Here is a 115,343-nt window from a genome sequence, read left to right on the forward strand (position 1 = left end):
AACTTGCGCGCCAAAACGAGGAAACACGATGGCTCACGAAACCGCAACGCTCGCCGCCTATGTCGCCAACCTGAAATTCCAGGATATTCCGGCGAAAGTGCTGGATCGCGCGAAAGTGCTGACGCTGGACTTCCTCGGCAGCGCGATCCGGGCCCGCAGCGAAGCGGAATCGACCCCCTCGATCCTGAAGATGCTGGAGGCGCTCGCGCTCGACACCAGGGGCGAATCCACCGTTTTCGGCGACAGCAAGACCTGGACGCCGGCGGTCGCGGCGCTGCTCAACGGCGCGCTCGGCCATTCGCTCGACTTCGACGACACCCATGCAGACTCTTCGCTGCATCCGAGCGCGCCGGTGGTTCCGGCGGCCTTCGCCATCGGCGAGATGGTCGGCGCGTCGGGCCGCGACGTGCTGACCGCGATCGTTGCGGGCTACGAGGTCTGCTGCCGGCTCGGCAACGCGCTCGACCCGACCTCGCATTATGCCCGCGGCTTCCATCCGACCGCCACCGCCGGCACCTATGGCGCAGCCGCGGCCGCCGGCAAGCTGTTCGGCCTGTCCGAGCAACAGCTCATCGCCGCCTTCGGCGTCGCCGGCAGCCAGGCCGCGGGCTCGCTGCAATTCCTGGTCAACGGCGCCTGGAACAAGCGCTACCAGGTCGGCGCCGCCGCGATGAACGGCGTGATCGCCGCGACGCTCGCGCGCAACGATTTCGTCGGCGCGACGGAATCGGTCGAGGGCAAGCACGGCCTGCTCGCCGGCTACACCGACGATGCGCATCCCGACAAGGCGGTCGCCGAGCTCGGCAAAACCTACGAGACCATGAAGATCGGCGTTAAACCGTATCCGAGCTGCCGCTATACCCACGCCGCGATCGACGCGCTGATCGCGATGCGGCGCGAGCACAATCTGACGCCCGATCAGATCAAGCGCGTCGAAATCGGCCTGCATCGCAACGGCATCACGCTCACCGGCGACGCCGCGACCAAGCGGCACCCGACCTCGATCGTCGGCGGCCAGTTCTCGATGTTCTTCACCGGCGCGCTCGCGCTTGACCAGGGCTCATTTGGCTGGGACGACTACGCCCGCCTCGGGGACGCAGCCATCGACGCGCTCGCCGACAAGTTCGACGTGGTGCAGGACGACCGTCTCGAGATCGGCCGCACCCACCCCTTTGGCGCACGCGTGAGCATCACGACGGACGACGGCGTGCACGAGCGGCTCTTTGCCGACCCTTCCGGCGAGCCGACCTCGTTCCCGGATGCACAAGCGATGCAGCAGAAATTCTTGACGCTGGCCCGCCCGGTGCTGAACGCGCGTGCGGAGAAATTCGCGGACGCGATCATGACACTGGAGCGGTTCGACCGCGTGGCGAAGGCGACGGAACTGGGGAGGTGAAGCTCCTAATCCTCCCCCGCCAGCTTTCCCTTCTCGCGCGTTGCCGCGACCACGTCGCGCACCAGATCGAACACGCCATCCGCTTCCGGCGGTGCGTTCGGCGAACGGCCTAACCGCACGATCACCAGACGCTCCGACGGAACCACGATCGTGTACTGCCCGATCGTGCCCTTGGCGAAGAAGGCATCGCGTGGCCAGCCGTGATCGATGCGGAAGGTCGCGCCAAAGCTGTTACCCTGGTTGGTCCAGAAGCCGGCACCGATGCCGACCCATGCATTGGGCGTCGCGGACGCCGAGTAATTCACCCAACCCTGGGGCAGGATGCGCCGGCCGCCGGCGATGCCGTCGTTGAGATAGAGTTGGCCGAAGCGCGCCCAGTCGCGCGCGGATGCGAGCATTTCGCTCGACCCCTTGATCGTGCCGGCGCCGTCGAGCTGGAGCGTGACATGGCGCATGCCGAGCGGCGCGAACAATTCGCGGCGCGCGAAGGCAAGCGCTCCTTCGGGATTGCCGCCGGCGGCGTTGCGGATCAGATGCGCGAGCATGATGGTGTTGCCATCGTGATAATTCCACACGGTGCCCGGCGCGGTCGCAAGCGGCATGCTCGCGGCATAGGCGGCCATGTCGGCCTCCACGAATTTCATACGATTGACCGGCTCGAACACAGAGCCGAGCGAGGCCTGAAGCGAGCTGCCGAGCGCCAGGCCCGCGGTGTGGCGCAGCAATTGATCGACGGTGATGGCGTGGCGCGGATCGTCCGGATTGGTCCAGGCGGCGACCGGTGCGGGCCCGTCGAGCTTCAGTCGGCCCTGGCGCACGAGAATCCCGGTGAGAGCCGAGATCACGGACTTCGTCATGGAGAAACCGAGCAGCGGCGTCTCCGGCCCGATGCCGTCGGCATAGCGCTCCGCGATGACGCGGCCCGACTTCATGACGACGATCGCGCGGGTGCGGCGATATGGCGGCGATGTCGGCTCGGCGAAGGCGCGATCGAGCGCGGCTGACAGCTCCGGGCTTTGCGGCGGCACGATTGCGGGGCCGGCAATCTCGGGCAGCAACACCGGCGGCCTATCATCAGGCGGCAAGGCGACGTCGGTGATCCCTCGACCGTGCTCGAGCGTGCAGCCGAGGCCGTCGCGATAGACGGCGTGGCTGCGGCCAATGCCGAACAGCGTCACCGTAACGTCCTTGCGCGCGCGATCGACCTGATAGTCCATCGCCCAGGTGAGCAAACCGGCGCCCGGCATCGCATCAATGGTCTCGGTCAAATTACGCCCGACATCGAGGCCCGAGACAAACGTCTCCGCGCAGAGCACGTCGGCGATGAAGCCGGTGGCGACCTTGGGCACGTCATGGGCGCGAACCGCGCCGAGCGCGAGGCCGGCAAAGGCGGTAGCGGTGGCGAGAAGGACGATCTGGCGGCGGCGGGTCACAGGCTTGCTCCGGCTTGAGGCGCGTGCCGGAGACGAAGCGGCATTCACGCGATGCCCGCTCGCCGAATTTGAAAAACGGCGTAGCTGAAACCGCAAATCGCTCGCCGATTCCAAAATAGCCTAGATGTTTCAGTGCACTAAAGATCAGACAGCATTCACCTTGAGCCGCCGGTATTCCGTCGGCGTCACGCCGGTCACGGCCTTGAAGGCGCGGTTGAAAGGGCCGAGCGACTGGAAGCCGGAATCCATCGCGATGGTGATGACGGGGACCTCGGCCTGGGCGGGATCGGCCAGCGCGGCCTTGGCCTCCTCGATCCGGTGATTGTTCAGGAACACATTGAAATTGCGGTAGCCGAGCCCCTGGTTGATCAGCCGGCGCAGCCGGTATTCGGGAATTTGCAGCCGGCCCGCCAGCACGCCGATGCTGATGTTCTCCTGGCGATAGATCCGTTCGTCCGCCATCAGCCGCATCAGGGCGTCGATGAGCTTTTGGTCGGCGGCGCCCTCGCCCACAGGCGGGCTCGCCGCGATCGCCGGCGCAACCTCCGTGGCGGCCGGAAACAGATCGGCGCCATCGACGCGCATCATCGCATAAGCGATGACCGCGACAATACTGGCGAGCACGCCGGTATTGATGGTGTTGGCGACGTCGCCGATGTCACTGCCGACGACGAGGATCTGGAGCAGCGCGTTCAATCCGCCATAGAGCGCGGCAGCACAGACGATGAAGACGCGAACACGGCGGCGGCGCTCGACCAGATCGGCCGACCATGAGCCGATCGTCTGCATGATCGCGAGCGCAATGAAGCCGAGCACGATCAGGTTCACCGAGGTGACGACGAGCCGGACATGTCCGCCGGGTGCGATCCAGAGACAGCTGACGAAGCTGAACGCTGTCACCAACCCCCAGGTCAATCCGTGCCACCGGCGCAGGCGGAACTCATCGTCGAACAGCGCGCGCGTGAACAGCCAGAACACAACGATATTGCCGGTCGAGAGTGCAATCAGCGGCGCATGCCATGCCGGGACCAGCGACGATATTCCGACGGAATAGCTCGCGGCATGCGCGGCCGAGCCGAGCGCAAAGGCCGCGCCGAGCCGGGCTGCCAGCACATTGCGGAAATCGCTGACAAGCGATGCCGCCAGCACTAATAGCAACGCCACAGAAGCGGCGCGGAATGCGAGTTCAAGGGCGGCTGACGTCATCAGATGCTGTGGCCATTGGTATGGGCGAGCCGAACATCGTCCGTCGGATTGATTTTTTCAAGCACCATCCGCACCACGGCTGTCATCGTCCGGCTTGACCGGACGATCCAGTACGCCGAGACGGCCATGATTGAACCGAGTGGCCGCGGCGTACTAGATCGTCCGCTTTCGCGGGCGATGACGGCGGAGTATGTGGCCCGGGCTTAGCCGCGACGGCCGCACGAAATCCTGCTACGATTTAGCTCGAAAAAGCCAAAAGGAGTCCACCATGAGCTGGCAACCCTCGAACGATCCCGTGCTCGGCGATCCCATGTCCTGCGATGCGCTCGATCTTGTCATCGTGCCGCGCACGCGCGATCTCGGCGACGGCTTCGCGGTGCGGCGCGCATTGCCGCATGGCAAGCGGCAGATGGTCGGACCCTTCATCTTCTTCGACCATTTCGGGCCGGTGCAATTCGTCTCCGGCAAGGGCATGGACGTGCGGCCGCACCCGCATATCGGGCTTGCCACCGTCACCTATCTGTTTGACGGCGCGATCATGCATCGCGACAGCGAGGGCAACATCCAGGAGATCCAGCCCGGCGCGATGAATTTGATGACAGCCGGCCGCGGCATCGCGCATTCCGAGCGCACGCCGGATGTGCAGCGCGCCTCGGGGCAGAAGATGCTGGGCTTGCAAAGCTGGATCGCGCTGCCGGCAGGGTCGGAAGAGATCGCGCCGTCGTTCCAGCACTACGGCGCGGGTGACTTGCCGATGGTCACCGAGCGCGACTTCACGGCGAAGGTAATCGCGGGCTCGTCCTTCGGCGTCACCTCGCCTGTTTCGATGGTCTCGCCCTGGTTCTACACCGAGGTCACGGCGGTCGCGGGCGCCACCGTGCCGCTCGATCCCGATCACGAGGAGCGCGCGATCTACGTCGTCGACGGCGAGGTAGAGATCGCGAACGAGCGCTACGAGGGGCCACGGCTGCTGATCTTCCGCCCGGGCGACCGCATCACGGTGAAGGCGCTCAAGGCCACGCGGATGATGTTTCTGGGCGGCGACGCCCTGGAAGGCCCGCGCCACATCTGGTGGAATTTCGTCTCCTCCAGCAAGGAGCGGATCGAGCAGGCCAAGCAGGACTGGAAAACCGGCCGCTTCGCCGCAGTTCCGCAGGAACATGAGTTCATTCCGCTGCCGGAATAGGCTATCCCGGTTTCCGGTCGCGCGATCAGGCGCGGCCGGATGTCCTGTCGCAAGGCCTTGCTCCGAAAGTTCTGCCGATGACCGCCATGCTCTCCAGCGACCTGCCGCTGCCCAAGATCGGGCGCGGCAAGGTGCGCGATATCTACGCCATCGACGACGACCGCCTGCTGCTCGTCACCACCGACCGCATCAGCGCCTTCGACGTCGTGATGGGCGAGACCATTCCGATGAAGGGCGCGGTGCTGACGCAAATCAGCGCGTTCTGGTTCAACGAACTCGAAGGCGTGGTGCCGCATCACATGATCAGCGCCGACACCGACGAGATCATCGCTGCCGTGCCGGCCTTGAAGCCGCATCGCGCCGAAATTCTCGGCCGCGCCATGCTCTGCCGCCGCACCACGGTGTTTCCGATCGAATGCGTGATCCGCGGTTACCTCTCGGGCTCGGCCTGGAAGGAATATGCAGCCAGCGGCACGCTGGCCGGCGAGAAGCTGAAGGCGGGCCTCGTCGAGAGCGAGAAGCTGGAGCCTTCGATCTTCAGCCCGGCGACCAAGGCCGAGACCGGCCATGACGAGAACATCACCATCGCGAAGATGCGCGAGGTCGTCGGCGACGAGACGGCCTACACGCTCGAGAGCATGACGCGCGCGATCTACACGCTCGGCGAGGAGCTCGCCCGCGAGCAGGGCATCATCATCGCCGACACCAAGTTCGAATTCGGCCGCGACAAGGACGGCCGCATCATCCTGATCGACGAAGTCATGACGCCGGATAGTTCGCGCTTCTGGGCCGTCGACGCCTACAAGCCGGGCCAGCCGCAAGCGAGCTTCGACAAGCAGCCCTTGCGCGACTATCTCGACGTCGAACGCCGCGCCGGTCGCTGGAACGGCGACGCCCCGCCGCCGCCGTTGCCGGCAAGCGTGGTGGACGCGACCAGCAAGCGGTATTTTGAAGCGTATCGACGCGTGACGGGGCAGGATTTGAAGATCTAGCCCCAGTCGGCGCCTCTCGCTCCGTCATTGCCAACCGGCTCGATGCCTCCGCGGTGTCGTCCTGGCGAAAGCCAGGACCCATAGCGCGAGGTCTATCGATCGGTGCAAGTCCCGAATGCACAGCCTTCGCCAAACTGCCCCCTCGGGAAATGGGTCCTGGCTTTCGCCAGGACGACACCGAATGGCAGGCGCTTCGGTTTTCCTCCCTCCCCGGGCATGATTGGCCATTCACACGCCGTGGATGGAACTGTCGGATACCTCATAATCGCAAGAATCCTGTTGCGCTAGGCTCGCAGTCGTCTACGTCTCGAACAGGAATTTTCATGAGCGAGTGTCACGGCGTGACCGATCCCGCAATTGGCTTCACTCCGTCGACCGGGCTCAATCCGGCCCTGAAGCGCGCGCTGAATGATATATTGGGCGGGAGCGCCGCCAGCGTCCTGACCGTCACGTTCGGACTGTCCTACTCGCTGCTGATCTTCGCGGGGCCGTTGTCGCCCTATCTGTCCTACGGCATCACGGCCACTTTCGTCAGCTCCGCCGTGCTTGCGGCCGTCGTCGGCCTCGGCAGCTCCCTGCCCTTCGCGATTGCAGCCCCCGACAGCTCGACCGCCGCGGTGACGGGTATCCTGGCGGCCTCGGTGGTCGAACGCATCGAGACGGCGCACCTGTCAGCGCCGTTGCTGTCACCGATCCTGATCACGCTCGGCCTGTCGACGATGCTGACAGGCTTGGTGCTGTGTGGGCTGGGCCTGACGCGGCTTGGCCGCGCCATCCGCTACGTGCCTTATCCGGTGGTCGGCGGCTTCCTCGGTGCAACCGGACTTCTCATCGTCATGGGTTCGGTCCGGGTGATCACCGATCACCCGCTGCAATTCGCGACGCTGCCGCACTTCGCCGACCGCACCATCCTGCTGGAGCTGGGTGCCGCCTGCGCGATGGCGCTGGTGCTGTATCTCACCTGGCACCGCTCGCGCAGCCCGTTCGGACTGCCGATCATCCTGGTCGGCGGCGTGCTCACCGCGCATCTGGCGTTCTGGATCACCGGCGTTTCCTTCGATGAGGCGCACACATTGGGCTGGACCTTTCAGTCCCCACCACAGGCGGTCTTCGTGCTGCCCTGGCATACCGACGATCTCGCCCGCTATCCCTGGTTTGCCATCCCGGACCTGCTCGGCAACGTCGTCGCGGTCATCTTCGTCACGGCCTCCAGTACGCTGTTCAACACCACCGGCATCGAAGTGGCCACGCATCGCGAAGCCAATCTGGAGTGTGAGCTGAACGTCACCGGCGCCGCCAATATCCTGACCGGCCTGCTGGGCGGCTACGCCGGCTGCAGCTCGACCAGCCGCTCGATGCTCAATTTCTCCAGCGGCGGGCGCGGGCGCCTGTCAGGCCTCACGGCCTCGGCGCTGTCGCTGCTGGTGCTCGCCGTCGCACCCGAGCTGCTCGGCTTCATCCCCAAATTCGTGCTCGGCGGCCTGTTGCTCTATCTCGGCGCCGACCAGCTGCACAAATGGATCATCGAGTCGCGCAAGCGGCTGTCGAAGCTGGAATATCTGTCGCTGATCGCCATCATCGCGATCATCGTGGCCTGGGGTTTCGTGCCGGGCATCCTGATCGGCGTCATCATCGGCTGCGCGACGTTTGCGTTCAGCGCCGCGCGGGTGGAGTCGATCAAGTACAGTTTCGATGGCTCGGAGTACCGCTCCTCGCTCGATCGCTCGCGCGACGACCAGGAGGTGCTGCTGGCCCATGGCGGCAAGATCCGCGGCCTCAATCTCCAGAGCTATCTGTTCTTCGGCTCCGCCAACCGGCTCTATCAGCACGTCAAGCAGCTGCTGCAGGAACGCCCCGAATGCCGCTATCTGCTGTTTGACTTCAAGCTCGTCACGGGCGTCGATTCATCGGCTGCCTATAGCTTTGCCCAGATCAAGCGCAGCGCTGGCGAACTCGGCGTCGAGCTGATCCTGGTTCATCTGTCGGTCGCTGCCGAGAAGGTGCTGCGCTCCAGCGACTTCGTCGGCGACGGCGTCACCATCATCCCCGAGCTGGATCACGCGCTGGAATGGTGCGAGAACGAGCTCATCTCGCAGCATCAGGAGCTGGCGCAGGAAGAAGCTAGCCTGCGCGACTGGTTCACGCGAATGCTCGGCAGCGAGGATGGCGCCGACGAGCTGATCCGCCGCTGCCAGCGCATCGAGGTCGAAGCCGGCGAGGTCATCGTGCAGGCCGGCGATGCCGCCGATTCCATGCATTTCATCCTCGACGGGCGCGTCGGCATCATGATTCCGGCCGACGACGACCGCACCACGCGCGTGCGCAGCCTCGGCCGTTACACCACGATCGGCGAGATGGGGCTGGTGTCACAGACACCGCGCAGCGCCACCATCCAGGCCGAAGTCGACAGCGTGCTCTATGTGCTGAACACACACCAGTTCGACGCGATCAAGTCCGAGGATCCGGAGCTCAGCCACAAGCTGCTGACCTATTTCGTGTCGGTCATGGCGGAGCGGCTGACCTTTGCGAACCGCACGATCGCGGTGTTGAGGCGGTGATTGGCGCGTAGCCCGGATGGAGCGAAGCGCAATCCGGGATCGTGCGACAAACGACAGAGGCCCCGGATTACGCTTCGCTCCATCCGGCTAAGCCGCTAGCCTGCCACATACTCCGATGTCGTCCTGGCGAAAGCCAGGACCCATAGCCACCGGCCATAGTTCTCGCGAAGACTCGTGGTTACCAGCTTCGCGCCGCAACCCCGCCCTGGGGTAATGGGTCCTGGCTTTCGCCAGGACGACCAAGAAATAGCGCGGCTTAAACCCCCGCCATCATCACGTATTTGATCTCGACATATTCTTCCATGCCGTGATGCGAGCCTTCGCGGCCGAGGCCGCTTTCCTTGACGCCGCCGAAGGGTGCGACTTCGGTGGTGATCAGGCCGGTGTTGACGCCGACCATGCCCGACTCCAGCGCTTCGGCGACGCGCCAGACGCGGCCGAGATCGCGGGAGTAGAAGTAGGAGGCGAGCCCGAACGGCGAGGCGTTGCACATCGCGATCACGTCGGCCTCGTCCTTGAATCGGATCACCGGTGCGAGCGGGCCGAAGGTTTCCTCCTGCGCCACCAGCGAGTCCGGCTTGACGTCGGAGAGCACGGTCGGCTCGAAGAACGAGCGCCCGAGCTCGCTGCGCTTGCCGCCGGTGACGACCTTGGCGCCGCGCTTGACGGCGTCCGCAATGTGGCGTTCGACCTTGTCGACCGCTTTCAAATTGATCAGCGGGCCCTGCGTGACGCCGCTCTCGGTGCCGTCGCCGATCTTCATCGCCGCGACCTTCTTCGACAGCTTCTGCACGAACTCGTCGTAGATCTTGTCCTGGGCGTAGAGGCGGTTGGCGCAGACGCAGGTCTGGCCCATGTTGCGGTATTTCGAGACGATCGCGCCCTCGACCGCCGCATCGATATCGGCGTCGTCGAACACCACGAACGGCGCGTTTCCGCCGAGCTCGAGGCCGAGCCGCTTCACGCCGACGGAGGCCTGCTGGTAGAGGATCTTGCCGACGGCAGTGGAGCCGGTGAAGCCGACGAAACGCACGGCCGGATGCTCGCACAGCACCTTGCCGATCGGCGCGGCATCGCCGGTGATGATGTTGAACACACCCTTGGGCACGCCGGCTTTCTCCGCGAGCGCGGCAAGCGCCAGCGCCGACAGCGGCGTTTCGTTGGCGGGCTTCAGCACCACGGTGCACCCGGCCGCAAGCGCCGGCGAAACCTTTCGTGTGATCATCGAGTTCGGGAAATTCCACGGCGTAATCGCGCCGCAGACGCCGATCGGCTGCTTGATCGCGAGCAAGCGCGCGTCGGGCCGCTGGGTCGGGATGGTCTCGCCATAGACGCGGCGGGCTTCCTCGGCGAAGAACTCGACATAGGCGCCGCCGATGTCGACCTCGCCGAGCGCTTCGGCGAGCGGCTTGCCCTGCTCGGAGGTGAGGATCAGCGCGAGGTCCTCGCGATTGGCAATGATCAGATCGAACCATTTGCGCAAGATATTGGAGCGCTGCTTGGCGGTGTGCTTGGCCCAGGCAGGGAACGCGCGCTCGGCGGCCTCGACCGCCCTGGTGGCGTCATCGGCCGAAAGCTGCGGAACCTTTGCCAGCTCGACGCCGGTCGCGGGATTGTTGACGGCGAAGACCGGCGAGCCGACCCAGGCGCCGTCGATGTAGCAGGCCTCCTTCAGAAGCGACGGGTCCTTCAGCCGGTCGCGCAGATTGGAGGTGGCGTGCTGAGCACGTGCGGCGGCGGTCGGGGTCATGGGGTCACTCCTGCGGGGTCTTGCGGGCTGTTCCGGTTCGGCCGGAATATAGGGAGAGGCGGCGCGCAATGCACCGTCCCGCAACGCACATCTGCTGGGAGCCAGGCTCGGAGCGGCGGACTTACGCCGCGCCGCTCAGATAGGTCTCGCGCCGCCCGATCATGCGCTCGGCGGCGGCCTTGGCGTCGGCCTTCGAGGAGGTCGCGCAGGTCCGATATTCGAGATCGGGGACGTCCGACGCGTTGCGGCGGCCGAACCAGGACTTTGAACCGACCGGCAATAGCGCCAGCGCCTGCGCCAGATTGTCGACCGCGCCAAACGAATAGAGCGCGCCGGTGCCGGCGATGCGAACCTCATAGATGCCGGGCGAGATCGGCGCCTCGAGATTCTCGCCCCGTCCGGGACGGGGATAGCGCTTCCATTCGCTCCAGGTCGAAATCATTTGAGGTCCCCCTCGCGGCCGGTGGGCGGCCACGAAATTTGCATCAAGTCTTAACGTTGGCCGTGGATCGGCCGAGAGCTGAACGCCGCAGCTCACAAAATGTTTCAAGTGCTTCAAACAGTCGAAACATATCGCCAGGAGCCATCCACGGTCACCGCTGGCTGCGGCCATCCACCGCAGATTGTGACGGAGTGTTGTAGTTCAGCGCATTGTCGTCGTGCGCGGGGAGCCGACCGTCAAGTCACGACATCGCGACCGCGGCAGGTATGCGGATGTGCTTGCCGCGCGGCGCACGCGGGAGGACAATCGATCGCTTCCAACAATAATCAAACCGGAGGAAACGCGTATGCAAGGCAAAGCTGAGATCGACCAGATTCTGCGCCAGAAGAGCGAGGCCAAGGAGATTCCCGGTGTCGTCGCCATCGCCTCCAACGGTACCGACGTGCTGTATCAGGGCGCGTTCGGCAAACGCGACCTGTTCAAGCCGGATGCTATGACTGCCGATAGCGTGTTCTGGATCGCATCGATGACGAAAGCGGTGACATCAGCCGGCGCGATGCAGCTCGTCGAGCAAGGCAAGCTGTCGCTGGATGCGCCGATCGGCGAGGTGTTGCCCGATCTCGCCAAGCCGCAGGTGCTCGAAGGTTTCGATGCCAAGGGCGAGGCCAAGCTGCGGCCGGCCAAGGGGCCGATCACGCTGCGTCAGCTCATGACCCACACCGCAGGCTTCTGCTACAACATGTGGAATGGCGATCTCGCGGTCTATCTGGACAAGAACGGCATCCCCGCCATCACCACATGTCAGAACGCGGCGTTGAAGACGCCCATTATGACCGACCCCGGCACGCGCTGGGAATACGGCACCAATATCGATTTCGTCGGCAAGGCCGTGGAAGCCGTCAGCGGCAAGCGTCTCGATGCCTATCTGCGCGACAATCTGTTCGCACCGCTCGGCATGAGCGATACCGCTTTCAAGATCACTGCCGACATGCGCAAGCGCCTGGTCGGCATGCATGCGCGCGGCGAGGATGGCCAGCTCGCTGCGATCCCGTTCGAGCTCGAGCAGGAGCCCGAATTCCACATGGGTGGGGGAGGCCTTTATTCGACCGCGGCCGACTACATCAAGTTTACCCAGATGATCCTGAACAAGGGCCGCGGCAACGGCAATCAGGTTCTGAAGGCCGAGACCATCGCGACGATGGGGCAGAACCACATCGGCGATCTCGCCATGGGCAAGATGACCACGGCGGCGCCGATGTACACCAATGACGTCGATCTCTATCCGGAGCAGGTGAAGAAGTGGGGCCTCAGCTTCATGATCAACACCGCCAAGACCGCCGAGGGCCGCAGCGCGGGCAGCCTCGCCTGGGCGGGCCTCGCCAACACCTACTACTGGATCGACCCGGCGCGCGACGTCACCGGCGTGATCCTGATGCAGCTGCTGCCGTTCGCCGACGCAAAATGTCTCGAGGCTTTTGCCGGCTTCGAGCGCGGCGTCTATGCCGGGCTCGATGCCGGCAGCGGGCAGAAAGCGGCCTGAGGCGCGCCTAGCTCTCACGACGCGTGACGGCCGGGCTTGTTGTCCCGGCCGTCCACGCACCTGACTGGAGGACACGATCTTGGCAGACAAAGCCGACAGTTACGTTTGCGGCATCTCCGACACGCCGCTGCTCGGCGACACCATCGGGCGCAGCCTCGATCAGGCCGCGCGCCGCTGGGGCGATCGCGAGGCGCTGGTCTCGCCCAGCCACGGCGTGAGATGGACATGGACGGAGTTTGCCGCGCGGGTCGACGCGCTCGCCGCCGGCTTTGTTGCGCTCGGTCTCGAACGCGGCGCACGGATCGGCATCTGGTCGCTGAACCGGCCGGAATGGACTCTGACCCAGTTCGCTGCCGCCAAGGCCGGTCTCATCCTGGTGACGATCAATCCGGCCTACCGGCTGAGCGAGTTGGAATTCGCGCTGCACAAGGTCGGATGCAGCGCCATCGTCACCGCGACGGCGTTCAAGACCAGCAACTACATGGACATGCTCAACACGCTGTTGCCGGAGCTTGCGAGCGCCAGGCCCGGGCAATTGCGGGCCGCGCGGCTGCCGGCCTTGCGCATCGTGATTCAGATCGGCGGCCCCGCCTGCCCGGGCACGATCCCGTTCGAGGAGGTCGCCGGCATGGGTGGAACCCCGCATCGCGAACAGCTCGCCGCGCTCGGTGCCTCCCTGCAATTCGACGATGCCGTCAACATCCAGTTCACCAGCGGAACGACGGGATCGCCCAAGGGCGTGACGCTGACCCATCACAACATTCTCAACAATGGCTATTTCGTCGGCCGCGCCATGCGCCTGACCGAAGCGGACCGCATCTGCATTCCGGTGCCGCTCTATCATTGCTTCGGCATGGTCATGGGCAACCTCGCCTCCGTCACGCTCGGCGCGACGATGGTCTATCCCGGCGAGGGGTTCGATCCGCTCGCGACGCTGCGGACGATCGAGCAGGAAAAATGCACCGCGCTGTACGGTGTGCCGACGATGTTCATCGCCGAACTCGACCACGGCGAATTCTCAAACTTCGATCTGACATCGCTGCGCACCGGCATCATGGCCGGCGCACCCTGCCCGATCGAGGTGATGAAGCGCGTCAATAGCGAGATGAACATGGGCGAGGTCACGATCGCCTATGGCATGACCGAGACGAGCCCGGTCAGCTTTCAGAGCGCCGTCGACGATCCGCTCGACCGCCGCGTCTCGACGGTCGGACGAATCCATCCGCATGTCGAGGTCAAGGTCGTCGATCTCGACGGCAAGATCGTCAAGCGCGGCGAACGGGGCGAGCTCTGCACTCGCGGCTACAGCGTGATGCTGGGCTATTGGGAGGAGCCGGAGAAGACCGCGGATGTGCTCGACGCCAACGGCTGGATGCATACCGGCGACATCGCCATCATCGACGACCAGGGCTATTGCAACATCGTCGGCCGCATCAAGGACATGGTGATCCGCGGTGGCGAGAACCTCTATCCCCGCGAGATCGAGGAATTTCTCTATCGGCACCCCAAGATTCAGGACGTGCAGATCTTTGGCGTTGCGGATACCCGCTACGGCGAGGAACTCTGCGCCTGGATCCGCGTCAGGTCCGGCGAGACGCTGACGCCGGAGGAGGTGCGCGCCTTCTGCGACGGCCAGATCGCCCACAACAAGATTCCGCGTTACGTGGAATTCGTCGACGAGTTTCCGATGACCGTGACCGGAAAGATCCAGAAATTCCTGATGCGCGACGAGGTGGAGCAACGGCTTGGGTTGAAAGCCGCGAAGACTGCGTGAGCCGCATCTGTCATTCCCCGCGAAGGCGGGGAATCCAGTACGCCGGAGCCTCTCGATTGAACCACACCCGTCTCGGAGTACTGGATCGCCCGGCCAAGCCGGGCGATGACAGCGAGGATGAGGCTATTCCACCTTAAACCGTCAGGCCGCGCTGCCCGGCGAGCTCCTTCAGCGACACCTGGGGACGCGCGCCGATGTGCTGGATTACTTCGGCGGCTGCGAGCGCGCCGAGTTCGCCGCACTGCTTGAACGGCAGGTTGCGCGCCAGGCCGAACAGGAAGCCGGCGGCGAAGAGGTCGCCGGCGCCGGTAGTGTCCACGAGTTTCGCGATCGGAGACGCCGGCGCTGCGACTGCGTCAGTTGGCGTCACCACCACGCAGCCTTTCTCGCTGCGGGTGACCACGCCGAGATTGACGTCGTTGCGCAGCTGCTTGAGTGCGGTGTCGAAATCCGAGGTTTGGTAGAGCGAATGCAGCTCGGACTCGTTGGCGAACACGATATCGACGGTGCCGTTGCGCATCAGCCCCAGGAATTCGTCGCGATAACGATCGACGCAGAAGGAATCCGACAATGTCAGCGCCACCTTGCGCTTGGCATCATGGGCGATCTTGGCCGCCTTGACGAAGGCGTCCTTGGCGTTCTTGGGATCCCAGAGATAGCCCTCGAGGTAGACGATGCCGGCCGCGGTGATCTCGGCCGGGTCGATGTCGGCGGGCGACAAATCCTGCGCGGCGCCGAGATAGGTGTTCATGGTGCGCTCGCCGTCGTCGGTCACCAGGATGTAGGAGCAGCCGGTCGCAGGGCCGTCCTTCGCCGCGGGCGTATTGAAGGCGACGCCGGCCGCGCGGATGTCGTGGACGTAGAGCTTCCCAATCTGGTCGTCCTTGACCTTGCCGACGTAGGCGGCGCGCGCCCCGAGGCTGCCGATGCCGACGATGGTATTGGCGGCCGAACCGCCGGAAACTTCCGTCGCCGGGCCCATGTCCTTGTAGATGGCGGCGGCCCGCGCCTCGTCGATCAGGGACATGCTGCCCTTGGTCATGCCGTGCTTGCCCAGAAAGGCTTCATCGGTCTTGACCAGCACGTCGAACAGCGCGTTGCCGATGCCGAGAACGTCATATTTCACGTCAGCCATTCACCTTGATCCTGTTTGGCGGATTGCGATACCCGCGGAAATCCGCTTCCTGTCGGTCTGAAATCTGGCTCGCGGCCTATCACGGCCGGCCCTTCGCGGGCAAGCAACGGTATTATGCAGTTCCGATGATCCGCTCCTTCCTGACCGTCTCGACGGGGACACTGGCTTCACGGCTGCTGGGCTTTGCACGCGATTCCCTGATCGCGGCGCTGCTCGGCACCGGTGCCGTGGCGGACGCGTTTCTGGCGGCATTTCAGCTCGTCAACGTGGTGCGGCGCCTGCTCAGCGAGGGGGCCCTGAATGCGGCGCTGATCCCGGCCTGGCTGCGCGTTCGAGACCGCGATGGCGAGGCGGCTGCGGCGGCGTTCGCGGGACGCGTGCTGGGTACGGTCAGCGCGGGCCTAATCGCGATCTCGATCGTGATTGCACTGCTGATGCCGCTGATCATCATGATCATCGCGCCGGGCTTCGTCGGCAGCGCATCGCTCGATCTCGCCATCCAGAATGCGCGCCTGATGCTGCCTTATCTGGCCTTCGCGGGACCCGTCACGGTATTGATGGGCCTGCTCAACGCGCAGGGACGCTTTGCACTCACCGCGTTCTCGCCGCTGCTGTTCAACATCGCCCTGATCGCCGCGATAGCGGCACTCCTGCTGGGGCACGCCGATGCAACCTTCGCCGCGTGGATGCTGGCGGCCACCGTCGGCATCGCCGGCCTGTTGCAGCTCCTGATGCTGCTGTCGCAGCGAAGTGCGCGTCTGGCGACACCGCTGCGCGTGAGCTTCGACAAGGATATGCGCGGCTTCTTCGCCAAGGCGATCCCGGGCATGATCGCGAGCTCCGGCCCGCAATGGCTGATGGTGGCCGGCGCGATCATCGCCTCGGCCACGCCGGCCGCGGTCTCCTGGCTCTATTTCGCCAACCGCCTGATCGAGCTGCCGCTCGGCATTGTCGGCGTCGCCATGGGTACGGTGCTGGTGCCGGAGCTGACGCGCGCGGTGAGGAGCGGCGACCGTGATGCGGTTGCGCATGCGGAATCGCGCGCGCTGGAACTCGCGACCGGGTTGGCGTTGCCGGCGACGCTCGGCTTGATCGTGCTGGCGGAGCCGATCGTGCGGCTGCTGTTCGAACACGGCGCCTTTGGCGCGGAGGACAGCGCGGCCACGGCGCATGCACTGATGTGGCTGGCGCTGGGCCTGCCGGCGCATGTGCTGATCAAGGCGCTGTCCCCGGCCTATTTTGCCCGCGGCGACACGATGACGCCGCTGCTTGCGACCGCGAAAGGGTTCGTGGTCGCGGTCGCGCTCGCGGTCCTGCTCGGTCATTTCTTCGGCGCGAGCGGGATCGCCGCCAGCATTGCCGCCGGCGCCTGGAGCAGTGCGATCTCGCTCCTCAGGAAAGGCACGCGTGAATTCGGCTTCTCGGTCGATGCCGGCGCCCGCAACCGGCTGCCGCGAATCGTGCTCGCCGCGCTGTTCATGGGTGGCCTGCTGTGGCTGACCGCAGCCCTCTTGCCTTCACAGGCCCACGGGCTGATCCGCTTCATTGCGCTGGGCTCACAGATCGCCGCCGGAATCGTCGTCTATGGCTTGCTCCTGCAAATCCTCCGCGTCGCGTCCTGGCGCGAGGCGGCCGGTGCCTTGAAGCGCCCCGCCCAGCCCGATCCCGGCGCCTGAGGTTAGCGAAATACCCTTGACGGGGCAGCGCCGCTGTTGGAAACGACGCCCCGTATCTTGCAGGAAAGCTGCCATGGCATTCGTTGAACGGGTTTTTTCGGGCGTCCAGCCGACGGGCAATCTGCACCTCGGCAATTACCTCGGCGCGATCGTCAACTTCGTGAAGATGCAGGAAACCCACAACTGCATCTATTGCGTCGTCGACATGCACGCGATCACGCAGGGCGTGGACGTCTGGGGTGGGCCGGTCGAGCTCGCGCGCAACACCCGCGAGGTGACCGCGGCGTTCATCGCCAGCGGCATCGATCCGAAGAAGCACATCGTGTTCAACCAGAGCCAGGTCTCGGGCCACGCCGAGCTCGCCTGGATCTTCAACTGTGTCGCGCGCATGGGCTGGCTGGGCCGCATGACCCAGTTCAAGGAGAAGGCCGGCAAGGACCGCGAGAACGCGTCCGTCGGGCTGTTCGACTATCCCGTGCTGATGGCGGCCGACATTCTACTCTACCGCGCCACCCACGTGCCGGTCGGCGAGGACCAGAAGCAGCATCTCGAGCTCTCGCGCGACATTGCGCAAAAGTTCAACAATGACTTCGCTGACTCGATCCGCAGCCAGGGCGCCAATGACGGCCTGTTCTTCCCGCTGCCGGAACCGTTGATCACGGGCCCGGCCACGCGCGTGATGAGCTTGCGCGACGGCACCAAGAAGATGTCGAAGTCGGACGCGTCCGACAATTCGCGCATCAATCTGACCGACGACGCCGATACCATCGCGCAGAAGGTGCGCAAGGCCAAGACCGATCCCGAGCCGCTACCGACCGAGGAGAAGGGTCTGGAAGCGCGCCCCGAGGCCGCCAATCTCGTCGGTATCTTCGCCGCGCTCTCCGGCCGCTCCAAGGCCGACGTGCTCAGGGATTTCGGCGGCGGCCAGTTCTCCAGCTTCAAGAACGCGCTGGTGGATTTGTGCGTCACCAAACTCGCGCCGATCGCCGGCGAGATGAAGCGCCTCGTCGCCGACCCCGGCCATATCGACGCGATCCTGAACGACGGCGCCGACCGGGCGCGTGCGATCGCCGACGAGACCATGAAGCTCTCGAAGGACATCGTGGGCTTCATCCGCCGGCGCTGAGGCGCGTTCGCGAAAACGCGGCCGACGCCACCGCGCCGGCCGCTTCTGCTCTCCCCAAGCACGATGGAGTGTGGCAGCATGTCAGCCGCGCACATTCCGGGACATGCATGACCAGCAAGCGACTTTGCTTCGAGCCGGGTCACAAGCCCAAATGCCTCGTCATCGTCGACGACACCGCCGAATGGGATCGCGCGGTCTATTACGCCAGCCGCTGGGCGATCCGCGCCGGCGGCGGCGTGGTGATGCTCCGCATCATCGAGCCCGAGCAGCAGAGCCAGGAATGGCTTGGAGTTGCCGACATCATGCGCGCCGAAGCGCAGGAGGCGGCAGAAGCCGCGCTCGACCGTGCCGCCGGCCGCGCCAACGGCATCGCCGCGATCACGCCGGAACGGGTGATCCGCGAAGGTGCTGCGATGGAACAGCTGCTGGCGGTGATCGACGAGGACCCCGATATCGCCATGCTGGTGCTCGCCGCGAACCCGGGCGCGGAAGGCCCGGGCCCATTGGTCTCGCTGCTCGCGCACGCGCTGGGCACGTTCCCGGTGCCGGTGACGGTCATTTCCGGCGCGCTGAGCGATCAGAGCGTGGATTCGCTGTCGTAACTCAGGCGCTCGTCATGCCCGGGCTTGTCCCGGGCATCCACGTTCTTGGGACCGCGAAGCAAGGCGTGGATGGCCGGGACAAGCCCGGCCATGACGCCGCGGGAGTCGCTGGTCTAAGTCGCTGATATCACAGCAAAACGCGCTCCCCACCCCTTGACCGTGCGTTCGCCGTCGCCATCTGCTAATGGATAGAGCACGCGCCGGCCTTGAACCGGCGACGTCTGGAGAAAACCATGTTCATTCAAACCGAAGCCACTCCCAATCCCGCCACGCTGAAATTCATTCCCGGCCGCGTCGTGGTCGACGGCGGACCGATGGAATTTGCCAACCGCGAATCGGCCGCACGCTCGCCGCTCGCCGAAAAGCTGTTCGAGGTCCCCGGTGTCACCGGCGTGTTCTACGGATCGGACTTCATCACCGTGACCAAGGCGAGCGGTGAATGGCAACAGCTCAAGCCCGCGATCCTCGGCGCCATCATGGAGCACTATATGTCCGGCGCGCCGCTGCTCGCCGACGGTGCCGCCGCGAGCGATGTCGATCTCGACGACGAGGACGAATTCTTCGACGAGACCGATGCCGAGACGGTCGACATGATCAAGGATCTGATCGAGACCCGCGTGCGCCCGGCGGTCGCCAATGACGGCGGCGACATCACCTTCCGCGGCTTCAAGGACGGTATCGTCTATCTCAACATGAAGGGCTCGTGCGCCGGCTGCCCGTCGTCGACCGCGACGCTCCAGCACGGCATCCAGAACCTGCTCAAGCACTTCGTCCCCGACGTGGTCGAAGTCCGGCCGATGTAAATTGCACGCGCGACCCATCAATTGGACTCCGTCATGCCCGGGCTTGTCCCGCCTGCGCGGCCGAAGCCGCTTCGGCGAGGCGAAGGCCCGGGCATCCACGTTCTTGGGCGCAAAGTCGTGGATGGCCGGGTCAGGCCCGGCCATGACGACCGGGATGATGCTATGATCGCTCCATGCTGATCCTTGCCATCGATACCGCGCTGGAAGCGTGCGCGGTTGCTGTTCTCGACACCGATTCCGGCCAGCTCCTCGCACAGGAGCAGCTTCTGATGAAGCGCGGCCACGCCGAAGCGCTGATGCCGATGATCGCGCGCGTGATGCAGTCGGCCGATCTCGCCTTCACCGTGCTCGACCGCATCGCGGTCACCATGGGCCCCGGAAGTTTCACCGGCCTGCGTGTCGGCATTTCGGCGGCTCGCGGCCTTGCACTTGCTGCGAAGCGGCCCGCCGTCGGCCTGACAACCTTGTCGGCCTATGCCGCCGCCGTCGTCGGCCTGAGCGGAACGGCACCGGTGATCTCGGCGATCGACGCGCGGCACGACCACATTTATTTCCAGATCGTGGCCGGTGACGGCAGCCAGCTGGTGCCGCCGGGCGTCGTTCTCGTCGACGAGGCGATCGCGGCTTCGCAATTCGGCGCACCGCATCTGGTCGGCAATGCCGCGAAGATCCTCGCCGAGCGCTGGCCGAAAGACATGCCGCAGCCGGTCGCGGTGGACGCGCAGCCCGCGCCCGACATCGGCTGGGTCGCATGGCTTGGCGCGGCCGCCGATCCCGCGACAAATCCGGCGCGGCCGTTCTATCTGCGGGCGCCCGACGCAAAGCCGTCCGCACAACTGCCGCTTGCAGCACAAGCCGCAAGCTCATGATGAAATGGTTCTCGGAATGGTGGCGCGGCGGCACGGCCGTCGTCGAGCCGGCTGTCGCGCGCGACGTCGCACGGCTCGCGCTACTCCACGGCGCCTCCTTCGCGCGCGGTTGGGGCGAAGGCGAGTTCGAAAGCATGCTCAGCGAGCGCAACACGCTGGTGCACCGGTTGCGCCTCGGCCGCAAGATCGTCGGCTTCGCGGTGTCGCGGATCGGTGCGGACGAAGCGGAGATCCTCTCGATCGCGGTCGACCAGGCCCATCGCGGCCGCGGCCTCTCTCGCACGCTGCTGATGACCCATCTCGGCCACCTGGCAGGCCGCGGCGTGCGCACAATATTTCTCGAAGTCGAGGAAAATAACCAGCCGGCGCGACGGCTCTACGATCGAACCGGATTCATGGTGGTCGGACGCCGCGAACGCTACTATAAGCAGCCGAACGGGGAACAATTGAACGCACTTCTGATGCGACGTGACTTGTCGTAACATCGATGGCAGAAAGCGCCCCGTCAGGCGGACATCACATGACTGGTCTTAAACCTTCCCCCGCTTCCAAGGCGTCCGGCATCGAGGCGCGCTGTGCCGCCACAGGCATGCGCATGACCGAGCAGCGCCGTGTCATCGCCCGCGTGCTCGCGGAGGCGGTCGATCATCCCGATGTCGAGGAACTGTACCGCCGCTGTGTCGCCGTCGACGACAAGATATCGATCTCGACGGTGTATCGTACCGTCAAACTGTTCGAGGATGCAGGCATCATCGAGCGCCACGATTTCCGCGAAGGCCGCGCGCGCTACGAGCAGATGCGCGACAGCCATCACGACCACCTCATCAACCTGCGCGACGGCAAGGTGATCGAGTTCACCTCCGAGGAGATCGAGAAGCTCCAGGCGGAGATCGCGCGCAAGCTAGGTTACAAGCTGGTCGATCATCGGCTCGAACTCTATTGCGTCCCGCTCGACGACGACAAACCCACAAGTTAAGTGGCGATCGATCTCGTCATCTTCGATTGCGACGGCGTGCTCGTGGACAGCGAGGTGATCTCCTGTCGCGCGCATGCTGATGTGCTGTCCAGACACGGCTATCCGATCACGTCGGAGCAGGTGCTGGTCCGCTTTCTCGGCGTATCCGAGAAAGACGCACGGCGAATGGTCGAACAGGAGATCGGCCGCAATCTTCCCGACGATCTCGAGAGCCAAGTGAATGCGGCGACGCTGCAATTCTATGCCAGCGATTTGCAGCCGATCACCCATGTGGCCGCAGCGATTGGCGCAATCGATTTGCCCAAATGCGTTGCGTCGAGCGGCACGCCGGAGAAGATCCACCACGGCCTGACCTGCGCCGGTCTCTACGAGCTGCTCGCTCCGAACATCTTTTCCGCGAGCCAGGTCGCACGCGGCAAGCCCGCGCCCGATCTTTTTCTGTTCGCCGCCGTGCAGATGAAAGTCGCGCCGGAGCGGTGCCTCGTGATCGAGGACAGCGTCCCCGGGGTGACCGGCGCGCAGGCCGCCGGGATGACCGTGCTGGGGTTTCACGGTGGCAGCCATTGCCCGCCGGGCCACGCTGAAAGACTACGGGCCGCCGGGGCCGGATTGACGTTCGACGATATGCGGCAATTACCGGAGCTGGTCCGGCGGGTCGCGGCGGAGACCCTGACGGGCTGAATCCCTCCTCCCGGCGTCATTCCGGGGCGATGCGCCGGCAGCGAACCCGGAATCTCGTGCCAAAACCTCTGGATTCCGGATTCGCGACTGCGTCGCGTCCCGGAATGACGACCGAAAAGACCCCAATCGCTGGATTTCCGCAGCCCCAGCCTATATCTGAGGGCAGTCTTCCCACCTCAATTCCGGGTTCCATGACGCCGCCGCGCAAGCTGCACATCAAATCATATGGCTGCCAGATGAACGTCTACGATGCCCAGCGCATGGTGGACACGCTGGCCCCGGAAGGATTCGTGGAGACGGCCAGCGCTGATGACGCCGATCTCGTCATCCTCAATACCTGCCATATCCGCGAGAAGGCCTCGGAAAAGGTCTATTCGGAGCTCGGCCGCCTGCGCGTCGCCAAGGACGCCGCCGCGCGTGATGGGCGCACCATGCAGATCGCGGTCGCGGGCTGCGTGGCACAGGCCGAAGGCGAGGAGATCGTGCGCCGTGCACCCGCGGTCGACGTCGTGGTGGGACCGCAGAGCTATCATCATTTGCCGCAACTGTTGAAGCGCGCCGGCAATGAAGGTCGCGCCATCGAGACCGAATTCCCAGCCCAGGACAAGTTCGGCTTCCTCGCCCAGCCCAAGCCCGGCGCGATCCGCGCCCGCGGCATTTCCGCTTTCGTCACGGTGCAGGAAGGCTGCGACAAGTTCTGCACCTTCTGCGTCGTGCCTTACACGCGTGGCTCGGAAGTCTCCCGGCCGGTGGCAAAGATCGTCGACGACGTGAAGCGCCTCGCTGAGAACGGCGTCCGCGAGCTCACGCTGATCGGACAGAACGTCAACGCCTATCACGGCGAGGGGCCGGACGGAAAAAGCTGGCCGCTCGGCAGGCTGCTGGAGCACCTCGCGGCGCTCCCCGGCATCGCGCGGCTGCGCTATTCGACCAGCCATCCCAGCGATGTCGACGACAGTCTGATTGCAGCCCATCGCGATCTCGGCGCGCTGATGCCGTTCGTGCACCTGCCGGTGCAGTCGGGCTCGGACCGGATTCTGGCCGCCATGAACCGGAAACATACCGCCGATGATTATCGGCGTGTCGTCGACCGTTTCCGGTCGGCACGCCAAGACATTGCTTTTTCATCAGATTTTATCGTCGGCTTCCCGGGCGAAAGCGAGCAAGATTTTCTCGCGACCCTCGCGCTTGTCACGCAAATCGGCTACGCTGCGGCGTATTCGTTCAAATACTCCGCCCGGCCGGGAACGCCGGCCGCGGACATGCAGGAGACGGTGTCCCCCTCCGAGATGGACCAGCGATTGGAGCGGCTCCAGGAACTGATCGACAGCCAGCAATCGGCCTTCAACAAGGCCGCGATTGGCTCAACGGTCGATGTGCTGTTCGAGCGTCCGGCCCGCAAGGGCGGCCAGATCGTCGGCCGCACCGCCTTCCTCCAGCCCGCGCATGTGATGGCCTCGCCCGACATCATCGGACAAATCCTGCCGGTCCGGATCGACAGCCTTGAACGCTACAGCTTCCTCGGTGAGCTCGCCATGGCGCACGAGCCCGCTTTATCGCCCATCGCCACTGGAGCCTGAACCCTTGCCCAAAAGCGCATCGGATTCGTCTTCTTCCATCGCTCCCAGCCGCAAATTTGACCGCGACATGCAGGTTCCGCCCGAGACCCAGGTCGTCATCGACTTCGACGACAACCGTGCCGCGTCGGCGCTGGTCGGCCCTTACGGCCAGCATCTGGCACAGATCGAACGGCGGCTCGGCGTCGTCGTCGATTCCAAGGGCAACCACATCACGATTGGCGGCTCGCGCGACGGCTGCGATGCCGCGCGCCGCGTGCTGGAGACGCTCTACGCCCAGGCCGTGAAAGGGCAGGATCTCGACCAAGGCGAGGTCGAGGGCGCGATCCGTGCCGTGATCGCGCAGGGCTCGCTGTTCGAGTTCGACGCCAAGTCGGCCAAATCCACCTTCGACAGCATCAATCTGCGCAAGCGCCCGGTGCGTGCGCGCACGGCGGCGCAGGATTCCTACATCCGCGCGCTGAAGCGCCACGAGCTGGTGTTCGGCATTGGCCCCGCCGGCACCGGCAAGACCTGGCTCGCGGTCGCGCATGCCGCGCAACTGTTCGAGCGCAAGGAGGTCGACAAGATCATCCTGTCCCGACCGGCGGTAGAAGCCGGCGAGCGGCTCGGCTTTTTGCCCGGCGATCTCCGCGAGAAGGTCGATCCTTATCTTCGCCCGATCTACGACGCGCTCTATGACCTGATGGACGCGCGCATCGTCGAGCGCGCGCTGCAGACCGGCGAGATCGAGATCGCGCCGCTCGCCTTCATGCGCGGCCGCACGCTGACCAACGCGGCCATCATCCTGGACGAGGCGCAGAACACCACGTCGATGCAGATGAAGATGTTTTTGACCCGCCTTGGCGAGAACAGCCGCATGATCGTCACGGGCGATCCCTCGCAGATCGACTTGCCGAACGGCCAGACCTCGGGCCTCGCCGAGGCGACGCGCCTGCTGAGCGGCGTCGAAGGTATTGCGCAAGTTCATTTCAAGGCCGAAGACGTAATCCGCCACGAACTCGTGGCGCGGATCGTCTCCGCCTACGAAGGGGCGCCGCAGCGGCCGGCCGCCGGTAAATCCTGACGAGGCAGCAACCGGACCATATGGGCGCGGACACGACGCCCCTTCGTTCGGAACAAGGACAATGTCACACCCCAACCTTCCCATCACCGAGGTCCTCGTCGTCGCCGATTGCTGGCAGCGGGAGCCCGAATCCGAAGCCGTGATCCAGCGCGCCGTGGCGGCCGCCGCCGAGAATGTCGACGAAGACGTTGCGGAGGCGGAAGTGGCGGTAATGCTGACCGATGATGCCGGCATCCGTACGCTGAACAGCAACTGGCGCGGCATCGACAAGCCGACCAACGTGCTGTCGTTTCCCGCGCTACAGCCGGAAGGCGAATGGAAACAGGGCGATGCCCCGCGCATGCTCGGCGACATCGCGATCGCCTACGAGACCATGCGACGTGAGGCGGACGAGGAACAAAAGCCTTTCGATCATCATTTGAGCCATCTCGCCGTGCACGGTTTCCTGCATCTGGTCGGCTACGACCACGAAAACGAAGACGACGCCGAGGAAATGGAAGCGCTCGAACGAGAGATCCTGGCTCATCTCGGCATTCCCGACCCCTATGCCGACCGCCCAGGGACGCATTGAGATGCCGGATTCCGACCCGATTCAAGACAATCCGCGCACCACGGCCAATTTGCCCGTCGTGGTAACGCCCGGCGAGGTGATGCGCCCGACCGCGGAAGGCTGGCTGCTGCGTGCCATTCGCAGCCTGTTCGGCTGGAAGGCGGGTTCGGTACGCGACGACCTCCAGGTCGTGCTCGACGCCACGACGCCGGACGACACCGGCTTCTCGACGGTCGAGCGCACCATGCTACGCAACATCCTCGGCCTGCACGAGCGCCGCATCGCCGACGTCATGGTGCATCGCGCCGACATCATCGCGGTGAAGCGCGACATCCCGCTCGGCGAGTTGATGGACCGCTTCGAGAGCGCCGGCCATTCGCGCCTTGTGGTCTACAACGAGACGCTCGACGATCCCGTCGGCATCGTCCATATCCGCGATCTGCTCGCCTTCATGACCGCGCGTGCGCGCGTGTCGGGGGTCACGAAAACCAAGCGCAAGAAGCCGCTGCCGGCCGGGCTCGATCTGCGCACGGTCGATCTCGCGCTGCCGCTCGAAGAAGCTCGCATCATCCGCAAGCTGCTCTACGTGCCGCCCTCGATGCGGGCGATCGACCTGCTCGCGCAGATGCAGGCCACCCGCATCCATCTGGCGCTGGTGGTCGACGAATATGGCGGCAGCGACGGGCTGGTCTCGCTCGAGGACATCGTCGAGCAGATCGTTGGCGAGATCGACGACGAGCATGACAGCGACGAGCCGCCCTCGATCGTGCGGCTGCCCGACAACGCCTTCATCGCCGACGCCCGCGCCAGCCTCGACGACGTCCGCACCGTGATCGGCGAGGACTTCGTCACCGGCGAGGCCGGCGAGGAAGTGGAGACGCTGGGCGGCTATCTCGTCAGCTTCGTCGGGCGCCTGCCGGTGCGCGGCGAGGTGATCTCGGGCCCGGGCCATTACGAGATCGAGGTGCTCGATGCCGATCCGCGCCGGGTCAAGCGACTGCGGATCTCGACGCGAAAGGAGCGTCCTGCACCGCGCACCCAGCGCGAGAGCCGGCGCCGCGAGGCTGCGCCGGACGGCAGCCAGCAGACAGCCAGCGACACGCCCACCCCGCCGCCAAGCGACGGGACCGGTCCGCAGTGAGCCCTCTCCAGCGATTTCGCCAGATCGCGCTTGCCATCATCCTGACCTGGGGATGGAAGCGCGCGCTCGTCGCGATGGCTGCCGGCGCGCTCTCGGTGCTGGCGCTGGCGCCCTTCAACGCCTTCCCGGTGCTGTTCATCACCTTCCCGGTGCTGGTCTGGCTGATCGACGGCGCCGGCGCCGGACGATATGGCGGCGTCCCCGCCGCGGCGCTGACCGGCTACTGGTTCGGCCTCGGCTATTTCGTGCCCGGCCTCTACTGGATCGGCTACGCCTTCTTCGTCGACGCCGATGTATTCGCCTGGCTGACGCCGTTCGCCGTGCTGGGCCTGCCGGCCTATCTGTCCATCTTCACGGCAATGGGCTTTGCGCTCGCCCGCCTGCTCTGGACCAAGAGCGCGACACGCGTGCTTGCGCTCGCGGCAAGCCTCACCATCACGGAATGGCTGCGCGGTCATGCGCTGACCGGCTTTCCCTGGAACGCGTTCGGTTATGCGCTGTCCGAGCCGCTGCCGCTGGCACAAACGGCGTCGCTGATCGGCCTGTGGGGCATGACGTTCCTGACGGTTGCGATCTTCGCGAGCCCCGCGGCGCTGATCGACCGCACGCCCGATCGCCGCCTCGCGTGGCGCGCACCGGCCGCGGCCCTGGCGCTCCTGCTTGTCATGGGTATCTTCGGCGCGATCCGCCTGTCGCTGCATCCGACCACGATGGTCGCCGGCACCAAATTGCGCCTGATGCAGCCGGATCTCCAGCAGGACGCGAAATTCAACTACGCCGCCAAGGCGGAGGTGATGAAGAAATATCTGGCCTTGTCGGACCGCGCCTCCGGACCGCAATCGACCGGCGTGCGCGATGCCACCATCCTGATCTGGCCGGAATCCGCCTTTCCGTTCTTCCTGACGCGCGAAGCCGATGCGATGGCGCAAATCGCGGAGCTTCTGCCCAAGGGCACGGTGCTGATCACGGGCTCGGTCCGCGCGCCCGACCTGCCGCGAGGCACGCCGATCACCCGCGCCTATAACTCGATCTACGTGATCGACCACGACGGCAGCGTGCTCTCTGTGTACGACAAGCTGCATTTGGTGCCGTTCGGCGAATTTCTTCCCTACCAGGGCCTGATGGAAAAGCTCGGGTTCGAGCAACTCACGCGTGTGCGCGGCGGCTTCATTCCCGGCACCGTGCGGCATGCGCTGCCGGTCCCCGGCGCGCCGTCCGCGCTGCCGCTGATCTGCTACGAAGCAATCTTTCCGGGCGAGGTGGCTGGACGCAACGAACGTCCGGGCTGGATCGTGAATCTCACCAATGACGGCTGGTTCGGAATCTCGACCGGCCCCTACCAACACCTCGAACAGGCGCGGATGCGCGCGATCGAGCTCGGATTGCCGCTGGTTCGCTCCGCCAATACCGGCGTTTCCGCAGTGATCGATCCGGTGGGGCGCATCGTCGCCAGTCTCGGTCTCGGGATCGAAGGCGTTTTGGACGCAAATCTGCCCGCCGCGATCCCGCCGACCATCTATGCGCGCGTGGGCGATGTACCCGCGGCCATGCTTGTCGCGCTCGCCGTGTTTCTGGCGGTCCGCCGACGTGTTGCCAAACGGCACCCCTGATCACGCAGCCGCGGCCGATAACTTTTGACAACCGTAGTCCCACGGTTGACAGACTGCACGCGGCCTCCTCATTCTGCACCGGCTGCAAAAGACAGTGGGCATTGCTAAATTTCTCCGCAATGTTTTCCAATAACAGGGTCTGATTTTGACGTTGCTTACACCTGAGGCATTCCTGATTGCGCCGAAGGTGATGTTTGGAGGGCTGAGGAAATGTCGAAAGCGCCCAACCCTGTTGACAAATATGTCGGCAGTCGCGTGCGGATGCGCCGCATCATGTTGGGCATGAGCCAGGAAAAGCTCGGTGAAGCTTTGGGCCTGACTTTCCAACAAGTTCAGAAATACGAGAAGGGCACAAACCGGGTCGGCGCGAGCCGCATCCAGCAAATTGCCGAAATTCTGCAGGTGCCGGTGTCGTTCCTGTTCGAGGGCGGTCCGAGCGGCGTGGCGGGGCCGGACGGCTTCGCAGAAGGCGCATCGCCCTCCTATGTTTCGGACTTTCTCGCGACTTCCGAAGGACTCGCCCTGACCAAGGCGTTCACCCGAATCAGCGATTCCAAGATGCGCCGCTCGATCGTCGATCTCGTCGAGCAGATCGCGGCCCGCGAAGGCCCCGACAAGCGCTGAGGCGCCGTCTCAATCCGATTTGAGACTGCGTCAAATCTGGCCTATGTCGTCATTTGTGGCCGCGCTTTGATGCGCGTCTTCCTCGATGATGCGATTCAAAGGCACAGATGCGCTCATGGTCAGCTCCAATTGGTTCGATTCCAAAACTATTCTCGATGGCATCCGCCGCTGGGTGGAGGTCGAGACGCCAACGGACGCACCTGAACAGGTCAACAAGCTGGTCTCAATGGTCGCGGAGCAATACCGCGATCTCCCTGTTGCGCTCGAGCGCATCGCCGGCGTCGACGGCTGCGGCGATCATCTCGTAGCGCGCTCGACCTGGGGCCAGGACCGGCCCGGCATCCTGGTGCTGAGCCACCTCGATACCGTTCATCCCATGGGATTCATCGAGCGCCTGCCGTTCAAGGTCGAAGGCGACAGCGCGTTCGGTCCCGGCATCTACGACATGAAGGGCGGCGCCTACATCGCCCATCACGCCTTTCGCGCGCTTTGTGCCACGGCCGATCGCCCGCCGCTCGGCATCACCCATCTGTTCACCTCCGACGAGGAGATCGGCAGCCCCACCTCTCGCGCACTCATCGAGACCGAAGGGCGCGAGGCGAAGTACGTGCTGGTGACGGAGCCGGCCCGCGATGGCGGCAAGATCGTCACCGGCCGCAAGGGCGTCGGGCGATTCGAAGTGTTCATCAAGGGGGTGCCCGCGCATGCCGGCACGCGGCCCCAGGATGGCCGCAGCGCGATCCGCGAGCTCGCCAACGTCATCCTGGCGCTGGAAGCGATGAACGATCTGGCGCGCGGCGTCACCGTCAATGTCGGCGTGGTGCGCGGCGGCACGCGGCCCAACGTGACGCCGGAAGAAGCCCATGCCGAAATCGATCTGCGCGTGCTGAGCCTCAAGGACGCGGATGAATTCGTCGGCAAGATCCTCGCCCTGACATCGAAGACGGATGGCGTCACCGTCAAGGTCACCGGCGGGCTCAATCGTCCGCCCTACGAGAAGAGCAATGCAGGCGCCTCGTTGTACGAACATGCAAAGACCGTGGCCACGGAGATCGGCTTCGAGCTGGTCGACGTTCACACCGGCGGTGGCTCGGACGGCAATTTCACCGCCGCCCACACCGCGACGCTCGACGGGCTCGGCGTCGACGGCAAGGGCGCGCACACCCATTACGAGCAGCTCTATGTCTCGTCGCTCGAACCGCGCGCGCGGCTGCTCCATCGCCTGTACCAGACGCTACGATGAGTGAGCGCAAATCAGATCCCGATCGCGAGGACAGCGAGCGCGCTTTCTTCGGACGCCGCAAGGGCCACAAGCTCAGGCAGCACCAGGCCGAGCTGATCGATCATCTGCTGCCGCGTCTTGCGCTCGCCATCGACCGCGAAGCACCGGCGGATGCCGGCGAGATCTTCGGCCCCGCAGCCGACGATTTGCGGCTCGAGATCGGCTTCGGCGGCGGCGAGCATCTCGCGGCGGAAGCACAGCACTTCGCCACGACCGGCTTCATCGGCTGCGAGCCTTACGTCAACGGCATGGCGAAGATCCTCGCGCAGATCGAGGCTGCCGAGATCGGCAACATCCGCCTGTTCGCGGGCGATGCCGCCGAGCTCCTGGCCTGGCTGCCGAAAGCTTCGCTGTCGCGGATCGACCTGATCCACCCCGATCCCTGGCCGAAACGGCGGCACTGGAAGCGGCGCTTCGTCCAGGACCGGACCATCGCCGCGATGGCGCGCGTGTTGAAAGCCGGCGGCGAATTTCGCTTCGTCTGCGACATCGACGATTACTGCGCCTGGACGCTGTCGCATCTGGCGCGCTCGCAGGACTTTGTCTGGCTCGCGGAGCGCGCCGATGATTTTCGCCTGCCGTGGGACGGATACACGATGACGCGCTACGGCCGAAAGGCAACGCGCGAAGGCCGCAAGGCCGCGTATCTGCGATTCAGGCGGGTCTAGATCGTCTGCCGGTTGCGCCAGAAATTCACGACGCGCTCGGCGGTCGTCGGCATCAGCCGCGTGAAGTTCGCGCGCGCCTGCTCAAGATCCGCGTCGGCTGGCGTGCGATTCGGGCCGTACCACATCAGGATCAGCGCCCGCACTGTCGGCCAGCCGAGATTCAGCACACGCCCCAGAACCAGAATTGGATCGTAGCGGTCACCCGTGATCAGGCGGTCGAGGACCGAGAGGCGGACGCCGGACATCGCCGAAAGCGAGGCGATCGCCTCCTCGTATTTGTGGGCCTTCGCGAAGCCAAGCAGTGCGCTCTCGCCAAGATGACCCTCGCGATGCAAGGCCAGGACGGTGCGCTGCGCCCCCGAGAAATCGCGGCGCGGACCCGGCGGCAGCGTGGCTTCCTCGATGGCCGTCATGGCCCGCTTGATCTCGACCTGGCGCGCGGGATTGACCACGCTCGAGAGACGGCGGCGGATGACGTCGAGCGTGCCGTCGAGAAGCTGTTTCAGGTTCTCACCCGAAAGATCGCTACGCTGGCCGATCCTGAGCGTCAGCACGCCATCCTGCGCGGCACGCTTGATCAGCTCGGAATAGCTGCCCGGCGAGAACACCGCGCCGGAATTGCCCGCGGCGCGGCGTACCACGTCGCGATCGCCGCGCTCGACCAGCACGTCGGTGATGACAGCCGACAGCGTGGGGCGCTCGCTCATCGCCAGCAGATGGCCCTGGCCCTTCAGTCGCGCGATCTCGACGAGAGCGGCGTCGTCGAGCACGGGCGAATGGCGCAGCACGGGGCCCGCCACCGCGATTTCGTTTTCGCGCGCGAGCTGGCTCACCAGGTGCCGCGGCGCGTTGTTCAGGCGCGAGAAGCGTTCGGCGAGATCGACGCGCGAGGCGAGCTCGGCATGCGGGACAAGATCGATCAGCAAATTGTCGAAGAGATCGATGACATCGGGACGAAGCTTCTCGGCGTCCTGAAAGAACAATTGGGAGATAGCGTGCGCGATCTCGCCGCGACGCCGCGGGTCGCCGCGTTTGACGATATCGTCCAGTCCGGGAATGAGCGACGTGGCAACGGTCATGAAAACGCAAACTCGTACGGGGCACGCCGCGGGTGCGCCCTTGGTCCAAGCCGCCCCACAATCAGGGAATTTAGGCCTCGGAGGTGAAGGAAGCGTTGCGCGGGGCCGCAGGCCGGGCGCAAAAAGCCCGGCCTGCCCTGCATGGGCCTTGTCCGGGAAGACGGAAAGGGCTATATCAGCGCCAATTCATCTTCTCATACGATCCGCGTAGTGAGAGTGGGCCCGAAAGGACCCGCTCTTTTTTATTACCTGAACGCGGCTTGGTGGAAGATATGCGGCCCGGCGATCTGTCGGGAGAGTTCCGAAGCGAGCTTTGAGATCTTAAATCAAGCCTTAACCATATCGAGCGCCTTGACCTCTGACATGACCGAACCGAACCCTGGTTCCACGGATGCCGAATTGCTGGCCGAGCCGAGACTCGTAGTCGAGCCGGGCGTCGCGGCACGGGTGTCCGCGGTCGCCGGGCCGGTGCTCGAAGGCATGGGCTATCGCCTGGTGCGGATCCGCATTTCCGGGGAATCCGGCTGCACCGTGCAGGTTATGGCCGAGCGGCCGGACGGCTCGATGCAGATCGAGGATTGCGAGGCGATCTCGCGGGCGCTGTCGCCCGTGCTCGACGTCGCCGATCCCGTCGATCGCGCCTATCGGCTGGAAATCTCCTCGCCGGGGATCGACCGCCCGCTGGTGCGCCGCTCCGATTTCGAACGTTATGCCGGCCATCTGGTGAAGGTCGAGATGGCGGTCGCTCATGAGGGCCGGAAGCGGTTCCGCGGCACGATCGGCCCCGTCGAAGGCGACCGCGTGCATCTGCATCGCGACGACGTCAAGGCGGGCGAGGCTGCCGACGTTCTCCTGACGATGGAAGACATCGCCGAGGCGCGGCTGGTGCTGACCGACGAGCTGATCGCGGAATCCATGCGCCGCGGCAAGGCCCAGGCACGCGAAATGCGCCGCAATCTCGGCCTTGAGCCGCCGGCGGCGCCGCACGCCAGCATCAGCGAAAAAACGACCAAGAACACCAAGCCGGCTAAGAAGCCAGCGCCGGCCACTACGAAGAAGCCGGCTCCGACCAATACCAAGAAACATCGCCTGGCCGCCGAACGCGCGCGTCGGGGCGAGATCGATCCTGACGAAGGAGACTAGCCATGGCAGTCAGCGCCAATCGACTTGAATTGCTTCAGATCGCCGACGCCGTTGCGCGCGAGAAATCGATCGACCGCGGCATCGTCATCGCGGCGATGGAGGATGCCATCGCCAAGGCGGCGCGGGCCCGTTACGGCAGTGAGACCGACGTTCACGCCGAGATCGACCCGAAGAAGGGCGAGCTGCGGCTGTCGCGCCACATGCTGGTGGTCGATACGGTCGAAAACCATTCCAACCAAATCTCGCTGGTGGATGCGCAGCGCGCCAATCCCGGTGCCCAGGTCGGCGACACCATCGCCGACACCCTGCCGCCGCTTGAATATGGCCGCATCGCCGCGCAATCCGCCAAGCAGGTGATCGTGCAGAAGGTGCGCGAAGCCGAGCGCGACCGGCAATATATGGAATTCAAGGACCGCATCGGCGACATCGTCAACGGCGTCGTCAAGCGCGTCGAATATGGCAGCGTGATCGTCGATCTCGGGCGCGGCGAGGCCATCATCCGCCGCGACGAGATGCTGCCGCGCGAAGTGTTCCGCAACGGCGACCGCGTCCGCGCCTACATCTTCGATGTCCGCCGCGAGACCCGCGGGCCGCAGATCTTCCTCTCCCGCACCCATCCGCAGTTCATGGCAAAGCTGTTTGCGCAGGAAGTGCCCGAGATCTATGACGGCATCGTCGAGATCAAGGCGGTCGCCCGCGATCCCGGCTCGCGCGCAAAAATCGGCGTGATTTCCCGTGATTCCTCGGTCGATCCGGTCGGCGCCTGCGTCGGTATGCGCGGTTCGCGCGTGCAGGCGGTGGTGAACGAATTGCAGGGCGAGAAGATCGACATCATCCCCTGGTCGCCCGACATCGCGACCTTCGTGGTCAACGCGCTGGCGCCGGCCGAGGTCTCCAAGGTCGTCATCGACGAAGACCGCGAGCGCATCGAGGTCGTCGTGCCCGACACCAACAACCAGCTCTCGCTGGCGATCGGCCGCCGCGGCCAGAACGTGCGACTGGCCTCGCAGCTCACCGGCTGGGACATCGACATCCTGACCGAGCAGGAGGAATCGGAGCGCCGCCAGGCCGATTTCGAGAACTCCACCCGCGTCTTCATGGAATCGCTCAATGTCGACGAAGTGGTCGGCCAATTGCTGGCGTCCGAAGGCTTCACCTCCGTCGAGGAACTCGCGATGGTGGACGTCAAGGAACTCGCCGGCATCGAAGGTTTCGACGAGGAGACCGCGCAGGAACTCCAGAACCGCGCCCGTGAATATCTCGAACAACTGGAAGCCGAACTCGAGGCCAGGCGCAAGGAGCTCGGCGTCGAGGACGCCGTCAAGGACGTGCCCGGCGTCACCTCGAAGATGCTGGTGAAGTTCGGCGAAAACGACATCAAGACGGTCGACGACCTCGCCGGCTGCGCCACGGACGATCTGGTCGGCTGGACCGAGCGCAAGGAAGGCGGCGAGCAGACCAAATATCCGGGCGCGCTCGACGGCCTCGAAATTTCCCGTGACGATGCTGAAGCGATGATCATGCAGGCCCGCGTCAAGGCCGGTTGGATCACCGAGGCCGATCTCGCCAAGCCCGCCGAAGAGGCCGAGGCGACCGAAGATCAGCCGGCTTAGGGCGAAGGAGGATGTCACCCGGATGCTCGCCGATACTGACCCCGAACTCGACCATGGACCGCGGACCGAAAGGTCCGCGACCGTGCGGATGTGTGCGGTCAGCCGCGAGGTCCGGCCGATCGACGAGCTGATCCGCTTCGTCGTCTCGCCCCAAGGGCACGTAGTTCCCGATCTCAAGCGCAAGCTGCCCGGACGCGGTATGTGGGTCACCGCCTCGCGCGAGGTGGTTGCGGAAGCCGTTCGGCGTCACCATTTTACCAAAGCCTTCAAGCGCGAGCTGCGCATCCCTCAGACGCTTCCCGCCGACCTCGAGGCGCTCCTGGTCCGGAGCGTGGTCGAAGCCCTTGGGATTGCCGCCAAAGCGCACCAGATCGTGGCCGGTTTCGGCAAGGTCGAAAGCGCGCTTCGGGAAGGTACGGTCGAGGTCCTGATCCATGCCAGCGACGGGGCCGCGGACGGAATCCGCAAATTGGACATGCTGGCGCGTCAAAATGAGGGAAATCGCGGCGCCAAGCCGCCGATTCCCGTCGTCACCGCACTAAAATCGACAGAATTGGATTTGGCACTTACCCGGTCAAATGTGATACATGCTGCCCTGCTCGCGGGCCCGGCGAGCAAGTCATTCCTGTCACGTAGCCAGATGCTGGTCCGATACCGGATGGCGGACGCTGACAGGACTGCCGAAAAGCCCGGCCAGGATTTCTGAGAGACAACGACCACCCGATAGCACGGTGCGGCAACGCACAAGACAACAAGATCAGGATTAGGACTGCTTAATGGTTGATACCAAGACCCCTGGCGACAAGAAGCTGAGCGTTCCGAGCAAGACGCTATCGCTCAAGCCGCGCGTCGAAACGGGCACCGTGCGCCAGAGCTTCAGTCATGGCCGTAGCAAGCAGGTCGTGGTCGAGAAGCGTGGCAAGCGCCGTGTCGACGGCAGCCCCGAGCCGCAGGTGGCCGAGGTGGCGAAACCCGCGCCGGCCGCAGCACCCAAGCCTGCTCCGGCCCGCCCCGCGCCGCCGCGCAACGCCGGCTCCGGCGTGGTGCTGCGCACGCTGACCGAGGACGAACGTTCCGCCCGCGCCAGCGCGCTGGCCGACGCCAAGGTGCGCGAAGTCGAAGAGCGCCGCCATGCCGAGGAAGAGGCCCAGCGCCGCGCGGTCCGCGAAAGCGCCGAGCGTGCCGATCGCGAGGCCGCCGAAGCCCGCCGCAAGGCCGAGGAGGAGCGTCACCGTCACGAAGAGGAAGCTAAGCGGAAGGCCGAAACCGAGGCCAAGAAGCGTTTTGGCGAAGGCGAGCAACCGCAATCCGCGGCGCGCCCCGCAACGGCAACCTCGGCCGCTCCTGCAGCGCGGCCCGGAGCGCCGATGGCGCGACCCGGCACAACCACCACGGCACGCCCGGGAACAACAACCGCGCGGCCCGGAACGACCACGCAGCGGCCGGGAGGCCCGGTGGGCCGCGCCCCCGCGGTCGCAGCCGGACCGGACGAGGACGAGGGTCCGCGCCAGATCCGTCGCGGCCCCGGCGGCGCTGCGCGGCCTGTGGTCGCTCCCAAGCCCACCCACAAGCCCGGCCCGCAGAAGGAGCGCGGCCGCCTGACGGTCGTCACCGCCTTCAATGCCGACGACGTCCGCGAGCGCTCGATCGCCTCGTTCCGCCGCCGCACCCAACGCCTGAAGGGCCATGCCGCGAACGAGCCGAAAGAAAAGCTCATCCGCGAGGTGGTCATCCCGGAAGCGATCACCATCCAGGAGCTCGCCAACCGCATGTCGGAGCGCGCGGTGGAGATCATCCGCATGCTGATGAAGCAGGGCGCGATCCACAAGATCACCGACGTGATCGATGCCGACACCGCGCAGCTGATCGCCGAGGAGCTTGGTCACACCGTCAAGCGCGTTGCCGCGTCCGACGTTGAAGAAGGCCTGTTCGACGCCATCGACGATTCCACCGACACCGAGCCGCGCTCGCCGGTGGTGACCGTGATGGGTCACGTCGACCACGGCAAGACCTCGCTGCTCGACGCGCTCCGCCATGCCAACGTGGTCTCCGGCGAAGCCGGCGGCATCACCCAGCATATCGGCGCCTATCAGGTGCTGTCGCCCGAAAGCGGCAAGAAGATCACCTTCATCGACACGCCCGGCCACGCCGCGTTCACCGCGATGCGCGCCCGCGGCGCCAAGGTGACCGACATCGTCGTGCTGGTGGTTGCGGCCGACGACGGCGTGATGCCGCAGACGATCGAAGCCATCAACCACGCCAAGGCGGCGCGGGTGCCGATCATTGTTGCCATCAACAAGATCGACAAACCCGACGCCAAGCCCGAGCGCGTGCGCACCGAGCTGCTCCAGCACGAGGTGCAGGTGGAATCCTTCGGCGGCGAAGTCGTCGACGTCGAAGTGTCGGCGAAGAACAAGACCAATCTCGACAAGCTGCTCGAGATGATCGCGCTTCAGGCCGACATCCTCGACCTCAAGACCAATTCGGATCGTCCGGCCGAAGGCACCGTGATCGAAGCCAAGCTCGATCGTGGCCGTGGTCCGGTCGCGACCGTTCTGGTCCAGCGCGGCACGCTCCGTGTCGGTGACATCATCGTCGCCGGCGCCGAAATGGGCCGCGTCCGCGCGCTGATCTCGGATCAGGGCGAGACGGTGCAGGAGGCAGGTCCCTCGGTGCCGGTCGAGGTGCTCGGCTTCAACGGTCCGCCGGAAGCCGGCGATCGTCTCGCCGTGGTCGAGAACGAAGCCCGCGCCCGCCAGGTCACCAGCTACCGCGCGCACCAGAAGCGCGAGAACGCGGCTGCCTCGATCTCCGGCATGCGCGGCTCGCTCGAGCAGATGATGTCGCAGTTGAAGACGGCGGGCCGCAAGGAATTCCCGTTGATCATCAAGGCCGACGTGCAGGGCTCGCTGGAAGCGATCCTGGGCTCGCTGGAGAAGCTCGGCACCGACGAAGTCGCCGCGCGCATCCTGCATGCCGGTGTCGGCGGCATCTCGGAATCGGACGTGACGCTCGCGGAAGGCTTCAACGCCGCGATCATCGGCTTCTCGGTTCGTGCGAACAAGGAGGCCGCTGCGGCCGCCAAGCGCAACGGCATCGAGATCCGTTACTACAACATCATCTACGACCTCGTGGACGACGTGAAGAAGGCCATGAGCGGCCTGCTCGCGCCGACCCTGCGGGAAACCATGCTCGGCAATGCCGCGATCCTGGAGATCTTCAACATCTCCAAGGTCGGCAAGGTCGCGGGCTGCCGCGTCACCGACGGCACCGTGGAACGTGGCGCCAACGTGCGTCTGATCCGCGACAACGTCGTCGTGCACGAAGGCAAGCTGTCGACGCTGAAGCGCTTCAAGGACGAAGTGAAGGAAGTCCAGTCCGGTCAGGAATGCGGCATGGCCTTCGAGAACTATCACGACATGCGCGCCGGTGACGTCATCGAGTGTTACCGCGTGGAGACGATCCAGCGCTCCCTGTAAGTCCAAATCTTACCGAAGCGCCTGGATCTTTTTTGAACTGAATTGCGGGAGTGCGATGGCCGGATTTTTTCCGGCCATCCACCCCTCTTCGTTTCAACAAGACAAATGACAGTGCCAGTGCCCCAAACGCGGGCATGACGAGGTGATTTTCAGACCATGCCCCGCCATCATCAGAAAAAGAGTTCCGCGTCCGGCGGCTCGCAACGTCAGTTGCGGGTCGGCGAGCAGGTTCGCCATGCGATAGCCGAGATTCTGGCGCAAGGCAGCGTGCATGATGCAGACCTCGAAGGTCACATCATCACCGTGCCGGAGGTGCGGATGTCGCCCGACCTGAAGCTCGCGACAGTCTATGTGATGCCGCTCGGTGGCCGCGACACCGAGATCGTCCTCGCTGCGCTCGAGCGCAACAAGAAATTCCTGCGCGGCGAGGTCGCGCGGCGCGTTAACCTGAAATTTGCACCTGACCTTCGCTTCCGCGTCGACGAACGATTTAACGAAGCGGAACGGATCGAGAAGCTTTTGCGAACACCCGCGGTGCAGAAGGACCTGGAACAGGATCCGGATTCGGATCGGGAAGAAGAACGATGACGATGGACCCGGCTCACGGCACGATCGGCGGCGAAGAGGCCGATCAGCTCGACGTGCAGAAAAATAATTTTGCGGACATGAGCGGCAATTCTCAGCCGCATCAGGAGCCGCGCCGCGTCAACAACGATCCGCGCGCCAACAAGCAGAAGGGCAACCAGCCGCGCCGCGACCGCCGCGACGTCCACGGCTGGGTCGTGCTCGACAAGCCGATCGGCATGACCTCGACGCAGGCGGTTGCCGTGCTCAAGCGCCTGTTCAATGCCAAGCGCGCCGGCCATGCCGGCACGCTCGATCCGCTGGCCTCCGGCGGCCTGCCGATCGCGCTCGGCGAGGCCACCAAGACCGTCCCCTTCGTCATGGACGGCCGCAAGCGCTACCGGTTCACGGTATGCTGGGGCGAGGAACGCGACACCGACGACATCGAGGGCCGGGCGACCGCAACCTCGGACCAGCGCCCGACCCGGGAGGCCATCGAGGCGCTGCTGCCCCGTTTCACCGGCGTGATCCAGCAGATCCCGCCGCGCTACTCCGCAATCAAGGTTCAGGGCGAGCGCGCCTACGACCTCGCCCGCGACGGCGAGATCGTGGAATTGCTCCCCCGTCCCGTCGAGATTCACCGTTTAAGCCTTGTAGATCAACCAGATAGCGACCGGGCCGTGTTCGAGGCCGAGTGCGGCAAGGGCACCTATGTCCGCGCGCTGGCCCGCGATATGGGCCGGATTCTCGGCACTTACGGCCATATCTGCGCGCTGCGGCGGACCCTGGTCGGCCCATTTGGCGAGAACGACATGATTCCGCTGGATCAGTTGGAGGCTTTGTGCGATAGAGCCGCGTCCGGCGAGGGTAGCCTCGCCGACGCGCTTATGCCCGTTGAGACCGCGCTGGACGACATCCCGGCACTGGCCGTCACTCGGGCTGATGCGGCAAGGCTCCATCGGGGCCAAGCCGTTTTGTTGCGCGGACGGGATGCGCCCACTTGTAGCGGCACAGTCTATGTCACGGTGGCAGGCCGGCTTCTCGCGCTTGCCGAAGTCGGCAATGGCGAAATCATCCCCAAGCGTGTGTTCAACCTGACCGGCCTGACTGCCAGCGCCGATCGCAACGAGAGAAATTGACCGATGTCGATTGCCGCAGAACGCAAAGCGGAAGTCATCAAGACGAATGCCAACAAGGCCGGCGATACCGGCTCGCCAGAGGTTCAGGTCGCGATCCTGTCGGAACGCATCGCCAACCTCACCAACCATTTCAAGACCCACGTGAAGGACAACCATTCGCGTCGCGGTCTCTTGAAGCTGGTCTCGACCCGCCGCTCGCTCCTCGACTATGTGAAGAAGAAGGACGAGGCGCGTTACAAGGCGCTGCTCGAGAAGCACAACATTCGTCGTTAAGAGTTCTTGCGCGCGCCAACCGGCGCGCGTTTTCGCGCGTGATTTCGAACGAAAGCGTTTGTTTAAAGGTTTTTCGTCGAGGCTGCGTGCGCGTCGGATGCGAGCCGTTGACGGCGAGCATCCGGGCATGATGGGCGAACACCGCGCTTCGGTGTTCGCGTTCGTGCCGACTGACAGTCCAGCAGCAATCCGGCGGCTGGGCACAACGGGCAAGGCGCCCGTATGACCCGAAGGGATGGACGCCATCCGAAATCCAAAAACCATGGCAGGATCGCAGGACGCTGATCGCCCGCTTCGATCAACGTCCCGCAATCTTGCGCATGGTTTTTGTTTTTCGACCCGTCCTTCTTTCGAGAACCCATGAAAGAAGACCTCTATGTTCAATAAGCATTCAGTCGAGATCGACTGGGGTGGACGCCCTCTCAAGCTCGAAACCGGCAAGATCGCCCGCCAGGCCGACGGCGCCGTCGTCGCGACCTACGGCGAGACCGTGGTGCTCGCCACCGTCGTCGCCGCGAAGTCGCCCCGCGAAGGCGTGGACTTCCTGCCGCTGACCGTCGACTACCAGGAGAAGACCTACGCGGCCGGCCGCATTCCCGGCGGCTATTTCAAGCGCGAGGGTCGTCCGACCGAGAAGGAAACGCTGGTCTCCCGCCTGATCGACCGTCCGATCCGTCCGTTGTTCGTCGACGGCTGGCGCAACGAGACCCAGGTGATCGTCACCGTGCTCTCGCACGACATGGAAAACGATCCGGATATCGTCGCGCTGGTGGCCTCGTCGGCTGCGCTGACCCTGTCGGGCGCCCCCTTCAAGGGCCCGATCGGCGCCGCGCGCGTCGGCTTCGCCAATGACGAGTTCATCCTCAACCCGACGCTCGACGAGATGGTCGACACCCAGCTCGACCTCGTCGTCGCCGGCACCGCGGACGCCGTGCTGATGGTGGAATCGGAAGCCAAGGAGCTGAACGAAGAGATCATGCTCGGCGCCGTGATGTTCGGTCACCGCCACTTCCAGCCGGTGATCAATGCGATCATCGAGCTCGCCGAAAAGGCCGCGAAGGAGCCGCGCGAGGTTACCACGATCGACAATTCGGCGCTCGAAAAGGAAATGCTCGGCATGGTCGAGCAGGAACTGCGCGCCGCCTACGCCATTCCGGTCAAGCAGGATCGCTACGCTGCGGTCGGCAAGGTCAAAGAAAAGGTGATCGCTCACTACTTCCCGGAAGGCCAGGAGCCGAAATACGACAAGCTGCGCATCGGCGGCGTGTTCAAGGAGCTCGAAGCCAAGATCGTTCGCTGGAACATTCTCGACACCGGCAAGCGCATCGACGGCCGCGATTCCAAGACCGTGCGCAACATCGTCGCCGAAGTCGGCGTGCTGCCCCGCGCCCACGGCTCGGCGCTGTTCACCCGCGGCGAGACCCAGGCGTTGGTCGTGACCACGCTCGGCACCGGCGAGGACGAGCAGTACATCGACGCGCTGTCGGGAACGTACAAAGAGACGTTCCTGCTGCACTACAATTTCCCTCCCTACTCGGTCGGTGAGACCGGTCGCCTCGGCGGCACCAAGCGCCGCGAGATCGGCCACGGCAAGCTCGCCTGGCGCGCGATCCACCCGGTGCTGCCGCCGCACCACGAATTCCCCTACACCACGCGCGTGGTGTCGGAGATCACCGAATCCAACGGCTCCTCGTCGATGGCTTCGGTCTGCGGCGCCTCGCTCGCGCTGATGGACGCCGGCGTGCCGTTGAAGCGGCCGACCGCGGGCATCGCGATGGGCCTGATCCTCGAAGACAAGCGCTTTGCGGTTCTCTCGGACATCCTCGGTGACGAGGACCATCTCGGTGACATGGATTTCAAGGTCGCCGGCACCGAGCAGGGCATCACCTCGCTCCAGATGGATATCAAGATCGAGGGCATCACCGAGGAGATCATGAAGGTCGCGCTCGGCCAAGCCAAGGATGGGCGTATCTACATCCTCGGCGAGATGTCGAAGGCGCTCACCAACGCCCGTGCCGAGCTCGGCGAATACGCGCCGCGCATCGAGACCTTCAAGATCGCCACCGACAAGATCCGCGAAGTGATCGGCACCGGCGGCAAGGTGATCCGTGAGATCGTCGAGAAGACCGGCGCCAAGGTCAACATCGAGGACGACGGCACCGTGAAGGTCGCTTCCAGCGACGGCGAGGCGATGAAGGCCGCGATCAAGTGGATCAAGTCGATCGCCTCCGATCCGGAAGTCGGCCAGATCTATGACGGCACCGTCGTCAAGGTGATGGAGTTCGGCGCTTTCGTGAACTTCTTCGGCTCCAAGGACGGTCTCGTCCACATCAGCCAGCTCGCCTCGGCGCGCGTGCAGAAGACCTCCGACGTCGTCAAGGAAGGCGACAAGGTCAAGGTCAAGCTGCTCGGCTTCGACGACCGCGGCAAGACCCGCCTGTCGATGAAGGTGGTCGACCAGGAGACCGGCGAAGACCTCGAGGGCAAGGGCGAGAGCCAGCAGCCCGCGCGCGAAGCGGCCGGCGAGTAAATCTCGCTACCTGCCAGAAACACCAAGGGCGGCCTCGCGGCCGCCCTTTTTGTTTGTGTTCGTTTGTGCCTGCTCCGACCGATCTGCGCCCCCTCTCCCGCTTGCGGGAGAGGGTCGGGGAGAGGGTTGCTTCCGCAGAGAGACTCCCAATGAGGAGAGATCCCTCACCCGCCGCGCGCGGGACGATGCTTCGCATCGCCCGGAGCGCGTCGACCTCTCCCGCAAGCGGGAGAGGTCAAACACCTCAGGCCGCGATGTCGAACCGGTCGAGGTTCATCACCTTGGTCCAGGCCTTGGCGAAGTCCTTGACGAACTGCTCCTTGGAATCCGACGTGGCATAGACCTCGGCATAGGCGCGAAGCTGCGAGTGTGCGCCGAAGATCAGGTCGACGCGCGTGCCGGTCCACTTGACCGCGTTGGTCTTGCGGTCGCGGGCCTCATAGGTGCCGTCAGTGCCGGCCGGCGTCCACTGCGTGCTCATGTCGAGCAGGTTGACGAAGAAGTCGTTGCTCAGCGTTCCCACCTTCGAGGTGAGGACGCCGTTCTTCGAACCGTTCGCATTGGCGCCGAGCACGCGCAGACCGCCGACGAGCGCCGTCATCTCCGGGCCGGTAAGCCGGAGCAGCTGCGCACGATCGACCAGAGCCTCCTCGGGCATCATGAACTGCTGCCGCTTGCCGATGAAGTTGCGGAAGCCATCGGCCCGCGGCTCCAGAGGAGCAAACGAAGCAGCGTCGGTCTGCTCCTGCGAGGCATCCATGCGGCCCGGCGTGAAGCCGACCTTGACGTCGACGCCGGCATCCTTCGCGGCCTTCTCGACCGCGGCGGTGCCGCCGAGCACGATGAGGTCCGCCAGCGAGACCTTCTTCGCACCGGACGACGCGTTGAAGTCCTTCTGGATCGCTTCGAGCTTGCTCAGGACCTTCGAGAGCTGAGCCGGCTCGTTCACTTCCCAATCCTTCTGCGGGGCGAGGCGGATGCGCGCGCCGTTGGCGCCGCCACGCTTGTCCGAGCCGCGGAACGTCGAGGCCGACGCCCAGGCGGTCGAGACCAGCTCCGAGACCGACAGACCCGAAGCCAGGATCTTGGTCTTCAGCGAGGCGATATCCTGCTCGCTGGCCAGCTCGTGATTCACGGCGGGGATCGGGTCCTGCCAGATCAGCGTTTCCTTCGGCACCAGCGGGCCGAGATAGCGCACGACCGGACCCATGTCGCGATGGGTGAGCTTGAACCAGGCGCGCGCGAAGGCGTCCGCGAACTGGTCCGGATTCTCCAGGAAGCGGCGCGATATCTTCTCATAGGCCGGATCCATACGCAGCGAGAGATCCGTCGTCAGCATCGTCGGGCGATGCTTCTTGGACTTGTCGAAGGCGTCGGGAATGATCGCCTCGGCGCCCTTGGCCGTCCACTGCTGCGCACCGCCCGGGCTCTTTGTCAGCTCCCATTCGTACTTGAACAGGTTCTCGAAGAAGTTGTTGCTCCACTTCGTCGGCGTCGTCGTCCAGGTCACCTCGAGACCGCTGGTGATGGAATCGCCGGCAATGCCCGAAGCGTGCTTGCTCTTCCAGCCGAGGCCCTGATCCTCGAGCGCGCCCGCTTCCGGCTCCGGTCCGACCAGCGACGGATCGCCGGCGCCATGGGTCTTGCCGAAGGTGTGGCCGCCGGCGATCAGCGCGACGGTTTCCTCGTCGTTCATCGCCATACGGAAGAAGGTCTCGCGAATGTCCTTGGCCGCGGCGACCGGATCCGGTTTGCCGTTCGGGCCTTCCGGATTGACGTAGATGAGGCCCATCTGCACCGCGCCGAGCGGCTCGGCGAGCTGGCGTTCGCCGCTGTAGCGCTCATCGCCCAGCCACGTCCCTTCGGGACCCCAATACAGCTCTTCCGGCTCCCAGACGTCGGCGCGGCCACCGGCGAAGCCGAAGGTCTTGAAGCCCATCGACTCCAGCGCGACGTTGCCGGCCAGCACCATCAGATCGGCCCAGGAGATCTTGCGGCCGTATTTCTGCTTGATCGGCCAGAGCAGACGGCGTGCCTTGTCGAGATTGGCGTTGTCGGGCCAGCTGTTGAGCGGCGCGAAACGCTGCTGTCCGGCGCCGGCGCCACCGCGACCGTCGGTGGTGCGATAGGTGCCCGCGCTGTGCCATGCCATGCGGATCATGAGGCCGCCGTAGTGACCGAAGTCGGCGGGCCACCATTCCTGCGATTCGGTCATCAGAGCGGTCAGGTCCTTGATGACCGCATTCAAGTCGAGCGACTTGAATTCCTTGGCGTAGTCGAAGTCCTTGTCCATCGGGTCGGACTTGGCGGAATTCTTGTGCAGCATCTCGATGCTGAGCTGGGTCGGCCACCAATCGCGGTTCGCCGGCACACGTTTTCCACCCGAAAACGGGCACTTTGAAGTGTCGTCCATGAATACCTCCTCTGGTGGCGTCGAACTCGCGCCTTTGACCAGGTAGAAGCACTCTAGGCTTCACGTTCGATCAGGGGAAGTTGACTTTAATGATCGCAGCGATAAGATTTTCTGATGCTAAACCTCACCCTGCGCCAGCTCCGCTATTTTGACGCCCTGGCGCGTCACAATCATTTCGGCCGCGCGGCTGAGTCCTGTTCGATCTCGCAGCCTGCCCTGTCGATGCAGATCAAGGAGCTGGAGGAGGCGCTCGGCGGCCTGCTGCTGGAGCGCAGCGCCCGGCAGGTGGCGTTGACCCGATTTGGCGAGGAGCTCGCGCAGCGCGTCCGCGACATCTTGCGCTCGGTCGACGAGCTCGGCGATTTCGCCCGCGCCTCGCAGGACCGGTTCTCGGGACGGCTGCGGATCGGCATGATTCCGACGATCGCCCCCTATCTGCTGCCGACGATCACCAAGAATCTGACGCGCATGCATCCGGAGCTCGACATCCGCGTGCGCGAGACGATGACGCCGCGGCTGATCCAGGAACTGGTGGAAGGCCGGCTCGATACCGCCATCGTGGCGTTGCCGGTGTCCGAGCCCTCGCTCACCGAGGTCGCCCTGTTCGAGGAAAAATTCCTGCTGGTGCGGCCGAGCGCGGATGAGGGAACGCCGGCACCATCGCGGGAGATGATGCGCGAGATGCGGCTGCTGCTGCTCGAGGAGGGGCACTGCTTCCGCGATCAGGCACTGTCATTCTGCAACATGCAATCGGCGCCGCCACGCGAGATGCTGGATGCCAATTCGCTGTCGACGCTGGTCCAGATGGTCAGCGCCGGCATCGGCGTCACGTTGATCCCGGAGATGGCCGTGTCGGTGGAAACGCGATCGGCCTCGGTCTCGCTCGCGCGCTTCCGTGATCCGCAGCCGTCGCGCACCATCGGCATGGTTTGGCGCAAGACTAGCCCGCTGGCGCGGCAACTCCTGCAAATCTCCGAGGTGGTGTGCCTGTCGGCCGGCAAGGTGCGCGCACGCCCCTCCGTGCGCAGCAAGCCAACCTGAGGCCTCGATGTCGCATCCCATCATCCGCCCGGCCCGCGCGGACGAATACGACGAGATCGGCCGTGTCTGGATGGAGAGCTGGGTCTCGACCGGGCTCGGCGAGGCGAGCGAATTCATGCTGGCAAACCTGCGTGCACGCATCCGGCGCGAGATCGAGGACGGCTGGAGCCTGTTCGTCGCCGACGACAACGGCACGATCGCCGCAATGCTGGCGCTGCATTTGCCAAAACTCTATCTCGACATGCTGTTCGTCGCACCCGCCTATCAGGGCCAATCGCTCGGCCGTCAAATGCTCGCCTTCACGCGCACGCAAATGCCGGACGAGATGTATCTGCGCTGCGTCCGCGAGAACGAAAAAGCCTGGCGCTGGTACGAGCGCGAGGGCTTTGTGTTCGAGAAGCAAGAGATCGAGCCCTCGAACGGGTTCATGATGAAGTATTATCGGTGGAAGAAAGACGGAAAAGCCCGATGATCAAACTCTACTGGTCGTCCCGCTCGCGCTCGTTCACGACGCTCTGGCTGATGGAAGAGAGTGGCCTGCCCTATGAGCGCGTGTTGACCGACATTTCGACCGGTGCGCAGAAAGCGCCGGATTTTCTCAAGGTCAATCCGATGGGCAAGGTTCCGGCGCTGACCGACGGCGATGCAGCGCTGGGCGAGGCCGCCGCCATCTGCGCCTACATTGCGGATCGCTATCCCGAGACCAGGCTGGCGCCGGCCGTGACCGATCCGCGCCGCGCGCGTTACCTGCAATGGCTGTTCTTCTCGCCAGGTTGCATCGAACCCGCCATCATCCAGATCTTCACCAAGATCGAGATCCCGACGTCGACCGCAGCCTGGGGCAGCGCGACGCAGGTGTTCGACGTGCTGGAAACCGCGCTTGCCAAGGAACCGTGGATTCTCGGGCAGGAATTTTCCGCCGCCGACATCACGATCGGCTCCGGCCTGAACTTCGCGGTGCGCCTGTTCAAGATGGTGCCGTCGCGCCCGGCCTTCGAGGCCTATCTCGCCCGCTGCATGGCGCGGCCGGCGTTCCAGCGCGCGGAGAAGATCGCGGCGGGCTAGTCTTCCGTCTTCAGATCGTCCGGCCGCGGCATCAGGACGATGTTGTAGCCGCTATCGACATAATGGATCTCGCCGGTCACGCCGCCAGAGAGATCCGACAGCAGATACAGCGCCGAGCCGCCGAGCTCGTCCAGCGTGACGCCGCGGCGGAGCGGCGAATGCTTCTGCATGAAGGCGAACATCGCCCGCGCCTCGCCGATGCCGGAGCCGGCGAGCGTGCGGATCGGGCCTGCCGAGATCGCGTTGACGCGGATGCCGCGCGGTCCGAAATCCGAGGCGAGATAGCGCACCGAGGCTTCCAGCGCCGCCTTGGCCACGCCCATCACGTTGTAGTTCGGCATCGCGCGCTCCGAGGCGCCGAAGGTCAGCGTGATCATGCTGCCGCCCTCGGTCATCAGCTCGGCGGCGCGTTTTGCGACCTCGGTGAACGAGAAGCAGGAGATCACCATGGTGCGCGAAAAATTGTCGCGGCTGGTGTCGGCGTAGCGGCCCTTGAGCTCGTTCTTGTCGGCGAAACCGATCGCGTGGATCACGAAGTCGAGCTTGCCCCATTTTTCGCGGAGCACATCGAACGTGGCATCGACGCTGGCGATGTCCTCGACGTCGCAGGGCAGCACCAGGTCCACACCGAGCGATTCCGCCAACGGCTTGACACGCTTGCCCAGCGCCTCGCCCTGGAAGGTGAAGGCAAGCTCGGCGCCATGGGCGTGCAGCGTCTTCGCCATGCCCCAGGCGATCGAATGATCATTGGCGATGCCCATGATCAGACCACGCTTGCCTTTCATCAAACCTTCCATTTCACGGTCACCTTTCACGTTCCGCTTTCGTCATGCCCGGGCTTCCACGCCTTCGAAGCCTAAGGCCAAGACGTGGATGGCCGGGACAAGCCCGGCCATGACGACGAAATCAACGCTGCGCCGACAATGGTGTCACGCATCCAGCCGGCTGAACACCAGCGTGGCGTTGGTGCCGCCGAAGCCGAAGGAGTTCGACAGCACGGTGCCGATCTTGACGTTGTCGATGCGCTTGCGCACGATCGGCATGTCGGCGAACACGGGGTCGAGTTCCTGGATGTGGGCGCTCTCGCAGATGAAACCATTGTTCATCATCAGTAGCGAATAGATCGCTTCCTGCACGCCGGTTGCGCCCAGGGAGTGGCCGGTCAGCGCCTTGGTCGCCGAGATCGGCGGGCACTTCTCGCCGCTTCCGAACACCCTGCGAAGCGCGTCGATCTCCGGCGGATCGCCGGCCGGCGTCGATGTCGCGTGCGGATTGATGTAGTCGACCTTGGTCTTCACGGTCGACATCGCCATGCGCATGCAGCGCTCGGCGCCCTCGCCTGACGGTGCGACCATGTCGTAGCCGTCGGACGTCGCGCCATAGCCGACGATCTCGCCGTAAATGCGCGCGCCACGCGCCTTGGCATGCTCGAGCTCTTCCAGCACCAGCACGCCGGCGCCGCCGGCGATCACGAAGCCGTCGCGATTGACGTCGTAGGGACGCGAAGCCGTGGCGGGCGTGTCGTTGTACTTCGAGGACATCGCGCCCATCGCATCGAACAGCACCGACAGCGACCAGTCCAACTCCTCGCAGCCGCCGGCGAAGATGACGTCCTGCTTGCCGATCTGGATCGTCTCATAGGCGTTGCCGACGCAATGGTTCGACGTGGCGCAGGCCGACGAGATCGAATAGTTCACGCCCTTGATTTTGAACCAGGTCGCAAGTGTTGCGGAGGCCGTGGAGGACATCGCCTTCGGCACTGCAAACGGCCCGACGCGCTTCGGTCCCTTGGTGCGGGTGATATCGGCGGCCTCGACGATGGTGCGCGCCGACGGGCCGCCGGAGCCCATGATGATGCCGGTGCGAATATTGGAAATTTCGTCAGGCGACAGACCGGAATCCTGGATCGCCTGTTCCATCGCGACGTGATTCCACGCCGCGCCCTGACCGAGGAAACGCATGGCGCGGCGGTCGACCACCGTCGAAGGATCGAGTGTCGGCGCACCTTGCACCTGCGAACGGAAGCCGAGCTCGGCATATTTCTCAGCCCGCGAAATGCCCGACTTCGCCTCGTGAAGGCTCGCAAGCACTTCCTGGGTGTTGTTTCCGATGGAGGAGACAATGCCCATCCCGGTGACCACAACCCGCCTCATGACAGCCTCGCCTCAATCGTTGTCTTCGTGGTGATGCGCTCAGCCCAGGCTCGTGCCCTGCTTGAACAGGCCGACCTTCAAATCCTTCGCGCGATAGATAATCTGGTCATCGACCGAAAGCCATCCGTCGGCGATGCCGAGCACCAGCTTTGAACGCATCACGCGCTTGATATCGATGTTGTACACAACCTTGCGGGCTTCCGGCAGCACCTGGCCGCTGAACTTCAGCTCGTTCAGGCCAAGCGCGCGACCGCGACCTTCACCACCGCTCCAGCCCAGATAAAAGCCGACCATTTGCCACAGCGCATCGAGCCCGAGGCAGCCGGGCATCACCGGATCGTTCTTGAAGTGGCAGCCGAAGAACCAGAGATCGGGCTTCACGTCGAGCTCGGCGCGCACCACGCCCTTGCCGAATTCACCGCCGGTCTCGCTGATGTCCGTAATGCGGTCGAACATCAGCATCGGCGGCAGCGGCAATTGCGCATTGCCAGGGCCGAACATCTCGCCGCGGGCACATGCCAGCAGATCTTCATATTCGTAACCGTTGCGCCTGTTCAGCATGCGGAAGCCTTTGTGTTCAAACCCCGATTGAGCGGCGTTTCCGGCGAAAATGGGCCCCATCCTGTTCGAAAGGCAACATCTGTTGCCATTGTCAGACGAGAATACCGAAGGACCCTGGATGGATAGCGAGCGGCCCTCAATGCCGGGTCGCGCTAAAATCGGTTAAGCGGAACCGCGGGCTCTCTAACACAGGCCATTTCGGGTAGCAAAGCGCTCTCATGAAGGTAAAATGACGGGCCGCGGGCCCGGTTCCCTCGCTGATTAGAACCACTCTAGTTGCGAGAAACTTGCATCTGCATCTATCTCTCCATATATGTTGAGGATCAGAGAGTTCACGCGTGCCCGAAGCTGGAAATGAACGAAAATAACGCGCCCCATCGCGACGAAGAGGCCCATGCGGCGGCTCTTATGTCCGGCCGCCAGCCGGCTTTGACCGGTTGCCCGTGGCACGACGTCAACGAAATGCTCCAGTCCGCCGGGCTTCGCCCGACGCGCCAGCGCATGGCGCTCGGCTGGCTCCTGTTCGGCAAGGGTGCACGTCACCTCACAGCTGAAATGCTCTACGAAGAAGCGACGCTGGCCAAGGTGCCGGTCTCGCTGGCGACCGTCTACAACACGCTGAACCAGCTCACCGACGCCGGTCTGCTGCGTCAGGTCAGCGTCGACGGCACCAAAACCTATTTCGACACCAACGTCACGACCCACCATCACTACTACCTCGAGAACAGCCATGAGCTGGTCGACATCGAGGATCCGCATTTGGCGCTGTCCAAGATGCCGGAGGTGCCCGCGGGTTACGAGATCGCCCGCATCGACATGGTCGTGCGGCTGCGCAAGAAGCGCTGAGATCGTCTAAAACTGCTGAATTCGTCGTCATGGCCGGGCTTGTCCCGGCCATCCACGTTTTTGGACTGGTCGAGAAGCGCGTGGATGCCCGGAACGAGCCCGGGCATGACGGTGGATCAACAGCTCCGCTCCCAACCCCGTCAGTTCACCTGCTCGTCGGAGTACACGCCCCAGAGGCGCTCCTGCTGGATCCAGCCGTCAAAGCCGTTGCCGAGGACGTGGCACCAGTTTGCAGTGCACTTCTTCACCTGTGTGACGACGCCGGCCTGGAGCCTCGCCGCAACCGCGCTGTCGGGATCGGCGCGATCGTAGATCGGCGCAAGCTCGTCCTTGTGCTTCATCGTGACGACGGCGGTACGGCGACCCGACAGCAGCGAGTGATAGACCCAGCCCTCGGCGCCCTCGGAATCGCGGACCCGGCGCCAGTTCTCGAACTCGGCGGTGATTTCGACCGGCAGGCCGGAGCGGGTGTAGACCCAGGCGACGTCATTGTCCTTGGTCGGGCCGGCGCGGACGTTGACGTGATCCGATTTCAGGCTGACGTAGCGCGGCACCGGGAGGCCCGAGGCCGTCTGAGGGGTGTTGTCCTTCGCCGAATGCCCGGGGCTGACCGAAGCGCTCAACCAGGTGCAAACGAGCGCCATCACCGAACAAAAACGCCCCAACGCCATCAACCCGTCTCCTGTCGAAGGTCCGGCCGAGCCGGGCCCTCGCTCCTAAATTCCAAAACCAGGCCGCTGTCGCCCCTGACCCGCTCCACACGGGTGTTCCCGAGCCCTTTACCCGTGGTTCTTGTCTTGGCCCGGCCTTCTGCTAGAGAGGACGGACATCTGAACAACCGGTTTGTCCCGATTTTCCGGCCGGAAATGTCGGGAGAGCTTGAAGGAAACGCCGGGGACGACACGGCAAGCGCAGTGTCGAACAACCGGGTTAATGAGGCCTCAACGGCCGGCCTTTGGCGACGAAGGCGGCTCGCAACGCCTCATGAGGGCAGGACATGTCGGTGAAGAAAAAGCCCCTCGTCGTGGTGACGCGCAAGCTTCCGGACTCGATCGAGACCCGGATGCGCGAGCTGTTCGACGCGCGGATCAATCTCGACGACGCGCCGATGTCGGCCGAGCAGATCGCGGAAGCCGCCCGTACCGCGGACGTGCTGGTTCCGACCGTGACCGATCACATCTCCGCCGACATCGTCAATCAGCCCGACTGCAGGCTCAAACTGATCGCGAATTTCGGCAACGGCGTCGACAACATCGATGTCGAGGCCGCGCACGCCCGCGGCATCACCGTCACCAACACGCCGAAAGTTCTGACCGAAGACACCGCCGACATGACCATGGCGCTGATCCTCGCCGTGCCCAGGCGGATGATCGAAGGCGCCTCGATCCTGACGGAAGGAAAACCCTGGCCGGGCTGGTCGCCGACCTGGATGCTCGGCCATCGCATCGGCGGGAAGCGCCTCGGCATCATCGGCATGGGCCGCATCGGCCAGGCGGTCGCTCGCCGCGCCCGCGCCTTCGGCTTGCAGATCCACTATCACAACCGCCGGCCGGTGGCGCCGAAGATCGCCGAAGAGCTGGGCGCGACCTATTGGGAAAGCCTCGACCAGATGCTGGCGCGGATGGACATCATCTCGGTGAACTGTCCGCACACGCCCGCGACCTACCATCTGCTGTCGGCGCGCCGGCTGAAGCTGATCCGCAAGGACGCCTACATCGTCAACACCGCGCGCGGCGGCGTCACCGACGAGGACACGCTGATCAAGCTGATCGAAGGCGGCGAGATCGGCGGCGCCGGCCTCGATGTGTACGAGCACGAGCCCGCGGTGAACCCGAAGCTGGTGCGGCTCGCCAAGGCCGGCAAGGTGACGCTGCTGCCGCATATGGGCTCGGCCACGATCGAGGGCCGCGTCGAGATGGGCGAGAAGGTGATCATCAACATCCGCACCTTCCTCGACGCGCACAAGCCGCCGGATCGCGTGCTGCCGAGCATGCTTTGACGTCTATTTGCTGCGAGTTTCGCGCCTGCGCCAGTCGGCGACGAAATCGATGAAGGCCCGCAGCGCCGGCGGCGTCTGGCGCCGGCTTGGATAATACAGGAACGGGCCCGGAAACGGCTCGCACCAGTCCTGAATCAGGCTGACCAGCGCGCCCGACTTCAGGGCTTCGCCGACATAACCATCGAGCGTCGCCCAGATACCGGCGCCGTCGAGCGCGGCGCGCATGGAAAGGCCCATGTTGGTCGAGATCAGCTTTGCCGGCGGATCGACCTTCACCAGTTGACCAGCCTTCTCGAACTCCCAATCGTGCATGACACCGCTGGAGTAGCGGGCGCGGATGCAATCATGGTCGAGCAGATCCTTCGGATGCTCAGGCTTGCCGCGGCGAGCGAGGTAATCGGGTGAAGCGACCACGACATAGCTCTGCGGGCCGCTGAGCGAGATCGCGACCATGTCCTGCGCGAGATGCTCGCCATAGCGCACGCCGGCATCGAAGCCCGCGCTGACGATATCGACGAACCCGCTCTCGGAGACGATGTCGAGGTCGACCTGCGGATAGGCCTGAAGGAACGGCCCGATCATCGGCGCCAGCACGAGATCGACCGCGGGCGGCGGCGCGTTGATGCGCAGCCGGCCCGAGGCCACTTCGCGCAGGCCCCGGACCTGATCCAGGGCATCGCCGACATCGCGCAGCGCCGGCGCCACGCGCGACAGCAGCAACTCGCCCGCCTCGGTCAGGGCGACGCTGCGGGTGGTGCGGTTCATCAGGCGGACGCCGAGGCGCTCCTCCAGGTCCCGCAATCGCTGGCTAAGGCTCGACACCGACACGCGAATATCGATCGCCGCGCGCCGGAAATTGCGGGTACGGGCCACCGCCACAAAGACATCGAGATCGCGCAGGTCAGGCTCGGCCATTGTTCGCCAATGTGAACAAGCCATTCTCGATTGTCCAGCTTATCGGCGCAATCCATCGGGGGCATATCAGGCCTCGTCACCCGGCGCAGTCAGCGCCCTTTCGAGGAGAGCCACCATGGAACAGCGCAAACTCGGTTCAACCGGCCCCACCGTCTCCGCTCTCGGTCTCGGCTGCATGGGCATGTCCGAGGTCTACGGCCCCGCCGATCGCGGCGAGAGCATCGCCACGATCCACGCGGCGCTGGATGCCGGCATCACCCTGGTCGACACCGGCGATTTCTACGCCATGGGCCACAATGAAATGCTGGTGCACGAAGCGCTCAAGGGCGTGCCGCGCGACAAGGTGCAGATCAGCGTCAAGTTCGGCGCGCTGCGCGGTCCTGCCGGCGAATTCACCGGCATGGACACGAGGCCGGCCGCAACGAGGAACTTCCTGGCCTATTCACTGCAGCGGCTCGGTACCGACTGCATCGACATCTACCGTCCGGCGCGGCTCGATCCTAGCATTCCGATCGAGGACACCATCGGCTGCATCGCCGATCTCGTGAAGGCCGGCTACATCAAACATATCGGCCTGTCCGAGGTTGGCTCCGACACCATCCGCCGCGCGCATGCCGTGCACCCGATCGCCGATGTCCAGATCGAATATTCGCTGATCGAGCGTGGCATCGAACGCGACATCCTGAGGACCTGCCGTGAGCTCGGCATCGGCATCACGGGTTACGGCGTGTTGGCGCGCGGCCTCATCAGCGGCCATTGGTCGAAGGACTCCGGCAAGACAGGCAAGGATTACCGGCTGATGACGCCGCGCTTCCAGGGGTCGAATCTCGATGCCAATCTGGCGCTGGTGGAGCAGCTGCGCGCCATCGCCGCCGAGATTGGCGCAACGCCGGCACAAGTTGCGATCGCCTGGGTGGCGGCGCAAGGGAAGGAGATCGTGCCGCTGGTCGGCGCCCGCACCCGCAACCGCCTCAGCGAGGCACTCGGTGCGGCCAGGGTCACGCTGACGCCAGCTCATCTCGCGGTGCTGGCAAAGGCCTTCCCGCCCGATGTCGCCGCCGGTACGCGCTACGCCGCCGAGCAGATGGCGCACCTCGATAGCGAGAAGCCGGCCACGGCGTAGCGGCGGCGCTCAGGTGCGATGGGCGCTGAGGTCAGTGATCACAGGCCCATCGCCATTGAGCGGATTGGCCGGATCGCGCGCGTAGCGCAGCGTCTCGAAGCGCATCGCGCGCGCATCGATCATCAGGAGACGGCCGACCAGGCCATCGCCAAAGCCGACGATCTCGCGGATCGCCTCCAGCGCCATCATCGAGCCCATCACGCCCGCCAGCGCGCCCATGACGCCGGCTTCGGCGCACGCCGGCACGGTCCCGGGCGGTGGCGCCTCCGGAAACAGGCAGCGATAGGTCGGATTGAATTCGCCCTGCTCGTTCTTCTCATGCGCGCGGATGGTGGTCAGTGAGCCATCGAAGGTGCCGAGCGCCGCTGTGATCAGCGGCCTCTTGGCGAAGAAGCAGGCGTCCGAGGCCAGATAGCGGGTCGAGAAATTGTCGGAGCCGTCGAGCACCAGGTCATAGTCGCCGATCAGCGCCAGCGCATTGTCGGCATTGAGCCAGGTGGCGTGGCCGACGAAGCGGACATGCGGGTTGAGCGCCATGATCCTTTCGGCCGCGCTCTCGACCTTGTGCCGGCCGATATCGGGTGTGGTGTGAATGACCTGCCGTTGGAGGTTCGACAGCGATACCACATCGTCATCGACCACGCCGAGCGTCCCGACGCCGGCGGCCGCCAGGTACATCAAGGCGGGCGCACCAAGCCCGCCGGCGCCGATCACCAGCACAGAGGCCCGCTTCAGCGCAGCCTGGCCGGGACCACCGACATCGCGCAACACGATATGGCGGGCATAACGTTCGAGTTCGTCCGGGCTCAGCATCGTTATCCTTCGTTCTCTCAACCCTCATGGTGCGCGGAACGCGCGTCTCGAACCATGCAGGCACCGATATCGCCCGGCTGAACCACCCCGAGATTGTTCGCGACCAACGAGATGTGCTTCAATGGCATCGCGTTCAATGGGCTGGCTGGATTTGTCATGAGATCGATGCTTGCGGCAACACTGATGTTTGCGGCTGCGACAGGCGCACACGCCCAGACGACGACACCGCAGATTTCCGGCACCAAGCCGAAGCCGGTTCAGACCGTTCCGATCCGGCCTCCTGCATTGCAGACGCCGGCTGCGACGGCCGATGCCATGGCGCAGGCGGAGCGGCTGTCGCTGCAGTCCGACCTTGCCTGGGTCGGCCAATATAACGGCGCCATCACCGGCGACGTCAGCGCACGCCTGGTCGAGGCGATCAAGGAGTATCAGAAAGCCAAGGGCGGCAAGCCGACCGGCGTGCTCAATCCGCAGGAACGCGCCGCGCTGGCCGAGACCGCGCGGCGAAAGCAGGAAAGCGTCGGCTGGAAGATCGTGACGGAGATGACCAGCGGCGCGCGGCTTGGCATTCCCTCAAAGCTGGTGCCGCAGCAGGCGACCGACGCCAACGGCTCGAAATGGACATCGCCCACTGGCACGGTGCAGGTGCTGCTCAGCCGCCGCAAGGAGGCGAACCCGACCACAGCCAAGCTTGCCGAAGCGGAGAAGAAAGAGCCGGGTCGCAAGGTCGACTACACCGTGGTGAAGCCCTACTTCTTCGTGCTGTCGGGTTTGCAGGGCCTGAAGAAATTTTACGTGCGCGGCACCTCTCGGGGTGACGAAGTCCGTATCATGACGATCCTCTACGACCAAGCGACCGAGAACACGGTCGAGCCGGTCGTGATCGCGATGTCGAGCGCGTTCAATGCATTTCCGTCGGGGCCGCAAGCCGGGCCGCCGCCGCGCAAGACCGTTGAATATGGCACAGGTCTCGTCGTCAGCGACGATGGCGCGATCATCACCGACCGCCTCGTGACCGATTCCTGTCTCGCGATCACGATCGCCGGCTACGGCAGCGCCGACCGTCTCGCCGAGGACCGGGAACACGATCTCGCGCTGCTGCATATCTACGGGGCCCGCGGTCTGAACCCGTTCGGCCTCGGTAGCGGCGCGGCAAAGACGAGTGTCGATATCATCGGTATCGCGGATCCGCAGAGCCAGGGCGGAGCCGCCGGTGTGTCGAGCCTCAAGGCTGCGCTGGCATCTGTCGGTGGCGGCGATTCCCCGCTCTCACCCCCACCGGCTGTCGGCTTCTCCGGCAGCGCCGCCATCGACGGCGACGGCAAGTTCGCCGGCATCGCGTTGTTGAAGCCGGCGATGGTTGCGGGCGCCGCGACGTCGGTACCGGCGTCGCAGGCGGTGATGGTCTCCGCGGAGACGGTGCGCGATTTCCTGAAGACAAACGGTGTCACCGCGAACGGCACCTCGGCGGATGCGAAAGCCGCCGTCGTGCGCGTGATCTGCGTGCGCAAGTAACTCTCATGTCCCGGGCGCGATGCGGCATGAATGCCGCTTCGCTGAATCGGGACCCATGCATCCACACCGCATGCACCAAGTGCTGGGCCCCGGCTCTGCAGCGCACCGCTGAAGAAGCCCTGCGCTGCGTCCGGGGCACGCGATCAACTCGTCAGCAAGCACATCATACGTACGAGTACGGGTCCAGTAATGGTACGGATTCGCTGGCATTCCGGATTCCGACATCATCGTGACTGCTGATTCGGACCTCCGCGATCCCCTTTGGATTGGGCCGGCACGTCCTGAGCGAGAAGAGCTCAGCATCGAGATCGATGCACGTTCGCGTGGCGTTTCCCGAGACCCAAGCACTCCAAAGGATTGATCTTCAATGCACACGATCGCACTGGCCACCCAAAAGGGTGGCAGCGGCAAGAGCACGCTCGCCATCGGCCTCGCGCTGGCAGCCAAGCAGGCCGGCTTCACCGTTCGCCTGATCGAAACCGACCCGCAGGGCACATTGTCCAACTGGCAGCGCCGCCGCACCGCCGACGATCTCGTCGTCGAGCCGATCTATCACGCCGCCGACATCGAGCCGCGCCTGAAAATGCTAGCCGACAGCGGCCTCCAGCTCGCGATCGTCGATACCGCCGCCGGCCTCAGCGCCGCGACTACCGCTGCGATCCGCCATTGCGACCTCTGCCTGATCCCGGCCCGCCCGAGCGTCGCCGACATCGAGGCGACCGTTACGACGCTCAGCGTCGCGCGCGCCTGGAAGCGGCCTTACAGCTTCGTGTTGAACCAGACTCCGATCCGCGGTCAGCGCATGGACAACGCCGCCAACACACTCGCCGAGGAAGCGGCGCTCGATCTCGTCGAGGTGCTTGCACGTCCCCTGATCGTGATGCGCAACGACCACCAGGACTCGCTCGCAAGCGGCCTTGCCGTCAGCGAATTCGCGCCGAACGGCAAGTCGACCGAGGAGATCCGCGGCCTCTGGCATTGGATCGAGACCCGGCTCGAGCTCGCCGCCACCACCAACGTCTTGATCGACCAGGTCATCGCGGCCGCGGGCGGCATGTTGCACGTCGCCGCCGAGCTGGCGGCCGACGAGACCACGACACCAGCGTCCTGAGCGGGGCAATCGCTCAGACGCCAGGCGGCCCTTCGCCATCCGGAAGGGCCTTTAGCGACGAAGCAATCCGGCCACCAGCCCGGCCGGATTGCTTCGCTTCGCGTTCTTGAATGCTCCATCGCAATATCGAAATAGTCGTGCCGTCATCCTGAGATGCGACGCTTGTGATGCGAATGCATCGCGAGCGGAGCCTCGAAGGATGAGCGGCCCCGATGCAGCTGGGCCGTCGCCCTTCGAGGCTCGCCGACGAGGCGAGCACCTCAGGATGACGGGGATAAATAGGGGCGCATTGCCTTCACACCATCATTGTGAACGCAGAAACTCGCGGTCTCGCGGCCGCGGACTTGATCGTTACTTCTGACATTTCGGACACCAGAACGTCGACCGGCCGTTCTGCGTAAACCGCTTCACGGTGCCGCCGCAGCGCGGCGTGGTGCATTTCTCGCCTTCGCGATCATAGACCTTGAACGAGTGCTGGAAATAGCCGAGCTCGCCGGAGGTCTGGCGATGATCGCGCAGTGACGAGCCGCCGGCCTTGATGGCGTCGTTCAGCACGGTGTGAATCGCACCGACCAGCCGCTTTGCGTGGTCCGTCGTCTCACCCTTTTTGGTCGACAGTGTCGCGGCGATCCGGCGCGGCGACAGATGGGAGCGATGCAGGGCTTCGCAGACATAGATATTGCCGAGCCCGGCGACCACGCGCTGATCGAGCAGCGCGGCTTTCAGGCTCGTGGTCTTGCCCGCACAGGACCGTGCCAGCATCGCAGCGTCGAATTCGTTGCCGAGCGGCTCGGGGCCGAGCCCGCGCAGCAGCGGCTCCTCGTCGAGCGCACTGCGCGCGATCACTTTCATGTAACCGAAGCGGCGCGGATCGTTGAAGACGATGTCGGCGCCGGAGGACATCCGAAACAGCACGTGGTCGTGCGTGGAGTCCTTGGCTCGCGGATAGTGAAACTCGCCGGGCGCCGCCTCGTTGTCCGGCTTGATGACGCGAAACGAGCCCGACATGCCCAGATGCATCAACAGCACGTCGCCGGAGGCGAGATCGGCCATGAGATATTTTGCACGGCGGCCGAGCCCCGTGACGACCTGCCCCTTCAGTCGGGCCACGAAATCCGGCTGGAAGGGAAAGCGCAAATCGGGCCTGCGGGCCTCCGCGGCCAGGATTTTCGCACCCTCCATGACAGGCTGAAGGCCGCGGCGGACGGTCTCGACTTCGGGCAATTCGGGCATGGTCAGGCATTCACCTTATGAGGGCGGTGTGATAGCGCCATTGCGGCGGGCGCGCTATGGTCCGCCTCGTGGAGTAGAGTAATGGATCGGCCGGGCGAAACCACGCATTTTGGCTTCAGGGACGTTCCCCTGGGCGACAAGCAGACGCTGGTGAACGACGTGTTTCACAGCGTGGCGTCGCGCTATGATTTGATGAACGATTTGATGTCCGGCGGGCTGCACCGGGTCTGGAAGGACATCATGATCACCGCGCTCGACCCGCCCAGAGGCGACCGGCCGTTCGCGCTGCTCGACGTTGCCGGCGGCACGGGCGACATCTCGTTCCGCGCTGCCAAGGCCGCAGGCGCGGGTTTCCATGCCACGGTCTGCGACATCAACACCGAGATGCTGGCGGTGGGCCGCGAGCGTGCCGCAAAGCGGCGTCTCGAGACCCAGGTCGATTTCGTCGAGGGCAATGCCGAAGCGCTCGCCTTCGCCGACCGCAGCTTCGACGCATATACGATCGCTTTCGGCATTCGCAACGTGCCGCGGATCGATCTCGCACTGGCCGAGGCCTATCGCGTGCTCAAGCCAGGCAGCCGCTTCCTCTGTCTGGAATTCTCCACCGTCGAGATGCCCGGGCTCGATCGCCTTTATGACCTGTTCTCGTTCAAGGTGATCCCGCCGCTCGGCCGCATGATTACGGGTGACGCCGAGTCCTACCAATATCTGGTCGAGTCGATCCGCAAGTTTCCAAGACCCAACGCCTTCGCCGACGTGATCCGCGACGCCGGCTTCGCCCGCGTGAACTGGCAGATATTGTCCGGCGGCATCGTCGCACTGCATTCGGGCTGGCGTTTGTGATCTCTGCGATAACCCATAGTGCGCGCCTGATGCGCGCCGCGTTCGTCTTTGCGCGCGAGGGCGTGTTCGGCGCCGTCGATCCGAGCCTGGTGCCGCCGCCCGGACAGCTCGCGCTGAAGCTTGCGCGCATCATCGAGCGGCGCGGCCCGAAGCACGGCCCGCGGCTGTCGCGCGCGCTGACCCGGATGGGCCCGGCCTATCTCAAGCTCGGACAATTTCTGGCGACCCGCCCCGACGTCGTCGGCGTCATCATGGCGCGCGACCTCGAAAGCCTTCAGGACCGCCTGCCGCCGTTCTCGCAAGCCGAGGCGGAAGCTGTGATCGCGGCCTCGCTGGAACGGCCGTTGACCGATGTGTTCGCGAGCCTCAGTGCGCCGGTCGCAGCCGCCTCGATCGCACAGGTGCATCGCGGAGAGGTCCTGCGCGACGGCATCCGCAAGGCGGTCGCCGTGAAAGTGCTGCGGCCCAACGTGGCCGCACGCTTCCGCCGCGACCTCTCCGACTTCTTCTTTGTCGCATACAAGGCCGAATCCTATTCGTCCGAGGCGCGGCGCCTGCGCCTGATCGAGGTCATCAACACCATGTCGCGCTCGGTCGCGATGGAGATGGACCTGCGCCTCGAGGCTGCGGCGCTATCGGAGATGGCGGAGAACACGCGCCACGATCCTGATTTCCGCGTCCCGACCGTGGACTGGGACCGCACCACGCACAACGTGTTGACGATGGAGTGGATCGACGGCATTGCGCTGAACGATCACAAGCGCCTGGCGGAGTCGCAGGTCGACCTGCCCGATCTCGGTCGCAAGGTGATTCAGAGCTTCCTGCGCCACGCGCTGCGCGACGGCTTCTTCCACGCCGACATGCACCCGGGCAATCTGTTCCTGGATGACGCGGGCCGTCTCGTCGCGGTTGATTTCGGCATCATGGGCCGGCTCGGCATGAAGGAGCGGCGCTTCCTCGCCGAAATCCTGCTCGGCTTCATCACCCGCGACTATCGCCGCGTCGCGGAAGTGCATTTCGAGGCAGGCTATGTGCCCGCGCATCACTCGGTCGAGAACTTCGCGCAAGCGATCCGCGCCATCGGCGAGCCCATTCACAACCGCACGGCGGAAGAGATCTCGATGGCGCGGCTGCTGACGCTGCTGCTTGAGGTCACCGGCCTGTTCGACATGACCACGCGACCCGAGCTGATCCTGCTGCAGAAGACCATGGTGGTGGTCGAGGGCGTGGCACGCGGCTTCGATCCCAAGCTCGACATCTGGAAAGTCGCCGACCCCGTGGTGCGGGAATGGATCGAGCGCAATCTCGGTCCGATCGGCCGGGTCCAGGGCGCGATCTCCGGCACCGGCGATCTCGCGCGCATCCTGATGCGTCTGCCTGACATCGCCGCGCGCTCGGTTGCGGTGCTCGAACAGCTGGAGACCATGACCCGGGAGGGCATCCGGCTGTCGCCGGAGAGCATCGCGGCGATGGGCCGCAGCGAGGGCCGCAAGAACCGTTGGCGCACCGTGGCGCTCTGGATCATCGCCGCGACATTCATCGGCATCCTGATCGCCGTCCGGAATCTTTGATTGCAGTGCAATCATACGAATGATAGCATCGCTATCATTTCGCGCCGGAGAGTGCCATGGCAAGTCTGACCATCCGCAAGCTCGATGAAGGCATCAAAACTTACCTCAGGCTGCGCTCGGCCAAGAACCGCCGGTCGGTCGAGGAAGAGGTCCGGGTCATCCTCGGAGAGCTGATCGAAGGCCGTGAGGAGCCCCTGACGCCGTTCACGGCGCCGCCCGCGGCCTCCACCGCCGCGATGCCCCAACGCACCGGCGCCGTTCCAGAAGCCAGTGTCACCCTGATCATCGGAGGCGGGATCGCGGCCTACAAATCGCTCGACCTGATCCGGAGGCTCAAGGAGCGGCGGATCGAGGTCCGCTGCGTGCTGACCAAGGCGGCGCAGCAATTCGTCACCGCGCTGGCCGTGAGCGCGCTCTCGCACGAGCGCGTCTACACCGACCTGTTCGATCCCCAGAGCGAGTTCGACGCTGGTCATATCCGGCTGGCGCGCGAGTGCGACCTGATCATTGTGGCGCCCGCGACCGCGGATTTGATGGCCAAGTTCGCCAACGGCCATGCCGACGATCTCGCCAGCGCCATCCTGCTCGCGACCAACCGCAAGGTCCTGCTCGCGCCGGCGATGAATCCGCTGATGTGGAACAACGCGGCGACCCGGCGCAATGTGGCGCAGCTTCAACGCGACGGCATCATGCTGATCGGGCCGAATTCCGGCGAGATGGCGGAAGCCGGTGAAGCCGGGATCGGCCGCATGTCCGAGGCGATCGAAATTGCGACCGCCGCCGAGCGCCTGCTGCGGCCGCCGGTGCCGCGCCCCCTCGCCGGCAAGCGCGTGCTGATCACCGCGGGTCCGACCCACGAGCCGATCGATCCGGTGCGCTACATCGCCAATCGATCCTCCGGCAAGCAGGGCTTTGCGATCGCTGCCGCCGCACAGGCCGCCGGCGCCGAGGTGATCCTGGTCAGCGGCCCGGTCGATCTCAGCGATCCCCCCGGCGTGACGGTCAAGCATGTGGAATCGGCGCGGCAGATGCTGGAGCAGGTGCAGGCCGCGCTTCCCGCTGACATCGCGATCTTCGCCGCCGCCGTCGCCGACTGGCGGGTCGCCAATGAAGGCGAGCAGAAGCTGAAGAAGAGTTCGGCCGGCATGCCGCCGCTCCAGCTGGTCGAGAACCCCGACATCCTCGCCACGATCGCCAAGCTGACCGATAAGCGGCCGCCGCTGGTGATCGGCTTTGCCGCCGAGACCGAGCACCTCATCGACAACGCCAAGTCGAAGCTTGCCCGCAAGGGCTGCGACTGGATTGTCGCCAACGACGTCTCTCCCGCAACCGGCGTGATGGGCGGGGACCGCAACACCGTGCACCTCATCAGTCGCAAGGGCGGTGAGAAGAACGATGAGAAGGATGGCGAGATTGCAGTTGATTCCTGGCCGGCGATGACCAAGGAACAGGTCGCCATTGAACTGGTCGCGCATATCGCAAAAAGCGTGACCGGCAAATCCCGGGAGCCCGCATCTTGAGCACCAAAATCACCGTCGAACTGCAACGCCTGCCCCATGCGGAGGGGCTGCCGCTGCCGGCCTATCAGACCAATGATGCCGCCGGTCTCGACCTGATGGCGGCGGTGCCCGAAAACGAGCCCCTGACGCTCGCGTCCGGCCAATACGCGCTGGTGCCGACGGGCCTCGCGATCGCGTTGCCGCCCGGCTACGAGGCGCAGGTGCGGCCGCGCTCGGGGCTTGCCGCCAAGCACGGCATCACTGTGCTGAACTCACCGGGCACGATCGACGCGGACTATCGCGGCGAGATCAAGGTGATCCTGATCAATCACGGCCAGACCGCCTTCGTGGTCAAGCGCGGCGAGCGCATCGCGCAAATGGTGATCGCGCCAATGGTGCAGGCCGCGCTGGTTCCAGTGGCGACATTATCCGCGACCGACCGCGGCGCCGGCGGATTCGGCTCGACCGGCCGCTAGCGCTCGGCAATTCCCGCCGAATCACCCGAGGAACTACGTGAATTGGAACACCGCGCCCGCATTTTTTTGGGGTCGCCTTTGCGTTCACGATCTGGACTCTTACCGGTGGAGTCACGGTGAGGGTATTGTCGTTTGATTCGCGCGCGACGGGGGTCGCCGCGCGCAAATTCGTGCGATCTTGGGGCAACTATGTCAGGCGTGATCGTGTCGATGCGTCGGACGCTGCTGTCGTGCACATCGCTCGTGCGCAACGGCTTGTTGGGAAGCGCTCTCGCGGCGCTGCTGCCGGCTGCGCCGGCTGAGGCCGCCGACCTCGTCGACACACTCTCATCGTTGCTGGATTTCAACCGGCAGGAGCTCGCGGTGCTGGCCACCGCGCTGGCCTTGCTCGGCTTCTCGGTGGTGGCCGCGATCCTCCTGATGCGCACGCGCGTGCGCACGGCGAAGAACGAGGCGCGGCTGCGCGCACGGATCGGGGAACTCCAGCTCCAGGCCGACCGCTTCGGCGCACTGCTGTTCGCCGAGCCGCAGATCCTGATCTCCTGGCCGGCCGGCGACAATCGCGCGCAGATCTCCGGTGACACCTCCATGGTGCTGCCGCGCGACTCCTCTCCACAGCGCGTGCTGGCGTTTGGAACCTGGTTGCCGCCGGAACCGGCGCTCCGGATGGATCACGCCGTCGATGCGCTGCGCGACCGCGGCGACGGCTTCCAGCTGACGCTCACCACCGCGCATGGCCACACGCTGGAGGCTATCGGTCGCGCCATCGGCGGCCAGGCCATCGTCAGGATTCGCGAACTCTCAGGGCTCCGCCGCGATCTCGCCGAGACCAATCTCCGTTACAAGGCACTCTCCGACGAGACGGAAATGCTGCGCGGTTTCGCGACCGCCGCACCCTGGCCGATCTGGGCCAAGGGCGAGAACGGCGCGCTGGCTTACGCCAACCCCGCCTATGTCCGTGCGACCGAGGCGGCCAGCATCACCGACGCGCAGGAGCGCAAGCTCGAACTGCTCGACAGCGCCGACCGGACCGCGATGGAGCGGGGACTGAAGGAAGCGGCCAATTTCACCTCGCGGCTGCCGATCGTGATCGGCGGCGAGCGGCGCATCTATGACGTGCGCGCCGTCAATGTCGGCGGTGGCAATGTCGGCGTTGCCATCGATGCCAGCGAGGCGGATGCCTTGAGCTCGGCGCTGGTGCGGATGGCGGAAGCGCATCGCCGCACGCTCGACCAGCTCTCCTCCGGCGTTGCCGTGTTCGACGGCCAGCGGCGGCTCGCGTTCTACAATGATTCCTACCGCCAGCTGTGGGACCTCGACCGCAGCTTTCTCGACGCCAACCCTGACGATTCCAGCGTGCTCGACAAGCTCCGCGCCGCGCGCAAATTGCCGGAGCAGCCGGACTTCCGCGCCTGGAAGGCCAAGCTGCACGAGGCCTATCGCGCGGTCGAGGCCGCCAAGGACACCTGGTACCTGCCCGACGGGCGCGCGCTCTCCGTCGTCACCACGCCGAATCCCGAAGGCGGCGTCACTTATCTGTTCGACGACGTCACCGAGAGCCTTGAGCTTGCCCGCCGCTTCGACGGCATGATCCGGGTCCAGCGCGAGACGCTGGACAGCCTCGCCGAGGGCGTCGCGGTGTTCGGCAGCAACGGCAAGGCGCAGCTGTTCAACCCGGCCTTCGTGCGGATGTGGAAGCTGTCCGCTGACGCCATGCGCGACGAGCCGCACATCCAGACGGTCGAGGGCTGGTGCCATCAGCTGTTCGACGACGCGATCGTCTGGCGCCAGATCCGCGAGGCCGTCACCTCGATCGAGAGCCGCGCCGACATTCCGCTGAAGCTGGAGCGCAAGGACGGCAGCGTGCTCGACGGCATGATCCGGCCCCTGCACGACGGCGCCACGATGCTGACGTTCCAGGACATCACCGACACCGAGAACGTCGAGCGCGCGCTGCGCGAGCGCAACGAGGCGCTGGAGGCCGCCGACCAGATGAAGGTGGATTTCGTCCACCACGTCTCCTACGAGCTGCGGTCGCCGCTCACCACCATCATCGGCTTCGCGCATTTCCTCAGCGATCCCTCGACCGGGCCGCTGACGCCGAAACAGGCCGAATATCTCGACTACGTCACCAAATCGACCAATGCACTGCTGGCGCTGACCAACAACATCCTGGATCTCGCCACCATCGACGCCGGCGCCATGAAGCTGGAACTCGGCCCGGTCGACGTCAGCAAGACCATCGAGCTCGCCGCCGAGGGTCTCCAGGACCGGCTCGCCACCGACCGCATCCGCCTCAAGGTCGAGATCGCGCCCGATGTCGGCAGCTTCACCGGCGACGAGAAGCGCGTGGTGCAGGTGCTCTATAACCTCCTTGCCAATGCCGTCGGGTTTTCTCCACCGGATTCCACCGTCGGCATCAGCGCCCGCCGCACCGAACGCAGTGTGGTCTTCACCGTGACAGATTCCGGGCCTGGAATACCTGCCGACATGAAGGACAAGGTGTTCAACTGGTTCGAAAGCCGCTCGCAGGGCTCGCGCCATCGCGGCGCCGGGCTCGGCCTGTCGCTGGTGCGCTCCTTCGTCGAGCTGCATGGCGGCAACATCCGGGTCGATTCGATCGTGGGCAGGGGCACGGTCGTGATCTGTGATTTCCCGACCGATCAGGCGGCGCATCGCGACGCCGCCGAATGACTGCGCCAACCACATTCTCCGTCGCGCTCCACAACGAGACGGCCACTGCGCAACTGATGGCCGACCTCGCGCTCCTGATCGGCCCCGGCGATGTCATCACGCTCACCGGCGATCTCGGGGCCGGCAAGACCGCGGCGGCGCGGGCCATGATCCGCTACCTCGCCGGCGATGATGCACTGGAAGTACCGAGCCCGACCTTCACGCTGGTGCAGGGCTACGAGCTGCCGCCATTCCCGGTGATGCATGCCGACCTCTACCGCGTCGAGGACGAGAGCGAGCTCGAAGAGATCGGGCTGTCGCCGCTGCCGGAAGCAACCCTCGTCCTGATCGAATGGCCGGAGCGCGCACCGTCGGCGATGCCTCAAGACCGCATCGACATCGCGCTGACGCACCGGCCGGCACTGGGCTCGAATGCGCGCGCCGCCGACATCACCGGCCATGGCAAGGCCGCCGCCATCGTCGCGCGGCTGCAGGCGCTGCGCGATTTCCTCAATGCATCCGGCTACATGGAGGCAACGCGCAAACGGATGGCGGGCGACGCCTCGACGCGCTCCTATGCGCGGCTGCTGCGCGACGACGAGGTCGTGATCCTCATGAATTCTCCGCAGCGCCCCGATGGTGCTGCGATGTACAACGGAAAATCCTACAGCGCCGCGGTGCATCTCGCCGAAAACATCAAACCCTTCGTCGCCATCGACGAGGGCCTGCGCGCGCAGGGAATCTCCGCACCCGCGATCCATCATTGCGACCTCGACCACGGATTCCTGATCAGCGAAGACTTCGGCAGCGAAGGCGTGATCGAGGGCGATCCGCCGCGCCCGATCGCCGAACGCTACGAAGCCGCCGTCGATTTGCTGGCCGTGCTGCACGGCAAGACGCTACCGGAAACGCTGCCGCTCGGCGGGCAGGCCTACGCCATTCCCGTCTTCGATGCCGAGGCGCTGCTGATCGAGATCGGCTTGATGCCGGAATGGTACCTGCCCGATCGCAACGCGCCGCTGGACGAGGGGAAGCGCGCCGAGTTTTTCGCGATGTGGCGGGAGCTGCTGCAGAAACCGCAGGCCTCGCCGAAGACCTGGATCATCCGCGACTATCACTCGCCGAACCTGATCTGGCTCGGGAATCGCACCGGCATCGAACGCGTCGGCGTGATCGATTTCCAGGACACCGTGCTGGGGCCGCAATCCTACGACGTGGTGTCGCTGCTCCAGGACGCCCGCATCGACGTGCCCGAGGCGATCGAACTGACGCTGCTGTCGCGCTACATCAAGGCGCGCCGCACGAGCGACGGGAGCTTCGACGCGGCCGGCTTCGCCGAGCTCTACGCCATCATGTCGGCGCAGCGGAACACGCGTCTGCTCGGCACTTTCGCCCGCCTCAACCGCCGCGACGGCAAGCCGCATTATCTGCGTCACCAGCCGCGGATCTGGACCTATCTCCAGCGCTCCCTGGCGCATCCCGCGCTCGCCCATCTGCGCGACTGGTATCTCGCCAACGTCCCGCCGCCCCAAAGGCCGGCGCAAGCCTGAGGCCCAAGGCTGAAAAGGCTAGTCGGGGCTGATTCGGGGGCCGATTTACCGGCTGTTAGCCAAGAGACCGGTAATCTGGCGGCGAGGCAGCCGGATGAATACGGGGCTGGAGCAGGGCAGATGGCGGTGAAGACGGACCAGCGCGGCAACAGCCGGGTTGTTTTCGAGCGCGGGATCGCGGCCCAGATGATGGGTATCGACGGCACCTGGCGGCGCGACTGCACCATGGAGGACGTCTCCGACAGCGGCGCCAAATTGACCATCGAGGGCTCGGTCGAAGGCTTGCATCTGAAGGAGTTTTTTCTGCTGCTGTCGTCCACCGGACTTGCGTACCGACGCTGCGAGCTCGCCTGGGTCAATGGCGACCAGATCGGCGTCAACTTTCTCAAGCTCGGCGACAAGAAGAAAAAGGCGCGTTCCACATCCATCGGGGCGTAACGGCAACACCCGTCGTACAAGCGTCACGGCAGATGGTTAAGGCGGTTAAGACGCGGTGCGGTCAGTCAAACCTCGTGTTAGGATTGCTGCGAACGCGAAATCAGTGGGTCTGAGAAAGCGAAGGATGTCCGTCAAACCGACCAAAGCCATGGTGCTCGCCGCGGGGTTCGGCCTGCGCATGCGTCCGTTGACGGACAAGATGCCGAAACCGATGGTTCCGGTGGCCGGCCAGCCGCTGCTCGACCACGTGCTCGACAAGCTCGGCCAGGCCGGCGTGAGCGAGGCGGTGGTCAACGTGCACTACCTGCCGGACCAGATCATCGATCACACCGCATCCCGCCAGCATCCGCGCGTGACCATCTCGGACGAGCGCGACCAGGTACTCGGCACGGGCGGCGGCGTGGTCAAGGCACTGCCGCTGCTCGGGGACGCACCGTTCTTTCACGTCAATTCCGACACGCTATGGATCGACGGCGTGCGCTCGAACCTGACGCGGCTCGCCGAAAACTTCGATCCCGCGCGGATGGACATTTTGCTGCTGATGGCGCCGACGGCAACCAGCATCGGCTATAGCGGCCGCGGAGATTACGGCATGCTGGCCGACGGCGCCCTGCGCAAGCGCAAGGAAAAAGAAGTCGTTCCGTTCGTCTATGCCGGCGCGGCCATCCTGTCGCCGTCGATCTTCGCCGATGCCCCGACGGGCGAGTTCTCGCTGACCAAGATGTTCGACCGTGCCAACGAGCAGGAGCGGCTGTTCGGCCTTCGCCTCGACGGCGTCTGGATGCATGTCGGCACGCCTGATGCCGTCCACGCGGCCGAAGAGGCGTTTCTGGAGAGCGTGGCGTAGGACTGCGCCGTCATGCCCCGCGAAAGCGGGGCATCCAGTACGCCGCGGCTTCTCGGCTGAATCTCCCCCGTCTCTGGAATACTGGATCATCCGCCTTCGCGGATGATGACACCAGTCCAGGTCCGGCGAACAGCGGGGACTATCTCCCCTCCACCCATATCCATTTGAGTCCGCCTCCCTATATTGGCGCCTGATTCCCGAATCAGGCAGCTCATGCGCGTTTTCAGCGTTCCCATCTCAGTTCCGTTCCTGCGCACCGTCGTCTCAAGCCTGCTCGACGGCCGGCTCGTCGAGGGCTTCGAGGCGCGCAACGAGCCGGCACGGCTGGCGGATGTCACCCTGTACCTGCCGACACGGCGCGCCATGCGTGTCGTCCGCGAGATCTTCCTCGACGAGATGAAGGCGGACGCCGTCGTGCTGCCGCGCATCGTCGCGCTCGGCGACATCGACGAGGATGAGCTCGCTTTCGCCGATGAGGGCGAACAGTTTTCCGGCGCAACGCAGCTCGACATTCCGCCGCGGCTCGGCGAGCTCGAACGGCGGCTGACACTGGCGCAGCTCGTCGCAGCCTGGGCCAAGGGCCCGGTGCTGTCTCCGCTGGTCGTCGGCGGCCCCGCTTCGACGCTGGCACTGGCGTCCGATCTCGCGCGCCTGATCGACGACATGGTCACGCGCGGCGTCGACTGGAGCGCGCTCGACGGCCTCGTGCCAGATATGCTCGACCGCTACTGGCAGCACTCGCTTGAATTTTTGCGCATCGCGCGCATCGCCTGGCCCGGTCATCTCGCCGAGATCAATCGGATCGAGCCCGCTGCCCGCCGCGACCTTCTGATCGATGCCGAAGCCAGGCGGCTGACCGCGCATCCCCATGGCCCCGTGATCGCGGCCGGTTCGACCGGCTCGATGCCGGCCACGGCAAGATTTCTCCACGCAGTCGCCTCGCTGCCGCATGGGGCCGTGGTGCTGCCCGGCCTCGACACTGATCTCGACGACGATGCCTGGCGCAGCATCGGCGGCGTACGCGACTCGCTCGGCAAGTTCGCGGAGCACCCGGTCTCGAACCATCCGCAATATGCCATGCACGCGCTGCTGGATCGTTTTGGTATCAAGCGCAGCGACGTCGATATCCTCAAGCCGCCGGCGGAAGGCGGTCGCGATCTGCTCGCCTCCGAATCGATGCGGCCATCAGCCAAGACCGAGACCTGGCACGACCGGCTGAAGCAGCCGGATGTGGCCGCGAAGATCACCGGCGGCATGAAGAACCTCGCGGTTGTCGAAGCTCCCAACCCCGAGATGGAAGCGCTCGCGATCGCAATCGCGATGCGCGAGGCGCGGCACCTCGATAAATCCGCAGCGCTGGTCACGCCCGATCGCGCGCTGGCACGGCGGGTGATGGCTGCGCTGACCCGGTGGGATCTCGCATTCGATGATTCCGGCGGCGACGTCCTGATGGAAACCTCCGCCGGCGTCTTTGCGCGACTGACAGCGGAGGCTACGACCAAGGGATTGGAGCCGCCGACGCTGCTCGCGATGCTGAAGCATCCGCTGTGTCGGCTCGGCCGGGCGCCTGGCGCATGGAAGGCGGCGATCGAAAGCCTGGAGCTCGCGCTGTTGCGCGGCACGCGGCCGCCTGCGGGCACCGCCGGCCTGTTGCGCGAATTCAATCGCTTTCGCGAGGAGCTGGCAAAGCTGTGGCGCAGCGAGGTCTCCGCGCTGCATAAGGCCGAGCCGCGGGCACGTCTCAAGGCGGAAGACCTCGATGGCATTCAGGCGCTGATCGATAGCTTGCGACAAGCCTTGGCGCCGATCGAGAGTCTTGCGTCATCAAAACCGTATGATTTCGCCGAGCTCGCGCATCGGCATCGCGAGATCATGATCGAGCTGTCGCGCGACGAGCAGGGAATTTCCTTGGCGTTCGAGGAGCGCGAAGGCCTCGCGCTCGCAAGCGCCTTCGACGATCTCCTGCGCGGCGGCACCACCAGCGGATTGATGGTCACGCTGCCCGACTACGCAGATGTGTTCCAGACCGCGTTCGGTGATCGCGCGGTGCGGCGGCGGGACAGGCCGGGCGCGCGGCTGCAGATTTACGGCCCGCTGGAATCACGCCTGATGCAGGCCGACCGAATCATCGTCGGCGGGCTGATCGAGGGCGTCTGGCCGCCGGCGCCGCGCATCGATCCCTGGCTGAGCCGGCCGATGCGGCACCAGCTGGGCCTCGATCTGCCGGAACGCCGTATCGGCCTCTCTGCGCACGATTTTGCGCAACTGCTCGGCGGCGACGAGGTCATCCTCACTCACTCCGCCAAGGCTGGCGGTGCCCCGGCGGTCGCTTCGCGCTTCCTGCACCGGTTGGAGGCCGTCGCGGGCGATGCGCACTGGAGGGCCGCGATTTGCGCGGGCGAGACATACGTGCAGTTCGCAGCCGCGCTGGACCAGCCCGACGAGGTGAGACCGATCAAGCAGCCCGAGCCGCGACCGCCACGCGCAACCCGGCCGCTCAGGATGTCTGTGACTGGGATCGAGGACTGGCTCCGCGATCCCTATACGATCTACGCAAAACACATTTTGCGGCTCGACGCGCTCGATCCCGTCGACATGCCGCTGTCGGCCGCCGACCGCGGCTCGGCGATCCACCATGCACTGGGCGAGTTCACGGAACGCTACGCCACACATCTGCCCGACGATCCCGCGCACGTGCTGCGCGCGATCGGCGAAAAACACTTTGCGCCGTTGATGGAGCGGCCCGAGGCGCGGGCGCTGTGGTGGCCGCGCTTCCAGCGCATCGCGCGCTGGTTCGGTGAATGGGAAACGGCGCGGCGCGACGCGATCGAGGCGATCGCCGCGGAAACCCGCGGTGAGATCTCGATCCCGCTCGACCATGGGCGCAGCTTCCGTCTTTCCGCCCGCGCCGACCGTATCGAACGGCGCCAGGGCGGCGGCTACGCCATCATCGACTACAAGACCGGCCAGCCACCGACCGGCAAGCAGGTCCGCATGGGCCTGTCGCCGCAGCTCACGCTGGAAGCCGCGATCCTGCGCGAGGGCGGTTTTCCCGACATCGACGCGGGCGCGTCCGTGAGCCAGCTCGTCTATGTTCGCCTGAGCGGCAACAATCCGCCGGGCGAAGAACGCATTCTCGAGCTCAAATATAGACAAGGCGACGAGCCGCAGCCGCCGGACACCGCGGCTGCCGAGGCCAGGGCCAAGCTCGAGGCGCTGATCCGCGCCTTTGAGGACGAGAACCAGCCCTACACCTCGTTGAACCTGCCGATGTGGACCAACCGCTACGGCGCCTATGACGATCTCGCCCGGATCAAGGAATGGTCCGCGGCCGGCGGATTGGGGATCGAGGAATGGTGAAGGCACCGCGCCCCATCCCGGATGAGGTGCGCGCCAGGCAAGCGCGCGCATCGGACCCGACCGCGTCGGCCTTCGTGTCGGCCAATGCCGGCTCGGGCAAGACGCATGTGCTGGTGCAGCGGGTGATCCGCCTGCTGCTCTCGGGCGTGCCGCCGGAAAAGATACTCTGCATCACTTTCACCAAGGCGGCTGCCGCCAACATGGCCGAGCGCGTGTTCACCACGCTCGGGCATTGGGTGACGCTCGATGATACCGGGCTCAATGACGCCATCCGCGCCGTCGGCATCCCGCATCCCGATCGAGACGCGCGCCGCAAGGCGCGAAAACTGTTCGCCTGTGCGCTGGAGACGCCGGGCGGGCTCAAGGTGCAGACCATCCACGCGCTGTGCACCCGCCTGCTTCAGCAGTTTCCGTTCGAGGCCAATGTCCCCGCGCGCTTCGCCGTGATCGATGAGCGCGACCAGACCGACATGATGGAACGCGCCAATCTGAAGGTGCTGCTGGAGGCCGCGCGCGACCCCGACAGCATCACCGGCCGCGCGCTGCTGACCGCGATGGCGAGCGCGGCCGACGTCACCTTCAAGGAAGTGGTGCGCGAGGCCTGCCTGAGCCGCGATCATTTCATGGCCTGGACCGACGAAGCCGGCAGCGCGGAGCTGGCTGCCGCGCAGATGGCGGCCGCGCTGGGCGTGGACGCGAGCGATCATATCGAGGACGTCGAGACGGAGATCCTGGATGGTCCGTTCCTGCCGCGATCGCGCTGGGACGACATCGCTTTTGCACTGGAGGACGGCAGCAAGTCCGACAAGGACCAGGCCTGTCGGCTCCGCGAGGCAAAGGTGTTTTCCGGCGCCGCGCAGGTCGATGCCTATCTCAGCGTTTTCCTGACCGACGAAAAGCTGCCGCGCAAGGCGGTACTGACCAAGACGTTCTGCGATCACAACCCGTCCGTCGCCCGCCTGTTCGAGAACGAGGCGCAGCGCGTCAGTGGGTTGATCGAGAAGCGCCGTGCGGTGACCATGCGGGACCGCACCGCGGCCCTGCTGCATATCGCGACGGCGGCTGCCGCGAACTACCGCCGCGAGAAGCAGGAGCGCGGGCTGCTCGACTATGACGACCTCATCGACAAGACGCTGGCGATGCTGGATCGCGTTTCCTCGGGTTGGGTGCATTACAAGCTCGACCGCGGCGTCGATCACGTGCTGATCGACGAAGCCCAGGACACCAGCCCGCGGCAATGGGACATCGTCGCGCACATCATCTCGGAATTCACCGCCGGCGAGGGCGCGCGCGAGGGCCTGAACCGCACCGTCTTCGCCGTCGGCGACGAGAAGCAGTCGATTTTCTCGTTTCAGGGTGCTCAGCCCCGGGAATTCGATGCACGCCGGCGCGAACTGCACCGCAAGTTCACGGCGGCCGGGCTGAAATTCGATCCGGTCGCCTTCACCTATTCGTTCCGCTCCGGCGCCGCGATCCTGCATTCGGTGGACCACGTCTTCCGCGAGCCCGCGATCTACAAGAGCATCCATTCGATCGAGACCGGCCATCCCCTGCACAATGCACTCGGCGATGCCGGCCCCAGCGTGATCGAACTCTGGGACCTTGCGGAAGCCGACGACAGGCAGGAGATCGAGGGCTGGCGCGCGCCGTTCGACGGCGTCGCCGCCACCAGCCCCGAGGTGAAGCTCGCGCGCCGCATCCAGACCGAAATCAAGCGGCTGGTCGAGAGCGGCACGCTGACCGGGCACGAGGGCGAGCGGCGTCCCCTACGCTATGGCGACATGCTGATCCTGGTGCGCCGGCGCGGCAATGCGTTCGACGCGGTGATCCAGGCGCTGAAACACGCCAACGTTCCGGTCGCCGGCGCCGACCGGCTCAAGCTGACCGAGCACATCGGAATCATCGACCTGATGAATCTTGCCGACGCGCTGCTGCTGCCGCAGGACGATCTCGCGCTCGCGGTGGCGCTGAAGAGCCCGCTGTTCGGGCTCGATGACGACGATCTGTTCCAGCTGGCCCATGACCGCAAGGGATCGCTGCGCCGCGCGCTTGGCGAGCATGCCGCGACAAGCGAAAAATTCACCGCGGCGTTGCGACGCCTCGAAGCCTGCGAAATCCGCGCCCGCGAGGAGACGCCGTTCGCCTTTTACGCCTGGCTGCTCGGAGGCGACGGCGGACGCGCGCGCATGCTGCGCCGGCTCGGTCATGAGGCCAATGACGCGCTCGACGAGTTCCTGGAGCTGGCGCTGAATTACGAGCGCAAGGCGCCGGCCTCGCTGCAGGGTTTCATGGCCTGGCTGCGCTCGGCCGATACCGAGGTGAAGCGCGACATGGAGATCTCGCGCGACGAGGTGCGGGTGATGACCGTGCACGGCGCCAAGGGCCTGGAAGCCTCGGTTGTGTTCATGGTGGACACCACATCGTCGCCTGCGGATTCGCAGCGGCTGCGGCTGATCCACGTCCCGCGCGGCAATGGCGGCGAGGTGGTGGTCTGGGCCGGACGCAAGGCGGACGATCCCAAGCCCGTCGCCGACGCCCGCAAGGCGATGCTCGAGGAGACCGAGGACGAATATCGCCGCCTGCTCTACGTCGCGATGACGCGCGCCGCCGACCGGCTGATCGTCGGCGGCTGCATGCCCGGCAACATGAAGACGGTCCGCAAGCTGAGCTGGTACGATCTGGTCGACACCGGGCTCGCCGGCTCGGGTCTGGCGAAAGAGACGATCGAGACGCCGCTCGGAAAGGTGACGCGCTTCTCCCGACCGGAGGATGTCGTGGCGCTGGGCATGCCTGCGACCTCGTTGGACCAGACCACCGCGCTCCCGGACTGGCTGCGGACGCCGGCACCGCGCGAGACCATCGACGACGATCCGGTGCGCCCCTCCGGCCAGCCGTCCGGGGAAGGCCGCACCGTGCTGTCGGGCGAATCAGTGCAGTCCCGCGCGCTCGCGCTGCAACGCGGCACGCTGGTGCATCGGCTGCTGCAATCGCTCCCCGACATCGCCACTGAGCGCCGGCGCGAGGCCGCGCTCGGCTTCATGGCACGCAATGCCGCGGACTGGGCGGAGGCTGACCGCGCCGCGCTGGCCGACAAGGTGCTCGCCTTGATCGCCGAGCCACGATTCGCGCCGGTGTTTGCCGCCGGCAGCCGGGCGGAGGTCGCGATCGTCGGCAGGCTGGAGCGGCCGGGCCGTCCCCCAGCGCTGGTGTCGGGCCAGATCGACCGGCTGGTCGTTCGGCCGGATGAGATCCTGATCGTCGATTTCAAGACCAATCAGGCGGCTCCCAAGAGCGCTGCCGCGGCGCCCGTCGCCTATGTCCGGCAGCTGGCGCTGTACCGGGCGGTGCTATCGAGGCTTTATCCCCAAAAGCCAGTCCGCGCCGTCCTGCTCTGGACCGAGGCCCTTGAATATATGGAGATTTCGGCGCCCGCGCTGGACGCGGCGCTGGCATCTCTTCATCTCGGTGTGAGCGTCCTTGACCCGGCAAGGAGCCATTCATAGGTTGACGCCATGATCTCGGGCGCGATTCCCGTCGCGCCCTTCTCTCAGGTACGAGGTACTCCCATGGCCGTTGGTAAGGTTTCTGACACCGATTTCGAAGCCGAAGTGCTCAAGGCAAACGGCCCCGTGGTCGTCGATTTCTGGGCCGAATGGTGCGGCCCCTGCCGCATGATCGCACCCGCGCTCGACGAGATCGCCGGCGCGATGGGCGACAAGGTCAAGATCGTGAAGCTCAACGTCGACGAGAGCCCGAAGACCGCGTCGAAATATGGCGTGATGTCGATCCCGACCCTGATGATCTTCAAGGGTGGCGAGATGGCCTCCCGCCAGGTCGGCGCGGCGCCGAAGGCGAAGCTGCAGCAGTGGATCACCTCTGCGGTCTGATCCGCCTCGCACAAAATAATTTTTGGAAACGGCCGGCGAAAGCCGGCCGTTTTGCGTTGATGGGACAGTTCCAGCGTAAGACGAGTCCCTGCCTGTGCCTCCCCCTGCAAGACGCGCGCGAAAATCGACATCTCTCGTGGCGATGGAGGCGCGCTCGGTCGACGCGATCCCGCGCGGCAAGGAGTGGCAATACGAGCCGAAGTGGGATGGCTTCCGCTGCCTGCTGTCGCGCAACGGCGGCAGCATTGATCTGCGCTCGAAATCCGGCGAGGACCTCGCGCGTTATTTCCCCGAGATCGTCGCCGCTGCGCTAAAGCTGAAGGCGGATCGCTTCACGTTGGACGGCGAGATCGTCGTACCGCACGGCAAAGGCTTTTCCTTCGACGCCCTGCTGCAACGGATTCACCCGGCGGCGAGCCGTGTGAAGAAGCTCTCGCGGGAAACGCCAGCACTGTATCTCGCCTTCGATCTGCTTGCGACGACCAGGGAGAAACAGCTTGCCGAGCAGCCGCTGAGCGAACGACGACCGGCGCTGGAAGCGTTTGCCAAAGCCAATCTGAAAGGCAGCATCTTCCGCCTCTCACCGGCGACGACGAGCTACGCCATCGCAAAAAAATGGCTGGCGCAATCCGGCGGCGGCTCGGACGGCGTCATCGCCAAGCGCATCGACCTGCCCTACCAGGCGGGAAATCGCGACGGCATGCAGAAGATCAAGAAATTCCGCAGCGCCGATTGCGTGGTTGGCGGCTTCCGCTATGCCACCAACAAGATCGCCGGGCGCAAGGTGGTGGGATCGCTGCTGCTCGGACTCTATGATGACGAAGGTCTCCTGCACCATGTCGGTTTTACCTCGGCAATCAAGGCGACGGAGAAGCCCGACCTGACCGATCGACTGGAGACGCTGATCGGCGAGCCGGGCTTCACCGGCAACGCGCCGGGCGGACCGAGCCGCTGGTCGACCGAGCGGTCTGCGAAGTGGTGTCCGCTCAAGCCGAAGCTGGTAATCGAGGTCTGCTACGACCATTTCAGCGGCGACCGCTTTCGCCACGGCACCTCGATCCTGCGCTGGCGCCCCGACAAGGCGCCGCGGCAATGCAGCTTTGAGCAGTTGAAGCAGAAGGTGGCCGATCCGATGAAGCTGTTGAAACAACCGTAGCCGGTAGCCCGGATGGAGCGCAGCGTAGTCCGGGGCGGTCGTCATTTGTGGTGCGATTCCCGGATTGCGCTGCGCTCCATCCGGGCTACGAAGCGACCACTATCCGATCCATCCCGTCGCCAGCGCGTTCGCCAACTCCGGCTGGCCGTTCCGGCGAGCGAGCGCAGCCATCGTCTCGTGATCGTAGACGACATGGCGGAACGTGACCTGCCAGGCACCATCGGCCAGCTCGAGGATCGCGTAACGCGCGTGCGGCGTACCGGCCTCCACGACATGCGGGAACGGATGCTTGTCGCGATAGCCGGGGCTGCCGACGCTGCCGGGATTGACGATCAGCCTTCCGTCGCGAAGTCGTACGGCACGGGCGAGATGGGTGTGGGCGCACAGGATCAGCGATTGCGCGATGCCTTGCGCAAATTGCTCGATGCGATCGAGCGGCGACAGCGCCATCGCGCCATCGGGATGCACGGTATCGAGCCAATAGACTTCGTCATTGTCGGGCGTCGCGTGGCAGAGGAACACCTGATCGCGAAAGACGCGCGTCATCGGCTGCGCACGCAGCCAGTCGAGTTGCGCGGCATCGAGCGCTGCATGGGCCGGGCGATCCCACGAACCCATCTTCTCCGGCGGACGGTCGAGCAGATAGCGGTCGTGATTGCCGAGCACGTGCACGGCATCGAGCTGCATCAGGATCTCGATGGTCCGGCGCGCATCGAGCGGGCCGCTCAGCATGTCGCCGAGATTGACGATGTCGGAGACGCCTTGCGCGCGGATGTCGGCGTGCACAGCTTCCAGCGCGAGGTAATTTCCGTGGACGTCGGCAATCGCTGCAAAGCGCATGGAGATTCCTGTAGCCCGGACGGAGCGAAGCGTGATCCGGGGCCTTTATCGCTTGTACAGTCCCGGATTGCGCTCCGCTCCATCCGGGCTACGCAACTTCTATGTAGGAGGCGTGCCGTTGATGGCGAGCACGTGGCCGGCGAGATAGAGCGAGCCGGTGATCAGGATGCGCGGCGGCACTTCGTAGGCGAGCTTCGCCAAGGCGCGCAGTGCGGCTTCGATGCCGGGCGCGGGCTCGACGCGCATGCCGAGGTTGCGGGCGGCATCCGTGAGGCGGTCGACCGGCATGGCGTTGTCGGTGTCGGGAATCGGCACCGCGATGATGTGGCGGGTCAGACCGGCGAAATTGGCGAGAAAACCCTGCGCGTCCTTGTTGGCCATCATACCCGCGATCACGACCAGCGGCCGCGACACCCGTTCTTCGAGATCGCCGAGCGCGGCCGCCGCGACGCGGCCGCCTTCCGCATTATGGCCGCCGTCGAGCCAGATCTCCGACCCCTGCGGGCCGAGAGCGAGTAGCTCGCCCGAAGCGATGCGCTGCATCCGTGCCGGCCATTCGGCCCCGACAATCCCGGCCTCGAACGCCGCCTGGTTGACCTTGAAGGCATTGGTGGCCCGCAACGCCGCGATGGCGAGACCGGCATTGTCGAACTGGTGGCGACCAAACAGACGCGGCGCGGTGAGGTCCATCAAGCCGCGCTCATCGGAATAAACCAGCCGCCCATGCTCGACATTGACATGCCAGCTCTCGCCCGCGGCAAACAACGGCGCGCGCATGCGCCTGGCCTGCGCCTCGATCACGGCCATCGCTTCAGCCGGCTGTTCGGCGCAAACCACGGGCACACCGCGCTTGATGATCGCGGCCTTTTCGCCGGCGATCGACGTCAAGGTGTCGCCGAGGAAATCCATGTGGTCCATGCTGACAGGCGTGATCACGCAGGCCGCCGGTGTATCGACCACGTTGGTCGAATCCAGCCGGCCACCAAGGCCGACCTCCAGCAGAACCACATCGGCCGGGTTCTGCGCGAACAGGTGAAATGCAGCCGCCGTCTTGAGCTCGAACACGGTGGCCGGCTCGCCGGCATTGACACGCTCGACCTCTTCCAGCGCCGCGCGCAACTCGTCGTCACCGACCAGCACGCCGCCACCGACGCGGCCGAGCCGGAAACATTCGTTGATGCGAACGAGATAGGGCGACGTGTAGGCGTGGACGCGCAGGCCGGCGGCTTCCAGCGTCGCGCGCAGATAAGCCAGCGTCGAGCCCTTGCCGTTAGTGCCGGCGATGTGGATCACCGGCGGCAGCTTGCGCTCGGGGTGACCGAGCCGCTCGAGCAGGCGGTGCATCCGCTCCAGCCCGAGATCGATGCGTTTCTGATGCAGCACCGACAGCCGCCCGATCAATTCGTCGAGCGGCGGCTTTGCGCTCTCAGAGGAAGCGTTCACGCGTGCGGCGCGGCCGGCGCCGTTTCGGGAGCCGATACGATCTGCGCCGGACTGACGACCGGCTGTACCGGCTTTGACGCGGTCTCAAGCGCCGGCGCCCTGGTCAACAATCGGCAGAGCCGCGCCAGGGTCGGACGCAATTCGTGACGATGCACGACCATGTCGACCATGCCGTGCTCCTTGAGATATTCGGCGCGCTGAAAACCCTCGGGGAGTTTTTCGCGAATGGTCTGCTCGATCACGCGCGCGCCGGCAAAACCGATCAGCGCGCCCGGTTCGGCAATCTGCACGTCACCGAGCATCGCATAGGACGCGGTGACGCCGCCGGTGGTCGGGTTGGTCAGCACGACGATGTAGGGCTGTTTTGCTTCACGCAGCATCTGCACCGCGACCGTGGTGCGCGGCATCTGCATCAGCGACAGGATGCCTTCCTGCATGCGCGCGCCACCTGAGGCGGCGAACACGATGAAGGGTGACTTCTTCTCGACCGCAAGCTCGAGCCCGCGCACGATGGCTTCGCCTGCGGCCATGCCGAGCGAGCCGCCCATGAAGTCGAAATCCTGCACGGCGACGACGACGGCGGCACCTTCGAGCTTGCCGTAGCCGACCTTGATCGCGTCGTTCAGGTTGGTTCGCGCGCGCGCATCCTTGATGCGATCGACGTACTTCTTCTCGTCACGGAACTTGAGCGGGTCGGGCGTGACGTCGGGCAGCGCGACGTCGTACCAGGTCTCGTTGTCGAAAATCGACTTCAGACGCGCCACCGCGTTCATGCGCATGTGATAGTTCGAGCCAGGAATGACGAACTGGTTGGCCTCGACATCCTTGTAGAACACGAGCTGTCCGGAATCCGGGCACTTGATCCACAGATTCTCCGGCGTCTCCCGCCGCAGCATGTTGCGGATCTTCGGCCGGACCACATTGGTAAGCCAGTTCATGGTTTGCTCCGATGTGCGATCCCGCCTGGGGACCGCCTGAAGGGATATATGGCGGCCGGGACCCGGCCCGGCAAGCCGCCGTATCGTCGGACTTGCTCATCGGACTTGGCAGCGGAATTATGGCCTATTCCGCCGCCTGTTGCGCGCCTTTGACGCCCTGGGCCAGTGCCGCCGTCAGCTCAGCGACGGCGTTGACGGTCTTGCCGGTGGCGCGCCCGTCCGCATCGAGGCTGTTCTTGAGCGCATCGACCAGCGCGGTGCCGACTACCGAGCCATTGGCCTTTTCGGCAATGGCGCGCGCCGCCTCCGGCGTGCGGATGCCAAAACCGACGCATATCGGCAGCTTGGTATGCCGCTTGATGCGCGCGACCGCTTCGCCGACGGCATCGGCGTCCGCCGCCGCTGCACCGGTGATGCCGGCGATAGAGACATAATAGACAAAGCCTGACGTGTTCGCGAGCACCGCGGGGAGGCGCTTGTCGTCGGTGGTCGGGGTCGCGAGGCGAATGAAGTTCAGGCCTGCCTTCAGCGCGGGAACGCAGAGCTCCTCGTCTTCCTCCGGCGGCAGATCGACGATGATCAGACCGTCGATCCCGGCCGTCTTGGCATCAGCCAAAAACTTGTCGACGCCGTAGATGTAGATCGGATTGTAATAGCCCATCAGCACCAGCGGCGTGACGTTGTCGTCCTTGCGGAAATCACGCACCAGTTCCAGCGTCTTCTTCAAGGTCATGCCGGCCTTGAGCGCGCGCAGACCGGCAGCCTGAATCGAGGGACCATCCGCCATCGGATCAGTGAAGGGAATACCGAGTTCGATGACGTCGGCTCCTGCCTTGGGCAACGCCTTGACGATATTGAGCGATGTCGTGGGATCGGGATCGCCGGCCATCACATAAGTCACGAAGGCCGCGCGGCCGGCTTTCTTCAGCTCGGCGAAACGGGTGTCGATACGCGTGGTCACTTGCTTTTGCCCCTCAGGATGTCGCCGACCTGCGGGACGTCCTTGTCGCCGCGGCCGGACAGGTTGACGACCATCAGGTGATCTTTTGTCCGCTTCGGCGCGAGCTCCATCACCTTGGCGATGGCATGTGCCGGTTCGAGCGCCGGGATGATGCCTTCCAGCTTTGACAGCAGCTGGAACGCTGCGAGCGCCTCGTCGTCAGTCGCGGAGAGATAGTTCACGCGGCCGATCTCGTGCAGCCAGGAGTGCTCGGGCCCGATGCCGGGATAGTCGAGGCCGGCGGAGATCGAATGCGCGTCCTGGATCTGGCCGTCCGCGTCCATCAGGAGATAGGTGCGGTTGCCGTGCAGCACGCCGGGACGGCCGCCCGCGATCGATGCCGCATGCAGTTGCGTCAGCCCGTGGCCCGCAGCTTCGACACCGAAGATCTCGACTGTGGAATCGTCGAGGAACGGATGAAACAGGCCCATGGCGTTGGAGCCGCCGCCGATGCAGGCGACCAGCGAATCCGGCAGGCGGCCTTCGATCTCGTGCATCTGCGCCTTGGTCTCGTTGCCGATGATCGACTGGAAGTCGCGCACCAGCGTCGGATAGGGATGCGGACCCGCGACCGTGCCGATGCAGTAGAAGGTGTTGTGCACGTTGGTGACCCAGTCGCGCAACGCCTCGTTCATGGCGTCCTTTAGCGTACGGGTGCCCGACTGCACCGGGACCACCGTTGCGCCCAGCATCTCCATGCGGATGACGTTGGGCTGCTGCCGCTCGACGTCAACGGCGCCCATATAGACGATGCATTCAAGCCCGAAACGCGCGCACAGCGTCGCGGTGGCAACACCGTGCTGGCCGGCGCCGGTCTCGGCGATGATGCGCTTCTTGCCCATCCGCCGCGCCAGCATGATCTGGCCGAGCACGTTGTTCACCTTGTGCGAGCCGGTGTGGTTCAGCTCTTCACGCTTGAGATAGATTTTGGCGCCGCCCAGATGCTCGGTCAGACGCTCGGCGAAATAGAGCGGCGAAGGCCGGCCGACATAATTCTTGAGATAGCCGTTCATCTCGGCCTGGAAGGCCGGGTCGGCCTTGGCCTCGGTGTAGGCTTTCTCCAGATCGAGGATCAGCGGCATCAGGGTTTCGGCAACGAAACGTCCGCCGAAAATGCCGAAATGGCCGCGCTCGTCAGGACCGCTGCGATAGGAATTTGGTTTTACAACATTCATCGGACGCTCAACTCTTGACTTGCATCTTGGCTTGCGCGCGCGGCGCGAATGAAGGCCTTGATCATCTCGGGATCCTTCAGGCCCGGGGCGCTCTCGACACCGGAGGAGACGTCGACACCACCGGCGCGGGTGACGCGAACGGCTTCGGCGACGTTGTCGGCGCTGAGGCCACCCGACACCATATACGGCAACGCAAGCTCCAGGTTTCCGAGCAGATGCCAATCAAACGGTGCACCGAGGCCGCCCGGCCGCGTTGCGTCCTTCGGTGCGCGCGCGTCGAACAGGATGCGTTCGGCAACCTCTGCGTAACCGGGCAGCACGGCGAGATCGGCTGACGTTGCGACCGGCACGACCTTCATCACCGGACGACCGAACCGTTGCCTGATGTCGCGCAGCCGGGCCACGCTCTCCGTGCCATGAAGCTGGAAAATGTCCGGGGACAGCGCGTCCATGATGTTGTCGAGCGTCGCATCGTCGGCATCGACGGTGAGCGCGACCTTGAGCGCGCGCCGCTTCACCTGTCGTCCGAGCTCCCGGCCGGCTTCCAGCGACAAATGCCGCGGCGACGGCGGGAAGAACACGAAGCCCACCATGTCGGCACCCGCATCGAGCGCCGTTTCGAGCGTCTCGGGTGTGGACAGGCCGCAGATTTTGACGAGCAGGGACATGTTCTCGAGGGATATGGGCTCAAAGCAAATGGAGGCCGCAGGTCCGCGGCCGGAAAACGGGCTTTTCGGTTGCGGCCGCTTCTACAACGTCGCGCGCTGCTTGTCTCGCCCGACGGGCCCGTAAAGCCCCACCCCGGAGGGAACGGGGAGGCGCTGGGACTCGGGCCTTGCTGCGGCCGCCTGGGCCCGCAGATCGGCCAGCTCGCCTCGCGCGGCGCGGGCATCCGCGTCATGTCGGCGCGCCGCACGCCGCCAGTGCCGCTGGCCGAACCAGACGGCACAACCGCCCGCGAGGACCCCAAGCGCGGCCACCACGATCAGGAGCAGGAACAGCGGCAGCGTGACCGAGAATGACGGGTCGTTGGACACGAAGGGATCGAACGAGACCGTGACGAAATGCCGGTTGGCGACGGCAAAGACCATCAGGATCAGGCCCAGCGGAATCACAACCAGTGCGGTCAGGAATTTTCGCATCTCGGCTCGCTCGCCTTGAATCAAGGTTGCGGCCGCATCACTGGCGACCGCGGGAAACCCTGAGGTGGACCTCAGTCTGGCGCGCCTGGATCCGGATGGTCGCGATTCAGCCGTTCGCGCATTTCCTTGCCGGTCTTGAAGAACGGAACGCTCTTCTGATCGACAGGGACATGGGCGCCGGTGCGCGGATTGCGCCCTGCGCGTGCAGGGCGGTGCTTGACCGAGAAGGCACCGAAGCCGCGCAACTCGACGCGGTCACCGCGCGCGAGAGCCGCTACGATCTCTTCGAGAATCGCATTCACAATGTTCTCGACATCCCGCTGGTACAGATGCGGGTTGTGCTCGGCGATACGCTGAACAAGTTCGGATTTGATCATCGAGAGATAGGACCCGGGAGCGTGCGGACGACCATTTCCGTGAAAATACCGTGATCTGTCAAGACGCTAAATGAAGGTTGAGCGTCGTGAAAATACGTGACAAATGCCAAAAAAGCAGGCTGGCCCTGCACGCGCCGAACGGGAAAAACCTCCGGGACTCGCCCGGTTCCGTCAGTTCGACGCCGCCGGCTGCCACAAGGCGAGCATTCCATCCATTCCGAGCCGATCGACCGCCTGTGCGACGCCGGTTTGTCCGATTTGATGCGCAATCGAGCCTAAACCCAGTGCTTCCAGCGTTACTGCGGCCGCCGTCTTGAGGAACGGCAGATCGCTGAAGCGCGGCTGCAGCTTGTAATCGCGCACGGAGAGCCCCTTCTTGACGCCCTTCTGCTCGACCAGCCAGGTTACGGCGGTCTTCTCGTCGCCGATCTGGTCGATCAGCTTGAGATCGATGGCCTGGCGTCCGGTGAAGACACGGCCATCAACCACTTTCTCGAGCTGCGTGTCATCCATGCCACGCCGGTCCTTCACCAATCCCTTGAACCAGGCATAGGAATCCTTCACCAGCGCATCGAGCGCCGCCCGTGCCTCGGGACTGGTCGGCTCAAAACCGTTGGGCGCGGCCTTCAGCGGCGTGGATTTTACCTCCTCGACCTTGACGCCGACGGTCTTCAACAGCTCCGAGACGTTCGGAAACTGGAACAGCACGCCGATCGAGCCGACCAGCGAACTCTGCTGGGCGATGATGTGATCGCTGGCGATCGCGGTGATGTAGCCGCCGGAAGCCGCGAGGCCTTCGACGACGACGACGAGCGGCTTCTTTGCCTTCAGACTCACAAGGGAATCGTAGAGCTGCTCGGAGCCGGCGGTGGTGCCGCCCGGCGAATTGATGTGAACGATGACGGCGGCGGCCTGCGAATTCTCCAGCCGCTCGAGCGCCTGCGTGCGATCGGAATCGCTGCGGATCAGGCCATCGATCTGGACCCGCGCGATCGAGCCGGCGGACGCGAACGTGCCGCGCGCACCCGGCGTCGCGACCAGCGCGAAGCCTGCGATCGCCGCGATCGCGATCAGCGCGGCCAATACGCGCCAGAACGTCAGCTTGCGGCGGATCCTGCGGCGATCGACGATGATGTCCGAATCGAGCGACATCTCAATGTCTCCAAGTGAAAGGCCAGGCGCGTTGTTGCCGTCGCAGCGTCACCATTGGCTTATCTGGATACATCAATTGCGGCGCAATTAGAAGAAAACAAGGCCGGTAGCCGCGTAGCCCGGATGGAGCGAAGCGCAATCCGGGAGAATCCCCCCGGCCGCACGAATCCCGGATTTCGCTTCGCTCCATCCGGGCTACGACCTCAACAACAAAAAAGCCCCGGCTCACGCCGGGGCTTTGATGCAGCGAAACCTGCGGTTCGCTTACTTGGTGTCGCGGTTCTTGAGCGCCGTGCCCAGGATGTCGCCGAGCGTCGCTCCCGAATCGGAGGAGCCATACTGCGCGATGGCTTCCTTCTCTTCGGCGACTTCGAGCGCCTTGATCGACACCTGCACCTTGCGGGCCTTCTTGTCGAACTGGATCACGCGGGCATCGACCTTCTCGCCGACGGCAAAGCGTTCGGCGCGCTGATCGTTGCGGTCACGGGCGAGCTCCGAGCGCTTCACGAACGTGGTGAAGTCGGTACCGGTGATCTTCACCTCGATGCCGCTCTCCTTCACGTCGATCACTTCGCAGGTCACGACCGCGCCCTTCTTGACATCGCCCGGCTCGGCGAAGGGGTCGCCTTCAAGCTGTTTGATTCCAAGAGAAATGCGCTCCTTCTCGACGTCCACATCGAGCACCACGGCCTTCACCATGTCGCCCTTCTTGTAGTTGTCGATCACCTGCTCGCCCGGCTGCTTCCAGTCGAGGTCGGAGAGATGGACCATGCCGTCGACGTCGCCCTCGAGGCCCAGGAACAGACCGAACTCGGTCTTGTTCTTGACTTCGCCCTCGACCGTCGAACCGGTCGGATGACCTTCGACGAAGACCTCCCACGGGTTGCGCATGGTCTGCTTGAGGCCGAGCGAGATGCGGCGCTTGACGGAATCCACTTCCAGCACCTGCACTTCGACTTCCTGCGAGGTCGAAACGATCTTGCCGGGGTGCATGTTCTTCTTGGTCCACGACATCTCGGAGACGTGGATCAGGCCTTCGATGCCCGGCTCGAGCTCGACGAACGCGCCGTAGTCGGTGATGTTGGTGACGCGACCGGTGAAGCGGGCACCCAGCGGGTACTTGGCTTCGATGCCCTGCCACGGATCGTCCAACAGCTGCTTCATGCCCAGAGAGATGCGGTGCGTCTCGTGGTTGATCTTGATGATCTTGACCTTCACGGTCTGGCCGATCGAGAGCACCTCGGTCGGATGGTTGACGCGGCGCCACGCGATATCGGTGACGTGCAGCAGACCGTCGATACCGCCGAGATCAACGAACGCACCGTAATCGGTGATGTTCTTGACCACGCCGTCGATGACCTGACCCTCTTCGAGGTTCTGCACCAGCTCCTGACGCTGCTCGGCGCGGGTCTCTTCGAGAACCGTGCGGCGCGACACGACGATGTTGCCGCGGCGACGGTCCATCTTGAGGATCTGGAACGGCTGCGAGTTGTTCATCAGCGGCGCAACGTCGCGGATCGGACGGATGTCGACCTGCGAACGCGGCAGGAAGGCCACGGCACCGTCGAGGTCGACGGTGAAGCCGCCCTTGACCTGGTTGAAGATGACGCCGTTGACCTTCTCGTTGTTCTGGAAAGCCTTCTCGAGCTTGCCCCAGCTCTCTTCGCGGCGCGCCTTGTCGCGCGACAGCACGGCTTCGCCGAGGGCGTTCTCGATCCGGTCGAGGAACACTTCCACCTCGTCGCCGACCTTGAGCTCGCTGTCGCGGCCGGGGCCGGAAAATTCGCGCAGGGCAACGCGGCCCTCGGTCTTCAGGCCGACGTCGATGACGGCCATGTCCTTTTCGATTGCAACAACCTTGCCCTTGATGACTGAGCTTTCCTGCAGGTTGCCGCCTGCAAAGGACTCGTCGAGCATCGCGGCGAAATCGTCGCGCGACGGGCTATAGGTATCAGCAGAAGTCGAAGCCATTTGTTCTCCAGTTGCGGATGTCATGCCGGCCGTTGGGTTCTTGGGCGCATCGTACGCGCAGTGTCGGAAGGTCCGCAGAACCTTCGAGCGACCGCTCGCTGCTCCGACCTGGAGGCGGAACAGCGGAAGCGGGCCGGCTGAGGCCCGCGCGTGCGATACGTGGAAATCTTTTGTCCGGAGCCTGGATCGCGTCGGCCCCAAGCAGGGACCGAGAGTATCGACCTCAAAGAGCGGGAGCGGGCGCTTCCTCCAATGACGGCAGCGGCTTAACCCCGCGACCGGCCCGCTCGGACAGCCTCGATAATGTCGATGGCGGCCCGGACGCCGCCTTCTATATCCAGTTGGGAGTTATCTAGCAAGTAAGCATCCGCGGCCGGTTTTAAAGGCGCAATGGGGCGGTTCTTGTCGCGTTCGTCGCGCTGGATGATGTCGGCAAGCACCGCCGCCTCATCGGCCTCCTCGCCCCGCGCCTTGGCCTCCATGGTCCGGCGGCGGGCGCGGACCTTGGGATCGGCGACGACGAAGATCTTCACGTCGGCATGGGGGCAGATCACGGTTCCAATATCCCGTCCGTCAAGCACGGCGCCGGGCGGATCGGCGGCGAATTGCCGCTGAAAGTTGATCAGGGCCTCGCGCACTCTGGGGATCGCCGAGACGATGGAGGCGCCCTCGCCCGCCTTCTGGGTCTTCAGGGCCGGATTGCCGAACTTTTCGGGATCGAGTTCCAGCGCCGCAGCGACCGCCGCCGCCTCGTCCCGGAGATCATGCCCGGACTGCATCAGGGAATAGGCCACCGCGCGATAGATCACGCCGGTATCAAGGTGACGGTAGCCGTAATGGTGGGCAAGGCGCTTGCCGAGCGTGCCCTTGCCCGACGCCGCGGGCCCGTCGATGGCGATGATCATATCACTCAAACCTTGACTGCGTGGGGACTACGGGCGCGTCGCAATGGCCGCTCCTCCGTGAAGATGTTGCGGGACGCGAATTCGGCGGGGCTCGCGTAAGTCAAATATTCTCGCATCGCATCCGATGGGGATGACGCGGTGAACCACGGCTCGGCGAGACGCCGCGCCGGATCGCAGACCCACGCCGGCACCCGCCCGAGGCGACGCTGCTTTGCCAGATATTCGGCGATCGCGCCGACAAGGGCGTCCAGCCGATCGTTTCGCGTCAATACTGGTTCGTCTTCGATGGCCTGGTACTGGGCCCTGCTCGTCCCGGCAAGATCGAATGTGTCGATGAATTCGGCCAGCGTGACGTCCTGCGGCGCGCCGGCGCGGATGCGATCGACGGCCTCAGCGAGGGTATTTGGGCGCATCCGCTCCTCCCTCCGGGTTCATGTTCTTCAAAAGGAAGCGCTGCTTTTCCGAGGAGGCCGCGCTCACCGGAAAATACCGGCCAAGCAGTGCGATGGCTTCCTCTACGGTCGCGATTCCAACCACTTTCATCAAGTTCAGGATATCGAGCCGCTCCGTCTCCCCGCGAACGGGATCCGTGACCCGGAATGCCTTCAGTTTCAACGCGAGAAGATATGCAGCGGAGGGCACTGAGACCTCAAGTCCCGGTGGCGTGCCGTCACGCGGGAAAGTGCCGAATTCGAGATGATCCGCGGCCCGGTCGGCCAGTGGGCTGAGATGAAACACCACGTGATCGTTGAACCAGTCGGCGCCCCATCCATTCCTTGCGGCGATTTCGGCTGTGATCCCCTCCAGCCAATCCGGCAGCGGACGCTCGAGCTTCGAGACATCGACGTCTTCCGTCGCGAAACGAAAGTTGCTGGCAAGCATGAGGGCGGAGCCACCATAGACCGCGATCTGAAGCTTCGTTCCAGCCTCGGCCGCAGCACGGCCTATCGAATCGAAAGCGTCCAGCAAGGCATCGCGATCGAAGGCTGCGCTCATGGCAGCTTCCTCATGAAAAATCGGCCCCAAGCGAACGCATCATTGGGATGAAATCCGGAAAACTGGTGGCGATGAAGGCGGTGTCGTCGACGGTCACCGGCTGGTCCGACGCGCAGCCCATCACCAGCGCGGACATCGCGATGCGATGGTCCATGTGGGTGGCCACAATGCCGCCGCCCGGAACGTGGCCGCGGCCTTCGACGATCAAATCGTCGCCGGAGACCTCGACCTTGACGCCGTTGACGCGGAGCATGGCGGCAGTGGCTTCGAGACGGTCGGATTCCTTGACACGCAGCTCCTGGAGGCCGCGCATGATGGTCGTTCCCTCGGCGAAGGCGGCCGCCACCGCCAGCACCAGATATTCGTCGATCATCGACGGTGCGCGCTCCGGCGGCACTTCGACACCGCGCAATTTCGAGGCGCGTACGCGCAGCTTCGCCATCGGCTCGCCGGCGTCGCCGCGAACTTCACTTTCCTCGATCGAGGCACCCATTTCGCGCAGCGTGGTGAAAAGACCGGTCCGCAGCGGATTGGTCATGACATCGGACAGGATGATTTCGGAGCCTTCGACGATCAGCGCAGCAACGATGGGGAACGCCGCCGACGAGGGATCGGCGGGCACGACGACATTGGCGCCATGCAGCTCAGGCTGGCCCACGAGCGTGATACGGCGGCCGTGCTGACCTTCCTGCACCGAGGTGATCTCGGCGCCGAAATGCTTGAGCATCAGCTCGGTATGGTCGCGACTGGCCTCGGTCTCGACCACGGTGGTGGTGCCCGGCGCGGCCAGGGCCGCGAGCAGGACGGCGGATTTGATCTGGGCCGACGCCACCGGCGTCTTGTAGGTGATCGGCAGCGGATCGCGCGCGCCCTGGACGGTCAGCGGCAGACGACCGCCCTCGCCGCCGGCGACGACCTTCGCACCCATTTTTTCCAGCGGATCCAGGATCCGGCGCATCGGCCGGCTGCGCAGCGAGGCATCGCCGTCGAAAATCGCAGAGATCGGGCAGCCGGCGACGGCGCCCATGACGAGCCGGCAGCCGGTGCCGGAGTTGCCGAAATCCAGCGGCGCTTTGGGCTCCGCGAAGCCCGCGACACCCACGCCGTTCACCTTCCAGGCGAAATCTCCGGTGCGCTCGACCCTGGCGCCAAGTGCCTGCATGGATTTGGCGGTGTTAAGGACGTCCTCGCCCTCCAGGAGGCCCGAAATCCGCGTCTCTCCAACTGCGAGCGCACCGAGGATGAGGGCACGGTGGGAGATCGACTTGTCTCCGGGCACCCGTACTTTCCCGGTCAGGGGACCGCTGGCGCGCGACTGGAGCGGCGTCGGCTTGTCGGAATCGGTCAAGTTTGTGTCCTTGGATAGGCCCGAAACGTCCCTGCGGGACTCGCGGGGCAGGTACCACATGGTCTCCCCGCCGTCACGGGCATGTCGTTCTCCCGTAATGCGCTATTGACAGCGGGCCGCCAACTAGCCAAGTGAAGCACCGCTTTTCAGACATTCCCAGGATTCCTCTGCCGTGGCCAAGTCCGAACTCGGAACTAAACGTATTTGCCCGACCACGGGCAAAAAGTTCTATGACCTCAACAAGAATCCGGTGATCTCGCCCTATACCGGAGAAGTCGTGCCGATCGCGCCCATCGCGCCGGCTCGCGCACCCCGTGGCGCCGAAGCCCGCCACGCAGCCGCTGCCGCCGACGCCACGCCGGAGCCGGCGGAGGTCGAGGAGGTCTCGCTCGAGGAGGCCGATGCCGAGGAGAACACCGGCAAGGTCAAGGCGGTCGTGCCCGAATCCGAGGACGACATCGAAGTCGATGAGACCATCGAGGACGATGACGACGATGATTCGACCTTTATCGCCGACGACGAAGAAGGCGATGAGGACGTCACCGACATCATTGGTGATGTCGGCGGTGACGAAGAGACTTGAGATAATTCCAGAACTGTGGTTCTGGGTCTTTCCCGACGCGTCGCCCAAGGCGCGTCGGACGGTTAAGGGGCCATAGCTCAGCTGGGAGAGCGCTTGCATGGCATGCAAGAGGTCGGCGGTTCGATCCCGCCTGGCTCCACCAGCCTTCGCTCGCTTCGCGAGCTTCGGCTGGGCAAGCCCGGGAAGTCCCTCGTAGCGAAGTGAGCGAAGGCTGTCTCGCCATAGCCCGGAGGGCGACGGCGGACGAGGCAAGCACCTCAAGGCTCCTGGGAACTGCTATCCTACCCTCAGGGAGGAAGCGGAATGAAATACGTCTATATTCTCGAAAGCCTTGATTCCGAGCACTTCTACGTTGGCATTACCGACGACTTACGAGCCCGTTTGGCAAAACATAACGCCGGTGAGGTGCCACACACGTCGAAGTACGGACCTTGGCGAATTCGGACCTATTTCGCGTTTGATGACGCGGCACGCGCTGTCGCCTTCGAGCGACACCTGAAATCTGGCTCGGGTCGCGCTTTCGCGAAGAAGCACTTCTAACCCTACTCCCCGATCACCGCATTCAACCTATCGCGCAGCGCCACGATTTCATCCTTCATCGCGACCAGTTCCGAGACCGAGCAGTCCGACGCCGCCAGGATCGATTGCGGCACGGCGCGCGCCTTGTCCTTCAGGGCGTGGCCCTGCGGGGTTAACGCGATCAGCACCTGACGTTCGTCCTCGCTCGAGCGCGTGCGCTTGACGAGGTGGGCCGCCTCGAGCCGCTTGAGCAGCGGCGTCAGCGTTCCCGAATCCAGGAACAACTTTTCGCCGATGGTCTTGACCGGCACGTCGTCGCGCTCCCACAGCACCAGCATCACCAGATATTGCGGATAGGTCAGGCCGAGCCGGTCCAGCAGCGGCTTGTAGACGCGGTTGAAGGCATGCGCGGCCGAGTAGACCGCGAAGCAGATCTGGTTGTCGAGGCGAAGCGGCGTGTCCGCTGCAGAATGTTTCCGGGGCATCGAGAATCTCACAGGACCAGCTCCATTCTGGGGCCGGCCGTCGCCACATTCAATTGCGAACAATTAAATGTGAGACGCCATGATTTCAATTGCCCACAATCTAATTGTTTGCAATAAGGATCGCACCCCACCCGAAAACACAGGGAGACGAAAATGTCAGTGAATGTCCTTTACAAGACCAGCGCAAAGGCCACCGGCGGCCGCGACGGCCATGCTGCGACCCTCGACGGCGCGCTCGACGTCAAGCTCACCACGCCGAAGGAGCTCGGCGGCGGCGGCGGCGCCGGCAACAATCCCGAGCAGCTGTTTGCGGCGGGCTATGCCGCCTGCTTCATCGGCGCGATGAAGTTCGTGTCCTCGCAGGGCGGCCCCAAGGTTCCGGCCGACGCCTCCGTGACCTCGACCGTCGGCATTGGCCCGCGCGCGGCCGGCGGCTTCGGTCTCGACATCGACCTTGCCGTATCACTGCCGGGCCTCGCCCGCGCGGAAGCCGAGGCGCTGGTCGAGAAGGCGCACCAGGTGTGCCCCTATTCCAACGCGACGCGCGGTAATGTCGACGTTCGCCTGACGGTCGTCTGATCGGTTAGCTGAAGCGGCCGACCCGGGATCCCTCGGGCCGGCCGCTTCCCTTGATTTGCCATCCCACGGGATTGCGGCGACGGGCCTGCATGAGGCCCTACGCGGGAAGCCATTGCCGGCTCGGACGAACCTCGTTAGGCCTGTGATCACATCGACACAGGGGACGCGAAGGCATGACTGAAGCCGCCAGTTCTGGAGCCGCCACGGGTGCAATGAGCGGCCTGCGCGTCATCGATCTCACGCGCGTGCTCGGCGGTCCCTATTGCACCCAGATCCTCGCCGACCACGGCGCCGACGTGATCAAGGTCGAGCCGCCCGCAGGCGACGAGGTACGCGACTGGGGCCCTCCCTTCCACGAGGAAGACGCGGCCTATTTCATCGGCATCAACCGCAACAAGCGCTCGATCGGCCTCGACCTCGCCTCCGAGGGCGGCCGGACCGTGCTGCTCAAGATGCTGGAGAGCGCCGACGTCCTGATCGAGAACTTCAAGCCGGGCACGCTGGAGAAATGGGGCATCGGCAACGACGTGTTGCGCGAGAAATTCCCGCGCCTCGTGCATTGCCGGATCTGCGGCTTCGGCGCCGACGGCCCGCGCGGCGGCAATCCCGGCTATGACGCCATCATCCAGGCCATGACCGGCATGATCGCGGCGACCGGCTCGCCCGAGAGCGGACCGATGCGGATCGGCGTGCCGCTGGTCGACATCGGCACCGGCCTCTATGCGGCGATCGGCATCCTGATGGCGCTGTCGGAGCGGCAGCGCTCGGGCCAGGGCCAGTTCCTGGAGACCACGCTGTACGAGACCGGTCTCGCCATCATGCATCCGCACACCGCGAATTATTTCATGCATGGCAAGCCGCCGGCGCTGACCGGCAACGAGCATCCCAACCTCGTGCCCTATGCGATCTTCCCGACCAAGACCGACGACATCTTCATCGGCGTCGGCAATGACGGCACCTTCCGCAAGCTCGCCAAGGAGATCGGCAAGCCCGAGCTCGGCACCGATCCACGCTTTGCGCGCAACAAGGACCGCATCGCCAATCGCGAAGCGCTGCGGGCCGAACTCGCCGCCGTGTTCAGCCAGCACGAGGCCGAGCCGCTGTGCAATCGCCTGCTCGCCGCGGGCCTGCCCGCAGGCCCCGTGCAGAAGATCGACCAGGCGTTGACCAATCCGCACACGATCGCGCGCGGCGATATTATCGAGAAGGACTGGTACAAGGGCGTGGCGTCCCCGATCCGGCTCGACCGCAGCAAGCCGAGCCTGCATCGCCTGCCGCCGAAATTCAGCCAGCACGCAGCCGAGGTGCTCGGCGAGTTCGGCTACTCCAGGTCCGAGATCGACGCGATGGTCGAGCAGGGCACGGTCTGCGGCCCGGAACGCAAGCGCTGAGATAAGACGAAGATCGAGCCTCACCGTAGGCGCGCTCCCTCGCCCGCTTGCGGGAGAGGGTTGGGGAGAGGGTGTCTCCGCAACGGGACAATCCCCAAGCGGAGAGAGCCCTCACCCTCGCCTTCGGCGCGACCTCTCCCGCAAGCGGGAGAGGTTTTCGAGCTCGCAGCGGCATCGGCGATCTTCCACTGCCATTCCGCGATGACGTCCAATGCCGCACTGCGGCGCGGGCGCTCTGTGCACCGCGAATGGAGGACGCTGCGCGCGCGGCATTCGCCTATTTGACGGCTTCCCTTTTCCAGCGCTTGCCGCTTTCGTTTCGCCCGCTTACACAGTCATGTGAACGTCATATGGCGCTGCTAGCGCAAGCGATCATTTTTGACGGCCCAAGAGAACGGCCAAGGGAGGTTTACTTGATGGCTCTTAGAAAGTTTGGAGCGGCTGCCGCTATTGCACTCACGGTAGGACTATCGGCCTCGCCGGCCTTGGCCGCGACCGAAATCCAGTGGTGGCACGCGATGACCGGGGCCAACAACGACGTCATCGTCAAGCTCGCCACCGACTTCAACGCGTCGCAGAGCGACTACAAGGTGATCCCGACCTACAAGGGCAACTATCCCGATACGATGAACGCCGGCATCGCGGCGTTCCGCGCCGGCAATGCCCCGCACATCATGCAGGTGTTCGAAGTCGGCACCGCGACCATGATGGCCGCGACCGGCGCCGTGAAGCCCGTCTACAAGCTGATGGCCGACGCCGGCGAGAAGTTCGACCCCAAGATCTACCTGCCCGCCATCACCGGCTATTATTCGACGTCGAAGGGCGAAATGCTGTCCTTCCCCTTCAACTCGTCCTCGACCGTGATGTGGGTCAACCTCGACGAGCTGAAGAAGGCGAATGTCGAGATCCCGAAGACCTGGCCCGAAACGTTCGAGGCCGCCAAGAAGCTGAAGGCTGCGGGTCACGACACCTGCGGCTTCTCGGGCTCCTGGGTCACCTGGGTCAATCTCGAACAGCTCTCGGCCTGGCACAATTTGCCGCTCGCCAGCAAGGCCAACGGCCTCGACGGCTTCGACACCGTGCTCGAGTTCAACGGACCGCTTCAGGTCAAGCATCTCGAAACCCTGGTCGAGCTGCAGAAGACCAAGACCTATGACTACGCCGGCCGCACCAACACCGGCGAGGGTCGCTTCACCTCCGGCGAATGCCCGATCTACCTGACCTCGTCCGCGTTCTTCGGCAACGTCAAGGCGCAGGCCAAGTTCAACTTCACAGCCGTGCCGATGCCCTATTATCCCGACGTCAAGGGCGCACCGCAGAACTCGATCATCGGCGGCGCTTCGCTGTGGGTGATGGGCGGCAAGTCGGCCGAGGAATACAAGGGCGTCGCGAAGTTCCTGACCTTCCTCTCGGACACTGATCGCCAGGTCTATATCCACAAGGCCTCCGGCTATCTGCCGATCACCAAGGCGGCCTACGCCAAGGCGAAGGAAGAGGGCTTCTACAAGGATCAGCCCTATCTCGAAACGCCGCTGCTCGAGCTGACCAACAAGGAGCCGACCGAGAACTCGCGCGGTCTGCGCCTCGGCAACATGGTGCAGCTGCGTGACGTCTGGTCGGAAGAGATCGAGCAGGCGCTGGCCGGCAAGAAGACCGCCAAGCAGGCACTCGACTCCGCGGTCGAGCGCGGCAACACGATGCTGCGGCAGTTCGAAAAGACCGCCGTTAAGTGAGGCAATGAGCGGCAGGCCGCGACCCGGCCTGCCGCTCTGCTGGCATCATGCAAAAGCAAGCCATTTTCCAGTCAAGGCTGTTACCGTACGCGCTGGTTGCGCCGCAGCTCGCGATCGTCCTGATTTTCTTCTATTGGCCGGCCCTGCAGGCGGTGATCCAGTCCTTCCTGCTGCAGGATGCGTTCGGTCTATCGACCACCTTTGTCTGGTTCGAGAATTACATCGAGCTGTTCAAGGACGCAGCCTATTTCGAGGCGATCGTCCGAACGTTCTTGTTCTCGTTCGCCATCGCCGTCTCGTCGCTGTCCTTCGCGCTGCTGCTCGCCGTGATGGCGGACAAACCGCTGCGTGGCTCGATGCTCTACCGCACGCTCCTGATCTGGCCCTATGCGGTGGCGCCGCCCGTGGTCGGCGTGCTCTGGATCTTCATGCTGCATCCCTCGCTCGGCGTGCTCTCGCGCTATCTGCGCAACATGGGCATCGACTGGAATCCGCTGCTCGACGGCGACCAAGCCGCGGCGCTGATCATCCTCGCCGCCGCATGGAAGCAGATCTCCTATAATTTCCTGTTCTTCCTCGCCGGCCTGCAGGCAATCCCGAAGAGCGTGTTCGAGGCCGCCGCGATCGACGGCGCCCGCCCGATGCGGCGTTTCTGGACCGTGACCTTCCCGCTACTGTCGCCGACCATCTTCTTCCTGCTGGTGGTCAACATCGTCTACGCCTTCTTCGACACGTTCGGCATCATCGACACCATGACCCGCGGCGGTCCGGGAACGTCGACGGTCACGCTGGTCTACAAGGTCTATTCCGACGGCCTGCTCGGCGGCAATCTCGGCAGCTCGGCGGCGCAGTCGGTGATCCTGATGGTCATGGTCATCGTGCTCACCGGAATCCAGTTCCGGTTCGTCGAACGCAAGGTGACCTACTGATGGTCGAGGAAGAGGGCTTCCGGCGCTACATCGCCCACATCATCCTCTGGATCGGGATCGCGATCGTCGCCTTCCCGGTCTACATCGCGTTCGTCGCCTCGACCCAGGACAACGCGCTGATCGCCAACGGACAGATGTCACTGCTGCCGGGCGGTCATTTCTTCGAGGTCTACTACCAGACCATTTTCGTCGGCACGAGCGGCTCCACCCGCGAGCCCGTCGGCAACATGATGCTGAACTCGCTGGTGATGGCGCTCTTGATCGCGGTCGGCAAGATCGCGATCTCGATCATCTCGGCCTATGCGATCGTCTATTTCCGCTTTCCGTTCCGGATGCCGATCTTCTGGATCATCTTCATCACCCTGATGCTGCCGGTCGAGGTGCGCATCTATCCGACCTACAAGATCGTCGCAGATCTGCACATGCTCGACAGCTATGCGGGCCTGGCGCTGCCCCTGATCGCCTCGGCCACCGCGACGCTGCTGTTTCGCCAGTTCTTCATGACCGTGCCGGACGAGCTGCTGGAGGCCTCGCGCATCGACGGCGCCGGTCCCTTGCGCTTCTTCTGGGATACGCTGCTGCCGCTGTCGCGCACCAATATGGCGGCGCTGTTCGTGATCCTCTTCATCCTCGGCTGGAATCAATATCTCTGGCCGCTGCTGATCACCACCCGCGACGACATGCAGACCATCCAGGTCGGCATCCGCAAGATGATCACCACCACCGACGCGCTGACCGAATGGCCTATCGTGATGGCGACGGCCGTGCTGGCGATGCTGCCGCCGGTGTTCGTCGTCGTCGTGATGCAGAAATTGTTCGTGCGCGGACTCGTGGAGACGGAAAAGTAAATCCCATGGCTAACGTCACCCTGCGCAACGTCCGCAAGACCTACCCCGGCGGCTTCGAGGCCATCAAGGGCGTCAACGTCGATGTCGGCGACGGCCAGTTCTGCGTGCTGGTCGGTCCCTCCGGCTGCGGCAAGTCGACATTGCTGCGCATGGTCGCGGGCCTCGAGACCGTCACCGGCGGCGAGATCGACATCGGCGGCCGCATCGTCAACCAGATCGAGCCCGCCGATCGCGACATCGCGATGGTGTTCCAGAACTACGCGCTCTATCCGCATATGAGCGTCTTCAACAACATGGCCTACGGCCTGCGCAACCGCGGCATGAAGGAGGCCGAGGTCAAGAGCCGCGTCGACGAAGCCGCGCGCGTGCTCGAGCTCACATCGATGCTGGAGCGCAAGCCGCGCCAGCTCTCCGGCGGCCAGCGCCAGCGCGTCGCCATGGGCCGCGCCATCGTGCGTCAGCCCAAGGTGTTTCTGTTCGACGAGCCGCTGTCCAACCTCGACGCCAAGCTCCGCATCGCGATGCGGGTCGAGATCCGCAAATTGCAGCGCCGGCTCAACACCACGTCGATCTACGTCACCCACGACCAGCTCGAGGCGATGACGCTAGCCGACATTCTCGTCGTGATGAACGGCGGCCAGGTCGAGCAGGTCGGCAATCCGCTGGCGATCTACGAGAAGCCGGCGACGACCTTCGTCGCCTCCTTCATCGGCGCGCCGCCGATGAATCTGATGTCAATTCGCGCCGACGAGATCAAATCGCAGCTCGGCAGCACCGACGCCGGCATCCTCGGCATCCGCCCGGAAGACTTCGTCATCACCGACCAGACCCCGGCGGGCGGCGTCGCGCTCCCGCTCACCGTGGAAGCGATCGAGCGCGTCGGCGCCGAAACCTTCGTCTACGGCACGCGGGCTCAGGACGAGCAGCGCATCGCCGCCAATCCCGGCGAACTGCCGCCCGGCGAGGTCATCGTGCGCATTCCCGGCTCCGAGGCGCCGCCGATCGGCGCGAAGATCCGCGTCGCAGCGACGCGCCAAAAGCTGCATCTGTTCAGCGGCGACGGCCGGACGCGGATCGAGGCCTGACCCGGTTCCGGGGGGGGGGGGCCGTCGATTAAAAACCGCGAAAACAACCCCATGCACAGTAGAAGGGGGTTTGTTTTTGTTGAGAAAAATCGCGCCGCGATTTCGTCGTGCCGGGCCTGTCGCAGGCGTTTCGCGCCATGACGACAAGTCAGCCTTCGTGCATGGCAGAGCGGGTGAGCTGCCCATCCACAGCCCCCGGCTACGTCCTTGAACCTACACGCGGATATGCCCATATTGCTGGTCAAGGGGTGCCTGTACGGGCCCTGATGCACCAAAGTCGCTTCGAGAGGACTTTGTAAACTATGTCTCGTGTTCCCACGCTTTCCAGTCCGTTCCTGCTGGGCTTCGACGAGATCGAGCGCGTGCTCGATCGGGTCGTCAAAGGCGCCGACGGTTACCCTCCCTACAATATCGAGAGGTGCGACCGATCGGAGGGCCAGCCCGAGCGTTTGCGGATCACGCTGGCGGTCGCCGGATTCACCCGCGACCAACTCGATGTAACCATTGAGGAAAACCAGCTCGTCATTCGCGGACGGCAGCAGGACGACAAGACCCGGCAATACATCCATCGCGGCATCGCCGCGCGCCACTTCCAGCGCACTTTCGTGCTGGCGGAGGGGATGCTGGTGCTGGGTGCGGATCTGAAGAACGGATTGCTGGCGATCGATCTTGCCCGGCCGGAACCGGAGAGGATCGTTAAGACAATCGCTATCAATGAGCACGAATAATGGAACGAGTAGCGGACTCGACCGCTTAGTGTTCCAGAGGAGTCGAGACCATGAGTGAAGGTCACGTTGCGTTCGAATACGAAGCCAAGAATGTCTCGCCCGAGACGCTGGCAACCCTCGGCGAAGGCCATATCGCCTATGTGAAGCAGATCCGCTCCGAGGATGTGCCGGGCCTGTTTCCCGAAGCGCCGAAGATCGCGCCGGGCCTCAAGCTCTTCGCGCTCCACGCCGCCGACGGCACGCCGATCATGCTGACCGACAGCCGCGAAGCCGCGATCGCCAACGCCTGGAGCAACGAGCTGCAAGCGGTGAGCGTGCACTGAGCACGCGCACGTCGCACGAATAGGGTTTCAAGCGGGCATGCCTTCGCAGGAAGGCGTGCCCGTTTTGCTTTTAGCAGCCGTCGAGCCATCACTTCACAAAGCCAAGTCCTTCGCGCGCCGTGTCCACGGCCCATTTGTCGCTCAGTGGCAGCGCGAGCACGCTGTTGAAGTCCGCGCGCGCATGTTTTGGGTCGGACATCATCATGTAGAGGAGGGCACGATTGACCAGGGCGAGCTGGCTTTTGGGATCGAGCCGGATCGCCTCGTTATAGTCGGCGAGCGCGCGATCGTGCTGTCCCATGTCCCGAAACAGACCGGCGCGACTGTTGTAGGCCTCCGAATTCCCCGGCTGTAGCCGGATCACTTCGTCAAAATCGGCAAGGGCACGTTTGTCGTCGCCCTTTCCGTGCAGGACGACGCCGCGAACGAGATAGGCCTTTGCGAAAGACGGCGTAATCCTGGTAACGTCATCCAGCTCCCGGATGGTGCTGTCAGCATCGTCCTTCTTCAGAAACACCATGGCCCGGCAATAGTGGCCGCCGGCCCTTCCGGGCTCCAGACGGACTGCGCTGTCGCAGTCGTCCAGAGCCGCATCGATCTCGCCCTTGTGGGAGCGAATGGTGCTTCGCAACTCGTAGGGCCAGGCGGCGGCCGGATTGCGCTGCATCGCCTCGCTGTAGTCGGCGACGGCGTGATCGGTGTCGCCCTTCGCTGCATACGCCTCCCCTCGCATGACGAGCGCACGGTAAGCCTGCTTGGGGCTGCGTTCGATGGCCTCGGTGAAGCCTGCGATCGCGCGATCAAAATCGCCCCTGTTGAAATACTCCTCGGCGCGCGAGGTATAGGACGGCCCATAATTTGGGTCGAGGCGAATGGCCTCGTTGTAGTCGATCATGGCGTGATCGCGATCGCCTTTGGCGGAATAGGCCCGCCCGCGGCAGTGATAGGCCCGCCCGAAATTTGGATCGATCCGGATCGCGGCGCTGCAATCCTCGAAGGCGCGATTCCAGTCTCGCTTCATGTACCAGGCTTCGCCGCGCAGCTCGTAAGCGACCGCATTGGTTGCATCGGCTGCAATGACCTCGGTCTTCTCCGCGATGACGCGGTCGTTGGACGCCTCGTCGGCGCGGGCCACGGCGGTGGCGACAATGGTGACGGAGCAAAGCAGACCGAAGACCCGCCCGATCGAACCGCAAATCATCTTGCAAAATCCCCGCGCCGAAACAGTGCCGGAGACGAAATATCGCAGCGCCCGGCTGCACAATAGGTCGCAGACGGCGCTGCGTCGGTTCGAGGGAGAAGGGTTACGCCGCAGTCGCCGGCGGTAGCGCCAGCACCGAATAAATCGCCTGGGCATCGCGCGAGGCGCGGAGCTTTTTGGCGATGTCCTGGTCGCGGAGGAGACGGGCGATGCGGGCCAGTGCCTTCAAATGATCGGCGCCGGCGCCTTCGGGGGCGAGCAGCAGGAAGACGAGATCGACCGGCTGGCCATCCATCGATTCGAAATCGATCGGACGATCGAGACGGGCGAACAGGCCGAAGATCTTTTCCAGCTTGGGCAGCTTGCCGTGGGGGATGGCGACGCCGTAGCCGACCGCGGTGGTGCCGAGCTTCTCGCGTTGCAGGAGCACCTCGAACACGGAACGCTCGTTCTGCCCGGTCAGCTCGGCGGCCTTGGCCGCGAGTTCCTGAAGCGCCTGCTTCTTGCTGTTGACCTTCAATGCCGGGAGAATCGCCTCGGGCGCGACCAGATCGGTAATCGGCATGGAAGTCTTCCGAGGTGAATGAAAACGTCAGGTTCCGAATTGGCCAGCCTGGACAAAGAACCTGGGCGGGCCGACGTCGAGAAGTTCAAGCAGGAGGCGGACTTAGCTCGCCCCTGATGTGGGGGGCTTCTACTCCAACGCAATCCCGGTGCCAACTCCCGCGTGCAGCTTTGCCCCGGTCATTGTTAAGGCGGAAAGGAGCCCCGGGGCGGGGTTCCAGGGTGCCGCCCAATGGCCCCTCAGGCCTTGCCATCCGCCTTGGCCCCCGGGGGGTCGATCCAGCCGACATTGCCGTCCGCCCGGCGGTAAATGATGTTCACCCGGCCCGAGGAACCGTGCTGAAACACCAGGCAGGGCGCCCCGCTGAGGTCGAGTTCCATGACCGCTTCGCTCACGGACAGCGGCTTCAGCGAGGTGGTGGCCTCGGCGATGATGACGGGGCTGTAGCCGGTGATCTCGTCCTCGTCCTCACCTTCGCCCGGTGCCTCCAGCACGTAGCTGGTGGCATCCATGGCGGCCAGCGCCGCGGAGGCGACATGAGCCTTGCGGGCAGAGCGGTCCTTGAGCCGGCTCTTGTAGCGCTTGAGCCGCTTCTCGATCATCAGGAGCGCCTGGTCGGCACTGGCATAGGCGTCCGGCGCGTTCGAGTCGGCCTCGAGCGTGATTCCCGAATCGAGATGCAGCGCACAGTCGGTGCGGAAGCCGAAGCCGTCCTTGCTCAGCGTGATGTGGCCGGAATAATTGCCATCAAAATATTTGCGCAGGACCTCTTCGGTCCGGTCGGTGACCCGGCCGCGCAGGGCCTCGCCGACATTGACGCTCTTTCCCGAGATGCGGAGAGTCATGTGAACCTCGCTTGGTTCGTGCCTGGCCAGGATCGGGCCCGATAGCGGATCGAGAGTAGCGCGATTTGGCGCCGGCGCAATCAGGCCGGTTCGGGATTGCGGGAGCGATCGGCCATGGCGGTGGAGAGGACGTTACCAAGAGCGCTCTGCTTGTCGCGACGGCGTTGCACCGAGGAAGGAATGCGCATGGCTTCGCGGTATTTCGCGACCGTGCGGCGGGCGATATCAATGCCCGAGCCGCGCAAGCGTTCCACGATGGTGTCGTCGGACAGGATCGCGGACGGCGCCTCCGCATCGATCAGCAGCTTGATGTGGTGACGCACGGCTTCGGCCGAATGCGCTTCGCCGCCATCGGCCGAGGCGATCGAGGCCGTGAAGAAATATTTCAGCTCGAACGTGCCGCGATTGGTCGCCATGTATTTGTTGGCGGTGACGCGCGACACCGTGGATTCATGCATCTGGATGGCGTCGGCGACGGCCTTCAGATTCAGCGGTCGCAGATGCGCCACGCCATGGGTGAAGAAGCCGTCCTGCTGGCGCACGATCTCGGTTGCGACTTTCAGGATGGTGCGGGCGCGCTGGTCGAGCGCGCGCACCAGCCAGGTCGCGTTCTGAAGCGCGTCGGTGAAATAGGATTTGTCGCCGTCCTTGCCGATCTTCTTCGAGAGCTGCGAATAGTAGGTCTGGTTGACCAGCACGCGCGGCAAGGTGTCGCTGTTGAGCTCGACATGCCAGCCGCCGTCGGGACCCGGGCGGACATAGACATCGGGCACCATGGTCTGGAGCCGGGCCGAGCCGAACTTCATGCCCGGCTTGGGATTGAGCCGGCGGATCTCGCCGATCATGTCGGCGATGTCCTCGTCGTCGACGCCGCAGACTTTGCGCAAGGCTCCGATGTCGCGCTTGGCGAGGAGGTCGAGATGCTCGACCAGGGCCTGCATCGCGGGATCGTAGCGGTCGAGCTCGCGGAGCTGGATCGCCAGGCATTCGCTCAAATTGCGCGCGCAGACGCCGGGCGGATCGAATTTTTGCAGCACGGCAAGAACGTTCTCGACGTCCTGCTGCGATGCCCCCAGCCGTTCGGCGGCTTGGCCGAGATCGCCCGGCAAATAGCCAGCCTCGTCGACGAGGTCGATCAAATACTGGCCGATCATGCGCTGCGCGGCCCCGGTGAAGGCAACCGAGAGCTGCTCGGCGAGATGGTCGCCGAGCGTGGTCTCTGCGGCGACGAAGGCTTCGAGATTGTAATCCTCGTCACCGGAGGCGCCGCCGCCCCATTCGGTATAGGTGGTCGGCGCCGCATCCTGGGCGTTGCGCGCCGCCGCTTCGGCCGGTTCCTCGGAAAAGACATTGTCCAGCCCGGTGTCCATGGTCTGCTCGATCTCGGCGCGGGTGCCGAGATCCTTGCTCATCCACTCTTCCTGGCCGGGCTCGAAGGCTTCGCCCGGGCCGCCGCCGGGCTCGTCGTTGTGGCCGCCGTCGCCGTCGTTGAACTGGCCGGTCTCGGCCGGGCCCTCGCCCGGGGGCGGCTCGTCATTGGCCCGTTCCAGCAGCGGGTTACGCTCGAGTTCCTCTTCGACGAACGTCGTGAGATCGAGATTGGACAATTGCAGCAGCTTGATCGCCTGCATCAACTGCGGCGTCATGACCAGCGACTGCGACTGCCGGAACTCTAATCTCTGCGAAAGCGCCATGAAGCAAGAACCGATCCCAAAAAGTTGGTCCGATTTTTGCTTATCTTAGTCCGAGCCCGATGTACACGTCTTGACGAAATCGAAAAACGGGCTAGAGGCGGAATTCCTCGCCAAGGTAAAGGCGGCGCACGTCCGGATCGGCGACGATCTCCTCCGGGCTGCCCTCGGTCAGGATTTCACCGGCATAAACGATGTAGGCGCGATCGGTAAGGCCGAGCGTCTCGCGCACATTGTGGTCGGTGATCAGCACGCCGATGCCGCGGTTGGTGAGGTGGCGGACGAGGTCCTGGATGTCGCCGACCGCGATCGGATCGATGCCGGCAAAGGGCTCGTCGAGCAGCATGTAGTTCGGACGCGTCGCCAGCGCGCGCGCGATCTCGACGCGGCGCCGCTCACCTCCGGACAGCGCGATCGACGGCGATTTCCTTAAGCGCGTGATGTTGAACTCGTCGAGCAGCGAATCGAGCTGCTGCTCGCGCTTCTTGCGCGAGGGCTCGACCACTTCGAGCACGGCGCGGATGTTCTGTTCGACGGTGAGACCGCGGAAGATCGAGGCCTCCTGCGGCAGATAGCCGATGCCGAGGCGCGCGCGCTGATACATCGGCAGCTTGGTGACGTCGTGGCCGTCGAGCTCGATCGCGCCGCGATCCGCCTTGATCAGGCCGGTGATCATGTAGAACACGGTGGTCTTGCCGGCGCCGTTGGGGCCGAGCAGGCCGACCGCTTCACCGCGGCGCACATAGATGCTGACGCCGCGCACGACCTGCCGGCTGCCAAAACTCTTTTCCACGCTATGCACAGCCAGGAAGCCCGGGCGCTTCAAGAGCTGAGGCCCGCCGGAACCGTTGGGCCTGCCGGCAGCCCTGACCGGGTGAACCGCCTGAGCCCGAGGCGGCTCGGCCTGATAGTCGCCCTGATAGTCCCCTTGGAACTGATCGGGTGCATGCATCGGTTGGTTACGGGCGATCGGCGGCGCGTCCCTGACCGGGCTAGCCACAAGACCGCCGACGCTGTCACCGAGCGCGGTGATGTCCTGACGCGCAAATCCTGGCCGGCCGCGTTTGGCGGGGCGCCGACGGAACATGCTGAAGAGATCGACCATCCCCGCCTTCTAGCCTTTCGCGACGATCCTGCGCGGTTTTCGCGCGAACTGCCGCGCCGGCCTCAGGATTCGCCGACGCAGCATGAATGAAGGGATGTCTCATGCCCAGTGAAACACGCCCGAAAAGCGGCGAACCCCGCTTCGAAAGCCCTTCGCGCTAGATACAGTCTCGGCGCGCAAGCTTCAACCTCGGATCGGGAGTGATCAACCCAAGCATCTGAAATCATTCTTCAAATTTACTTTGACTGGCTTCAGCTCATTTGAGCTTGGTTGCGCCAGGCAATTGCAGAGGTCCCGCGCCGGGCTTGCCCGCGCCTCCGGATCCGCAATCATTGCCGCCGCCCTGCGGCAGCAGCGCCTGCACCCGGCCGCTATCGGATTCCACACGCGACACGCCCGTGGTCATGTCGACCGCCAGCCGGTCGCCGCGCAGCACGTTCTTGCACTGCGTCAAGACGACGCCCCCAAGCATGGTGATGAGGTTGGTCCGGGTGTCGAAGACGGCGGTCTCGCCCGTTACCACCTGGTCCTTCTGGGTGACGACGACATTGCCGCGCGCCTCCAGCCGCTTGATCGAGGAGTTCCCCCCCGGCCCCGGCGTCGCCGACTGCATCGGCGCACCCTTTGCCGTCTTCGCCGCAGGCTGCGGCGCGGCCGGCTTGTCGCCGCCCGAATCGTAAAACACCACCAGCGTCTTCGAAGTCATGGTGGTGTCGCCCTGGATGACCTTCACATTGCCGGAGAAGGTCGCTTCCTTCTTCTTGTCGCGCATCTCGAGCGAGGCGGCTTCGATCTGGATCGGTTGATCGCGGTTCTGCGAGAAGCCCTGCATGGCGTTGGGCACGCCTTGCATCGTGCTCTGCGCGATCGCCGCACCCGTTGCGATCAGCGCGACGCCGACAGCGAGCGCGGCCGCACCAGGGAGGACGCGCCGCTTGTCATTGTTGCGCGGAAAAAACCTGATCATGAAAATCACTTTGAATTGGCAGACTTGTTCTGAGGCGTACGTGTCTTCGCCGGCGGCGCAGGCTCGGCCGGCGCAGGCTGGGCGGCGGCGGGGTCGTCCAGCTTGTCGAGGTGCATCACCACATTGCCTTCGAAGCGGATGACGTCTCCGCCCTCCGTGATCCGCAGCCGGTCCGCGGTCAGCGTTCCGTTGGTCAGCTTGACGTCGACATGCTCGTCCGAGGAGACCGTGCCCTTGCCCATGTCGACGAAGGCCGAGTTCAGCCGCGCCTCGTAGCCGCTCGAGGTGCGCAGGAAGATGTCCTTGTGCAGGTCGAGCTGCTGCTGCTTGTTGTCGAACCGTCCGGTGCGGGCATCGAGGAACAGGGTCGATTGGTCTTCCATCAGCACCTTCGCGCGCAAATCGTGGAGATCGACATGATCGGGATCGGTGATGTCCTGGGTCGCGGTCTTGGCCCAGAGCTCGTAGGGCCGCTGGTCCGGGGTGAAACCGGACATGTGCGGCGATTCCATCGTGATCTTGGTGCCTGTCACCACGAGATTTCCGGAGTCGAGCTTCACGGGGATCTGGAACGGGTTGAAGATGGTCGAGATGAGGACGAGCAGACCCATTGCCGCGGCCACTGTCGCCGGCACCGCGACGCGCAGAATCCGCACCAGGCGGCTGTGGCGCGCCGCGCTGGCGAACTTCGCCGCAAGCGCGGCGTCGTAGGTGGGATTATGGGCCGAATTCACCTGGGCTCCTGAGGTGTCGCCCGCCTTGTCCGGCTGGCGGGCGCCCCATTGTAGCCGGCAACGCCAAAATATGCAGCCAGCGACAGGCCGTTACGAAAGTGTCTGAAACGGGGCGATGGCCCAATCCGGCGCCCCACCTGCCGCCACGGGAAACGCTAGGAATGCGCGAAAATGTCCTCTTCGGCCCAGCCCTGGAGATCGAGCAAGGCGCGGGTCGGCAGGAAGTCGAAGCAGGCTTTGGCCAGCGCGGTGCGGCCTTCCCGCACCAGCATGGCATCGAGCCGCTCGCGCAGGCCGTGCAGATGCAGCACGTCGGAGGCGGCGTAGGCGAGCTGCGGTTCGGTCAGGCTGTCGGAACCCCAATCGCTCGATTGCTGCTGCTTGGAGAGGTCGACATTGAGCACCTCGCGCACGAGGTCCTTGAGGCCATGGCGATCGGTATAGGTGCGGATCAGGCGGGAGGCGATCTTGGTGCAGTAGATCGGCCCGGTCATGACGCCAAACGTCTGGTACAGCACAGCGACGTCGAACCGCGCAAAGTGGAAGATTTTCGTGTTCGCCGGATTGGCCAAAAGGGCCTTCAGGTTCGGCGCATCGGTATGACCCTTGGGAATCTGCACCACGTCCGCGCTGCCGTCGCCGGGCGAGAGCTGCACCACGCAAAGCCGGTCGCGATGCGGGTTCAGGCCCATGGTCTCGGTGTCGATCGCCACCGCTCCGGTGTAGCGGGACAGATCGGGCAGGTCGCCGCGGTGCAGGCGTACGGTCATGGCGTTTCAAACCTCAATCGAATCGGTGCGCTTTGCAGGCTAATCCCCGGGACAGACGCTGGCGAGGGCCGGCCGCGATGTATCCGCTGGCAGCCGCCGGCGCAAGCGTCAGACGCGGCTAGTAGTTCAGGCGCACGAGCACGTCGTTGACGCCGAAGGGGCTAGCGGGCGCATCGCAAGCGCCGCGCCGCGCGAAGACGCAGGCCGGCTTGTCATCGCTCATCATTGCGCAACTTCGTGGCGAGAAATCCGCCGGCAATTCGCTGGCCAGGCTCGCCGGGCCGATGATGCGGTTGAACCCGGCCTGGTGCGTCTTCACCACAGCCGGAAGTCGCCCCTTGGCCAGCGGGTCGTCCCGATAAAAGGAATAGATCGGCTTGCGGGCCGCGAGCTGCCCACGTCCGGGCACAAACGGATAGTTGATCGCGTACAGGGCCAGCCCGCAAAATTCAGGATCGGCCTCGAGCTCCGCCATCAGCTGGGCGACGCCGATGCCGCGCATCCAGTTGTCACGCATGATGAGCGTTGCGCCCGACAGACCGAGCGAGAGCAGCAGCCAGCCGCCACACACGACGGCAAGTGCCCGGGAGCGCCATGCGCTTTGCCGACGCATCATCCGGACCCAATCGGCGGAGCCAAGTGCCGCCGCGATGATCAGCAGCGCGATCGACAGGAAAATGAACCGGTATTCCTTGTGCACGATCATGCTGTGAAACGCGACGTTCACGACAGCCGCGACGATCAGCAGGGGGGCATGTCGCCAGCCGCGCCAGAGCGCCAGCAGCATCAGCAGCGTCGTGCCCGACCATAGAATCGAAGCCTGCAGAACGTAAGCGGCCGCCGGCGCGTCACCGAATTCCGATGCGCGGTCATGCAGGAGATTTTGCTGAATATTGTAGACGAGCCACGCAAACGGCGTTGAGCCGTGGGCCAGGTCGATGGCGCCGGACAGCACCAGGACGGCGCATCCGCCCGCGACCAGGGCAATCGCGTTTCGCAGGTCGCGCCAGCACGCCGCCAACGCAAACACCGCGCAAGCCGGCACATATTGAAAGCGCCAGACACAGGCGAGAGCGAGCAATGCGCCTGCGGCGAAGAGCCGGTTTCGCGCGAGCTCGCCGGTCAGCAGATAAGCCGCCGGCAGGATCGCGGCCGTCGCCAGCGGTTCGCTCAGCGTGTGAGGCGCGTAGTAGACCAGCTCGAACCAGACCACGGCGGCAAACGCCGCAACGACGGCATGCGACCTCGAGATGCGTTCGCCGAAATGCCAGGCCGTCACGACGATCGAGAGCGAGGCAAGCCCTACCACCAGGCGAGGCACGACGAAGGCGCCCCATCCGCCCGGCGCAAGCCAGTCGCCGAGAGCGACCGGCCCTGCGAACAAGGTCGGCAGAAACCAGCTCCGGATGCCGTCGCGCCATTCCCAGGTGACGACCCCCTGATGGCCAAGCAGGCGCCAGGCCGGCTCCAGATATTGATACAGCTCGTCGACGTGAACGATGTTCGGCCAGAAGGCGAGCGGCAGCCGGACTGCCGCAGCCAGCAGCAGCAATGCGCACAGGGCGCCGTACCGCGTCGCGAAGCTCTCGGCTTTGACGGCGGGCGCGATGGCGGACAGAGCTGCGGCGCTGGTCGTCATTGTCTCTTGGCTTCGCCATCGAAACCGGATTGCGGCCTGACGTAAACGGTCACGTAAGCGCCAGTGTATTGCTCACGCCAGCCTCGTCGCTCCACCAGGAACTGCCGCAGCTGTTCGTGTGCCCTGACCCACAGCACGGCGTCGATCCGGTATTTGTCGAGCACCATATCCCACGCGGACTCGTCGATCTCCCAGCTCACCAGCTTGAAATAGTCGTGCAGCAAATCGTCCGGATAGGCGGTCGCGGCGCGGCCATCGACGAACGGGCGAACGGTGCCGTGCGTCGCGAAAATCAGGTAGCCGCCGATATTCCAATGGTTCAGGACCCGCGCATCGGCGAAATGCTTTTGCAGATGGCTGGCATCTTCGCTCGACAGCATCGTCGGAAGTGCGAGCGCCGGCGCGACACGCAAGTAAGCCAGCGGCAAGGTGCCGAGACCGACGATGCCGGCGGCCAGCAACGCTCCCCGCACGTCAACGGCGGTGAGACGCCGAGGCAGCAGGCGGCTGAGGTGAAGCGCCATCGGCGCAGTCGAGAAGATGAAGAAGAACGCGATGTACCTGAACTGATACAGTCCGAGAATCAGGAACAGCCAGGACATCAATCTCGGTTCGAGCGGGATTGGCCTGGAGTTTCTGTAGCGAAGCTCGAGCGCGACGAAGGCCAGCATGTACAGGATACCCGGAATGCTGCCGGGTATTTCAATGTTGTCGTAGTAGGACCGCCATTCGGTAATATTACCCTGAACGAAGTGCCCCATCGTCGCGGCGGCCCCGGCATAGATATTCCAGCCGAGCGGATTGACGAATGTCGCAGCAAGGCACCCGATCCCCGCGAGAGCAAGGACCCTGAGATCGGCCCAGGCCGCTCTGAGCAAGGCGGCGCCGCAGAAGACGCCGATCACGAAAAAACCGAGCAGAAAGCCGCCGTGCAGATTGGCCCACAACGCCATCAACACTGGAAGCACGAACCATCGCGTTCGTCGCAGGCATTCGCGATAGAAGACGACGCAGAACAACATCGTGCATGTATTCGGCGCGACCGCGAGATACATGTTCGGCGCAACTTCGTAAGCGGGATAGAGCAGGCAGACCAGGAAGACCGAGACGCAAACCGCGATCGCTGACGCGCCGTAGCCAAGAGAGATCGCAGTCAGGATGCCGGCGATCGCTGCGCCACAGGCCACGGTCGACAGGACGAGGCCGCCGAAGCCTGCGTATTGAAGCGTCGCACTGGCAAGCACGTCCCAGAGCCAGGACAGATTGAACCACGGCTTGTCGCCGTGGGTGAACGACCAGGGGTCCTGCAGCGGAATGGCGTTGCGTTCCCGGATCAGATCCCCGGCCGCCAGATGCCAGCCCAGATCGTAATGACCGAGCAGAAGCGGTGCGTTCAAGACGTAGAACAGGCAGATGAACGAGACCAGGAACAGATAAATTCCCGATCTCAGGAAGAACGGGCTGATCGCGTTCGCAACCCTGTCGAATGCCGGCTCGTGCCAGACCTGGTGCTGATCCACCGCTTCCCTCACGACAAAGCGAGCCCGATGGCTCCGTGCTCGCCGACGGCCGGATGCGAGCCTGCCCGCTGACTTAGGGCCAGTTTGTCTAAAGTGGGGTAAATTCGGACGGTGCAATCGATGGGGTTTGGCGGAATCGGCCCCACGGCCGGCTTCGAAAGCCTCCAAGCGGCTGTTCCGACTTGAAAATTTCAACGCCAAGAGGCAGAGCCCGTGCGTGCCTTAACCGGTCCCGCCGTCATTATTCGTCAGCGTAGCTCCTGTTCCACATTCAGGTGAACCAACGCTGGGCCTTCGATGACCAAAGTTGCATGTATCACCTATTGGTCGAAAATCTCGCAAGTCAGGTCAAGGCGCATTCAAAGGCATTGATTGGAGAGGGCGTAGCCGAAGCCGCATACCCCCTCGTTTTCCCTTCGCACTCGCCGTGCGGCCCTTCCGCCACACCCGCCGGTCTACCGTCTCGCTGAGCTTCATGCGCTCGCAGTGGTATTGTGTTCCATATTTTCGATGCGCCGAACGGAGGTCTCCAATGAAGCTTAAACTTGCCGCCGCGATGCTCGCGGCAAGCCTCCCGCTCGCATCGATGGCTTTCGCCCAAGGCACCGCGCCAGCCGACCTTGCAGTGATCGATGCCTGCCTGAAGACCGCGGAGAAAACCGGCGGTTTCGGCGCCGCGTGCGTCGGGCTCGTCGCCGACCCCTGCATCAAAGCGGCAAAGGGCGCGAATGACGACGTCGCCAAATGGAAAGTCTGCGCGGCGCGCGAACTCGCCATTTGGACGCAGAAAACCAGTGAGGCGCTAAAGAAGGTTCAGGCCGGCGGGTTCGCCGACGTGATCCAGGCGGTTAATGACTCGCAGAAAACTTTCGCCGCCTCGCGTGATCGCTTCTGCGCGGTCTTCGACAAAGTCGAGCCCGGCATGTACCCGGGCGACGCGAGCTACTGCCGCCTGCGCGAGACCGCGAACCGCTCGCTGAGCCTGATCAAGCTCGGCGCTGCGGTCAACGAGCACTGAGAGCTCTCAGGCGCTTGGGGTCATCAGCTTGGCCGACCTTTTCCCAAATAGCGAAGACGGCTTCGGCCGCGAGCGCGGTGGACGTCGTTCATAGCTCAACTAGCATCCGGGCAACGGCTGTCGGCGCGTAGCGCTTGCCTGAGCGACTGGAGCCAGCCGCCTCCAGATCGCCTGCGATCCGAGCCGACCCGACGAGCGATGTAGGCCATTCGGTACGCCATGAGCGCCGTGCCTCGGTTTTGTGTACCGGTCAGCAGCTCAAATTTCCCTGCAAAAGCGATTTCAATCGCTTGAGTAGGAGGTGGTGCCCAGGAAAGGACTCGAACCTTCACGGCCGTTAAGCCACTGGCACCTGAAGCCAGCGCGTCTACCAATTCCACCACCTGGGCATGCCGGTTAGGCACGGAGGCGGTTACTACGGTTCGGTGACGCGGTTGTCAATTCATGCTTGAACCCCGCTTCGGGATGCGGATTGCGCATCGCAAACCGGCCCGATACAAGCCTGACGAGACGCACTCTTCCCGCAGGAATGACCCTAGGAATGGATCCCATGGCATCGAATCTGGACACGCTCGTCACGGTTTTCGGCGGATCGGGGTTTTTGGGCCGGAATGTCGTCCGCGCGCTGTGCCGGCGCGACTACCGGGTCCGGGTCGCGGTGCGGCGGCCGGAGCTGGCCGGGTACCTCCAGCCCTCCGGCAAGGTCGGGCAGGTCCACACCGTGCAGGCGAATGTGCGCTATCCGGCCTCGATCGAGGCGGCGCTGCGTGATTCGCAGGTCGTGATCAATCTGGTCGGCATCCTCGCCGAGGGCGGCGCGCAGAGTTTTGACGCGGTCCAGGCCAAGGGCGCCGAGACCATCGCCAAGGCGGCCGCTGCCGCGGGGGCACAGCTGATCCATGTCTCGGCGATCGGCGCCGACGCGGAATCGCCCTCGCGCTATGCCAGAGCCAAGGCGGCCGGCGAAGCGGCGGTCCTGGCCGCGGTGCCGTCGGCGACGATCTTCCGCCCCTCCGTGATGTTCGGCCCCGAGGACCAGTTCACCAACCGCTTCGCGGCGCTGGCGCGGATGTCGCCGGTGGTGCCGCTGATCGGCGGTGAAACCAGGATGCAGCCGGTCTATGTCGGCGACGTCGCCACCGCGATCGCGGATGCCGTTGACGGCAAGGCCAAGGCGGGCGCGACCTACGAGCTCGGCGGCCCGGAAGTGCTGACCATGCGCGAGATCATCGAGGCCATTCTCGAGATTGCCGATCGCAAGCGGATGCTAATGCCGCTGCCGTTTGGCCTCGCCCGCTTCAAGGCCAACTTCCTGCAATTCGCGCCGGGCGCGCTGAAGCTGACCCCGGACCAGGTCACGCTGCTCGCGCGCGACAATGTCGTATCGGACGCGGCGAAGGCCGCAGGCCTGACGCTGGAAGGCCTCGGCATCACGCCCGACTCGCTGGAAGCGATCGCCCCGCAATATCTCTGGCGTTTCCGCGCCGCCGGGCAGTTCCAGCGCAAGAGCGCGTAACCATCTCCGCCGTCATGGCCGGGCTTGTCCCGGCATGACGAGCTCCGCGTCCGGAACGCAGCCGTTTGACGTTCGGGTTTACCGCCCCAGCGCCAGCGCGATCAGGCCGAGCGTGCCGACGATCACGCGCCACCAGGCGAACACCACGAAGCCGTGGCGGGTGACGTATTCCAGGAACGTCTTCACCACGATGATCGCGGTGACGAACGACACCACGAAGCCGATCGCGACGATGCCCATGTGGTCCATCGTCATCTCGGAGCGGTTCTTGTAGAAATCGTAGGCGAACGCGCCGATCATGGTGGGAATGGCGAGGAAGAACGAGAACTCCGCCGCCGCGCGCTTGTCCGCCCCCAGGAACATCGCCGCGACGATGCTGGCACCGGAGCGCGACACGCCCGGGATCATCGCGATGCACTGCGCGATGCCGATATAGAGATACATCAGCAGCGGAAACCGGGTGGCGTCGTGCTCGCGCGCCTTGAGATCGAGCTTGTCGACCCAGAGCAGGATGGCGCCGCCGACGATCAGCGAGAAGCACACCACCCACGGATTGAACAGCATGCTCTTGATGTACTTGCCGGCGACGAGGCCGACGACGACAGCGGGCAGGAACGCCACCAGCACGCCGATCACGAAGCGACGCGCATAGGCGTCGCCCGTGAACATGCCGATCGCGACGTCCCACAATTTCTTGAAGTACAGCACGACGATCGCGAGGATCGCGCCGAGCTGGATCAGGACCGTAAACGAATCCCAGAACGCGCCCTCGCCGAGATGGAAAAAGCGCTCCGCGAGCAGCAAATGGCCGGTCGAGGACACGGGAAGGAACTCGGTCACACCCTCGATGATGCCGAGGATCACTGCCCGTATTGCATCTGACATATTTACGGTCCATTTCGGCTGGAAAAGCGGGGCTCTTCTCGCCCATCCGCTCCCTTGCTGCAATCGCAAAATGCGGCGTCGCGCCCTTGCTTCGCGGTTTTGAATGACTAGTGTGGCGCCGCACAAAACATTGATGGATTCTTAAGCACCATCACATAGTCAAAGGCTTCATGTTTACGCTGTTTCATCATCCGTTCTGTCCGCATTCGCGGTTCATCCGCCTGATCGCGGGAGAATACGGGCTTGAGCTGAAGCTGATCGAAGAGCGCAGCTGGGAGCGGCGCGAAGCGTTTCTGCTGCTCAATGCGGCGGGCACGACGCCCGTCCTGGTGGACGACGAGCAGCCGCCGATCCCGGGCGCGGCGATCGTCGCCGAATATGTCGACGAGGCCTATGGCTCCGAGATGGGACTGAAGCGCCTGATGCCGGACACGATCGGCGAGCGCGTCGAGGTCCGCCGGCTGATGGCCTGGTTCAACGAAAAGTTCTTCGAGGAAGTCTCCCACCCGCTCGTCACCGAGCGCATCTACAAGCGCTTCATGAGCGAGGACAATGGCGGCGGCCCGCCCTCGGCCGACGTGATGCGCGCCGCCAAGGCAAATGTGCGCTATCATCTGGCCTATATCGGCTGGCTGGCCCAGACGCGTAATTTCCTCGCCGGCGACCGGCTCAGCTACGCGGATCTCGCCGCCGCGGCGCACCTCTCGGCGATCGACTATCTGGGCGACGTGCCATGGAGCGAGGACGACGCGGCAAAGGCGTGGTACGCGCGGGTGAAATCCCGCCCGTCGTTCCGTCCGCTGTTGAGCGAATGGCTGGCCGGCGT

Annotated in this window: 103 protein-coding genes and 2 tRNA genes (1 of these 105 cut by a window edge); 64 read left to right on the forward strand and 41 right to left on the reverse strand. The window is 64.7% G+C overall.

All coding sequences use genetic code 11. The features are described from left to right. Nucleotides 1-28: 28 nt before the first annotated feature. Nucleotides 29-1,396 (forward strand): MmgE/PrpD family protein, encoded by a 1,368-nt coding sequence (locus tag AC0L3S_RS06375; protein ID WP_473278467.1) that lies wholly within the window; start codon nt 29-31, stop codon nt 1,394-1,396. Nucleotides 1,397-1,401: 5 nt separating this feature from the next. Here AC0L3S_RS06375 and AC0L3S_RS06380 read toward each other — a convergent pair whose 3' ends face one another. Then, nucleotides 1,402-2,829, reverse strand: a complete 1,428-nt coding sequence (locus tag AC0L3S_RS06380; protein ID WP_473278468.1) for a serine hydrolase domain-containing protein — start codon at nt 2,827-2,829, stop codon at nt 1,402-1,404. A 144-nt stretch (nt 2,830-2,973) separates the two neighbouring features. Further along, entirely contained in the window at nt 2,974-4,035 is a 1,062-nt protein-coding gene (locus tag AC0L3S_RS06385; protein WP_473262409.1) for an AraC family transcriptional regulator, read from the reverse strand. Nucleotides 4,036-4,303: 268 nt separating this feature from the next. On the opposite strand from AC0L3S_RS06385, the gene AC0L3S_RS06390 reads away from it, so the two are divergent. The 3 genes from AC0L3S_RS06390 (at nt 4,304) to AC0L3S_RS06400 (ending at nt 8,771) form a co-directional block, all read left to right on the forward strand. Continuing rightward, nucleotides 4,304-5,221 (forward strand): pirin family protein, encoded by a 918-nt coding sequence (locus AC0L3S_RS06390; RefSeq protein ID WP_473262411.1) that lies wholly within the window; start codon nt 4,304-4,306, stop codon nt 5,219-5,221. A 77-nt stretch (nt 5,222-5,298) separates the two neighbouring features. Then, entirely contained in the window at nt 5,299-6,213 is a 915-nt protein-coding gene (locus tag AC0L3S_RS06395; protein WP_473262414.1) for a phosphoribosylaminoimidazolesuccinocarboxamide synthase, read from the forward strand. A gap of 341 nt (nt 6,214-6,554) precedes the next feature. Further along, nucleotides 6,555-8,771, forward strand: coding sequence for an SLC26A/SulP transporter family protein (locus AC0L3S_RS06400; RefSeq protein ID WP_473278537.1), 2,217 nt, complete (start codon nt 6,555-6,557; stop codon nt 8,769-8,771). A gap of 256 nt (nt 8,772-9,027) precedes the next feature. On the opposite strand, the gene AC0L3S_RS06405 is transcribed toward AC0L3S_RS06400, so the two are convergent. After that, nucleotides 9,028-10,521 carry an NAD-dependent succinate-semialdehyde dehydrogenase gene (locus tag AC0L3S_RS06405; protein ID WP_473278470.1) on the reverse strand — a complete coding sequence of 498 codons (1,494 nt, stop codon included), beginning with the start codon at nt 10,519-10,521 and terminating at the stop codon, nt 9,028-9,030. Nucleotides 10,522-10,642: 121 nt separating this feature from the next. After that, nucleotides 10,643-10,963 (reverse strand): hypothetical protein, encoded by a 321-nt coding sequence (locus AC0L3S_RS06410; RefSeq protein ID WP_027566114.1) that lies wholly within the window; start codon nt 10,961-10,963, stop codon nt 10,643-10,645. 346 nt (nt 10,964-11,309) lie between these two features. Between AC0L3S_RS06410 and AC0L3S_RS06415 the strand changes: the two genes are divergently transcribed. Together AC0L3S_RS06415 and AC0L3S_RS06420 are read left to right on the forward strand one after the other, a co-directional pair. Beyond that, nucleotides 11,310-12,503: a serine hydrolase domain-containing protein gene (locus AC0L3S_RS06415; protein ID WP_473278471.1), complete on the forward strand. Its 1,194-nt coding sequence runs from the start codon at nt 11,310-11,312 to the stop codon at nt 12,501-12,503. 79 nt (nt 12,504-12,582) lie between these two features. After that, nucleotides 12,583-14,277, forward strand: a complete 1,695-nt coding sequence (locus AC0L3S_RS06420) for an AMP-binding protein (protein ID WP_473278472.1) — start codon at nt 12,583-12,585, stop codon at nt 14,275-14,277. A gap of 133 nt (nt 14,278-14,410) precedes the next feature. On the opposite strand, the gene AC0L3S_RS06425 is transcribed toward AC0L3S_RS06420, so the two are convergent. Then, nucleotides 14,411-15,412 (reverse strand): adenosine kinase, encoded by a 1,002-nt coding sequence (locus AC0L3S_RS06425; protein ID WP_473278473.1) that lies wholly within the window; start codon nt 15,410-15,412, stop codon nt 14,411-14,413. Nucleotides 15,413-15,537: 125 nt separating this feature from the next. On the opposite strand from AC0L3S_RS06425, the gene murJ reads away from it, so the two are divergent. The 16 genes from murJ to AC0L3S_RS06505 all read left to right on the forward strand — a co-directional run bounded on the left by murJ (nt 15,538) and on the right by AC0L3S_RS06505 (nt 30,663). After that, complete coding sequence (gene murJ, locus AC0L3S_RS06430) at nt 15,538-17,088, forward strand: murein biosynthesis integral membrane protein MurJ (protein ID WP_473278474.1); 1,551 nt, start codon at nt 15,538-15,540, stop codon at nt 17,086-17,088. Nucleotides 17,089-17,161: 73 nt separating this feature from the next. Next, the gene (gene trpS, locus AC0L3S_RS06435) at nt 17,162-18,214 is read left to right on the forward strand and encodes a tryptophan--tRNA ligase (protein WP_473278475.1); all 1,053 of its coding nucleotides are present in this window, start codon (nt 17,162-17,164) and stop codon (nt 18,212-18,214) included. Nucleotides 18,215-18,321: 107 nt separating this feature from the next. After that, nucleotides 18,322-18,816: a universal stress protein gene (locus AC0L3S_RS06440; RefSeq protein ID WP_007598307.1), complete on the forward strand. Its 495-nt coding sequence runs from the start codon at nt 18,322-18,324 to the stop codon at nt 18,814-18,816. Nucleotides 18,817-19,049: 233 nt separating this feature from the next. Next, nucleotides 19,050-19,619: a NifU family protein gene (locus AC0L3S_RS06445; RefSeq protein ID WP_473278476.1), complete on the forward strand. Its 570-nt coding sequence runs from the start codon at nt 19,050-19,052 to the stop codon at nt 19,617-19,619. Nucleotides 19,620-19,792: 173 nt separating this feature from the next. Then, nucleotides 19,793-20,488, forward strand: coding sequence for a tRNA (adenosine(37)-N6)-threonylcarbamoyltransferase complex dimerization subunit type 1 TsaB (gene tsaB / locus AC0L3S_RS06450; protein ID WP_473278477.1), 696 nt, complete (start codon nt 19,793-19,795; stop codon nt 20,486-20,488). Next, nucleotides 20,485-20,970, forward strand: a complete 486-nt coding sequence (gene rimI / locus AC0L3S_RS06455; protein ID WP_473278478.1) for a ribosomal protein S18-alanine N-acetyltransferase — start codon at nt 20,485-20,487, stop codon at nt 20,968-20,970. Before tsaB ends, rimI begins: the two co-directional genes overlap by 4 nt. Before the next feature lie 38 nt (nt 20,971-21,008). Further along, nucleotides 21,009-21,464, forward strand: coding sequence for a Fur family transcriptional regulator (locus AC0L3S_RS06460; RefSeq protein WP_007598312.1), 456 nt, complete (start codon nt 21,009-21,011; stop codon nt 21,462-21,464). After that, nucleotides 21,465-22,145 carry an HAD family hydrolase gene (locus AC0L3S_RS06465; RefSeq protein WP_473278479.1) on the forward strand — a complete coding sequence of 227 codons (681 nt, stop codon included), beginning with the start codon at nt 21,465-21,467 and terminating at the stop codon, nt 22,143-22,145. 191 nt (nt 22,146-22,336) lie between these two features. Then, nucleotides 22,337-23,725: a tRNA (N6-isopentenyl adenosine(37)-C2)-methylthiotransferase MiaB gene (gene miaB, locus AC0L3S_RS06470; protein ID WP_473278480.1), complete on the forward strand. Its 1,389-nt coding sequence runs from the start codon at nt 22,337-22,339 to the stop codon at nt 23,723-23,725. A gap of 4 nt (nt 23,726-23,729) precedes the next feature. Further along, nucleotides 23,730-24,788, forward strand: coding sequence for a PhoH family protein (locus AC0L3S_RS06475; RefSeq protein WP_219678884.1), 1,059 nt, complete (start codon nt 23,730-23,732; stop codon nt 24,786-24,788). 61 nt (nt 24,789-24,849) lie between these two features. Continuing rightward, a complete protein-coding gene (gene ybeY, locus AC0L3S_RS06480) occupies nt 24,850-25,359 on the forward strand; it encodes an rRNA maturation RNase YbeY (RefSeq protein WP_473278481.1) in 510 nt (169 codons plus the stop codon). 1 nt (nt 25,360) lies between these two features. After that, the gene (locus tag AC0L3S_RS06485; protein WP_473262446.1) at nt 25,361-26,479 is read left to right on the forward strand and encodes a hemolysin family protein; all 1,119 of its coding nucleotides are present in this window, start codon (nt 25,361-25,363) and stop codon (nt 26,477-26,479) included. Continuing rightward, complete coding sequence (lnt, locus tag AC0L3S_RS06490) at nt 26,476-28,089, forward strand: apolipoprotein N-acyltransferase (protein WP_473278482.1); 1,614 nt, start codon at nt 26,476-26,478, stop codon at nt 28,087-28,089. The genes AC0L3S_RS06485 and lnt overlap by 4 nt, the downstream gene beginning before the upstream one ends. Nucleotides 28,090-28,299: 210 nt before the next feature. Continuing rightward, nucleotides 28,300-28,713 (forward strand): helix-turn-helix domain-containing protein, encoded by a 414-nt coding sequence (locus AC0L3S_RS06495; protein ID WP_473262450.1) that lies wholly within the window; start codon nt 28,300-28,302, stop codon nt 28,711-28,713. An 85-nt stretch (nt 28,714-28,798) separates the two neighbouring features. Beyond that, a complete protein-coding gene (locus AC0L3S_RS06500) occupies nt 28,799-29,956 on the forward strand; it encodes a M20 family metallopeptidase (protein ID WP_473278483.1) in 1,158 nt (385 codons plus the stop codon). After that, on the forward strand, nt 29,953-30,663 hold the full coding sequence (locus AC0L3S_RS06505) for a tRNA (guanine(46)-N(7))-methyltransferase TrmB (protein WP_473278484.1): 711 nt from the start codon (nt 29,953-29,955) through the stop codon (nt 30,661-30,663). Before AC0L3S_RS06500 ends, AC0L3S_RS06505 begins: the two co-directional genes overlap by 4 nt. Here the strand turns inward: AC0L3S_RS06505 and AC0L3S_RS06510 are convergent. Then, complete coding sequence (locus tag AC0L3S_RS06510) at nt 30,660-31,742, reverse strand: DUF2336 domain-containing protein (RefSeq protein ID WP_473278485.1); 1,083 nt, start codon at nt 31,740-31,742, stop codon at nt 30,660-30,662. The two genes, AC0L3S_RS06505 and AC0L3S_RS06510, sit on opposite strands and share 4 nt — an antisense overlap. A 363-nt stretch (nt 31,743-32,105) precedes the next feature. Here AC0L3S_RS06510 and rimP point away from each other — a divergent pair, with 363 nt between their 5' ends. The 8 genes from rimP to pnp all read left to right on the forward strand — a co-directional run bounded on the left by rimP (nt 32,106) and on the right by pnp (nt 42,483). Beyond that, nucleotides 32,106-32,885 (forward strand): ribosome maturation factor RimP, encoded by a 780-nt coding sequence (gene rimP / locus AC0L3S_RS06515; protein ID WP_473262535.1) that lies wholly within the window; start codon nt 32,106-32,108, stop codon nt 32,883-32,885. Nucleotides 32,886-32,887: 2 nt separating this feature from the next. Then, nucleotides 32,888-34,498 (forward strand): transcription termination factor NusA, encoded by a 1,611-nt coding sequence (gene nusA / locus AC0L3S_RS06520; protein ID WP_473262461.1) that lies wholly within the window; start codon nt 32,888-32,890, stop codon nt 34,496-34,498. A 22-nt stretch (nt 34,499-34,520) separates the two neighbouring features. Next, nucleotides 34,521-35,204: an RNA-binding protein gene (locus tag AC0L3S_RS06525; protein WP_473278486.1), complete on the forward strand. Its 684-nt coding sequence runs from the start codon at nt 34,521-34,523 to the stop codon at nt 35,202-35,204. Between the two features lie 70 nt (nt 35,205-35,274). Next, on the forward strand, nt 35,275-37,977 hold the full coding sequence (gene infB, locus AC0L3S_RS06530) for a translation initiation factor IF-2 (protein WP_247285121.1): 2,703 nt from the start codon (nt 35,275-35,277) through the stop codon (nt 37,975-37,977). 156 nt (nt 37,978-38,133) lie between these two features. Further along, nucleotides 38,134-38,565, forward strand: a complete 432-nt coding sequence (gene rbfA, locus AC0L3S_RS06535; protein ID WP_473278488.1) for a 30S ribosome-binding factor RbfA — start codon at nt 38,134-38,136, stop codon at nt 38,563-38,565. After that, on the forward strand, nt 38,562-39,680 hold the full coding sequence (gene truB, locus AC0L3S_RS06540) for a tRNA pseudouridine(55) synthase TruB (RefSeq protein WP_473278489.1): 1,119 nt from the start codon (nt 38,562-38,564) through the stop codon (nt 39,678-39,680). The genes rbfA and truB overlap by 4 nt, the downstream gene beginning before the upstream one ends. Nucleotides 39,681-39,683: 3 nt before the next feature. Further along, nucleotides 39,684-39,953: a 30S ribosomal protein S15 gene (gene rpsO / locus AC0L3S_RS06545; protein ID WP_007598346.1), complete on the forward strand. Its 270-nt coding sequence runs from the start codon at nt 39,684-39,686 to the stop codon at nt 39,951-39,953. Nucleotides 39,954-40,329: 376 nt separating this feature from the next. Further along, nucleotides 40,330-42,483, forward strand: coding sequence for a polyribonucleotide nucleotidyltransferase (pnp, locus tag AC0L3S_RS06550; RefSeq protein WP_007603907.1), 2,154 nt, complete (start codon nt 40,330-40,332; stop codon nt 42,481-42,483). A gap of 244 nt (nt 42,484-42,727) precedes the next feature. On the opposite strand, the gene katG is transcribed toward pnp, so the two are convergent. Beyond that, nucleotides 42,728-44,896, reverse strand: a complete 2,169-nt coding sequence (gene katG / locus AC0L3S_RS06555; RefSeq protein ID WP_473278490.1) for a catalase/peroxidase HPI — start codon at nt 44,894-44,896, stop codon at nt 42,728-42,730. Nucleotides 44,897-45,010: 114 nt separating this feature from the next. Here katG and AC0L3S_RS06560 point away from each other — a divergent pair, with 114 nt between their 5' ends. The 3 genes from AC0L3S_RS06560 to AC0L3S_RS06570 are packed head-to-tail and all read left to right on the forward strand — an operon-like array spanning nt 45,011 to nt 47,002. Further along, a complete protein-coding gene (locus tag AC0L3S_RS06560; protein WP_275168783.1) occupies nt 45,011-45,937 on the forward strand; it encodes a hydrogen peroxide-inducible genes activator in 927 nt (308 codons plus the stop codon). Nucleotides 45,938-45,944: 7 nt separating this feature from the next. After that, entirely contained in the window at nt 45,945-46,409 is a 465-nt protein-coding gene (locus tag AC0L3S_RS06565; protein ID WP_473278491.1) for a GNAT family N-acetyltransferase, read from the forward strand. Continuing rightward, nucleotides 46,406-47,002 carry a glutathione S-transferase family protein gene (locus tag AC0L3S_RS06570; protein ID WP_473278492.1) on the forward strand — a complete coding sequence of 199 codons (597 nt, stop codon included), beginning with the start codon at nt 46,406-46,408 and terminating at the stop codon, nt 47,000-47,002. The genes AC0L3S_RS06565 and AC0L3S_RS06570 overlap by 4 nt, the downstream gene beginning before the upstream one ends. On the opposite strand, the gene fabI is transcribed toward AC0L3S_RS06570, so the two are convergent. The 3 genes from fabI to fabA form a co-directional block, all read right to left on the reverse strand. After that, entirely contained in the window at nt 46,999-47,799 is an 801-nt protein-coding gene (gene fabI, locus AC0L3S_RS06575; RefSeq protein ID WP_473262478.1) for an enoyl-ACP reductase FabI, read from the reverse strand. The two genes, AC0L3S_RS06570 and fabI, sit on opposite strands and share 4 nt — an antisense overlap. Before the next feature lie 132 nt (nt 47,800-47,931). Then, nucleotides 47,932-49,155: a beta-ketoacyl-ACP synthase I gene (gene fabB / locus AC0L3S_RS06580; protein WP_026233025.1), complete on the reverse strand. Its 1,224-nt coding sequence runs from the start codon at nt 49,153-49,155 to the stop codon at nt 47,932-47,934. A gap of 39 nt (nt 49,156-49,194) precedes the next feature. After that, nucleotides 49,195-49,716 (reverse strand): bifunctional 3-hydroxydecanoyl-ACP dehydratase/trans-2-decenoyl-ACP isomerase, encoded by a 522-nt coding sequence (gene fabA, locus AC0L3S_RS06585; RefSeq protein WP_007603915.1) that lies wholly within the window; start codon nt 49,714-49,716, stop codon nt 49,195-49,197. Between the two features lie 354 nt (nt 49,717-50,070). On the opposite strand from fabA, the gene irrA reads away from it, so the two are divergent. Next, nucleotides 50,071-50,562 carry an iron response transcriptional regulator IrrA gene (gene irrA / locus AC0L3S_RS06590; RefSeq protein ID WP_018455787.1) on the forward strand — a complete coding sequence of 164 codons (492 nt, stop codon included), beginning with the start codon at nt 50,071-50,073 and terminating at the stop codon, nt 50,560-50,562. A gap of 140 nt (nt 50,563-50,702) precedes the next feature. Here the strand turns inward: irrA and AC0L3S_RS06595 are convergent, their stop codons facing one another. Continuing rightward, nucleotides 50,703-51,233 (reverse strand): SH3 domain-containing protein, encoded by a 531-nt coding sequence (locus AC0L3S_RS06595; RefSeq protein WP_473262484.1) that lies wholly within the window; start codon nt 51,231-51,233, stop codon nt 50,703-50,705. A 326-nt stretch (nt 51,234-51,559) separates the two neighbouring features. Here AC0L3S_RS06595 and AC0L3S_RS06600 point away from each other — a divergent pair, with 326 nt between their 5' ends. Then, nucleotides 51,560-52,561, forward strand: a complete 1,002-nt coding sequence (locus tag AC0L3S_RS06600; RefSeq protein ID WP_027514698.1) for a 2-hydroxyacid dehydrogenase — start codon at nt 51,560-51,562, stop codon at nt 52,559-52,561. Between the two features lie 3 nt (nt 52,562-52,564). On the opposite strand, the gene AC0L3S_RS06605 is transcribed toward AC0L3S_RS06600, so the two are convergent. Further along, entirely contained in the window at nt 52,565-53,476 is a 912-nt protein-coding gene (locus tag AC0L3S_RS06605) for a LysR family transcriptional regulator (RefSeq protein WP_473278493.1), read from the reverse strand. Nucleotides 53,477-53,591: 115 nt separating this feature from the next. Between AC0L3S_RS06605 and AC0L3S_RS06610 the strand changes: the two genes are divergently transcribed. Further along, nucleotides 53,592-54,599, forward strand: a complete 1,008-nt coding sequence (locus AC0L3S_RS06610) for an aldo/keto reductase (protein ID WP_473278494.1) — start codon at nt 53,592-53,594, stop codon at nt 54,597-54,599. A 9-nt stretch (nt 54,600-54,608) separates the two neighbouring features. On the opposite strand, the gene AC0L3S_RS06615 is transcribed toward AC0L3S_RS06610, so the two are convergent. Continuing rightward, nucleotides 54,609-55,412, reverse strand: a complete 804-nt coding sequence (locus AC0L3S_RS06615; protein ID WP_473262490.1) for a HesA/MoeB/ThiF family protein — start codon at nt 55,410-55,412, stop codon at nt 54,609-54,611. Nucleotides 55,413-55,568: 156 nt separating this feature from the next. On the opposite strand from AC0L3S_RS06615, the gene AC0L3S_RS06620 reads away from it, so the two are divergent. Beyond that, on the forward strand, nt 55,569-56,927 hold the full coding sequence (locus AC0L3S_RS06620; RefSeq protein ID WP_473278495.1) for a peptidoglycan-binding protein: 1,359 nt from the start codon (nt 55,569-55,571) through the stop codon (nt 56,925-56,927). A 367-nt stretch (nt 56,928-57,294) separates the two neighbouring features. After that, nucleotides 57,295-58,038: a nucleotide-binding protein gene (locus tag AC0L3S_RS06625; RefSeq protein WP_473278496.1), complete on the forward strand. Its 744-nt coding sequence runs from the start codon at nt 57,295-57,297 to the stop codon at nt 58,036-58,038. A gap of 351 nt (nt 58,039-58,389) precedes the next feature. Here the strand turns inward: AC0L3S_RS06625 and mutM are convergent, their stop codons facing one another. Beyond that, nucleotides 58,390-59,271, reverse strand: a complete 882-nt coding sequence (gene mutM / locus AC0L3S_RS06630) for a bifunctional DNA-formamidopyrimidine glycosylase/DNA-(apurinic or apyrimidinic site) lyase (protein ID WP_473278497.1) — start codon at nt 59,269-59,271, stop codon at nt 58,390-58,392. An 81-nt stretch (nt 59,272-59,352) separates the two neighbouring features. On the opposite strand from mutM, the gene ubiE reads away from it, so the two are divergent. The 12 genes from ubiE to AC0L3S_RS06690 all read left to right on the forward strand — a co-directional run bounded on the left by ubiE (nt 59,353) and on the right by AC0L3S_RS06690 (nt 77,571). Beyond that, the gene (gene ubiE, locus AC0L3S_RS06635) at nt 59,353-60,114 is read left to right on the forward strand and encodes a bifunctional demethylmenaquinone methyltransferase/2-methoxy-6-polyprenyl-1,4-benzoquinol methylase UbiE (RefSeq protein ID WP_473278499.1); all 762 of its coding nucleotides are present in this window, start codon (nt 59,353-59,355) and stop codon (nt 60,112-60,114) included. Next, nucleotides 60,111-61,685 carry a 2-polyprenylphenol 6-hydroxylase gene (gene ubiB / locus AC0L3S_RS06640; RefSeq protein ID WP_473262504.1) on the forward strand — a complete coding sequence of 525 codons (1,575 nt, stop codon included), beginning with the start codon at nt 60,111-60,113 and terminating at the stop codon, nt 61,683-61,685. The genes ubiE and ubiB overlap by 4 nt, the downstream gene beginning before the upstream one ends. Before the next feature lie 56 nt (nt 61,686-61,741). Continuing rightward, a complete protein-coding gene (gene coaBC, locus AC0L3S_RS06645) occupies nt 61,742-63,205 on the forward strand; it encodes a bifunctional phosphopantothenoylcysteine decarboxylase/phosphopantothenate--cysteine ligase CoaBC (protein WP_473278500.1) in 1,464 nt (487 codons plus the stop codon). Beyond that, nucleotides 63,202-63,660 carry a dUTP diphosphatase gene (gene dut / locus AC0L3S_RS06650; protein ID WP_473278501.1) on the forward strand — a complete coding sequence of 153 codons (459 nt, stop codon included), beginning with the start codon at nt 63,202-63,204 and terminating at the stop codon, nt 63,658-63,660. The genes coaBC and dut overlap by 4 nt, the downstream gene beginning before the upstream one ends. Before the next feature lie 189 nt (nt 63,661-63,849). Further along, nucleotides 63,850-66,354, forward strand: a complete 2,505-nt coding sequence (locus AC0L3S_RS06655) for a sensor histidine kinase (protein WP_473262511.1) — start codon at nt 63,850-63,852, stop codon at nt 66,352-66,354. Continuing rightward, complete coding sequence (gene tsaE, locus AC0L3S_RS06660; RefSeq protein WP_473278502.1) at nt 66,351-67,883, forward strand: tRNA (adenosine(37)-N6)-threonylcarbamoyltransferase complex ATPase subunit type 1 TsaE; 1,533 nt, start codon at nt 66,351-66,353, stop codon at nt 67,881-67,883. The genes AC0L3S_RS06655 and tsaE overlap by 4 nt, the downstream gene beginning before the upstream one ends. Before the next feature lie 120 nt (nt 67,884-68,003). Further along, entirely contained in the window at nt 68,004-68,321 is a 318-nt protein-coding gene (locus AC0L3S_RS06665; RefSeq protein ID WP_473262516.1) for a PilZ domain-containing protein, read from the forward strand. Between the two features lie 124 nt (nt 68,322-68,445). Further along, the gene (locus AC0L3S_RS06670; RefSeq protein ID WP_027566154.1) at nt 68,446-69,168 is read left to right on the forward strand and encodes a nucleotidyltransferase family protein; all 723 of its coding nucleotides are present in this window, start codon (nt 68,446-68,448) and stop codon (nt 69,166-69,168) included. A gap of 213 nt (nt 69,169-69,381) precedes the next feature. After that, complete coding sequence (addB, locus tag AC0L3S_RS06675) at nt 69,382-72,528, forward strand: double-strand break repair protein AddB (protein WP_473278503.1); 3,147 nt, start codon at nt 69,382-69,384, stop codon at nt 72,526-72,528. Continuing rightward, a complete protein-coding gene (addA, locus tag AC0L3S_RS06680) occupies nt 72,522-76,031 on the forward strand; it encodes a double-strand break repair helicase AddA (protein WP_473278504.1) in 3,510 nt (1,169 codons plus the stop codon). Before addB ends, addA begins: the two co-directional genes overlap by 7 nt. A 63-nt stretch (nt 76,032-76,094) precedes the next feature. Beyond that, nucleotides 76,095-76,415, forward strand: a complete 321-nt coding sequence (gene trxA / locus AC0L3S_RS06685) for a thioredoxin (RefSeq protein WP_007598398.1) — start codon at nt 76,095-76,097, stop codon at nt 76,413-76,415. A 142-nt stretch (nt 76,416-76,557) separates the two neighbouring features. Further along, complete coding sequence (locus AC0L3S_RS06690) at nt 76,558-77,571, forward strand: ATP-dependent DNA ligase (protein ID WP_473278538.1); 1,014 nt, start codon at nt 76,558-76,560, stop codon at nt 77,569-77,571. 99 nt (nt 77,572-77,670) lie between these two features. On the opposite strand, the gene AC0L3S_RS06695 is transcribed toward AC0L3S_RS06690, so the two are convergent. From AC0L3S_RS06695 to aroA, 14 genes are all read right to left on the reverse strand, one after another. Beyond that, nucleotides 77,671-78,411 (reverse strand): metallophosphoesterase family protein, encoded by a 741-nt coding sequence (locus AC0L3S_RS06695; RefSeq protein ID WP_473278505.1) that lies wholly within the window; start codon nt 78,409-78,411, stop codon nt 77,671-77,673. A gap of 99 nt (nt 78,412-78,510) precedes the next feature. Further along, nucleotides 78,511-79,854: a bifunctional folylpolyglutamate synthase/dihydrofolate synthase gene (locus AC0L3S_RS06700; RefSeq protein WP_473278506.1), complete on the reverse strand. Its 1,344-nt coding sequence runs from the start codon at nt 79,852-79,854 to the stop codon at nt 78,511-78,513. Further along, nucleotides 79,851-80,792 carry an acetyl-CoA carboxylase, carboxyltransferase subunit beta gene (accD, locus tag AC0L3S_RS06705; RefSeq protein ID WP_456766997.1) on the reverse strand — a complete coding sequence of 314 codons (942 nt, stop codon included), beginning with the start codon at nt 80,790-80,792 and terminating at the stop codon, nt 79,851-79,853. The genes AC0L3S_RS06700 and accD overlap by 4 nt, the downstream gene beginning before the upstream one ends. 124 nt (nt 80,793-80,916) lie before the next feature. Further along, nucleotides 80,917-81,753, reverse strand: coding sequence for a tryptophan synthase subunit alpha (gene trpA, locus AC0L3S_RS06710; RefSeq protein WP_473262522.1), 837 nt, complete (start codon nt 81,751-81,753; stop codon nt 80,917-80,919). Next, a complete protein-coding gene (gene trpB, locus AC0L3S_RS06715) occupies nt 81,750-82,967 on the reverse strand; it encodes a tryptophan synthase subunit beta (RefSeq protein WP_473262523.1) in 1,218 nt (405 codons plus the stop codon). The genes trpA and trpB overlap by 4 nt, the downstream gene beginning before the upstream one ends. Further along, complete coding sequence (locus AC0L3S_RS06720; RefSeq protein ID WP_473278507.1) at nt 82,964-83,635, reverse strand: phosphoribosylanthranilate isomerase; 672 nt, start codon at nt 83,633-83,635, stop codon at nt 82,964-82,966. Before AC0L3S_RS06720 ends, trpB begins: the two co-directional genes overlap by 4 nt. Before the next feature lie 81 nt (nt 83,636-83,716). Further along, nucleotides 83,717-84,109 carry a lipopolysaccharide assembly protein LapA domain-containing protein gene (locus AC0L3S_RS06725; protein WP_473262525.1) on the reverse strand — a complete coding sequence of 131 codons (393 nt, stop codon included), beginning with the start codon at nt 84,107-84,109 and terminating at the stop codon, nt 83,717-83,719. A 71-nt stretch (nt 84,110-84,180) separates the two neighbouring features. Beyond that, a complete protein-coding gene (locus AC0L3S_RS06730; protein WP_007598410.1) occupies nt 84,181-84,486 on the reverse strand; it encodes an integration host factor subunit beta in 306 nt (101 codons plus the stop codon). 171 nt (nt 84,487-84,657) lie between these two features. Further along, complete coding sequence (gene sppA / locus AC0L3S_RS06735; protein WP_007598412.1) at nt 84,658-85,638, reverse strand: signal peptide peptidase SppA; 981 nt, start codon at nt 85,636-85,638, stop codon at nt 84,658-84,660. A gap of 264 nt (nt 85,639-85,902) precedes the next feature. Further along, a complete protein-coding gene (gene rpsA / locus AC0L3S_RS06740; protein ID WP_007598413.1) occupies nt 85,903-87,609 on the reverse strand; it encodes a 30S ribosomal protein S1 in 1,707 nt (568 codons plus the stop codon). 266 nt (nt 87,610-87,875) lie between these two features. Then, nucleotides 87,876-88,514, reverse strand: coding sequence for a (d)CMP kinase (cmk, locus tag AC0L3S_RS06745; RefSeq protein ID WP_473264359.1), 639 nt, complete (start codon nt 88,512-88,514; stop codon nt 87,876-87,878). A gap of 5 nt (nt 88,515-88,519) precedes the next feature. Beyond that, nucleotides 88,520-88,927: a hypothetical protein gene (locus AC0L3S_RS06750; RefSeq protein WP_473264358.1), complete on the reverse strand. Its 408-nt coding sequence runs from the start codon at nt 88,925-88,927 to the stop codon at nt 88,520-88,522. Further along, nucleotides 88,905-89,510, reverse strand: coding sequence for a hypothetical protein (locus AC0L3S_RS06755; RefSeq protein ID WP_473264357.1), 606 nt, complete (start codon nt 89,508-89,510; stop codon nt 88,905-88,907). The genes AC0L3S_RS06750 and AC0L3S_RS06755 overlap by 23 nt, the downstream gene beginning before the upstream one ends. A gap of 10 nt (nt 89,511-89,520) precedes the next feature. Beyond that, nucleotides 89,521-90,918, reverse strand: coding sequence for a 3-phosphoshikimate 1-carboxyvinyltransferase (gene aroA / locus AC0L3S_RS06760; protein ID WP_473278508.1), 1,398 nt, complete (start codon nt 90,916-90,918; stop codon nt 89,521-89,523). A 112-nt stretch (nt 90,919-91,030) separates the two neighbouring features. Between aroA and AC0L3S_RS06765 the strand changes: the two genes are divergently transcribed. From AC0L3S_RS06765 to AC0L3S_RS06775, 3 genes are all read left to right on the forward strand, one after another. Further along, nucleotides 91,031-91,441: a TIGR02300 family protein gene (locus AC0L3S_RS06765; protein WP_007598417.1), complete on the forward strand. Its 411-nt coding sequence runs from the start codon at nt 91,031-91,033 to the stop codon at nt 91,439-91,441. Nucleotides 91,442-91,507: 66 nt separating this feature from the next. After that, nucleotides 91,508-91,583 (forward strand) — tRNA-Ala (locus AC0L3S_RS06770). Between the two features lie 161 nt (nt 91,584-91,744). Next, the gene (locus AC0L3S_RS06775; protein WP_473278510.1) at nt 91,745-91,981 is read left to right on the forward strand and encodes a GIY-YIG nuclease family protein; all 237 of its coding nucleotides are present in this window, start codon (nt 91,745-91,747) and stop codon (nt 91,979-91,981) included. 2 nt (nt 91,982-91,983) lie between these two features. Here AC0L3S_RS06775 and AC0L3S_RS06780 read toward each other — a convergent pair whose 3' ends face one another. Continuing rightward, complete coding sequence (locus tag AC0L3S_RS06780; RefSeq protein WP_473264354.1) at nt 91,984-92,445, reverse strand: MarR family winged helix-turn-helix transcriptional regulator; 462 nt, start codon at nt 92,443-92,445, stop codon at nt 91,984-91,986. Between the two features lie 153 nt (nt 92,446-92,598). Here AC0L3S_RS06780 and AC0L3S_RS06785 point away from each other — a divergent pair, with 153 nt between their 5' ends. From AC0L3S_RS06785 to AC0L3S_RS06820, 8 genes are all read left to right on the forward strand, one after another. Continuing rightward, complete coding sequence (locus tag AC0L3S_RS06785; protein WP_007598424.1) at nt 92,599-93,024, forward strand: organic hydroperoxide resistance protein; 426 nt, start codon at nt 92,599-92,601, stop codon at nt 93,022-93,024. Between the two features lie 173 nt (nt 93,025-93,197). Then, a complete protein-coding gene (locus AC0L3S_RS06790; RefSeq protein ID WP_473278511.1) occupies nt 93,198-94,415 on the forward strand; it encodes a CaiB/BaiF CoA transferase family protein in 1,218 nt (405 codons plus the stop codon). Nucleotides 94,416-94,831: 416 nt separating this feature from the next. Continuing rightward, on the forward strand, nt 94,832-96,148 hold the full coding sequence (gene ugpB, locus AC0L3S_RS06795; RefSeq protein WP_473278512.1) for a sn-glycerol-3-phosphate ABC transporter substrate-binding protein UgpB: 1,317 nt from the start codon (nt 94,832-94,834) through the stop codon (nt 96,146-96,148). A 47-nt stretch (nt 96,149-96,195) separates the two neighbouring features. Continuing rightward, complete coding sequence (gene ugpA / locus AC0L3S_RS06800) at nt 96,196-97,077, forward strand: sn-glycerol-3-phosphate ABC transporter permease UgpA (protein ID WP_007603953.1); 882 nt, start codon at nt 96,196-96,198, stop codon at nt 97,075-97,077. Continuing rightward, nucleotides 97,077-97,925 (forward strand): sn-glycerol-3-phosphate ABC transporter permease UgpE, encoded by an 849-nt coding sequence (gene ugpE, locus AC0L3S_RS06805; protein WP_063992189.1) that lies wholly within the window; start codon nt 97,077-97,079, stop codon nt 97,923-97,925. The genes ugpA and ugpE overlap by 1 nt, the downstream gene beginning before the upstream one ends. 5 nt (nt 97,926-97,930) lie before the next feature. Beyond that, the gene (locus AC0L3S_RS06810; RefSeq protein ID WP_473264351.1) at nt 97,931-99,010 is read left to right on the forward strand and encodes a sn-glycerol-3-phosphate import ATP-binding protein UgpC; all 1,080 of its coding nucleotides are present in this window, start codon (nt 97,931-97,933) and stop codon (nt 99,008-99,010) included. A 302-nt stretch (nt 99,011-99,312) separates the two neighbouring features. Then, complete coding sequence (locus tag AC0L3S_RS06815) at nt 99,313-99,738, forward strand: Hsp20 family protein (RefSeq protein WP_007598583.1); 426 nt, start codon at nt 99,313-99,315, stop codon at nt 99,736-99,738. A 50-nt stretch (nt 99,739-99,788) separates the two neighbouring features. Then, nucleotides 99,789-100,061 carry a BQ00720 family protein gene (locus AC0L3S_RS06820; protein ID WP_007598581.1) on the forward strand — a complete coding sequence of 91 codons (273 nt, stop codon included), beginning with the start codon at nt 99,789-99,791 and terminating at the stop codon, nt 100,059-100,061. A gap of 88 nt (nt 100,062-100,149) precedes the next feature. Here AC0L3S_RS06820 and AC0L3S_RS06825 read toward each other — a convergent pair whose 3' ends face one another. The 10 genes from AC0L3S_RS06825 to AC0L3S_RS06870 form a co-directional block, all read right to left on the reverse strand. Further along, nucleotides 100,150-101,262, reverse strand: a complete 1,113-nt coding sequence (locus AC0L3S_RS06825; protein ID WP_473278514.1) for a tetratricopeptide repeat protein — start codon at nt 101,260-101,262, stop codon at nt 100,150-100,152. 103 nt (nt 101,263-101,365) lie between these two features. After that, nucleotides 101,366-101,827, reverse strand: a complete 462-nt coding sequence (gene ptsN, locus AC0L3S_RS06830; RefSeq protein WP_027514736.1) for a PTS IIA-like nitrogen regulatory protein PtsN — start codon at nt 101,825-101,827, stop codon at nt 101,366-101,368. Between the two features lie 239 nt (nt 101,828-102,066). Next, nucleotides 102,067-102,672, reverse strand: a complete 606-nt coding sequence (hpf, locus tag AC0L3S_RS06835) for a ribosome hibernation-promoting factor, HPF/YfiA family (protein WP_473264349.1) — start codon at nt 102,670-102,672, stop codon at nt 102,067-102,069. Nucleotides 102,673-102,752: 80 nt separating this feature from the next. Beyond that, nucleotides 102,753-104,366, reverse strand: coding sequence for an RNA polymerase factor sigma-54 (gene rpoN / locus AC0L3S_RS06840; protein ID WP_473278515.1), 1,614 nt, complete (start codon nt 104,364-104,366; stop codon nt 102,753-102,755). Nucleotides 104,367-104,457: 91 nt separating this feature from the next. Further along, nucleotides 104,458-105,468 carry an LPS export ABC transporter ATP-binding protein gene (lptB, locus tag AC0L3S_RS06845; protein ID WP_473264347.1) on the reverse strand — a complete coding sequence of 337 codons (1,011 nt, stop codon included), beginning with the start codon at nt 105,466-105,468 and terminating at the stop codon, nt 104,458-104,460. Nucleotides 105,469-105,724: 256 nt separating this feature from the next. Then, the gene (locus AC0L3S_RS06850; protein WP_473278516.1) at nt 105,725-106,435 is read right to left on the reverse strand and encodes an LptA/OstA family protein; all 711 of its coding nucleotides are present in this window, start codon (nt 106,433-106,435) and stop codon (nt 105,725-105,727) included. Nucleotides 106,436-106,440: 5 nt separating this feature from the next. Further along, entirely contained in the window at nt 106,441-107,169 is a 729-nt protein-coding gene (lptC, locus tag AC0L3S_RS06855) for an LPS export ABC transporter periplasmic protein LptC (RefSeq protein WP_473278517.1), read from the reverse strand. Between the two features lie 155 nt (nt 107,170-107,324). After that, the gene (locus AC0L3S_RS06860) at nt 107,325-107,939 is read right to left on the reverse strand and encodes a ribonuclease D (protein ID WP_007603964.1); all 615 of its coding nucleotides are present in this window, start codon (nt 107,937-107,939) and stop codon (nt 107,325-107,327) included. Nucleotides 107,940-108,057: 118 nt separating this feature from the next. Then, nucleotides 108,058-109,578 (reverse strand): glycosyltransferase family protein, encoded by a 1,521-nt coding sequence (locus tag AC0L3S_RS06865; protein ID WP_473264344.1) that lies wholly within the window; start codon nt 109,576-109,578, stop codon nt 108,058-108,060. Then, a complete protein-coding gene (locus AC0L3S_RS06870) occupies nt 109,575-111,098 on the reverse strand; it encodes a hypothetical protein (protein WP_473278518.1) in 1,524 nt (507 codons plus the stop codon). Before AC0L3S_RS06870 ends, AC0L3S_RS06865 begins: the two co-directional genes overlap by 4 nt. A 586-nt stretch (nt 111,099-111,684) precedes the next feature. On the opposite strand from AC0L3S_RS06870, the gene AC0L3S_RS06875 reads away from it, so the two are divergent. After that, entirely contained in the window at nt 111,685-112,116 is a 432-nt protein-coding gene (locus tag AC0L3S_RS06875; RefSeq protein ID WP_473278519.1) for a lysozyme inhibitor LprI family protein, read from the forward strand. A gap of 302 nt (nt 112,117-112,418) precedes the next feature. Here AC0L3S_RS06875 and AC0L3S_RS06880 read toward each other — a convergent pair. Then, nucleotides 112,419-112,505, reverse strand: a tRNA-Leu gene (locus tag AC0L3S_RS06880). Nucleotides 112,506-112,666: 161 nt separating this feature from the next. Between AC0L3S_RS06880 and AC0L3S_RS06885 the strand changes: the two genes are divergently transcribed. Further along, on the forward strand, nt 112,667-113,632 hold the full coding sequence (locus AC0L3S_RS06885) for a complex I NDUFA9 subunit family protein (protein ID WP_473278520.1): 966 nt from the start codon (nt 112,667-112,669) through the stop codon (nt 113,630-113,632). Nucleotides 113,633-113,710: 78 nt separating this feature from the next. Here AC0L3S_RS06885 and AC0L3S_RS06890 read toward each other — a convergent pair whose 3' ends face one another. Continuing rightward, the gene (locus AC0L3S_RS06890; protein ID WP_027566187.1) at nt 113,711-114,517 is read right to left on the reverse strand and encodes an undecaprenyl-diphosphate phosphatase; all 807 of its coding nucleotides are present in this window, start codon (nt 114,515-114,517) and stop codon (nt 113,711-113,713) included. Between the two features lie 170 nt (nt 114,518-114,687). Here AC0L3S_RS06890 and AC0L3S_RS06895 point away from each other — a divergent pair, with 170 nt between their 5' ends. Then, nucleotides 114,688-115,343 carry the 5' portion of a glutathione S-transferase family protein gene (locus tag AC0L3S_RS06895; RefSeq protein ID WP_007598553.1) on the forward strand. The gene runs 37 nt beyond the window's last position, so only the first 656 of its 693 coding nucleotides appear in the window; it begins with the start codon at nt 114,688-114,690; the stop codon falls past the right edge of the window.

Source organism: Bradyrhizobium sp. Ken01 (assembly GCF_055807355.1).

Coding starts and splice junctions, on each gene's coding strand:
- rbfA (WP_473278488.1), top strand. CDS start 38,134: ATGCCCCGCCATCATCAGAAAAAGAGTTCCGCGTCCGGCGGCTCGCAA.
- AC0L3S_RS06415 (WP_473278471.1), top strand. CDS start 11,310: ATGCAAGGCAAAGCTGAGATCGACCAGATTCTGCGCCAGAAGAGCGAG.
- AC0L3S_RS06605 (WP_473278493.1), bottom strand. CDS start 53,476: ATGGCCGAGCCTGACCTGCGCGATCTCGATGTCTTTGTGGCGGTGGCC.
- ybeY (WP_473278481.1), top strand. CDS start 24,850: ATGTCACACCCCAACCTTCCCATCACCGAGGTCCTCGTCGTCGCCGAT.
- AC0L3S_RS06505 (WP_473278484.1), top strand. CDS start 29,953: ATGAGTGAGCGCAAATCAGATCCCGATCGCGAGGACAGCGAGCGCGCT.
- AC0L3S_RS06405 (WP_473278470.1), bottom strand. CDS start 10,521: ATGACCCCGACCGCCGCCGCACGTGCTCAGCACGCCACCTCCAATCTG.
- tsaB (WP_473278477.1), top strand. CDS start 19,793: ATGCTGATCCTTGCCATCGATACCGCGCTGGAAGCGTGCGCGGTTGCT.
- AC0L3S_RS06755 (WP_473264357.1), bottom strand. CDS start 89,510: ATGAGCGCAGCCTTCGATCGCGATGCCTTGCTGGACGCTTTCGATTCG.
- AC0L3S_RS06720 (WP_473278507.1), bottom strand. CDS start 83,635: ATGTCCCTGCTCGTCAAAATCTGCGGCCTGTCCACACCCGAGACGCTC.
- AC0L3S_RS06725 (WP_473262525.1), bottom strand. CDS start 84,109: ATGCGAAAATTCCTGACCGCACTGGTTGTGATTCCGCTGGGCCTGATC.
- ugpB (WP_473278512.1), top strand. CDS start 94,832: ATGGCTCTTAGAAAGTTTGGAGCGGCTGCCGCTATTGCACTCACGGTA.
- katG (WP_473278490.1), bottom strand. CDS start 44,896: ATGGACGACACTTCAAAGTGCCCGTTTTCGGGTGGAAAACGTGTGCCG.
- AC0L3S_RS06780 (WP_473264354.1), bottom strand. CDS start 92,445: ATGCCCCGGAAACATTCTGCAGCGGACACGCCGCTTCGCCTCGACAAC.
- AC0L3S_RS06820 (WP_007598581.1), top strand. CDS start 99,789: ATGAGTGAAGGTCACGTTGCGTTCGAATACGAAGCCAAGAATGTCTCG.
- coaBC (WP_473278500.1), top strand. CDS start 61,742: ATGGCAAGTCTGACCATCCGCAAGCTCGATGAAGGCATCAAAACTTAC.
- AC0L3S_RS06425 (WP_473278473.1), bottom strand. CDS start 15,412: ATGGCTGACGTGAAATATGACGTTCTCGGCATCGGCAACGCGCTGTTC.
- hpf (WP_473264349.1), bottom strand. CDS start 102,672: ATGACTCTCCGCATCTCGGGAAAGAGCGTCAATGTCGGCGAGGCCCTG.
- AC0L3S_RS06460 (WP_007598312.1), top strand. CDS start 21,009: ATGACTGGTCTTAAACCTTCCCCCGCTTCCAAGGCGTCCGGCATCGAG.
- AC0L3S_RS06815 (WP_007598583.1), top strand. CDS start 99,313: ATGTCTCGTGTTCCCACGCTTTCCAGTCCGTTCCTGCTGGGCTTCGAC.
- AC0L3S_RS06615 (WP_473262490.1), bottom strand. CDS start 55,412: ATGCTGAGCCCGGACGAACTCGAACGTTATGCCCGCCATATCGTGTTG.
- AC0L3S_RS06390 (WP_473262411.1), top strand. CDS start 4,304: ATGAGCTGGCAACCCTCGAACGATCCCGTGCTCGGCGATCCCATGTCC.
- AC0L3S_RS06875 (WP_473278519.1), top strand. CDS start 111,685: ATGGCTTTCGCCCAAGGCACCGCGCCAGCCGACCTTGCAGTGATCGAT.
- rpsO (WP_007598346.1), top strand. CDS start 39,684: ATGTCGATTGCCGCAGAACGCAAAGCGGAAGTCATCAAGACGAATGCC.
- AC0L3S_RS06825 (WP_473278514.1), bottom strand. CDS start 101,262: ATGATTTGCGGTTCGATCGGGCGGGTCTTCGGTCTGCTTTGCTCCGTC.
- AC0L3S_RS06790 (WP_473278511.1), top strand. CDS start 93,198: ATGACTGAAGCCGCCAGTTCTGGAGCCGCCACGGGTGCAATGAGCGGC.
- AC0L3S_RS06485 (WP_473262446.1), top strand. CDS start 25,361: ATGCCGGATTCCGACCCGATTCAAGACAATCCGCGCACCACGGCCAAT.
- trpS (WP_473278475.1), top strand. CDS start 17,162: ATGGCATTCGTTGAACGGGTTTTTTCGGGCGTCCAGCCGACGGGCAAT.
- fabB (WP_026233025.1), bottom strand. CDS start 49,155: ATGAGGCGGGTTGTGGTCACCGGGATGGGCATTGTCTCCTCCATCGGA.
- AC0L3S_RS06890 (WP_027566187.1), bottom strand. CDS start 114,517: ATGTCAGATGCAATACGGGCAGTGATCCTCGGCATCATCGAGGGTGTG.
- ubiE (WP_473278499.1), top strand. CDS start 59,353: ATGGATCGGCCGGGCGAAACCACGCATTTTGGCTTCAGGGACGTTCCC.
- AC0L3S_RS06665 (WP_473262516.1), top strand. CDS start 68,004: ATGGCGGTGAAGACGGACCAGCGCGGCAACAGCCGGGTTGTTTTCGAG.
- ugpA (WP_007603953.1), top strand. CDS start 96,196: ATGCAAAAGCAAGCCATTTTCCAGTCAAGGCTGTTACCGTACGCGCTG.
- irrA (WP_018455787.1), top strand. CDS start 50,071: ATGAACGAAAATAACGCGCCCCATCGCGACGAAGAGGCCCATGCGGCG.
- AC0L3S_RS06565 (WP_473278491.1), top strand. CDS start 45,945: ATGTCGCATCCCATCATCCGCCCGGCCCGCGCGGACGAATACGACGAG.
- AC0L3S_RS06500 (WP_473278483.1), top strand. CDS start 28,799: ATGATGCGATTCAAAGGCACAGATGCGCTCATGGTCAGCTCCAATTGG.
- rpoN (WP_473278515.1), bottom strand. CDS start 104,366: ATGGCGCTTTCGCAGAGATTAGAGTTCCGGCAGTCGCAGTCGCTGGTC.
- trxA (WP_007598398.1), top strand. CDS start 76,095: ATGGCCGTTGGTAAGGTTTCTGACACCGATTTCGAAGCCGAAGTGCTC.
- AC0L3S_RS06600 (WP_027514698.1), top strand. CDS start 51,560: ATGTCGGTGAAGAAAAAGCCCCTCGTCGTGGTGACGCGCAAGCTTCCG.
- trpB (WP_473262523.1), bottom strand. CDS start 82,967: ATGAATGTTGTAAAACCAAATTCCTATCGCAGCGGTCCTGACGAGCGC.
- AC0L3S_RS06625 (WP_473278496.1), top strand. CDS start 57,295: ATGCACACGATCGCACTGGCCACCCAAAAGGGTGGCAGCGGCAAGAGC.
- mutM (WP_473278497.1), bottom strand. CDS start 59,271: ATGCCCGAATTGCCCGAAGTCGAGACCGTCCGCCGCGGCCTTCAGCCT.
- AC0L3S_RS06510 (WP_473278485.1), bottom strand. CDS start 31,742: ATGACCGTTGCCACGTCGCTCATTCCCGGACTGGACGATATCGTCAAA.
- AC0L3S_RS06810 (WP_473264351.1), top strand. CDS start 97,931: ATGGCTAACGTCACCCTGCGCAACGTCCGCAAGACCTACCCCGGCGGC.
- tsaE (WP_473278502.1), top strand. CDS start 66,351: ATGACTGCGCCAACCACATTCTCCGTCGCGCTCCACAACGAGACGGCC.
- AC0L3S_RS06785 (WP_007598424.1), top strand. CDS start 92,599: ATGTCAGTGAATGTCCTTTACAAGACCAGCGCAAAGGCCACCGGCGGC.
- addB (WP_473278503.1), top strand. CDS start 69,382: ATGCGCGTTTTCAGCGTTCCCATCTCAGTTCCGTTCCTGCGCACCGTC.
- AC0L3S_RS06445 (WP_473278476.1), top strand. CDS start 19,050: ATGTTCATTCAAACCGAAGCCACTCCCAATCCCGCCACGCTGAAATTC.
- AC0L3S_RS06865 (WP_473264344.1), bottom strand. CDS start 109,578: ATGACGACCAGCGCCGCAGCTCTGTCCGCCATCGCGCCCGCCGTCAAA.
- AC0L3S_RS06750 (WP_473264358.1), bottom strand. CDS start 88,927: ATGCGCCCAAATACCCTCGCTGAGGCCGTCGATCGCATCCGCGCCGGC.
- AC0L3S_RS06385 (WP_473262409.1), bottom strand. CDS start 4,035: ATGACGTCAGCCGCCCTTGAACTCGCATTCCGCGCCGCTTCTGTGGCG.
- AC0L3S_RS06620 (WP_473278495.1), top strand. CDS start 55,569: ATGAGATCGATGCTTGCGGCAACACTGATGTTTGCGGCTGCGACAGGC.
- AC0L3S_RS06395 (WP_473262414.1), top strand. CDS start 5,299: ATGACCGCCATGCTCTCCAGCGACCTGCCGCTGCCCAAGATCGGGCGC.
- infB (WP_247285121.1), top strand. CDS start 35,275: ATGGTTGATACCAAGACCCCTGGCGACAAGAAGCTGAGCGTTCCGAGC.
- AC0L3S_RS06560 (WP_275168783.1), top strand. CDS start 45,011: ATGCTAAACCTCACCCTGCGCCAGCTCCGCTATTTTGACGCCCTGGCG.
- addA (WP_473278504.1), top strand. CDS start 72,522: ATGGTGAAGGCACCGCGCCCCATCCCGGATGAGGTGCGCGCCAGGCAA.
- AC0L3S_RS06495 (WP_473262450.1), top strand. CDS start 28,300: ATGTCGAAAGCGCCCAACCCTGTTGACAAATATGTCGGCAGTCGCGTG.
- AC0L3S_RS06775 (WP_473278510.1), top strand. CDS start 91,745: ATGAAATACGTCTATATTCTCGAAAGCCTTGATTCCGAGCACTTCTAC.
- AC0L3S_RS06440 (WP_007598307.1), top strand. CDS start 18,322: ATGACCAGCAAGCGACTTTGCTTCGAGCCGGGTCACAAGCCCAAATGC.
- AC0L3S_RS06695 (WP_473278505.1), bottom strand. CDS start 78,411: ATGCGCTTTGCAGCGATTGCCGACGTCCACGGAAATTACCTCGCGCTG.
- aroA (WP_473278508.1), bottom strand. CDS start 90,918: ATGTGGTACCTGCCCCGCGAGTCCCGCAGGGACGTTTCGGGCCTATCC.
- lptB (WP_473264347.1), bottom strand. CDS start 105,468: ATGGTCGATCTCTTCAGCATGTTCCGTCGGCGCCCCGCCAAACGCGGC.
- miaB (WP_473278480.1), top strand. CDS start 22,337: ATGACGCCGCCGCGCAAGCTGCACATCAAATCATATGGCTGCCAGATG.
- AC0L3S_RS06525 (WP_473278486.1), top strand. CDS start 34,521: ATGCTCGCCGATACTGACCCCGAACTCGACCATGGACCGCGGACCGAA.
- AC0L3S_RS06670 (WP_027566154.1), top strand. CDS start 68,446: ATGTCCGTCAAACCGACCAAAGCCATGGTGCTCGCCGCGGGGTTCGGC.
- truB (WP_473278489.1), top strand. CDS start 38,562: ATGACGATGGACCCGGCTCACGGCACGATCGGCGGCGAAGAGGCCGAT.
- fabA (WP_007603915.1), bottom strand. CDS start 49,716: ATGCTGAACAGGCGCAACGGTTACGAATATGAAGATCTGCTGGCATGT.
- sppA (WP_007598412.1), bottom strand. CDS start 85,638: ATGTCGCTCGATTCGGACATCATCGTCGATCGCCGCAGGATCCGCCGC.
- rimP (WP_473262535.1), top strand. CDS start 32,106: ATGACCGAACCGAACCCTGGTTCCACGGATGCCGAATTGCTGGCCGAG.
- AC0L3S_RS06655 (WP_473262511.1), top strand. CDS start 63,850: ATGTCAGGCGTGATCGTGTCGATGCGTCGGACGCTGCTGTCGTGCACA.
- AC0L3S_RS06850 (WP_473278516.1), bottom strand. CDS start 106,435: ATGATCAGGTTTTTTCCGCGCAACAATGACAAGCGGCGCGTCCTCCCT.
- murJ (WP_473278474.1), top strand. CDS start 15,538: ATGATCCGCTCCTTCCTGACCGTCTCGACGGGGACACTGGCTTCACGG.
- accD (WP_456766997.1), bottom strand. CDS start 80,792: ATGAACTGGCTTACCAATGTGGTCCGGCCGAAGATCCGCAACATGCTG.
- rpsA (WP_007598413.1), bottom strand. CDS start 87,609: ATGGCTTCGACTTCTGCTGATACCTATAGCCCGTCGCGCGACGATTTC.
- fabI (WP_473262478.1), bottom strand. CDS start 47,799: ATGGAAGGTTTGATGAAAGGCAAGCGTGGTCTGATCATGGGCATCGCC.
- rimI (WP_473278478.1), top strand. CDS start 20,485: ATGATGAAATGGTTCTCGGAATGGTGGCGCGGCGGCACGGCCGTCGTC.
- AC0L3S_RS06570 (WP_473278492.1), top strand. CDS start 46,406: ATGATCAAACTCTACTGGTCGTCCCGCTCGCGCTCGTTCACGACGCTC.
- ugpE (WP_063992189.1), top strand. CDS start 97,077: ATGGTCGAGGAAGAGGGCTTCCGGCGCTACATCGCCCACATCATCCTC.
- AC0L3S_RS06860 (WP_007603964.1), bottom strand. CDS start 107,939: ATGACCGTACGCCTGCACCGCGGCGACCTGCCCGATCTGTCCCGCTAC.
- AC0L3S_RS06610 (WP_473278494.1), top strand. CDS start 53,592: ATGGAACAGCGCAAACTCGGTTCAACCGGCCCCACCGTCTCCGCTCTC.
- ptsN (WP_027514736.1), bottom strand. CDS start 101,827: ATGCCGATTACCGATCTGGTCGCGCCCGAGGCGATTCTCCCGGCATTG.
- AC0L3S_RS06375 (WP_473278467.1), top strand. CDS start 29: ATGGCTCACGAAACCGCAACGCTCGCCGCCTATGTCGCCAACCTGAAA.
- AC0L3S_RS06885 (WP_473278520.1), top strand. CDS start 112,667: ATGGCATCGAATCTGGACACGCTCGTCACGGTTTTCGGCGGATCGGGG.
- nusA (WP_473262461.1), top strand. CDS start 32,888: ATGGCAGTCAGCGCCAATCGACTTGAATTGCTTCAGATCGCCGACGCC.
- pnp (WP_007603907.1), top strand. CDS start 40,330: ATGTTCAATAAGCATTCAGTCGAGATCGACTGGGGTGGACGCCCTCTC.
- AC0L3S_RS06690 (WP_473278538.1), top strand. CDS start 76,558: ATGGAGGCGCGCTCGGTCGACGCGATCCCGCGCGGCAAGGAGTGGCAA.
- AC0L3S_RS06730 (WP_007598410.1), bottom strand. CDS start 84,486: ATGATCAAATCCGAACTTGTTCAGCGTATCGCCGAGCACAACCCGCAT.
- cmk (WP_473264359.1), bottom strand. CDS start 88,514: ATGATCATCGCCATCGACGGGCCCGCGGCGTCGGGCAAGGGCACGCTC.
- AC0L3S_RS06410 (WP_027566114.1), bottom strand. CDS start 10,963: ATGATTTCGACCTGGAGCGAATGGAAGCGCTATCCCCGTCCCGGACGG.
- AC0L3S_RS06595 (WP_473262484.1), bottom strand. CDS start 51,233: ATGGCGTTGGGGCGTTTTTGTTCGGTGATGGCGCTCGTTTGCACCTGG.